Raw genomic sequence first — 115038 nt, forward strand, 5'->3', positions numbered from 1 at the left:
TGCTGTGAAACACCCCGAAGTAAATAGCTCGTCCGACTGGCATCTCCGTCATGAATCGCGCAGCTAGCAGGACCGCGCCAACGGCTTCGATCACAAGCGAGTAGATCATTACTTTTTTGATTAAAGGGATAATGCCTTCGAGCGTCGTTTGGTTCATGGCTTCCTGCAGAATAAGCCGCTCCCGGAAGGAAATGCGTCGTCTAAGTACAATCGCAATAAGTGTAGCCATAGTCGTAAAGCCAAGCCCGCCTACCTGAATCAATACCATGAGCGACACTTGCCCGAGCGTAGTGAAATCCATGCCCACATTAATGACGGACAAGCCGGTCACACACGCGGCTGAGGCGGCGATAAACATGGCGTCTAGAAAAGGGAGGGCTTCCCCGCTTGTGTTGGCGCTTGGCGTGGCCAAGATGACGGAACCTATCAAAATAATAACGATAAAGCCAATGGCGAGCGTTTGAGGGGGCGTTAAGCGAAATGCCCTCTTTTTATTCGAGTAATTCAGCATGTATTCATCTCCGAACAGGTGTAAGTATGTATAAAGATGAAATTAGCATACCCTGTATAGTTGGATGGATCAATATTGGTATCCAAAATTAAATTATGCTACGATAAGCACACGTTTACTAGGCAGGATAGGAGAAGGAATAGAGATGAATGAATCAGGTAATGTAAGAAGCAATATTCGAATCGGATCGACGGTAGATATCGTATTGAAAAAGGACCAACGGACCGGCGCGTTAACGCAGGGGGTTGTTCAACAAATATTGACCAATTCGCCTAACCATCCGCATGGCATCAAGGTTCGGCTGCAGGACGGCCAGGTGGGGCGCGTGAAACAGATCCACTCTAACGGGAGTTAGCAAGCATTGTCTGTTTGCTAAAGCTTGCAACTGCCAGTCGGGAAGGACTACACTAGTATAATCAGCTGTGAACGATGAAGGGAGGTGAACCTGTTGTTTGAATTAAACGATCTTATTCCGTATTTGTTCTCAATTAGCGTGTTGTGTTCGTTCGCTTATGTTTACTTCTCTTGGACGGCTAATTCGCCGATGCATTATTATGAGAGCGAGCCGTCGCTGTGGCTTGTAGAAGCCCCGTTGGTGGGTACTGTTCGTGAATGGGCGGATATCAGGCATGGGCTTGTCAGGAAAGTGAAGCGGAAGGAAGCGCCTGATGAAGATGCTTCAGATTGTAACTCCTCGGTAGCGGGACCATGTTCTACTAGACGAGGAGGGTTCAAATGGGAAATACGAAATCGGTCAGCAGCAGGTTCACGGCTTTACGCATCTATGGGTTTTTATTACTGATTGTCGCGTTAATGCTAGTAAGCGGTTGTAGTGCCAAAGGCACGATAGACAGCAGCACGCCTGGCACATTTAATCATTATATTGTCTATCCGTTCTCAGCGGTCATCCAGCATGTGGCTACATGGTTTGACGGCAGCTATGGGTTATCGATTATTGTAATCACACTGCTCGTTAGGCTTATCCTTATGCCATTGATGATCCGGCAGCAAACCGGTCAGCTGGCTATGAGAGCCAAGATGAAGACATTGACGCCAGAATTGAATGCGGTCAAAGAAAAGTACAAGTCGAAGAAAGATGCGGAATCTCAACGGAAGCTGCAGCAAGAGACGATGCAGCTTTACCAGCAGCACGGCGTTAATCCTCTCGCAATTGGATGTCTGCCTTTGCTTATTCAGCTGCCGATTCTGACGGGGTTGTATTACGCGATTCGCATGACTCCTGAGCTGAAAACCCATGCTTTCCTATGGTTTAAGCTAGGCTCTGCGGATCCGATCATGCCGTTTATTGCAGCGGGCGTGTACTTGATTCAATCGTTCGTTTCGCAACGATTATCGGGTTCGGATGCCAGCCAACAGAAGCAGATGGCCATGCTGATGTACTTATCGCCGATTATGATGGGGCTCTTTTCATTCACGGCGCCAGCAGCGCTGCCGTTGTATTGGGCGGTCGGAGGCGTGTTCATGATTGGACAATCGTGGCTGGCCTATAGGCTGTACCATAGACGCACGGGAAAGCTGACGGAACAGTCGGCTGCAAGTCCAATTAGCGCTGAATAAAAGGGAAGGGCGGATCGAGAGGTTCCGCCCTTTTCGCATCAGCAACGCAATAAATAAAGAAAGCCATTGAGTGAATGCACTCAATGGCTCTCTTAGTGATGCTATTAACGGCTGTAGAACTCGACGATTTGTTTTTCGTCGATGTCTTGGGACAGCTCAGCGCGCTCTGGCAGACGAAGGAATTTACCTTCGAGTGCAGCTTCGTTCAGGTCCAAGTAGTTTGGAACATGGCTGCGGCTTTCGCGAGCTTCTTTGATCGATTTCATGCTGCGGCTGCGCTCGCGCAGGCCGATAACGTCGCCAAGTGCAACCGTGTAGGAAGCGATGTCGACTTTTTTGCCGTTAACCGTTACGTGGCCATGGGATACGAGCTGACGTGCGCCTGCACGGGAGTTCGCGAAGCCAAGACGGTAAACGAGGTTGTCCAAACGGCTCTCAAGCAAGAACATGAAGTTTTCGCCGGAGATACCTTTTTGTTTCGATGCGCGATCGAACAGGTTGCGGAATTGCTTCTCGTTCAAGCCGTACATGTGGCGAAGCTTTTGTTTTTCTTGCAATTGAACGCCATAACCGCTAATTTTCTTGCGAAGGTTAGCGCCGTGTTGGCCTGGTGGGAATGGGCGTTTTGCAAGTTCTTTACCCGTACCGCTCAGGGAAATACCGAGACGACGGCTAAGTTTAAATTTAGGGCCTGTATAACGTGACATATGTGTGTAACTCCTTCTTCAAATGTAATTTTGAAAATGGGGTCGCTGTTTCGCCGGAAAATATCTGCTTATCCCAAAGCGCGATAAGTCCTGACAGACTAGTTCAGCCGCTGGCCTGTCAGCGATAAATTCCTAAGGGTGACACAAAAAGCCCCGCCCAACAATCATTAATAAATTTTATAGGAAAACGAACTGCATTGTCAAGTGGAAAGCCATATGGAGCACGGGGAACAACCTTAACAAAACATTTGATTCAAAAGTCCTATGCAACTAGTGCATAATTCATGAGAATACAGTATTATAGTATTACCTACTTTATATTATATTTATTGGTAGACTGCATGAAGGAAGACAGATGAATTCATTCATTTTCTGTTTTGACGGAAGGGCGGTGAGCTACCTGTGCGCCAACATATATTGAACGATGCTGAGACTTCTGCCGGCAGATCTGAACAAGCGTCGGATCTGTGGTATGAGAGTGAAGACATCAACGCCAATGACGTCCCTTATTTGATGTCGTTACTGAGAGAAAGCTTCAGCCAATGGCTTGCAGAGTCGAATGGCTTGCCTTTGATGAATAGCGTAGCGCTGAGCTTGTTCACGCCTGAGCTTGCAGTAGCGGATACTGCGGGAGCACTTGCACGCAACGTTCCTATGGACGAGGTTGCGTTGCAAGCCGCACAAGAGGCATTTGCTGCACAAGCGGCTTCGATTGTACACGGCTCGGGATGCGAGGCGGTTGCAATCCCGCTTATGCGCAGGAAAGATGAGCAGCAGCCGTTCGCGGTGCTTACAGCTGTTGCGCCGGAAGCGGATGACGTTCTAATCGCCCAATTACAAGCGGCGACGTATCATTTGCGAGGCTGTTTCTACAGGCGGTTCGAGCGCATGTTTATTGCAGACATCATCCAGCATCAAAGGATATCCGAACGAGATGCCCAGCATCGCGCTTCTTTGTTTGCTGCCGCAAAGCGGCTGTATGACGGTATCGATGTTGGATCAGTGCTGTCAGAAATGATGCAGAGCCTGGTCGCGCTATATCCTGATTCGCGCATTCGTCTTTATTTGTCTCAGGATCATATGAAAGGGGATGCAAGGGTGAAGCCCTTGCACTTTAATCATCCATCCGGCGATTTTGTAGCGAAGTCGTTTCTTGAGGCGAAGCCTTTCGTGCGCGGCAGAGAAGGCGGGTTAGTCGATTTGGCAGTGCCCATGTCGGGCAAACAAGCGGTTTATGGCGTGCTTCGATTGTTAATTAACGAGGACCTATGGGATGCGGCGGACTTGCCGGCGCTCGTTCTTCTGGCGGATACCGCCGGAAGTGCTTTCGAGAATGCGAAGCTCTATGAGCAATCTAATGTTCTTATCGGCGAGCTGCGGCTTATTAATGAGCTCACGAAGCTATTAAGCCAATCGCTCAAGCTCAAGGATATCTTCAACTATACGACAAGCGAATTGCTTCGGATTTATCAGGCGGATTGCTGCTGCTTGTTAAGCTATGATAAAACGTTAAACAAGTTTGTTGTGATGTCGAGCAACCTCCCATCCTTTGAGAATGAGCAGTTTTCCATCGAGTATGGATTTACGGGCGTGGTGTATCGCTCGCAGGAGCCCGTAATCATATCAGATTACTGGCAGTCTAATAACGTGTCCTCTCGGTGGATGGATGACTCAGGCTCTCGATCGCTGATTGCTGCGCCGATTTTGTCAGGCTCCGAGGTTGTTGGCGTCATTTTGGTCGGTCACCGCAGCCCAAACTACTTCTCTTATGAGAATTACAAGCTGCTGCAGGTGCTGTCGAGTCATATTGGGCTTGCGATGTCGAACGCTTCGCTGCATGCTGAAGTGCGGCGAATGGTCATTACTGACCATTTGACTGGCCTGAGCGCGCGCCATTACTTGAACGACCGGATTCAGCGCAAGCAACGGAAGGATCGCTGCGGCTCGCTCATTGTCGTGGATATCGATAAGTTCAAGAGCATCAACGATACGTATGGGCATCAAGTGGGCGACCAAATTTTGATGCAGGTATCCGAGACGATCAAAGCCTCGATCCGCGAGACGGACATCGCAGCGCGATGGGGCGGCGAAGAATTGGCCATTTATTTGCCAGAAATTCGCAGGGAGCAGGCGTATCGGATCGCGGAACGGATCCGGAAGAAAGTTGAGTTGGAAACGCATCCGTCTGTGACGGTATCCTGCGGGTTGTCAGAGTGGACATTTGAAGATGAGAAAGTAAGCGTTGAATCGCTCTTTTACCGTGCTGACATGGCGCTGTATCAAGCGAAAAACAGCGGGCGTAACCGCATATATATCGGATAGCTGCAAGGAAGGGACACTCGAGTAACACTCGCATAGTGTCCTTTTTTTGTGGTTACATTACCCTTGATAACAGCCATCTCGTACAGGGTGGAGGAGCAAGGATGACCAAAGGTCGATGGTGTAAGAGCTGGTTCATATCTTTTGTATGGTGCGCGGCGATTGGCGGGCTGACCGGCTGCGGCGATGTTTCAGGGACGATGGAACCGGAGAAGTTTTTTTCGCTTTCCGTTTCAGGTCTGGCAGGGAAAGATCAATATACATTCCAAGGCCAAAGCGGCGTGGTATTGCCCGCCGGCGTCCGCGTACATGCCTTACAGTACCGAGGGGAGATTTCGGCGCATTCGCGTATGAAGGTCCAATTGAGCGGCGATGGAGACGGGGCTGGAGGAAGCAAGGGAATCGGGCTGCTGTCCACGACGGACGAATGGCGGGCAATACCTCGGAAGGGTGCTGACCAATGGACGCAAGTACCCGACATGAAGGGATTGGGCGCTAAATCGATGACGGGCGCGCAGACAAGCGGAAAGCTTCATTCCTGGAGCGAGGAAAGCTGGGCAGGCATTAACCCTGTTGAACGGCTGGAGCGCATTAGAGATGCTGCTAAACGCGTTATGTACGATGAGTCGGATAACGATAGCGGATATCGCGTGGTACGCATCGTTCTCGACGGGGCAGCGGCGAAGAAGGACTGGAGCGATCGCATACAAGCGGAGTGGAGCAAGGTGAAGGGCGAGCAGCCCCTACTGGCGGCATCAAGCCACATGAAGAGCAGTACATGGCAAGCGGCGTATGCTGAGGCGGATAAACAACTGCAAGCGATGCTGCGATCGCTGACGGCAGAGACAACCATTATTTTAAAGGCTGATCGTCGTTCCATGCTGCCGCTTCACATTACAGAGCAATCCAAGCTACAGTTTATGTCGGAAGGACAGGCAAGAGAAGAATTTTATACGAATGAAGTCAACTTCGGTGATTACTGATTCATTGACTGTTCTATGTGCAACTGATGAGGTAACCATGCTACGATACACGAGAGCAATAAAGATGGTGAGCAAGGGGGCTCGAACGATGTACGATAGCAGGTTAAAGCAATTAGCGGAAAATTTGGTCCAATACTCGGTTGATGTGCAGCCTGGCGAAAATATTCTGATTGACTATACGGGCAGTGAGCGCGAGCTGGTGAAGCAGCTGGTTGAAGAAGTGGCCAAACGTGGAGGCCGCCCATTCGTAGAAACAAGTGATCGGGGCGTGCTGCGCGCCTTGCTTCGCAATGCATCCAAGGAGCAGCTGGAAATATGGGCGGAGCTTGATCTGGCGCGCATGAAACGCATGCAGGGCTATATTGCCGTCCGGTCCGGCGATAATGTGAATGAGCTGTCTGACGTGCCAAGCGATCACATGAAGTTGTACGAGTCGATCTATCGTCACCCGGTTCACTCCGAGCAGCGAGTCAAGAAGACTAGGTGGGTCGTGCTGCGATACCCGAATGCATCTATGGCTCAATTAGCCAATATGAGCAATGAAGCATTCGAGAATTTTTATTTCGATGTGTGCAATCTCGACTACAGCAAGATGGAGAAGGCGATGGAGCCCCTGCGCCAGTTGATGCTGAAGACGGATCGTGTTCGAATTGTAGCGCCTGGAACGGAGTTGACTTTCTCGATTAAAGGCATTGGGGCTGTTAATTGTTCGGGTCACCGCAACATTCCTGATGGGGAGGTGTACTCGGCGCCGGTCCGCGATTCGGTACAAGGAACGATTACCTACAATACGCCTTCGATCTATTCAGGCGTTACGTTCGAGCAAGTTTCATTTACTTTCGAAAATGGAAAAATCGTGCATGCGACAGCCAATGACACGAAGCGGCTGAACGAAATTTTGGATTCAGACGAGGGTGCCCGTTACATCGGGGAATTCAGCCTAGGGTTTAATCCCTATATTTTGCATCCGATGAAAGATATTTTGTTTGATGAGAAAATTGCAGGCAGCCTGCATTTCACTCCGGGTCAAGCTTATGAGCAGGCCGATAACGGCAATCGTTCTGCGGTCCATTGGGATCTTGTGCTGATTCAGCGACCTGACTATGGAGGCGGAGAAGTTTACTTCGACGATGTGTTGATTCGTAAAGATGGAATGTTCGTAATTGATGCGCTTACAGGATTAAATCCAGAAAATTTGAGATAACGGGATAGATTACATTTTTTCTCTTGAATGACGCTTCTTTTCACGGTATGATGAAGACGTTATTAAGGAAATGGTTACTATCTAGGGTGGAGGGATCTTCATGTCCAACAATGCAGCAATCGTAGAAATTTCCCAAACAGCTAGCCAATTTCGGTCCTCGATCGTTCTTCAAGCGGAAAACAAATATATTGACGTGAAAAGCATTCTTGGTTTGTTTACGACGTTGCTCGGCGGTCAATCGTATGAGTTGCACGTTCACGGTCCGGATGCTGAAGAGGCGAAAAAGGCAATGGCGAATGTATTTGCTAAACATAACTTGAACATTACGGTGATTAGCGAATAATGTTGTGGAAGAGAAAGCGCCCTTAATGGGCGCTTTGTTCTGTTTGCTCCTTGTACTTATTTGCATTTTCGTCTAATATAAAGAATATAGAAGACGGCGAAGAATGCGCACAGGGGGGAAAACGATGTCTTCACCGGATGTTATGGAGCATTTGCATCAGAAAGCATTCAATCTTCTCGAGGAAGATGCCAATAAAATCGAAAAGCTGATCGAAGTTCAGATGGAAAACTTGACGACGCGTCAATGCCCTCTTTATGAGGAAGTATTGGATACGCAGATGTATGGCTTCTCCCGTGAAGTTGATTTTGCGGTGAGAGCAGGACTGGTTGAAGAATCAGTTGGTCGGGACATCGTGAGCAAGCTGGAACGGAACTTAGCTAAGTTGTATGAAGCATTGAATAACAAGGAGTAGTCTCGCATGCGAGGCTGCTTTTTTTTATGCGATGCTGATCAGGAAGGATCATTCAATTAAAAAACAAGGCCAGGGAGTTTTCCTAGGCCTTGTTTTAATCTGTTCAAACGTTTGTACAAAAGAGAAATTAGGACCATTGCCCATGTTCTTCGAGCATAGTTACCGCTAATACAAACATCGCGTGCGACCAAGTCAGAGGCACAACCCATGCGGTTTCGCCAGTGTGCTGGTCAACCTGTTCAGGCAGGAGGCCTGTTTCCGTTTGATGGTCGATTGCCCATTGCAGAAGCTTTTTGGCCTCCTCATAACGACCGGTTTGAATCCGATAGTGCGCAAGCCATAGCGTTGTCAAGATCCAAGGGTTGCCGCCGATGTAATTGTCATCCTCATACCGCTTGATGCCGCCAACGTTAGGGCTGGTCAGGAGCTGCTCAATCGTGTCAGCTGTTCGCTGCATATAAGGATGATCAGCAGGCACTGCCGCGAATGGTACGGAGATGCCGAGCAAGCTAATGTCCACGATTGGATCATGCTCCACAACATGGCGAGTATACTGCTTGAGCCCGGCAGTCGTGTAAGCGCCTTTGCCGCTAGCGATAGCTTCCTCGTACTCCGATTGTGAAACGGTCAGCTTCAGGCCGCGATAGAAGCTGCCTTTGTCCTCGTTCCAGCATAGGTTCTCGATAGATGCCGCGATGCGGTCAGCCGCAGTTTGCCATGCATCTCGATTCGATTGCTCGCCAAGCAGTTCTGCAAAGGATGCCGCAGCTCTGAAAGCGCCGAACACGGCAGCAGCAGAATATGTATGCTCAGCCTCGCGTTCTTCCCACAGATCGTTGCTTGGCAGCGGGAGGCCTGTCTCTTCGTCCAAATACGAAAGCAAGAAGTCTGTGCCTTTCGATACAGCCGGCCATACGCGCTTCGCGAATGCCAGGTCCTGTTTCGTCTGATAATGCTGCCACATGCCCCAAATAATCGAAGCGCCTTCATCAATCTGCAATCCCCAGGATGGCGCAAGCGAGCCGTCGTGATAGTGGCGCTGCTGCCACGAGCCGTCAGGGTCTTGTGCGGTTAATGCCCAGTCGTAGAATCGATCGGATAGTCCATGCAAGCCTGCTTGGTCTAGCGCAGTCGTGATGAAGGCAGCGTCACGTCCCCAACAATAAGCATAGCCGCCGCAGCGGGAGAAGGTCTCGTCGAATTCAGGAGCAGCTACGATGCTTCCCGTCTGCTCGTCTGACATCAGCTTGAACATGAGGAGCGAACGCTCGTACAATTGCTTGACGCTTGGCAGATCGGTCGGGCAAGGCGCCGCCTCTGCAAGATATTGATGCCAATATTCCGTCGTCAGCTGAACCCATGCATCAGAAGGCTGCGATTTGGCTTCTTGCAGCGTTTTCCAAACAGCCGGACGATCACTGCCAACTGCAATGTATACCGGGATCGTAATCGATTGTCCAGGCTGAACGGCTTGGAAGCTCCACGCTAAAGCGCCATCTGGCTGCATGTCGATGACGTTGCCGTTTAGCTCACCTGTTTCAGCAGCTGACCATGCATGACCCGCCTGAAACTTTGTGCATACGTTTGCGCTAGAAAGCGCAAAAAAAGTGCCGCTGCGATAATGCAACAAAGCATCCTCGGCAGGCTCGAATAACGTCGTGTTATAAAGCTGGCTTTCCCGAATATGGAACGAAGAGTAAAGAAGCCATTCGAAGTCAACTGGCGCGTTTCCATTGTTCGTGAGAGTATGCTCCATGACGAGGAGGTCACGATTCGGTACGGCGAAATAACGGCTCGAAACGCGAACTGGAGTTTGCGTGCTCTGGGACTTGATTTGCAAAATATTCGTGCGTGCAACATAGTCAGCTTCGCTGGACCAGTCGTTATTCGCATCGTCCATCCACTCGGTGCGATCGTTGAAACGGATTCCAAAACGGACAGCATCAGCATGCTGAGGGAAATCGATATGCGGCCACCAAAGCCGATACAGCGTGCCCGACCGCCCAAAGGCGGCGAGCATGGATCCATTACCAACAATTGCGTCGATGAGATAAGGTTTATTAGCGTTCATTTTGTAATAGTCAGCCTCTCTTATTCGTAGTCATTAAAGAAGATTCGCGGATCATGAGACGGTGCGGAATAATGATTTGCTTCTGGTGAGCGGGTTCATCATTAACGGCGCGGACGAGTGTTTGCGCTGCAATATAACCGAGCTGATAAGTGCCGATATCGATGGAACTGATCGGAGGCGTGGCTAACTCTGACAGTGCGATGTTATTAAAGCTTACGAGGCTAATATCATCAGGAACCGAGTAGCCTAGCTCGTTTAATCCGCGTAAAACGCCAAATGCAACAACATCGTCGATGACAACAAGCGCAGTAGGGCGCTCGGGCAAGCTCATAATAAGAGACATTGCGCGATAGCCGCTTTCTTGCAAAAATTCGCCTTCTACGATCCAATCGGGACGGACAGGCAGACCTGCGGCCTCCAATGCGCTGCTGTAGCCGCTAAGACGATCGCCAGAGACAGTTAAGTTAATTGGACCGCTTACAAAACCAATCCGCTCATGACCTTGGCTAATTAAATGCTGCGTTGCATCAAATGCGGCTTGTTTATTGTCGTTATCGACGGATAAAGCATCTGGATAAGAATCGCTGCGTCCAATAAGCACAAAAGGAAACGCTTGCTGAACTAGAAAAGCAACAATTGGGTCATTTATGCGGGAGCTAATCAAGATGACACCGTCCACACGCCGTCCGCGCACAAGTCTCGATACCGTTTCGATTTCATCGTGTTCGCTCGTAGCAGTCGTCATGAGCATGTCATAGCCCGCTCGATTCGCCTGCGTCAAAATGCCGCGAAGCAGCTCTCCGAAGAAAAAGTTCTGGAATAGCTCTTCTGCCGGTCTTGGAAGCAGGATTGCGAGCGTGTTCGTCGTTTTGGAAACGAGGCTCTTCGCCATGACATTCGGATGATACCCAAGCTCATCCATTATTTTTTTTACTTTGCGTGAAGTATCCAAACTGATGCGCGGGTGGTTGGATACAACCCTCGACACGGTGGAAGGGGAAACGCCTGCAATTCTTGCAATATCTTTGATTGTGACCATAACGACAACAGCCTCTCTGTGCAATCGTTTGAAATGTTACTGCCCCTATGTTATAGCAAGTAGCGATTATTGTAAATAGACAGGCTATTTCTGTCCATTTTCCTAGAAAAAAATACAAAAAAAGTGCTGAAGTAGGAAGCGGAATCCTACATCAACACTTTTTGATGGTACAAAGGCGGAGGGAACTGCGTCTATCGTTGTGCCAGCACCGCAAACCCGAATGGCTCGAGCGAGATGCTGCAAGCATTTGTTCCTGCACCGGACATCGTCATGCCGCTGGATAATTGATCCGACCAGTGGAGTTGGCTGATGGAGGCGGGAGGCGCATAAGTTAAAGCTTGGTCTGATGCGTTAATAACGATCAGCAGCCGGTCATTGTCGTCAAAACGCTCATAGGCGAGTAAGTGGCTGCCATGCTGAGCGTTTACGAACTGCAAGCCAACTCCCCGAAGTGCTGCGTAGCGCGAGCGTAAGGACAGGGCGTTTTTGTAAAAGCTTAGCAGCGACTGGTTTTGCTTATAGGGGTCCCAAACCATGCATTGCCGGCATCCCGGATCGCCTTCGCCGTTCATGCCTACTTCATCTCCGTAATAAATGCAAGGCGTGCCAGGGTACGTAAGCTGGAACAACGCTGCCAATCGCATCCGCCGTTCCTCGTCGCCGCAAAGCGTCAGAAGGCGAGGCGTATCGTGGCTATCCAGCAGGTTGAAGGCTACCTCGGTAACCTGCTGCGGGTACTCCGCTAGCTGGCGTCCGATGGCATCGGCGAATTGCTTCGCATCCTTTTTGCCATAAGCGAAAAAGTCGAGCACGGCATTGGTGAAAGGATAGTTCATAACAGCATCGAACTGATCGCCCTGCAGCCACATGAGAGAATCATGCCAGATTTCGCCTAAAATATAAGCGTCAGGATTCGCACGTTTCACCGTTTGCCGGAACTCGCGCCAGAACGCATGATCGACCTCGTTGGCAACGTCGAGGCGCCAGCCATCAATGCCAATTTCCTCAATCCAATATTTGGCTACATCGAGCAAATATTGCTTCACTTCAGCATTCTCCGTGTTCAGCTTCGGCATCGTCGGAGCAAAGCTGAAGGTTTCATACGTTGGAATGCCGTCCTGTACGCCGATGGGCCATTCCCGAACATGGAACCAATCTGCATAACGAGAGCTTGCTCCATTGGCTAGCACGTCAACGAACGGTGGGAATGTGCGTCCGGCATGGTTAAATACCGCATCGAGCAGGACGCGAACGCCGCGAGCATGGCAATCGTCTACAAGCTGCTTGAGCAGCTCGTTCGTTCCGAAAGCAGGGTCGACCTGCATATAGTCAGTGGTATCATATTTGTGATTCGTGGGCGCAAGGAATACCGGCGTAAAGTAGATGGCATTGATGCCCAGGTCAGTGAGATGGTCCAAATGATCAATGACGCCTTGCAGGTCGCCGCCGAAGAAATTGGTAGGCGTAGGCTCTCCGCCCCATGCCTCGGTGCCTTCAGGGTTTAGAGAAGGGTCGCCATTGGCGAAGCGTTCCGGAAAAATTTGATAGAACACCGCGTCCTTTACCCAAGCAGGCGGCTGGAATAGGTCGATAGGGTTTAAATAGGGATAATCGAAGAAGGCCATCGGGTCTGCAGGCGCTTCGGTTTCGAAGGCATGCTCGGTCAAGTAAATGATCTCGCCGTCTGCTCCAGTAAGCTTGAAGGCATAGCGAAGACGTCGGAAAGGAGGCTTGACCGCTGCTTCCCAATAGTCGAAGAGGGCGTCGGAAGAGAGGATATGCATCGCTGCGGTTGCAGCCGTCTTGTCCCAATCATATTTATCGCCGTGGATCGCTTCCACAGACTGTACATCATCTCGTTTGGTGCGAATGCGGAGAAACACTGTATCTTGGTTGTATGCGAACGCCCAGTTTTGCTTAGGGCGGTGATAGATCGCTTCTTTTAGCATCGTGATTGTCTCCTCTACATGATGAAGGTGATGAGGCATATAAATATGTTTCCATGCCGGATAAAAATAAAAAAGGCACAACCTTGGAGTTCGCCATCTTGACGTCCGAGGTTGTACCTTCGTGATTTGCACAGGTAGCATTGCCTTTAAATTGTGTAGGTTAGGTGCTGGGCAACCGGTTTCTTAACTCATTATAGCGGATTGCGGCTAATCGCGCTAGCCTTTACACCAAATAGAACGCAAATCCGAGAATGACATAGAGCATAAGCAGCAGGACACCCTCATACCAGTTGGTAGCTCCGTCTTTGGAAATCGACTTGGCGATAAACACCGATACCCCGATCGCTGTCAATTCGATTGGCGAGAATACGATGTCCATCCAAGAGCCTTTATTAAACAGCGTACTAACCAAAATAAGCACAGGCGCGACGAATAATGCAATTTGCAAGCTGCTTCCGATCGCAATTTCGACGGCTGCGCCGATTTTATTTTTCATCGCCAGCATAATCGCAGCGCTATGCTCTGCCGCGTTACCGACGATCGCAATGACGAATGCCCCTACGAAGAGCTCAGACAGCCCAAATTTGTGCGTAAACGAGTCCAGCGTATGAACGAGCCATTCGCTCACGAAAGCGACCATAACGGTGGCTACAACGAGCATAAGCACGGAGACGCCTTTGGACCAAGCAGGCTCTTCGCCATGATCCGCTGACATTTCTTCATCCGCCAGCATATCCTTGTGCGTGATCATGGAGAAGACGAGCCAGAGCAGGTAACATACGATGAGAATGCATGCAACCGCGATGCTTAGCAATTTGTCCTGATCTAGCGAGAAATGTTCGATCTTCACGAACACAGCAGGCACAAACAGCGCGACAATCGCAAGCGTCATCAGCGTGCCATTATGGTCTGCTAACCTTGCATTAAAGCGCTGCTCCTTGTACTTCAATCCGCCAAGCAGGACGCTTAGGCCGAGCACGAGCAGCAGGTTGCCGATGATGGAGCCGGTAATGCTCGCCTTCACCATATCGAACAGCCCTTCTTTGACTAAGAAAATAGCAATGATTAACTCCGCGGCATTACCGAATGTCGCATTTAGAAATCCGCCGAGACGTTGGCCAGCATAGTGGGCGACGCTTTCGGTCGCTTTTCCAAGAAAGCCAGCGACGAACACGATGGCGATTGCTGAGATAACGAATTGCAGGGTCATATCCCAATGGCCAAAATGGCCGATCGCGCTCAGCGCAAACATAACAATCAAGCCTAGAAAAAACAGTTTCTGTCTCACAATTGGACACCTCGTTTTACAACATTGTGCGTTAGCTGATCAATACTATACTAAAAATTAGTTTTCATGTAAACTTTCCCATATTCGACGGCATTCGCGGCTTGCTTCACGGCGGTCGTTCTATTACAATAATAGCAAATGGTAAATGATGAGGAGTGAGCGACATGACTGAACAACTTCAAACCGGCCTTATTCGAATATCCGACGACGTCGTCGCTACGATCGCTGGATTGGCTGCGTTAGAGACGCCAGGAATTGCTGCAATGTCAGGCGGAATTTCTGAAGGGCTCGCAAAGCGTCTGAGCGGTAAAAACGTTCAAAAAGGCGTGTCGGTGGAGGTCGGCCAACTCGAGGCAGCTATAGATTTGCGCGTCATTGTCAAGTATGGCATTCCGATTCATGAGGTCAGCCGCCAACTGCAATTAAACGTACGCGAATCGGTCGAGAACATGACAGGCCTGCACGTCGTTGAAGTGAATATTAAGGTTGAAGGCGTGGCTTTCAAGGAAGAAGAAGTAGCAGACGTGGATTCCACCCGCGTGAAATAATTTCGATTCATGTTAAACGCCCCTCAACGGCCGTAAGGCTCGTTGAGGGGCGTTTATTTATCTCGCAGCAGGCTTAACAGCTCGATCACTGCGATAATACTCCCGAGATATGCTTAGCAGGACGCCCATACATAGCAGGACGACGATAATGGAGGACCCGCCATAGCTGATGAAAGGAAGCGTCACGCCCGTAATCGGGATGGCGCCTGTAACGCCGCCAATGTTAATGAATGCTTGGAAGCCGATAAGTCCGACGATTCCCGTACCTACGACCGTACCATACGTATCGGGGCAGCGGAGGGCGACGATCAGTCCGCGCCATAGGAAGAGCAGGAAGATGAGCAAGAATGCGACGCTTCCGATGAACCCAAACTCTTCGGCGATGATAGAAAAGATAAAGTCATTGTACGGAAACGGCAAGTAGTCCAGCTTCTGTACGCTTTGTCCGAAGCCCGCGCCTGTAAGTCCGCCGTGGCCGAGCGCGCCTAATGAGCGAACGAGATGAAAGCCGCTATCCTGCGCAGTGTCGAGCGGATGAAGGTAGGAAGTAAACCGGTTAATGCGATACAACGATTTGCTCGGATTAATAAGCGCCGAGAAGGACAGATATAGAACGAATCCGATAATCGCAACAAGTCCCGCCGAAGCGAGCTGCTTTAAATTCGCTCCCCCGCCAACCATCATGAACGCAGCGGTTGTTGCGATGATCACGCAGCCGCCGAGATCGGGCTGATTCATGATTAGGCCGCAAAACAATCCCAGGATAATAAAAACGGGCAGCAGCCCTCTTTTGAAATCGCGGAACGTTTCGCCCTTCTTGGCGATCAGTCGGCCCAAATACAATATAATGGCAAGCTTGGCGAACTCCGTCGGTTGAATGCCGAAGCTGCCGATATAGAGCCAGCTTCGAGCGCCATGCACTTCTGTTGCGATGTAGGGCACGATAGCTAACAATCCGAGCGACCCTACGATATACAGCATGCCGATCCCTTTCTGAAACGACAGATAGGGCATGTTCATACAGGCGAACATGCCAATCAAGCCGATTGAAGCAAACATGATCTGACGTTTCAAAAAGAATAAGGAATCGTAATGGTAGCGCGAGTCTGCTACCGCAATGCTGGAGCTGGAGCTGAAAACCATAACGAGACCGAAGCCGACGAGCAGAATAATGAGCACGAGCAGCAAAAAATCAGGTCGACCTTTCGATGTGGTTCCCGTTTTTGTCTTCATATCCTGATTCCTGCTAAGCGAGCAGTTTGCGCAATTGTTCGAGCCGTTGAGTAGCAATGCTCAAAATTTGTTGCGGCACTTGCGATTCATAATCGAGACCATGCGGGAATGTGCCGCGGCCGAGGTATACGGATTCGATGGACAGGATCGCGCTGGACGATTCCAGCTTGCCTTCGATCGCGCGTGTGTTAAACCGGACGAAGTATACTTCGTTATTTGATTTATCTTCCAGTTTAAGATCGTATGTAGCGCGGGTGTATTCCCACTGCCATCTAACGAATCCGAGCTTGTCCGCCGATTCGTCTAAGTGGCCCAAATCGCTCGTCATGCCGTTTAATCCCGTATTTTCGATAATCATTTGTTGTTGACCTCCTAATGTTCAAAAGAGAAATTGTTACTGTCACCCGTCAATTGGCGGATGATGGGGATTGTATTCTTTACCCATGATAGTATGTTTCCCCTTTGCGCGCAAGCCTTGCACGAAGTGGTCGGAAATCGTGGCTGGACTACCCTTGCATGGTCGTATTCTGGTACAATTGATTTCATATGTAAGTTTGAAGCGATAGGGAGGGGACACGGTATGTCGACACGATGGGATCCGTCAGAACAACTACAAACTGCATATGCGGATATGGTCGAGTGGCGCCGCTATTTGCACCGTCATCCCGAGCTTTCGTTCCGGGAGAAACAAACGTCGTCGTGGATTGGAGAGAAGCTGCGCTCGTTCGGATGCGACGTGCGAGAAGGCGTTGGCGGTTATGGCGTTGTCGCGGAATTGTCCGGCGAACAGGCTGGCCCATGCGTAGCACTGCGTGCCGATATCGACGCGCTTCCTATCCAGGATGCCAAATCATGCGATTATGCATCAACCGTACCAGGGGTCATGCATGCATGCGGCCATGATGCCCATACCGCCACAATGCTTGGGATCGTGCGTAGCTATGCGGTTAATCGCTCGCAATGGAAGGGCACTCGCCGATTCCTGTTTCAGCCGGCTGAAGAGCTTTGTCCAGGTGGCGCGCTGCCGATGATCAAGGACGGCGTATTAGATGGCGTAGACGCGATCTATGGCGTTCATTTGTGGACGCCGCTACCCTATGGGAAGGTAGCTTCCAGAGGCGGCCCTTTCATGGCGGCGCCGGATGAGTTTACGATTGAAGTGACAGGAAAAGGCGGGCACGGCGGACTGCCTCACCAGACGATAGATGCTGTAGTGGTAGGCGCGTCGCTCGTACAGGCTTTGCAAACGATCGTTAGCCGCAATGTGGATCCGACCGATCCGGCAGTGGTAACGGTGGGGGCATTTCAAGCGGGCTCTACAGGCAACGTCATTGCAGAACGTGCCGTTCTTCATGGCACCGTCCGAACGTTCCGGCACGAGGTGAGGGCTGGCATACGAACTCGTATGGAAACAATCGTTCAGCATATTGCAGCGATGTTCGGTGCCCAGATCTCGCTGGACTATCGTGAGGGCTATCCGGCAGTGGTGAACGATGCTGGAGAGGCGGAGCGATTCGACTCGGTTGCCAAGCATTTGTTTGGCGATGAAGCGGTGCAGCATTCCGGTTTGATTATGGCAGGCGAAGATTTCTCTTATTATTTGCAGCGGGTTCCGGGCTGTTTCATGTTCGTAGGAGCTGGCAACGAGGCATGCGGCGCTGTTTATCCGCATCATCACCCCCGCTTTGACATTGACGAACGCGCGATGTTACATGCCGCAAGGCTGTTGATTGGAGTAGCGGAGCATCGGGCTTCAGGAGCGATGCCATCGGATGAGTAATCGATTAGAGCGTCTTTTGTTCCGAATATTCGGGACGAAAGGCGCTTTTCTTTTTATCTAATGACGGATAATAATTCCACCTTTTTTTCAAACTAATAAAGTTAAAGTTCGAACAGATGCGGAGTGATGGAATTGCATACAGCTTCAGTAAATGCCTCTACGCCAAAGCCGCTCATCGTGCTTGCCGACTTGACTGTCCTGCTCGATGAGCGGATGCAGGAAAGCCAGGCAGCCAGAGAAGCGCTTAGCCGGTTTGCGGATCTTGAGAAAAGTCCGAGCTTTATTCATACCTATCGGATTTCGCCGTTATCGTTATGGAATGCAGCATCCTCTGGCATAGCCGCCAATGTTGTGCTGGACACGCTGGCTCGCTTTAACCGATACCATGTGCCAAAGGGAGTAGAGGATCGGATTCGGGAGTTAATGGAGCGGTTTGGACGTTTAAGGCTAGACCGTTGCGCGAACGACAAGCTTAGGCTGACCGGGGATGAAGCGCTGCTGGCGGCGATCCGACTAGAGCCCTCCATTCAGGCTTGTCTCGAATCTAATGGCAATCAATCGGGGCTAAGCGTTCGGGGTGATCGAAGAGGGGCAATCAAGCGAGAACTGACCCGTTTAGGCTATCCAGTCATCGATTGTGCCGGTTACCGCATGGGGGAATTGCTCGCTGTGACGCTTCGTTCAAAGACGAAAAATGGTTCGCCATTCGTTTTGCGGGACTATCAGCATGAAGCAGTTGAACGGTTTCATGAGGAGGGCACAGTGGCGGGCGGAAGCGGGGTCATGGTGCTGCCTTGCGGTGCCGGCAAGACGATCATTGGGATCGGTGCAGTTGCCCGCTTGCAGTGTGCCACGCTCATTGTGACATCAAGCTTAACCTCCGTTCAGCAGTGGAAGTCGGAATTGTTGGACAAGACGACGTTAGAGGAGGAGGCGATTGGCGAATATTCGTCTCAGTCCAAGCAAGTCCGCCCGATAACCATTGCTACGTATAACATGTTGGCAACTGGCGGCGGGGCAGAGGGGGAGTATCGTCATATGGCGTTATTTAACGAACGGGACTGGGGCTTGATTATTTATGATGAGGTTCATATGCTGCCTGCCCCTGTGTTCCGATTGACAGCGGAGCTTCAGGCGACACGCAGGCTAGGTCTGACTGCCACGCTAATTCGCGAGGATGGTCGAGAGACCGATGTGTTCTCCTTAATTGGCCCTAAGCGTTATGAGCTTCCTTGGAAAGAGCTTGAACGGCAAGGGCAGATCGCTGAGCTTCGCTGTGAAGAGGTTCGCGTGCCATTGCCAGACGGAGTAGCACATAGCTACTGGACAAGCGATGCGCGAACGAGGACTCGAATGGCGGCAGAAAATCCGAATAAAACAGCCGTTGTACGCCAGCTATTGGAGCGCCATAGAGACAAGCCTGCACTAGTCATTGGCGCTTATCTTAGCCAATTGAAACAAATTGCGGCATCGCTAGACGCGCCTTTGCTTACAGGCGAAATGGCGCATAACGAGCGGACGCATATTTATGAATCGTTCCGGAGAGGGGAGCATCCTGTGCTCGTCGTATCCAAGATTGCGAATTTCGCCGTTGATTTGCCGGATGCGGCAATTGCCGTACAAGTGTCTGGCACGTTCGGTTCTCGCCAAGAGGAAGCGCAGCGCATCGGCAGGCTGCTGCGTCCGAAGAAGGAGCACAACGAAGCCGTCTTCTATACGCTTGTTTCCGAAGGAACCAAAGAGGTTGACTACGCCATGAAGAGGCAGCAATTTATGACAGAGCAAGGCTATCGATACGGGATGAGTGCAGTTCAAATCGGCGAGGAGGGAAGAACATGATGCTTGCCTATTGGACAAGCCGCATGTCGATGGATGCTGTTGCACGTGTACAAACTGCATCTATATGGTCCAATGCTAAGTCAATCGAATGGCCAAGATCGGCGCTTGAGCCTGAAATTCTGAAAGAAGTTAAGCGGCGGCTGTCGGTTAACGCAAGTCGATTGCTGGGTTATTGGATTCGCGAGGCTGGTCCGCTGCCCATGCCTGAGGAGCGGATTTTGAATACGGGGGTTCGTGGAATCGGATTGGCAGGCGCTGAAGTGCGAGCCGCTCTTCATGAGCTGTGCGAATACGGCATTTTATTTGCTGTTCGCAAATCGTGGGGGGAACGGCTATTCTTCCTGCCGCGCGACAGCTACATGGCCTGGAGAAGAGCGCAAGGCTATGACGAGTCGTATTGGAAGGAAGCGCCATCGGCAGGCGGCAGCTTCGATGGGGCCGGGCGCCGGGTTTCTGAGCAGCTGCCGTTAGGCAGACGGCTGGTGCGGGCCTATGCTGCGCTCAAACGGACGGAATTGAAGCTGACAGCCAAAGGCTTATTTCCAAAGAAGACAATTGCTGATTCGCTGTCGGCACTTGGATGGGAACAGGCTGACGCTGCGGCGCTGTTCGATTTTGTAAAGCCCGTTCACCTTGAGCATTATCCCGCTCCATTCGCTGTTGTGCTGGACGTTGCGGCTAAGCTGGGATTGCTGAGACGGGCTCAAGCTACCGTCGGCTTTGCGTGGGACAACGTTCGGCTTGAGCAATGGCTCATGGGCAGTCCGTTGCTGCGCGAAGCGGAGCTGCTGCGGCTCATCACGATGCATTACAGCTGGGAAGGCGCAGAGATGATATCGTTTACGTCGGAGCTTCTGCTGTTAAAGCCAAGAGTCGAATATAGCGTCAATCAGCCTCTGACCAGCTGCCAGAACAGCTGGATGCAAGTGATGAGCAGATTCGGATGGGCAAATGCAGCTGCCCGTGAGGATGGATCTATGAGCTACTGCTGGCTGATTGATCCTTGGGAGCCTGAGAAAACGACGGATGAGGAAGCATATTCGTTGACGGAAGATATTCCCTTAATCGTGCTGCCGGATGGAGAGCTTATCGTTTCCCCGAGTGCAAGCTATGACTTAACCTGGACATTGGAGCAGGCAGCGCAATGGGTTCGTGACGATGCAGTTTCGATTTATCGGCTTACGAGCCAATCGGTAGCAGCGGCTGTGGAAGGCGGCATGGATCAGGAGAAGCTGCTGAACGCGCTGCGAGAGGCTTCCGGCGGCTTGCCCATTCCGGAGGAGTTGGAGCGTGCAGTCGGTCACTGGGCAGCGCAGGCCAATCGCACGATGCTTGAAGAGGTGCTGCTGCTCCGCTGCGATTCAGTCGAAATCGCCAATGCTGCATACGCTCATCCAGCAATTAAAGGCTTGCTTGCGGAAAGGATCGGAGAACGCAGCTTTATTGTCCGTCCTGCAGACGTACCGTCGCTTCGGCAGCAATTAGAGCGTGCTGGATGGCCGCTAGCGAAGAACAAACCGTCTGCAATTCCGGCATTGGAGCAGTCATCCAATGAAGGGCAGCTGGTCGAAGCAGGACCGTTCATCGTAGATGGGCATGCTCTTCAAATTTATGAACTCGAATCGCCAGAGCGCATTGTTGCAGATGCTGGCAACAGCAAAGACAATCAGGCCTATGCGCCAGCGCAATGGCCGGCTTCATGGACGGGGCAGCTGCGTGCGTATCATCATTCGACCAGGCGGCAAATCGTTGAGAGCGCTTTGGCGTGGGGAGCGCCAATCGAGATCAAGTCCGAGGGACGTCTTGTTGAACTGGTGCCGGAGCGATTAAGCGGTTTTGCAGATCGATGGGTGGTATCGGGTTTCTTGCGCGGCCAAACCGATGAAGTTGTAACGCCTGTAGACTTATCTCCCCATATGTGGGAAGAAATGAGGATTATTATCCCGTCTCCCTTCGTAGATAATAAGCGGGAATAACCACGCTCTATCGTTCCGTCCTCTGAAATGGTATAGTAAAGAAGAGCCAAATTAGATGAATTCCGAAGGAAGGTGTATGGATGCCAACGGTAGAACATCAGTCCGAGATTGAAATTAGCGCGTTTACGGATAGCGGCTATTTGGAATCAATCGATATGACTGCATTGTTGATGGAAGCTTATGATTTAGGAGATAGTATTAACCATTCGGCGGAAGTCGCCGATTATTTATATTGGAAAGCCGTAGTCGATCAAGATGCGGATGTGCAGGCTGTCGTAAAGCAATTCGCGAAGGCGAGAGAGCAATTCGCCGATTGTGAACGATTCGGAAGGTTTCATCCGGATTTTCATGCGGCTAAGGATCGGGTTGCAGCCGTGCAGGCACAGCTAGAATCGTTCGATTGTGTCCGTAAATTTAAAGCAGCGGAGCATGAGGTGGATACGATGCTTTATGAAGTGTCGCGCATCATCGCTGATGCTGTTTCAGAGTCCGTAAAGGTGCCGAGCAATGATCCTAACCCGAAAGGAAGTGGCTGTGGAAGCGGCGGCTCCTGCGGCTGCGGAAGCGGAGGCTGCGGATAGCGAACGGAAGAAAGCGGATTCGCCGCTGGAAACGAGGGGAGGGACGTTATGATTGCAGATCGTACGGGATATATCATTTGGGTATCCGATTTGAAAGCAGCAAGATCTCTGGACAAATATGGAACCGTTCACTACATGTCTAGAAAGATGCACTATGTCGTATTCTATGTGGATACGGACCGTGCGGAGGATACGGCTCGCAATGTGGCTCGATTGCCGTTTGTTAAGAAAATTGAGCGTTCCTACCGAAACGAGCTAAAAACGGAATATACGAAGAATGTACCGGATAAGTCGCGATTTTACAGTCTATAATGACTATGATAGGCATAAACCCGGATAGGATTAATCGTATATTTACGCGGCGTATTGTCCTGCCTATTCTTGTTGGTGTATAGAAAATTTTTTTGAATAAGGCTGGACAAGCGGTATGAGGCTCGTTATATTTCATATATTGGTAATACAATTTATAACAATATTGGCGACCGCTTAATTTACTGTTGAAATATCAGGCTGGAATGGTAGAATGGAAGCGTGCATAAAAATAGTAACAAAGGCCTGCTTCCCGGGGAGGGGTGAGTCGGGATGAGAGACAAAACGACCGAGAGATGGAGTACTTACGAACCGTTTCATGTAGAACTGGCGGATAAGAAGGTGGCGGATGTTGTCATCACGAATCATGCCAAAAGTCGGTGGGCGGATCGCGTAGAAAGCGAAAAGACCGGGTTTGCTGATATTGCCGAGTTTATGTGGCAGTGTTTGAAGCAAGGGCGTATCGCTTCGTACTATCGCAACGAACAGGATGTTTATTTAATCGATGACGATCTCGTTTTCGTTGCTGAGTTCGCCGAGCTTGAGAAGGAAAGGGATCTGATTGGGAATCCGCTTCACAAGATGATTGTGGTCACCTTCTTAGGTCGAATGTCAGAGACGATTGAGCTTCGCGACTTGAAGTCGTATTATTCATGGTTGCGTCATTCAAGGAGAATGACATTGATTAAGAACAGCAGAAAGCGTAAATAGCATACGATCGAATGGAGGGGCGCCGATAAGGCGCTTCTTTTTTGTAGCAAAATAACGGTATAATGGATGGCAGAGGCACATAACCGGAAGGCAGGAACAAACCATGGCGCTTAACTTTCATCAGCTTCATATTTTTTATTCCGTCGCAGAAAGAGGAAGCTTCTCAGCTGCCGCACAGGCCTTGCATATGACGCAGCCTGCGGTGACGATGCAGGTGCAGTCGCTGGAGGATTATTTCGGCACGAAGCTGCTGCAGCGCTCCACCAAGAAGATTGAGCTGACGGAAGCAGGGAGGGCACTGTTGCCCTATGCGCAGCGCAGTATGGAATTGATCCGAGAAACCGACGCAGCAATGGCTGCATTTACGAGCAAATTAAAAGGCCGGCTGCAGCTAGGCGCTAGTTTGACGATCGGCGAATATATTTTACCACGGCTGTTAGGCCCGTTCGGCAAGGAATACCCGCAAGTGTCAATCAGCATGAAGGTCATGAACACGGCTCAAATTATCGATGACATTACAAGCCATCAGCTTAATTTTGGATTGATCGAAGCGCCAGTCAACCATCCTGAAATGCTGATGGAGAAAGTGCTAAGCGATGAGCTGGTGCTGATTACGGCCAAAGATCATCCGCTCTCGAAGATGGATCATGTCACAATTTCGGATGCTGTGCAGTACCCATTCGTCCTCCGGGAGCAGGGCTCCGGGACTAGGCTTGTGATGGAAGAGCAGCTGAAAGCTAAGGAGATTGATCCTAACGCATTAGAAATTGTGATGGAGCTGGGCAGCACCGGGGCGATCAAATCCGCGGTGGAAGCAGGCGTTGGCATATCCATCGTCTCTGCGTCTTCTGTGAAGCATGAGGTGGCATTGGGGCTAATTCGTGTCATTCCGTTGTCGGATGTCCAATTCAAGCGGCATTTTTATGCGATTCAACTTAAGTCTGCCTTGCTTCCGATATCAGCTGTAACATTTTTGACTTTTTTAAGAGAGAGGGATCTTCAGCAATGGCTATAATGGGGAATGCGGATATGCATACGCATACGCTGGCTTCGGACGGGACGAACGCGCCCGCGGTCGTCGTTCGGTTGGCGAAGGAAGCAGGTCTAGCCGCAGTCGCGATAACGGATCATGATACGATAAGCGGCTGGGCAGAAGCAATGGCTGAGGGCGAGCGGATCGGGATTGAGGTCATTCCTGGGGTTGAGTTGAGCACAGTGATGAATGGCAGAGACATTCATATTCTAGGCTATTGGTGCAATTCAGATGACGAACAGTGGCAGGAGAGATTGCGATCTCAGCAAGGCTTTCGAGGCAAGCGCAATCTCATGATGATCGAAAGGCTTCAAGCGCTTGGCATTGATGTAACCATAGATGAAATTATTGCATTGGCGAGAAAGCATGGAAAGCAAGTGGAAGGCGCTGAGCAAATCGGACGCCCCCATTTGGCGGAAGTGCTTATCGCACGCGGCGTCGTCACTGATATCCGCGAAGCGTTCGATCGCTATTTGGGAGAGAGCGGGCTCGCCTATTGCAATCCGCCAAGGCTGCAACCTTTTGAAGCGATCGATTGGATCCGAGAAGCGGGCGGCGTCAGTGTCATTGCGCATCCGGGCTTATACGGCGATGATGAGCTGGTGGAGGCAATCGTTCGACACGGCGCACAAGGGATCGAAGCGTATCATTCCGATCATGATGCCGATCAGGAGCTGCGATATGAGGCGATGGCGCAACGGTACGGCTTACTCGTTACTGGCGGCTCCGATTTTCATGGCGAGAAGCAAGGCGTTGTTTTTCATGGGCCGATTGGACATCGTTCTGTCGGTATGCAGGTTGTAGATCGGCTGAAACAGTTAATAAGACGCGATAAATAACGGCATTTCCCTAGTAGTATAATGACAAGCTGTCGGCCCTTGGGGCGGGCAGCTTTTTTTTGTTATATGAACTTTTTTCGGATGCAATAGAAAATCATAGTTGACTTATAGGATTAATGTATAGATAATATGGAATGTCATTATCTAATAAATTCCTATTGGTTTACAAGGAATTAAAGTGTCGATACTCTTCCAAGAGCTTGACAGGCTGAGCATTTGATCGCTTGGAATATGAATTTTGAATATTAAAGGGGATTTGTCCAAAATGAGAAACCATTCGAAATTAATTCGCAGTTTAGTATCGATCTCGCTCATTGCGCTGTTCGTACTCCTGTCTGCTTGCAGCTCCAACAGCTCTAATGAAACTTCGACTACTAACCAACCAACTGACTCGACTCAAAAGAGCGGCGGCGGCAAAGAAATTCATATCGGTTATCAAAAATACGGTACGGTTAACATTCTTAAAGCAAAAGGCACGCTGGAAAAACGATTGGAATCCGATGGGTACAAGGTAACCTGGACCGAATTTCCGGGAGGGCCGCAGCTGCTGGAAGCGCTGAATGTCGGGAGCATTGATATTGGCCATACTGGCGAAGCGCCTCCGATTTTTGCGCAGGCAGCGGGCGCGCCTCTCGTTTATTTGGCCCATGAGCCAGTCAGTCCGGCAAGCGAGGGAATTATCGTTCCGAAGGATTCCCCTATTACTTCTATTGCAGATTTGAAAGGTAAAAAGATCGCGCTGAATAAAGGGTCCAACGTTCATTATTTGCTCGTTAAAGCGTTGGAAAAAGCGGGCGTCGACTATAAGGACATTACGACGGTCTTCTTGCCGCCAGGCGACGCGCGGGTTGCTTTCGAGAACGGCAACGTAGATGCTTGGGTCATTTGGGATCCGTTCCTCGCAGCCGCACAGACCGCAACGGGCGCTAAGCTGCTTACGGATGGGAAGGATTTGGTTTCCAATATCGAGTTTTATCTCGCTTCACGCAAGTTTGCTGAAGCCAATCAACCGATAATCGATATCTTTACCGAAGAGCTGAATAAAATCGACGAATGGTCGAAAGCGAATCAGAAGGAAGTGGCAGCGCTGCTGTCGCCGCAGCTTGGGATTGATATTTCTTCGCTCGAGCTGGCATCAGGGCGTCGAGATTATGGCTTGTCGCCGATTGACGATTCGATTATCGAGGCTCAGCAGCGAATCGCTGACACGTTCTATGAGCTGAAGCTCATTCCGAATGAAATTAGAGTGAAGGAAGCAACGCTGCAAAAATAATCGAACGAGAAGGAGAAGATTGCGATATGGAAGTCTTCTGGTTTATTCCAACACACGGCGATGGACGCTATTTGGGCTCTGCAGAAGGAGCGCGCGCCGTCGATGCTAAATATATGCAGCAGGTCGCGCAAGCGGCTGATCGGCTTGGCTACGAGGGCGTGCTGATCCCGACAGGCAGCTCGTGCGAGGATGCATGGGTGGTTGCGTCTTCCCTTATCCCGGTAACCGAACGGTTAAAATTTCTTGTCGCGATTCGTCCGGGCTTAATGTCGCCTACCTTATCCGCAAGAATGGCGGCAACATTCGATCGGGTGTCGAGTGGACGGCTTCTCGTCAATGTGGTAACGGGTGGAGATCCCGTTGAACTGGCGGGCGACGGCGTGTTCTTGAGTCATGATGAGCGCTATGATCTGACGTCTGAGTTTTTGGATATTTGGCGTCGAGAATTAGCGGGCGAGACGGTCGATTTCGAGGGCGCGCATTTGAAGGTTGAGGGAGGAAAGGTGCTCTATCCGCCGACGCAGCGTCCTTATCCTCCACTTTATTTCGGTGGTTCGTCGACTGCAGCGATTCAAGTGGCAGCGGATCATATCGATGTGTATCTGACATGGGGCGAGCCGCCGCATGAGGTAGCCAAGAAAATTGAGCAGGTTCGACATAAAGCCGCAGAACAGGGCAAAACAGTCCGCTTCGGCATTCGGTTGCATGCCATCGTAAGAGAAACGTCGGAGGAAGCTTGGCGCGAAGCCGATCGGCTCATCAGTAAGGTAGACGATGCGGCGATTGAGGCGGCGAGTAAGGTGTTCAGCCGTTACGATTCAGAAGGGCAGAAGCGGATGTCCCGCCTTCATGGCGGCGACCGCGGGCAGCTGGAAATCTACCCGAATCTGTGGGCTGGCGTCGGGCTTGTTCGCGGCGGTGCGGGTACGGCACTGGTAGGCAGTCCCGAACAGGTAGCGGCGCTCATGCAGCAATATGCGGATTTAGGCATCGATACGTTCATTTTATCGGGTTATCCTCATCTGGAAGAAGCGTACCGTTTCGCCGAATTGGTATTCCCACTGCTGCCTTTAAACCATATTCCGCAGGCGGAAGGCCCAACTTCGACAAGTCCGTTCGGCGAGTTAATTGCGAATTCGATCAAGCCGTCCGAGCGGGCGCCGGTCAGCTAAGGAGGGGATGAATGTGAAGAGTCCAGCAGCGATAAATAAGCGTAAAGCGTATCAAAATATAGGACTCGAGTGGCTCATTCCGGCCGTGGTCGTCGTGTTGTGGCAATGGTTCGTCAGTGCGGGCTTGATCTCACAGCGAATTTTGCCGACTCCGGTAGCTGTTGTCGAAGCGGGGATTAAGCTTGTGCGAAACGGCGATCTGTTCGTATACATTGGAGACAGCTCCCGGCGGGCGCTGCTCGGCTTCGTGATTGGCGGGGGCATCGGGTTCGCCTTGGCGATTATCAATGGCTTGCTGCCGCTTTTCGAGAAGCTTACCGATTCCAGTATCCAAATGATTCGGACGATCCCGCACTTATCCCTTATTCCGCTAATTATTGCGTGGTTCGGCATTGGCGAGCAGGGTAAAATTTTTCTCGTCGCGCTCGGCGTTGCTTTTCCGATCTACTTAAACACACTGCACGGCATACGTGCTGTCGACCCCGGTTTAATCGAGATGGGTCGCACCTATGGCTTGCGTGGATTTTCGCTGTTTCGCACGATTATTTTTCCCGGCGCGCTGCCGTCGATATTGGTAGGCTTGAGGTTTGCGCTTGGCATTATGTGGATTACGTTAATTGTCTCCGAAACGATCTCAGCTAATAGCGGAATCGGATATATGGCCATGAATGCGAGAGAATTTTTCCAAATGGATATCGTTGTCCTCAGCATCGTGATTTATGCCTTGCTCGGCAAGCTGTCGGATTGGATTGCTAAGGTGATGGAGAGGAGTTGGCTGCAATGGCACCCGCATTATCGCAAGGGAAAATAGGCGTACAGCTGGAGCTTCCCGCTAAGCTGCCTCAACGGAACGCTGCCACTGGAGGCATTCATATCGACATTCAGGAAGCGCAGGTCCAATTCGGCGAGCTTGAGGTGCTGCGGAATTTGAACCTATCGATTCCGGCTGGCCAATTCCTTGGCGTTGTGGGAAGAAGCGGCTGCGGCAAAAGCACGCTGCTTCGACTAATCGCAGGACTTGAAACAGCGGCTAAAGGAACGGTACGTTTCGATGGCGCTGCCACATCGGGCTTAAGGCCGGATGTACGGGTCATGTTCCAGGATGCAAGGCTGCTGCCGTGGAAAACGGTGCTCGACAACGTTCGGATTGGCGTGCCGGATGGCGATCGCGATAAAGCGAGGGAGGCGCTCGCGCTTGTCGGTCTCGCGGATCGCGAGAAGGAGTGGCCGAGCGTGCTGTCCGGCGGGCAGAAGCAGCGCGTTTCGCTCGCTCGCGCGCTAGCTGGTGACCCAAGCCTGCTGCTTTTTGACGAGCCGCTGGGCGCTTTGGACGCGCTAACCCGGATTGAAATGCAGCAGCTTATCGAGCGGCTGTGGCAGGAAAGGAAATTTACCGCCATTCTCGTGACGCATGATGTCGGCGAGGCGGTTGCGCTGACGGATCGCGTCGTGTTGGTGGAGAGCGGTACAATATCCCATGATCAATCGATTACATTGGCGCGGCCCCGGGAGAAGGACAGCAGCTTTGCCCATTACGAGAGCCTGATCTTGAATCGTGTGCTGGAAAGACGTCCGCCAGCGAACGAACGCGATGGTTTTTCGATTTGATTGCTGCATTAAAATGGCGGTACAAGGCTCGATTGTGAGCCCTGTACCGCCATTTGTTTGGTTTCATTTTCACAATTCAATGGAGCCGCCGCTTCGCTTGCAGCTATTTCACTACATGCGGGAGGCTGCGAATCCGCTGCTCATCCGGGGTGATGAAGATCGTCTTCTGCTTATCGTAAATAACGAATCCCGGTTTAGCGCCATTGGGTTTCCGGACATAACGGATGAGCGTCGTATCGACAGGCACCTGACTTGACTCACGCGCTTGGCTGTAATAAGCGGCAAGCATAGCGGCTTCCTGCAGCGTGGCTTCGCCGAAGCTTTCGCTTCGAATGACGACGTGCGAGCCGGGAATGTCTTTCGTATGCAGCCATGTATCCGAAGCAGCCGCCAGCTTGTTCGTTAAGTACTCGTTTTGCGTATTATTTTTGCCAACGTAGATCGGGAACCCTTCAGACGACGTATAGCACAGAAGCGAAGGCTTTAACGTTTTTTTCTTTTTTGTCCCCTTTTTGCTGCGATCGCGCAAATATTGCTGCTCCACAAGTTCGTCGCGAATTTCCTGCAAATCCTGCAGCGCTGCCGTATGGAGCTGCTGCAGCACCTGTTCGAGATAGGCGTTTTCATTCTCGGTCAACTTAATCTGTTCTTCGACGGTCTGCAGGCTGTTTTTCTGCTTATTATATTTGCGGAAATAACGCTGGGCGTTCTCTGAAGGCGTAAGCAGCGGATCTAGCTCGATTCTGATCGTTGGCTGCGTCTCCTCGTAGTAGTTGATGACCTCGATCGAACGATCGCCTTTGCCCGCCGCATGCATGTAGGTCGTAAGAAGCTCGCCAAGCACGCGATACTGATCTGCGCCTTTAGCATCCTCGACCGTCTCATGGAGCTTATCCAGCTTGGTTTTGTTTTTCGCGATTTCGTTTTGAACGAATTTCAGCAGGTCTGCAGCACGCTGTTTCACGGCGTCGCGTCCGGCTTTTTCTCCGTAGTAAGCTTCTAGGCATCGGCTGATCGAGTCAAACGATTGGCGCTCCCCATCGAAACGAGTTAGCGGCACGACGGAGAAATAGGATTTGCCCTGCTCGGTCGTTACGATTTCAGACGTATAGCCATGCGTACGAAGCGGCGCCATCATGCCGTCAAAGGCGCGCCATAGCGCATCGACCGTCGCTTCGCTATCGTCTGCATCGACCACGTTCAGGCCAGCACGGTGTACGATTTCGCCTGCGAGGAGCGGGCTCAGGCCGCTAAACGCTTGAACGAGTCGTTTGTCAGGCGAACTGGCGGACTCCGCTGCAAGATAAGCGGACGTGAACGCATCCTTGCTGTGCACCTCGATCGGATCTGCTTTGTGCTGCTCGGGCGGCGGCGTGTAAGGCGCGCCAGGCATGACGATGCGATAGCTGCTTAGCGCTGGCGTGACATGATGAATGCCGTCATGGATCGTCCCTGTCGCAGGGTCCTGCAAAATAATGTTGCTGTGGCGTCCCATCAGCTCCACGATAATGCGCTTATACGACAGGTCGCCAAGCTCATCGCGCTGGCGGACATCGATATGCAGGACGCGTTCGCGCCCGGGCTGACTTATGGCCTCGATGACGGCCCCTTCGCAATATTTGCGCATTAGCATGCAGAACATCGGCGCTTCCAACGGATTGACATATGTACCTTCTGTCCAATGCGCGCGAGGATAGGTCGGGTTAGCCGAGAGAAGGAGCTTGCCCGGGTTCGCGCCCCCGCGAATTTGCAGAACGAGATCATGAGGGTTTGGTTGATGAATTTTATGAATGCGGCCGCCTACACAAGACTGGAGCTCGTGCACGACGGCACGTATAACGATGCCATCCAATGCCATGGGATAAATCTCCTTTAGGTATGTCTTTAGAATCATGCTTCTCTATCATGCCATAGTCGAACGAAAAACTTAAGTCCGCAACTGGGATAATTTGCGGTTTGTCCGAATAGATTGGAGGCAGGAAGGCTGTCCGTCTGCGGCAAGACCCAGTCGGCGATCGGCTAAGTGGGAGGGAGAAAATTAGCATGGAGCAGAACAAATGGCATCAATTGAAGATGGAGTCGCTCACCCAGTCGCTAGGCTGCGATGTTGACCATGGACTGACCGAGTCAACCGCTGCGGAGCGTCTGCAGCAGTACGGGCTTAATGAGTTGTCGGAAGGAGCCCGCGTATCGCCACTACTGCTGTTTTTGAATCAATTCAAAGATTTTATGGTGCTGATTCTTATGGGGGCAACGCTCATATCCGGACTTCTGGGCGAATATTTGGATGCAGTTACGATCGTGGCGATTATCGTGCTAAACGCCGTGCTTGGTTTTGTTCAAGAATTTCGTGCGGAACGATCGCTTCGCGCGCTCAAGGCATTGTCCGCGCCTACTGCCAAAACGATTCGCGGCGGTCAATCCGTTACGGTTCCAGCTAATACGCTTGTGCCCGGCGATTTGATCCTGCTGGAAAGCGGAGACCGCGTGCCGGCAGATATTCGTTTCGTACAAGCGAACAGCTGCTATGCAGAGGAATCCGCGCTGACGGGAGAATCCGTCCCTGTCGGGAAACACGCTGATGTAATAGCTGAGGAGGATTTGCCGCTAGGCGACCAGCGCAATATCGGTTTTATGGGTACGATGCTGACGGGCGGAACGGGACGAGGCGTTGTCATTCGAACCGGAATGGAAACTGAAATGGGGCGGATCGCCAACCTCATTCAAAATACCGAGGAGATGGAAACCCCGCTTCAGCGGCGGTTGGAGCAGTTGGGCAAAATCCTGATAATCGTTGCGGTCGCTTTAACGGTGCTTGTCGTCGTAGCAGGCATCATGCACGGACAGCCGGCTTACGGCATGTTCCTTGCGGGCGTAAGCTTGGCCGTGGCGGCTATACCGGAAGGGCTCCCGGCTATCGTTACGATTGCGCTTGCGCTCGGCGTTCAGCGGATGATCAAACGGAAGGCGATCGTCCGAAAGCTCCCATCCGTCGAGACGCTAGGCTGCGCTTCGGTCATTTGCTCGGATAAGACAGGTACGTTGACGCAAAACAAAATGACGGTAAAACAAGTATGGTTCGGCGGACGTTCCATCGATATTACAGGCGAGGGCTATGAGCCGTCAGGCGAAGCGCTGGAGCAGGGCAAGCCCGTCGATCCGAAGCATGACCAGTCGCTTCGCCGGCTGCTGCAAATTGCTGCGCTTTGCAATAACGCGGAAATCGTACGCGCTGTCGATACGGAGGAAGGCAAACGGAAAAAAGGAACCGAGATGAAAGAGGAATGGGAGCTTAAAGGAGACCCGACGGAGGGCGCGCTTACGGTATTGGCGACCAAGCTTGGCTTGGCAGCTAAAACGCTTGAGCCTCTGTATAAACGGGTGGCAGAGTTCCCGTTCGATTCGGATCGGAAACGGATGTCGGTCGTCGTTGCCCATCAAGGCGGCAAGCTGTTATGCGCCAAAGGGGCGCCCGATGTGCTGCTCGAGCAGTGCGCTTATGTGCTTTGGGACGACAAGGTCGTGCCCTTCACGTCTACGCTCAAGCGCAAGGTGTCGGAGGCGGCAGAATCGATGGCATCCTCTGCGCTGCGCGTCCTCGGCTTTGCTTACCGGGATCTCCGGCCGCATGATCGCTGCACAACGTCAGCGGAGGCGGAGTCACAGCTGGTGTTCGCAGGCTTGTCGGGGATGATCGATCCGCCGCGCAAGGAGGCGAGAGATGCGATTGCAACCTGCCGCCGCGCTGGCATCAAGACCGTTATGATTACAGGCGATCATCAGCTTACGGCAGAAGCGATTGCGCATCAGCTCGGCATTATGCCGCGCGGCGGCATAGCGGTGAGCGGGCGCGAGCTCTCGAATATGGATGACGATCAGCTCGACCGGCTGTCGGACAACATCTATGTTTACGCACGCGTATCGCCAGAGCACAAGCTTCGGATCGTCAAGTCGCTGCAGCGCCAGGGGCATGTCGTTGCCATGACAGGCGACGGCGTGAACGACGCTCCTGCCATTAAGGCGGCAGATATCGGAATTGCGATGGGCATATCGGGTACGGATGTCTCGAAGGAAGCGTCCTCGCTTATTTTAAGTGACGACAACTTCTCGACGATTGTAGCGGCGATTGAAGAAGGCCGGAACATTTACGAAAACATCCGAAAATTCATCCGCTATCTGCTCGCATCGAATGTCGGCGAGATCCTGACGATGTTCCTCGCCATGATGGCGGGGCTGCCGCTGCCGCTCATCCCAATCCAGATTCTATGGGTCAATCTGGTGACCGATGGCTTGCCAGCGATGGCGCTTGGCGTCGATCAGGCGGAGAAGGATTTGATGAAGCAGAAGCCTCGTTCATCGACCGAAAGCATTTTTGCAAGGCGGCTGGGCTGGAAAATCATTAGCCGCGGCATCTTGATCGGCGTTTGTACGCTGGGCGCGTTCTGGCTGACGCTCGCCAAGGCGCCGAACGACCCGCAGCAGCTTGTGCTTGCACAGACCGTCGCATTCGCAACACTCGTGCTTGCGCAATTAATTCATGTGTTCGACTGCCGGAGCTCGCGCTCCATCTTCCATCGCAATATTTTGCAAAACAAATATTTGGTGCTGGCGGTTCTCTCGTCGCTTATCCTCATGCTGGGCGTGCTTTATCTGAAGCCGCTCCAGCCGGTGTTCAAGACGGTTCCGCTTGACCTGCGCGAATGGTGCCTGGTTTTCGTCGCAGCCGGCATTCCGACGTTCGTGATGGGGATCGGCAGCGTATTAAGCTCGAACCGCAAAAAAACGAATTCCAAATGGACGCCAACCAGCACTCGCCAAACCGCAAGATAAAGGGAAAGAAGCCTCCGGCCAGTATGCTAGCCATGCTGCTGGAGGCTTGCTTTTTGCTGATTTTATAAGCGATTAGTGCAAATGATCGTCCAATTAAGCAATGTTTTTTCGTTTCCTTATACGATATGCTATAGAACAATATAGCCATCTATTCGTTAAAGGAGAGTATTTGAAATGGAATTCACAAAAATGCATGGATTAGGAAATGATTTTATCGTGTTTGCCGGTCACCAACAGCTGCCGGAGAACGTATCGCAACTTGCGATTGATTTGTGTAACCGATTTTTCGGCATTGGCGCCGACGGTCTTGTATATATTCTTCCAAGCGAGAATGCTGATTTCAAAATGCGCATTATTAACTCCGACGGCTCGGAAGCAGAGCAATGCGGCAATGCCATTCGTTGCGTAGCTAAATATGTGTATGACAACGGCTTGACGACTAATACTGACATTACGATTGAGACGATTGGCGCAGGCGTGCAGCAAGTGCAGCTGAACGTGAAGGATGGCAAGGTTGCGACTGTGCGCGTCGATATGGGCGAGCCGATTTTGGAAGGTCTTAAAGTGCCGACAACGGTTGATGCTGACCGCGTGATTGCACATGCTATCGAAGTTGACGGGCGCGAGTTCTCGTTCACGGCTGTGTCGATGGGAAATCCGCATTGCGTTATTTATGTTGACGATGCTGCGAATTTTGATTTGTTGACTTGGGGACCTAAGCTGGAGACGCATCCGATGTTCCCTCGCAAAATCAATGTCGAGTTCGTTACCGTTAACTCGCGTTCGCACACGGATATGCGCGTATGGGAGCGCGGCGCAGGCCCAACGCTCGCTTGCGGCACAGGCGCATGCGCAACGGTCGTTTCCTCGGTGTTGAATGGCTTTACCGATCGGACAGCCACGGTATCGCTTAAAGGCGGCGATTTGCAGATTGAATGGAGCGAAGCGGACAACCACGTCTACATGACCGGTCCGGCTGCTGAAGCATTCCGCGGCACGTTCTAATCGGAATAACGGCTTAGGTGGGATGAAGAATGAAACAGGATTTGCGTGAAGCGCTCCAGCATCGGATTTTGACCGGAGACGGTGCAATGGGCACGTACCTGTATCAGATGGGATTCCCGGTTGGGGTTTCCTACGAGGAATTCAATGTGCTTCGTCCCGAGGTCATTGGCGGTGTGCACAGACGGTATTATGAAGCTGGCGCTAGGCTGATTGAAACCAATACCTTCTCTGCGAATGTCGAGAAGCTCTCCAAGTATGGGCTCGAGTCCGATGTCGAGCTCATTAACCGCGCTGGCGTACGCCTGGCTCGCGCATCCGTCGGCCATGATGCTTATGTTGTTGGGGCTGTTGGACCGATCCGGGCAGCCAGACGCAAGGGCGTGCGGACAGCTACGGTTCGAACGGCGTTGTCCCAGCAAATCGGTTTTCTGCTGGATGAAGGCGTCGACGGCATATTGCTGGAAACCTTTTTGGATATGGAAGAAATGCTGCTGGCGCTTCGTGCCGTTCGCCAATCCAGCAATGTTCCGGTCATCTGCCAGTTTGCCGTAGAAGACGGCGGCAGCACGCAGGACGGAGTCAGGCTCTTCGAGGCGTTCAGCCGTCTTCAGGGCGAAGGGGCCGATGTTGTCGGCTTTAATTGCCGAACGGGCCCGAACGGCATTATGCGTTCCATCGATGCGCTCGATGGCGCTAGCCAGCTTCCGTTCTCTGTGTTCCCGAATGCAGGCATTCCTGACTATGTGGACGGCCAGTACACCTATTCGGCCACGCCAGCATATTTCGCAGCGACTGCGCGTCGGTTCGCTGATCATGGAGCCCGAGTTATCGGAGGCTGCTGCGGCACGACGCCGGAGCATATCGCTGCCATCGCTGCTGCGCTGGACGGTTATGTCCCCGCTTTACAAGGCGCGACAGTCCTTGATAAACCGGCAGCTCCGCATGACAGCGGCCCGTCGGTATCGGTGAGTTCGGCGCCTGTGCCGCCAGCAGCTCCGCCGGAGGCAGAGGAGCCGTCCATCGTTGCGCTCGTTCGACAACGGCACACGGTTATCGTTGAGCTGGATCCGCCGCGCGATCTGGACATTACGAAATTTATGGAAGGCGCTGCCGCGCTTAAGGATGCTAAGGCAGATGCCCTGACGATGGCGGATAACTCCTTGGCTGTTACGCGCATGAGCAATATTGCGCTCGCTTCCCTTGTGAAGGAACGAGCGGGCATCCGTCCGCTTATTCACGTCGCTTGCCGTGACCGCAACTTGATCGGCACGCAATCGCATATGATGGGACTAGATGCGCTTGGCATCGATCACGTGCTCGCTGTGACGGGTGACCCGGCGCGTTTCGGCGATTTGCCCGGCTCCAGCTCGGTTTACGACTTGACCTCCTTCGAGATGATCAAGATGATTCGGCAATTGAACGAAGGCATGGCTTTCTCCGGAAAGCCGCTTAAGCAAAAAGCGAAATTCGTCATTGGCGCTGCGTTTAATCCTAACATAAAGCATCTGGACAAAGCGGTGCAGCGGCTCGAACGGAAAATTGCATCTGGCGCTGACTACATTATGACGCAGCCCGTGTACGATCCAGCGCTTATTGAACGGATCGCGGAAGCGACCGGGCATATCCAAGTGCCGATTTTCATCGGTGTCATGCCGCTGGCAAGCGGTCGCAATGCGGAATATTTGCACAATGAGGTGCCGGGTATTCAGCTGTCGGACGAGGTTCGGCAGCGAATGGCGGGGCTTGAAGGCGAAGCGGGTCGCGCGGAAGGCGTGCAAATCGCCACCGAGCTGATCGATGCGATCATGCCGCATTTTAACGGCATCTACTTGATGACGCCGTTCATGTTTTATGAGATGACCGTTCAGTTGACGGAGCATATTTGGCTGAAGTCGGGACGGTTCACGAATGAAAAAAGAGAATGATTTTGTACTTTAATGCGGCTGGTATCGGCGAAATTCGGCGATATCAGCCGAATTTGTGAAAAATCACTTGTTAGTCGCATGAAAATCCTTTAAAATGGATTAACAATGCATATGCCATGCTCTCTCGTCGGTTTTGAAGCGAAACAATGGTTGCCATCTGTTCGCGCTCAAGAGCTGCGAGCATTGGATGGAACGTTGCGCGGACGTATGAGTCCGGTTATTTTCGTTCATAATAGTGCGGGGGTTCTGCCATTCATTTCCGGCAGCTGGAGCTTATTTTGTTTCGAATTTATTGCAAGCCAATTATTATTCGCCAGTTGCATGTGGAGGACCGGAGGGGAGACCAGAGATGGCTATCAAACTTATTAATATCGGATTCGGCAACATCGTTTCCGCTAATCGAATCATCTCGATCGTCAGTCCGGAATCGGCACCGATCAAGAGAATTATTCAAGAAGCAAGAGACCGGCATATGCTGATCGACGCGACGTATGGCCGTCGGACGCGCGCCGTCATTATTACCGATAGTGACCATGTGATCTTGTCGGCGGTGCAGCCTGAGACGGTAGCGCATCGGTTATCCGCCAAAGATGACGATCATGACGAATAGTACGGGGAGCATTATGAGCAGAGGATTACTTATTGTATTGTCCGGCCCTTCTGGCGTAGGCAAAGGCACAGTTTGCGCAAACCTGCGGCATCGGATGCCGGAATTGATTTATTCGGTATCGGCTACGACTCGCCATCCGCGCCAAGGCGAGATTAACGGCATCAACTATTTCTTTAAATCGCGGGAACAGTTTCAAGATATGATCGCGAATGACGCGCTGTTGGAATGGGCCGAATATGTAGGCAACTATTACGGCACGCCGCGTGATTTTGTCGATCGAACTCTTGCTTCAGGCAAAGACATTATTCTCGAGATCGAGGTGCAGGGCGCACTGAAGGTGAAACAGAAGTTTCCCGAAGGCGTATTTATTTTCCTGATGCCGCCATCGCTTGAGGAACTGAGGCAGCGGATTACAGGTCGCGGAACTGAAAATGCAGATGTGATTGATCATCGGATGTCGGTTGCAGTCGAAGAAATGAACCTGCTTCGCCATTACGATTACGCCGTCGTTAACGACGAGATCGATGCTGCTTGCCACCGAATTCAAAGTATTATCACTGCTGAGCATTGCCAAGCAAAGCGAATCCTTGCTGACATGCCGCAATTGCCTGCAGCTTCAGAGAAAGCATAGACGGGGTGAATCGAATGTTGTATCCATCGATTGATGAAATGATTGAGAAAGTGGACAGCAAATATAAGCTCGTCGTGGCGGCTTCCCGCCGCGCGCGCATGCTTCGCGAAGGCTCTAAGCCTGAAATTCGCAATGCACGTTCGCACAAACAAGTCGGCGTTGCGCTTGAAGAGATTTACCATGACATGCTCATTGTTGAATCGGTAGAAGTGCCGCCATCCAGCAAAGGGAATCGATAATACGAGCCGGGAGTAGCGTGTCCGGCTGTCGGTACTGAAGCTCGCGACATTCGCTATATATCGGCCGCACAGAACGGCAAAAAGTGACAACCGGATTGCGGTTGTTATTTTTTTGTTTTCCGAAAGGGAGCGATGACCGAATGAAGGGGAAGACGATCATACTCGGTATTACCGGCGGAATTGCAGCCTATAAAGGAGCTGCCTTGTGCAGCAAGCTCGTACAAGCCGGATTTGATGTGCATGTCATCATGACCGAAGGCGCTTGTCAGTTTATAACGCCGCTTACGCTGCAGACGCTCTCGCGCAATCCTGTATATACAGATACGTTCGACGAGCGGGATCCGTCTGTCGTGTCCCATATTGACCTTGCTGATCGCGCGGATCTTGTGCTCGTAGCGCCAGCGACTGCGAATACGATTGCGAAGATGGCCAATGGCTTGGCAGATGATATGCTGAGTACCACGCTGCTGGCAGCGACCTGTCCGATTATCGTTGCGCCAGCTATGAACGTACATATGTATGACCATCCTGCTGTAATTCGCAACATTCAGCTGTTGGCTGAGCGGAGCGTTCGATTTATCGAGCCGGAGACGGGGCAATTAGCTTGCGGCTATGTTGCCAAAGGGCGATTAGCAGAGCCTGAGTCTATCGTTGCTTTCGTTAGCGATATGATGCGCGAAGGCGCCCATAAGCCATTGGCAGGCAAGAAGGTGCTCATTACGGCAGGCGGAACGATAGAACGACTAGATCCCGTCCGTTATTTGACGAATGATTCCTCAGGGAAAATGGGCTTCGCTCTGGCTGCGTCAGCCAGAGATTCAGGTGCAGAGGTTACGCTCGTAATGGGCAGGACGTCCGAGCTGCCGCCAGACGGCGTCGCTCTTGTCCGCGTGGAGTCCGCGCAAGAGATGCTTGAGGCTGTGTTGGAACGGTATGCACAAACGGATTTGGTCATTAAATCGGCTGCAGTTGCCGACTATCGCCCTGTTTTTCGTGCAGATAAGAAGATCAAGAAGTCTGGGGAACGGCTCGTGCTTGAATTGGAGAAGACAACGGACATCCTGCAGACGCTTGGCGAGCTTAAAACGAAGCAGTATTTGATCGGGTTCGCTGCGGAGACGGGCGATCTGGACCGCTATGCGATGGACAAGCTTCAGCGCAAGCATTGCGATCTTATCGTCGGCAATGATGTGAGCCAAGCGGGCGCGGGCTTTAACTCCGATACGAACATTATCCGCATTTATGATAAAGCTGGAATCGTGGAATCCTTGCCGCTCATGTCCAAGCTCGAAACGGCACGCCGAATTTTAGCTGTAGCAGCTGAGCGAATGGCCCATTTAGAGTCAGGGAAGGAAGTCCGATGATCGCTCGCGTCATCGTTGATGTGCCGAGTCGGCAAACCGACCGGCCGTTTGATTACGAGGTGCCGTTGGCGCTTGAAGGCTGGGTCGAGGCTGGCAGCCGAGTGGGGGTTCCCTTCGGCGGGCGCGTGCTTCAAGGGTTTGTTGTGGGCGTCATCCCATCGGAAGCATCGGAAGTTGACATGTCGAAGATCAAGCCGATCGCTGAATTGCTGGACCCGCTTCCTCCGCTGAGGCCTGATCTGATTGAGCTCGCAAGCTGGCTTAGCGTCAAATATTGCTGCACGATGATTGCAGCGCTGCAGGCGATGCTTCCGGCTGCGCTTAAGGGGAAGGCGGAGAGAACAGTCCGGTTAAGCGAGTCGTTCGAGGAGCAGGAGCCCGAAGCAGCTGCAGCGGTGCTGCTGCCAGATGGCCTGCGAGAGTGGCTGAGACGAAGCGGTCCCGTCAAGCTGGATACGCTTCGTGAACGATTCCCAGATGCAGGCGCTTATGTCAAGGCAGCGATTCGAATAGGATTGTTAGAGGAACAGGTAGCCATCCGGGATAAGGTGAGCATTCGCAAGGTGCAGACCGTCATTCCTCCCGTGGATCGGGAAGGAGCGGCGGAGGCGCTTGCGGCCTGGCCTGCGCGGGCGGGCAAGCAGCGAGATGTTCTCGCGTTTATGCTGGATGCGGAAGGCCCGGTTCCGCTGCAGAAGCTGCTTGCTGACACTGGCACGACAGGATCTACAGTGAAAGCGCTCGTGGACAAAGGCTGGCTAACGATGCGAGAGGTAGAAGCCTCGCGCGACCCTTACGCTGGGCGTACGTTTCAGCGAACCGAGCCGCTGCCGCTAACAGAGGGACAGCAGGAAGTGCTGAAGTGGATCGTTGCTTCCATCGATGCCCGTGAACCGAAGCCATATTTGCTGCACGGCGTAACGGGAAGCGGAAAAACAGAAGTCTATTTGCAGGCGATCCAGCGCTGCTTGGATCAAGGGCTGCAAGCCATCGTGCTTGTCCCGGAAATTTCGCTAACGCCGCAGATGGTGGAGCGATTCAAAGGTCGCTTCGGAGATGCTGTCGCTGTGCTGCACAGCCGTCTTTCGACGGGCGAACGTTATGATGAGTGGCGTAAAATTCGTGAGCGCCGCGCACAGGTCGCTGTCGGCGCTCGCTCCGCGATCTTTGCCCCGTTTGAATCCATCGGGCTGATGATTATCGATGAAGAGCACGAGTCCAGCTACAAGCAAGAGGAAAGCCCGAAATATCATGCCCGGGACGTGGCCATCATGCGGGCAAAGCAGCATGGGGCTACCGTCGTATTGGGCTCTGCTACGCCATCGCTGGAATCATTTGCTGCGGCTACAGCCGTACGCCCTTCAGGCAATAACGGAGCCGGGGGCGGCGCTCCGCTTCTGCTCGCTATGCCCGACCGTGTCGCAGGACGCCCTATGCCGCCGGTCACCGTCGTCGATATGCGCGAGGAGCTGCAAGGGGGCAATCGCTCCATGTTCAGTCGAACGTTATATGCAGGCCTTGCTGACCGACTTGAGCGCGGCGAGCAATCGGTGCTTTTGTTGAATCGCCGAGGGTATTCGACGTTTGTGATGTGCCGCTCCTGCGGCTACACAGCGGCGTGTCCGCATTGCGATATTTCGTTAACCTATCATCAAAAAACACGGGTGCTGCGCTGTCATTATTGCGGCCATTCCGAGAATGCCCCGTCCGCGTGTCCATCCTGCGAGAGCGAGCATATCCGTTTTTTTGGAACCGGAACGCAGAAGGTGGAGGAAGAACTGGCGAAGCTGTTCCCTGGTATACGCGTTATTCGAATGGATGTCGACACGACGACCGAGAAAGGCTCGCACGAAAAGCTGCTGAAGCAGTTCGGAGAACGAAAAGCCGATGTGCTGCTCGGAACGCAAATGGTCGCGAAAGGGCTTGATTTTCCTTATGTAACGCTTGTCGGCGTTGTTGCTGCCGATACTTCGCTGCATCTGCCGGATTTTCGATCGGCAGAGCGTACGTTCCAATTGCTTACGCAAGTGGCGGGGCGCGCGGGAAGGCATGAGCTTCCAGGCGAGGTTGTCGTCCAGTCGTATGCCCCGGAACATTACGCGATCCAAACGGCGCAGCATCATGATTATGATGCTTTCGTGCGGGAAGAGCTGGCGCATCGCCGGGCAATGGGGTATCCGCCCTATTGCCGGCTTATTCTGGTTACGATGTCCCATGAGCAGCTTCCATTGTTAACCGAGGTTGGCGACCGATTCGCCCAGCGACTGAGAGATGCGGCTTTGGCCGCTGGCGTATATGGACGCGTCGATGGCACAAGCGGGCCGAGGGCGCTAGATGTGCTTGGGCCGGTCGCATCGCCGATTGCTCGGATGAAAGATCGCTACCGTTTTCAATGTATGATAAAATATCGTGGAAACGTTGATGCTACAGCGTTGCTACGCGAAACGATCCGCCCGTTCATGGAAGGCTCGGAAGGCAGAGGCGTACAGTTCGGGATTGACGTTGACCCTCATATGATTTTATAAATCCATTGCTGAACACTGCCGCTTGATACGGCGAATTATCAATCATCCAAGAAAGAAGGAATCGAATATGTCCATTCGAATTATTGTGAAAGAGCCAGATCCCGTGCTTCGCGAAGTGGCGAAGGAAGTGACCAAGTTTACGCCTAATCTTCATAAGCTGCTGAATGACATGGCTGACACGATGTACGATGCGGAAGGCGTGGGCCTTGCTGCGCCGCAGATCGGCATTTCCAAACGTGTAATCGTCGTAGATATCGGGGAAGAAGAAAGCGGCCTGATCGAGGTTGTCAATCCCGTTATCGTGTTGAGCGAAGGCGAGCAGTTCGGCCCCGAAGGGTGCTTAAGCATTCCGAATTTGAACGGTGACGTTAGCCGTGCGGACCGCGTGAAGGTGGCTGGCCAGGATCGCAACGGCAATCCGATCGAGGTAGATGCATCGGGATTCCTCGCACGCGCGTTCCAGCATGAGATCGACCATTTGAACGGAATTCTTTTCACGGATTTGGCGGAAAATGTATATGACATTACGCAGCAGCAGTCTCGCCGTCGGAAGAGCGGGGAGTGAGCTAGGCATGAAAATCGTATTTATGGGGACCCCATCGTTTGCGGTCCCTTCCTTAGAACGCGTATTGGCCAGCGGCCATGAAGTCGTCGCTGTTATTACGCAGCCTGACCGGCCGAAGGGTCGGAAGCGCGAGCTGGCGCCGCCCCCTGTGAAAGAGGCAGCGCTGGCGCACGGAATTCCGGTCTACCAGCCGGAGAGGATGCGAAGCGAGGAAGCGATCGCGCTGGTCGCTTCGCTAGCGCCGGAACTCATTATAACGGCCGCTTATGGCCAAATTTTGCCGAAGGCGGTACTTGATGTACCGCCGCTCGGCTGTATTAACGTCCATGGCTCGCTCCTGCCGAAATATCGAGGCGGAGCGCCTATTCAGCGATCCATCATTAATGGGGAGTCCGTCACGGGCGTAACCATTATGTACATGGCCGAAGGGCTGGATACGGGAGACATGATCAGCCGCATAGAAGTGCCGATCGATGAGGCGGATACATCGGGCACGCTGTTCGAAAAGCTAAGCGCAGCGGGTGCTGACCTGCTCATGCAGACGCTTCCTTCCATCGAGGCGGGCACCGTGCAAGCCGTTCCGCAGCAGCATGAGGATGCGTCCTACGCCCCGAATCTGACGCGGGATGACGAACGTATAGATTGGACGCGTTCAGCGCGTCAGCTGTATGACCAAGTGCGCGGGCTGTCGCCTATGGCAGGAGCGTTCACGCAATGGAATGGCGAGCCGTTCAAAATTTGGCGATGCCAGCCCGTCGCAGCGAAGGGAAGCGGGGCGCCAGCTGCCGCGACTCCGGGGACGGTGCTGTCGGCGTCAGCCGAAGGAATTACGGTACAGACAGGAGAAGGCGCACTTCTTCTACTGGACATTCAGCCTTCGGGCAAACGGGCTATGCCTGCTTCGGACTGGTTGAAGGGCGCTAGGCTTGAGCCCGGAGCGCAATTCGGCGGAGGTTTGCAATGAGCGGGCCGACGGAGGGCAACAACGGGAGCGCGCTTCGCAATAAGGCGAAGCGGCAGGGTGAGCAGCCGCGGCAGCAGAACGCTAGCCCGGCTGGGACGAAGAAGCGAGCGGGGCATACGGCGCAATCGGCTGGCGCGAAAAAAGCCGGAGGCGCACAGTCTGCTGCCGCGCCTCGTGTTCAACGACCGGCTACCGCGCGCGAGGTTGCATTAGAGGCGCTTGTTAAGATCGAACGGGAGGAAGCGTTTAGCAACCTTGTCCTGAACAGTGCCTTGCAGCATGCGGAATTGTCCCGTGCCGACGCCGGGTTGGCTACGGAACTGGTGTATGGAACGCTCCAGCGCCGTCTATCGCTGGACCATGCGCTGTCGGCGCTTGCTGCCAAAGGGCTCGGAAAGCTTGAGCCTTGGGTGCTGCAGCTGCTGCGGTTAAGCGCGTATCAGCTCTTATTCCTGGATCGCATTCCCGCGCATGCGGCAGTAAACGAGGCGGTTGCGATCGCCAAGCGACGCGGCCATTCCGGCATCTCCGGCATGGTCAACGGCATGCTCCGCAATCTGCTGCGCCGCCGTGACGAGCTCGCGCCCGAGGCCGCAGCCGAATCGGCTGCGCGTCCGGCGCTTCGCATCGCGCTTCGCCACTCGTATCCCGAGTGGCTCGTCGCGCGGTGGATCGCCGCCTATGGCGAAGCGGCGGCGGAACAAATCTGTGCGGCGGGCAATGCGCCGCCGCATGCCAGCATTCGCGTCAATCGCTTGCGCGCGACGCGAGAGGAAGCGATCGCGATACTCGCCGAATCCGGCATCGAGGCAGCGAAGTCTGCCGTATCGCCTGCTGGCGTCGTCGCGCAGCGCGGCGGCAGCCTTGCCGATACGATTGGGTTTCGCGACGGCCGCTGGACGATCCAAGACGAGAGCTCAATGCTTGTTGCGCAAGCCGCAAGGCCTGCTGCCGGCATGACCGTACTGGATTGCTGCGCGGCGCCTGGCGGCAAGACGACCCATCTTGCAGAGCTGATGGGCAATGAGGGACGTGTCATCGCCAACGACGTGCACCCGCATAAGCAGGCGCTCATCGAGCAGCAAGCGGAGCGGCTTGGCCTTACGTGCGTGGAGGCGGTAACTGGCGATGCAGCGGAGCTCGGCGAGCGGTATTCCTCGGAGTCGTTCGACCTCGTGCTGCTCGATGCCCCGTGCTCGGGCTTAGGCGTTATTGCGCGCAAGCCGGAGATCAAGTGGACGAAGTCAGAAGGCGATATCCGAGAGATCGCTGCGATTCAGAAGAAGCTGATCAACGGCGTTGCGGGGCTTGTTAAGCCAGATGGAAGGCTTGTGTACAGTACCTGTACGATTGATCGCGACGAGAACGATCGTCAAATCAGCCAGTTCCTCAAGGACCACCCGGAATATACGCTCGATGCTGAATGGCCAGCCGAGCTGCTGGAATCTCTGCGGTCGGCTGGCGCGGTGCAAGGCGAGTTTACCGGGGCGCTGCAGCTGCTTCCGAACCATTTTGGCAGCGACGGCTTCTATATTGCTACGCTCCGCAAACGCACGGTATAGGCCGCTTGTAGTCTGGCATGGGCGTTTGTGGTAAAATAAGCGACAACGGATACGATGACTCGTGTCCGTATTATTTTAAGGTTTAGGTGTGATAAACAGATGGGCGAACAGATACAAGAACAGACGAAACCTTTCATTTATGACTATACGCTGGAAGAGCTTCAGGCATGGGTCAAAGACAACGGCGAACCGGCGTTTCGCGCTGGCCAATTGTTTGATTGGCTTTATGTGAAGCGGGTGCGCAGCTTTGACGAGATGTCGAACCTTCCGAAGGCTTTCCGGCAAAAGCTGGATGACCAATTCGCGTTCGTGACGCTTTCCGAAATTACGAAATTCGAATCGAAGGACGGCACGGTCAAGTTTTTATTCGGGCTGCATGACAACCATGCGATTGAAACGGTCGTTATGCGCCACAACTACGGCAACAGCATATGCGTAACGACGCAGGTCGGCTGTCGGGTTGGCTGTACGTTTTGCGCATCGACCCTTGGCGGGCTGAAACGCAATCTGACGGCTGGCGAGATCGTCGCGCAAGTCGTTTGGGCGCAGCAGCTGCTGGATGCGACGAATGAGCGCGTCTCAAGCATCGTGATTATGGGAACGGGTGAGCCTTTCGAAAATTATGAGCCGACGATGAATTTCCTTCGGATCATGATTCACGAAAAAGGGCTCAATATTGGCCAACGGCACATTACGGTGTCAACAAGCGGCATCGTGCCGAATATTTATAAATTTGCGGATGAGAATACGCAAATTAACTTGGCGATTTCGATTCACGCGCCGAACGATGCGCTGCGTTCGAAGCTGATGCCGGTTAACCGTCGATTCCCGTTCAATGACGTGATGGAGTCGCTTCGTTACTACATCGCGAAGACGGGACGCCGCATTACGTTCGAATATGCGCTGATCGGCGGCGTCAATGACCGTCCCGAGCATGCGGAGGAGCTCGCGCAGGTGCTGCAAGGCATGCTTTGCCACGTCAATCTCATTCCGGTTAACCACGTGCCGGAGCGGAATTACGTGCGTACGCCGCGCGACGACATTTTTGAATTCCAGCGTATTTTGGAGAAGCACAAAATCAATGCAACGATCCGCAGGGAGCAAGGCCATGATATAGCCGCAGCATGCGGTCAGCTGCGTGCGAAGCATATGGAATCCACGGCGAGGTGATCCGGATTTGAATACGGCTAACCGGACGGATATCGGACGCGTCCGACAGGAGAATGAGGACAGTCACTGGGTTGGGGAGCTGCAGGGAGGAATCGTTGCTGCAGTAGTTGCTGACGGCATGGGCGGACATCTCGCAGGCGAGGTGGCAAGCAAGCTGACCGTCGATGCGCTTAGCGCGTCGCTCGGCGCGGTTGCGCCCGGCATGTCTAACGAGGATTGTGAAGCGCTGCTGCGTTCGGCGATCAAGTCAGCCAACGAGATCGTATTTGATACAGCCTCGGGCAATGAACGCTACAGCAATATGGGAACAACGGTCGTCGTCGCAGTAATCGAGGGCGAACGGGCTGTTATTGGCCATGTCGGCGACAGTCGGATTTATCGATTGGATGCGGACGGACTCATTCAGCTTACAGACGATCATACGCTTGTGAACGAACTTCTGAAGTCAGGCCAGATTACGGCTGAAGAAGCAGCGCATCACCCCCGACGCAACGTAATCATGCGGGCTGTGGGCACCGATCCCGAGGTTGAGGCGGACGTTTCCATTACCAGCTTGTCGTCGTCAGATCTGTTAATGCTTTGCAGCGACGGGCTTACGGATATGGTTAGTCACGAGCAGATGCTCGCAACGCTGCAATCGGAGACGCTCGATCTTGATGGCAAGGCGGATCGTCTCATTCAACTGGCACTGCAAGCAGGCGGCGATGATAATATTACCGTCATTTTGCTGCAAGGAGCTGCCAGTAAGAATCGAGAGGGGTGACGAATTTGATCGGACATGAACTTGGAGGACGCTACGAAATTATTACCCGGATCGGCGGCGGCGGCATGGCGCTTGTTTATAAAGCGCATGACCTGCTGCTGAACCGGAAGGTTGCGGTCAAGGTGCTGCGCCAGCAATTCGTTCACGATGAGGAGTTTATTCGACGGTTCCGCCGGGAGGCGCAATCGGCGGCTTCTCTCTCTCATCCGAACGTAGTCAGCATTTACGATGTAGGCCAAGAGGATGAAGTGCACTACATCGTCATGGAATACGTCGAAGGCAGCAACTTGAACGAAATTATTCAAGAGCGCGCGCCGCTTCAGCCGGACGAAGCTATACATATCGCTGCACAGATTTGCGATGCGTTAGTGAATGCTCATCAGAACCAAATTATTCATCGCGATATTAAGCCGCATAATATTCTTATTGGCAACAACGGCAGGGTGAAAGTGACCGATTTCGGCATTGCGCGCGCTGTCACAGCTTCAACCATTACGCAAACCGGCTCCGTGGTAGGGTCTGTGCACTATTTCTCGCCGGAGCATGCCAAAGGGACAAGCACGGGCGAGAAGTCGGACCTGTATTCGCTCGGCATCGTGATGTATCAAATGTTAACGGGCAAGCTTCCTTTTCAGGGCGAAAGCCCGATCAGCGTAGCTTTAAAGCATTTGCAGGAATCGTTCGTCGAGCCTCGCGCGATTAACCCGCTTATTCCGCAGAGCGTTGAAAACGTCATTTTGCGGGCAATGCGCAAAAACCCGAACGAGCGTTATGCCTCAGCAAGCGCGATGCTGAAGGATTTGGAGACATCCCTTCAAGCGCAGCGGCTGCATGAGCCGAAGGCGACGTTCTTCAGCGAGTCGGATGACTTGGACGAGACGCGTGTCATGCCGGCTATACGGCCAGCAGCGGCGCCGGAGGCTCGCACGGCTGCCGAGGAGCGCCCTGCTTCTCGCGAGCGTGCGTCAGCTCAGCAGGCAGCTTCAAACACGCAGACGATTGAGTGGGAGGACGAGAAGCCTAAGCGCCCTAAGCCGTGGTGGAAACGCCCGATGCCGATGATCATTGTGACGCTGGTCGTCATAGCAGGCCTCTATTTCGCGGTCAAAGCCGTTTCGAACAGCTTGGACGTTCCGGAAGTCTCCGTTCCTTATGTGGTGAATATGGAGGAAGCAGAGGCAGTTCGCACGATTGAGGAAGCGGGCCTGCTGATCGAGCAGCCGATCGTTCGCGAATTCAGCGATAAGGTTGAGAATGGATTCGTCTATGAGCAATCGAAGGCCAATATGAAGGTGAAGAAGGGCGCTTCTATCCGGATATACGTGAGCAAGGGCGCAGAATTAGCGGGTATGGAGGATTACACAGGCAGGCAGCTAACGGCAGCTATGGAGGAGCTTGAGGCGCTGGGCGTAGCCAAGGCGCGCATAAGCAACGAACCGCAGTTTAGCGATGAGGATCCGGGCACGATTTTGTCGCAGACGCCTGCTTCTGGCGAGTCCTTTGATCCCAAAACCGTTACCATCCGATTCACGGTAAGCAAGGGGAAAGAGACGGTAGAGATGCCGGATCTGATCGGCAAGAAGGAAGCGGAAGCGAAAGTGCTGCTAAGCCAGCAAGGGCTGAAGCTGTCGGAGGATAATATCGTCCGTGAGCCAAGCTACGAGCCGGAAGGTACGGTGCTGGGGCAGTTTCCTTACGAGAAAGGCGAGCAAGTGGGCAAGGGCGCTGAGGTGTCGATCACGGTCAGCTCCGGCTTGCCGTCGGATGCGGTACAGCGGAAGCAGCCTATCGTCATATCGCCTGCTCAGGCGGGCCATTCGAGCGAAATCCGGATTGTCTATTCCGACGCGACCGGGGAAAACATCGAGTGGGGCAAACGGAAAATTAAAGATACGCAACGATTCTCGATCAATGTCATCGTAGCTCCGAATAAGGATGCAACGATCATGGTGTTCCGTGACGGACAGCTGGTTGATTCGTTCCCGGTAACGTATGATTCGGGTAACGAGCCATCGGAGCAAACGGTGCCTGGCAAGGAAGAGCCGCCGCCGGTCGTTGACCAGCCTACACAAGGCGAGGTTCAACCGACAGATCCGAAAACCACTGGAACTGATCCTAACACGAATACTGCTCCAGATACCGGAAGTGAGGACAATCAGCCAGATGCCCAACAATAATGAATTAAACGGTACGATCGTCAAAGCGCTGGCTGGTTTTTACTACGTTCAACCGGAAATCAGGCAAGAGCAACCGATTCAGTGCCGCGCACGTGGGATATTCAAGAAACGGGGCGAATCGCCGCTCGTCGGCGATCGCGTCGTCTACTCCCTTACGGATAATGGCGAAGGAACGGTTGAACAAATATTGCCTCGCTCGTCGGAGTTGATTCGCCCGCCAGTTGCTAACATTGAGCTCGCGGTGCTCGTCTTCTCGGTAACGGAGCCGGAGTTGAATTTCCAGTTGTTGGACAAGTTCCTCGTCCATATTGAGCATGCAGGATTGGACACGGTCATTTGCTTGAGCAAAAGCGATCTGGCATCTGCCGAAGGCAAGGAAGGCGAAAGCGCCCGCGAAGCGCTGCGCCGCGTTCGAGCGGTATATGAGCCGCTCGGTTACGAAGTCTTCGAGACAAGCTCTCGCCTGTCGGAAGGCTGTGATCCGCTTCAGCAGCGGCTGAATCATCGGCTGTCTGTCTTCGCGGGGCAATCAGGCGTCGGCAAATCGTCACTTCTCAATGCGCTCGTTCCGGGTCTTACGTTAGAAACCAATGCCATTAGCAATCGCCTCGGGCGCGGGAAGCATACGACGCGGCATGTTGAGCTAATTGAGACAGGGATTGGCGGCTTCGTTGCGGACACGCCTGGATTTAGCCAGCTGGACTTCGAGGAGCTTGGCATCGAAGATTTGAGCTACTGTTTCCGCGAAATGCGGGAGCTGTCTCCATCCTGCAAATTCCGCGGCTGCACGCATGATCATGAGCCTGGCTGCGCGGTGCTTGATGCGTTGGAGGCAGGAGAGGTTGACGCGGGACGCCACGCTCATTACTTGGCGTTCATGGAAGAAATGAAAGAGAAAAAACGGAGGTACTAACGCATGACCATTATTGCACCGTCGATTTTATCGGCTAATTTCTCGAAGCTAGGGGAGGATGTCCAATCGGCTGAGAAGGCCGGCGGAGATTGGATTCACATCGATGTCATGGACGGCCATTTCGTGCCAAACCTGACGTTCGGTCCGATCGTGGTAGAGTCGGTTCGCCCTTATACCAAGCTGCCCTTTGACGTTCATCTGATGATTGAGAAGCCGGAGCTGTACATCCCGGCCTTCGTCAAAGCGGGAGCAGATCGCATTACGGTGCACGCGGAGGCGTGCGTTCATTTGCATCGTGTCGTTCATCTGATCAAAGAGCATGGCTTGCCTGCAGGCGTGGCCATCAATCCAGGCACGCCGCTGTCGGCGGTTGAACCTGTGCTGGATGATCTTGATCTGGTTCTCATTATGACCGTTAATCCGGGCTTCGGGGGGCAGTCGTTTATTCCGCAGTCGGTCGGCAGAATTCGTCAGCTGCGCACGATGCTGCAGGAACGCGGCCTGGAGCACATGAACGTACAGGTAGACGGCGGCATGAATGCCGAGACGGCAAAGCTTGTGCGCGACGCTGGAGCGAATGTGCTTGTCGCTGGCAGCTATGTATATGGAGCGGCGGATCGTGCAGCTGCTGTAGCTTCGCTTCGTTAGATCGAATTTCATCCTTTAATCGTGAGCCGGCCTTATGGCTGGCTTTTCGTTTGAAGACAGGAGGCGCTTCGTGGAGAAGTTTGAAGATCTGGATCGCAAGCCGCGTACAGGGTTATTCGTTGCTTTCTTTAGTTGGCTTTGCGGTATTTGCTTAATGTTGTTCGCGACGGTGAATGGGCCGATTCGTTTCGTGTTTTCTTTGCTGGCGCTCGTTATCGTGATCCGCTCGTTCGGCAAGATCGACAAGGTGGCTCCGCGGGTGTGGTTTATTGTGCTCGCTATCGTCTGGTATTTGCTGCTCACGATCATTGTGACGATTGCGACCTACGATCCTCCCCCCGCAGCGAGTTAGGCTGGGCGCGCTGGAATAGGACGACTTGATTACGCATAGGATGGTTACATGAACGATGGTTCCGCGAAGATCCGAGGTTCTTGTAACCATTTGTGCGTTATGAAGGCGACGATCATCCGATGAGCGCGTTTGAGGAGGGATGGGGCATGAAATTTTACACGATCAAGCTGCCTAAATTTCTAGGCGGTTTCGTCAAGGCCATCTTGAATACGTTCCAAAAAAGCTGATGCGGCCGAGCTGACGATAGTTCGATCGTGGAAGCAAGCCTATACCGACTGTATTTTGCATATGCAGAGTACAGTCGTTTTATATGTATAGGCGAGCCATACAAAAAAGACCGTGTCATAAGACACGGTCTTCTGCTGGCTGCGACCGTAGGGTCGGGCCTATTATACGCGGGTTACTTTGCCGGATTTCAGCGCGCGGGCGCTAACCCATACGCGTTTCGGTTTGCCGTCGACGAGGATACGCACTTTTTGAACGTTAACGCCCCAAGAACGACGGTTCTTGTTGTTCGCGTGAGATACGTGGTTGCCTGTACCAGGCGCTTTGCCCGTAATTGCACATTTGCGAGACATGGATACACCTCCTTAATCGATGCGGAGCATCTGGCTTCGCAAGCATCCGCTCATTAGGCGGAGCGTAACAGCATGGAAAGCTTCCGCTGAAGTAGCTAGTCATACGTCTTCATGGTAACTCGGCTTCTCGTCACAAGAAGCGCATATAAACATACTTGAGTATCGTATCACAACTGCCTTTTCTTTGTCTAGTCCCAGCTCATTTTGAAAAGGGAGCTGGGAAGAAGAGATCGCAAATAGCTCCGTTTCAGCTTGTTTTGGGAAGAAAATCACTAGTAGGATGCAATTTGCGTCCACTATCTTCGTAATGCTATAGATAATTGTCGAAAAACATTGTAAAATGGCGATAATGTTACTCGAATCCACGGTATTCGGCTGACAGGAACGTCTGGGAGATGGCGCTCAAAGCATTGCCGCATAATCCCGTCACTTATGGATGCGTTTTCATAGTGACCTCACGAGGGCTAGCCCTGTTTGGCGCGCTTCTATAACGTCAAGGATTATAGTACAATGTTGAAAAGTCCACAATAGAGATACATACGGAAAAGGAGCGGATCTCCATGCCACTGCAGCTCAGCACCGAGCTCGGAAAAGTACTCATTACAGACGAATGCATAGCCGTCATCGCAGGCTCTGCGGCATTGGAATGCTACGGATTGGTCGGTATGGCGTCCCGCAAGCAGCTGAAGGATGGCATTGCAGAGCTGCTAGGCCGAGACAATCTGTCTCGCGGCGTGGAAGTGCGCCGAGACAACGATAGCCTCCACATAGACCTTCATATTATCGTAAGCTATGGAACCAAAATATCCGAAGTCGCGCATAACATTCAAACGAAAGTCCAATATGTGCTTAACGATGTAATTGGATTAGAGGTGGACCTCGTTAATATCTACGTCCAAGGCGTGCGGGTACTCAAGTAGTTAGGAAGGGGAATCTTTTTTGAGCAAACGCATGATTAACGGAACTGATTTTTCCCGCATGGCTGCTGCCGGTGCGGAGAGCCTACAGCGCAATGCGGAGTACGTAAACGCGTTGAATGTTTTCCCGGTGCCAGACGGCGATACGGGGACGAACATGAACCTGACGATGACGTCAGGCATGAAAGAGCTTCAGAGCAAGCCTTCGCCAAGCCTTGGCAAAGCAGCCGAGGCGCTCTCCAAAGGGCTGCTTATGGGCGCTCGGGGCAACTCTGGCGTTATTTTGTCGCAGCTGTTCCGCGGGTTTTCTAAATCGTTGGCAGCGTTGGACGAGGCAGGTCCGGTTCAATTGGCTGCAGCACTCCAAAATGGCGTCGATATGGCTTACAAGGCCGTCGTTAAGCCAGTGGAGGGAACGATTCTGACGGTTGCGCGCGAAGCGGCTAAGCATGCCGTCCAGATCGCTCGCCGGACCGCTACAGCGGACGAGCTTATGCGCGAAGTGCATGACAAGGCAAATGAGGCGCTTCAGCGTACGCCAGACCAGCTTCCTGTGTTGAAGCAGGTTGGCGTCGTTGACTCAGGCGGCCAAGGTCTCGTCTTTATATACGAAGGCTTCGCCAAAGTATTGTCGTCGGAAGCGCCAGCGGATGAGCCGATCATCACTGAAGCAGCATGGCCGGAGGATGTCGGCATGAGCGCCCAGCCAGCCGTTTTGGCAGCGCGTCCAGCTCCAACCTCAGCCCAGTCCAAGCTGGCAACCGGCGATATTGAATTCCTGTACGACATGGAATTTTTCATCGACCGCAAGCTGGCGGGCCGTACGGTGCCTGCGTTCGACGAGCGCCGATTCAAGGAAGCGCTCGCGAAGGACGGAGATTCGATTCTCGTTATCGAAAGCGATGATGTGATTAAGGTCCATGTCCACTCGCGCAAGCCTGGAGACGTGCTTAATCTTGCTCTCCCTTACGGAGAACTGATTGATATTCATATTCTGAATATGCGGGAGCAGCATCGCGACTTGCTTGAGGGCGAAGAGCATTCTGCCTCGCAAGCCCATCAGGCGGCAGAAGCAATGGCAGCTGCTGAGGTGCTGACAGGCGGCGTTGCGCCCCAGTCGGTTCCGCCCGATCACGTGCATGAGCTTGCGCCGTATGGCATCATCGCCGTAGCGATGGGCGAAGGCATCGCCGATATTTTGCTGGACAACAATGTCGATATTGTACTGTCGGGCGGACAAACGATGAACCCTAGCACCGAGGACTTCCTGAAAGCGATTGAAGTGCTGCCGGCTGAGCATATCTATTTGTTGCCGAACAACGGCAATATTATTTTGGCTGCGGAGCAAGCTGCCGAGCTCTCGGGTCGCAGCGTCAAAGTGATCCCGACCCGTACGGTGCCGCAAGGCCTTGCTGCTGCGCTGGCGTTTAAAGAAGAGGAATCGGTAGAGCGGAACGCCGATTGGATGAAGCGCGCTGCGGATTCTGTTCGCACCGGGCAAGTGACGCAAGCGGTTCGCGACACGAACATCGACGATGTGAGCATCCGCGAGGGCGATTATATCGGCATTCGCGAGAAAGCGATCGTTGTATCTACCGCTGACTTGCTGGAAACGTGCCGCACGCTGCTGGATCGTATGCTGGAAGACGGCGGCGATCTAATTACGGTGCTCACGGGCGAAGATGCGGACGAGAATGTAACGCAGGAGCTCGTTGCGTGGGCGACGGCTGCGCATGCCGATGTCGAGGTTGAAGTGCTTGCTGGCGGACAGCCGTTGTATCCGTATTTGTTTGCTATTGAATAACCGTGTAGGAAGGGGGAGGAGCGTATGCCTATGATTCGAATTGTCACAGACAGTACGGCCGATCTTCCGGCCGAAATAAGAGAGCAGCTGGGGATTGAGATGGTGCCGTTAGAGGTGCTCTTCGGCGAGGAGTCCTACTTGGATTCGGTGACGATTACGCCGGACGATTTTTATCAGAAGCTGGAGGCTTCGAGCAAGCCGCCGACCACATCGCAGCCAGCCTCTGTTACGTTCGCATCGACATATGAGCGTATTTTGGCCGAACAGCCTGACACTCAGATTTTGTCCATTCATTTGGCGGCTGCATTAAGCGGTACGTATCAATCGGCTGTGATCGGCTCTTCGATGGTAGAGGGAGAAGGGGCAGCCAACATTACCGTATTTGATTCCAAATCCGCGTCCAGCGGCTGCGGCATACTTGTGCTGAAAGCGGCGGAGATGGCACGAATCGGCTGTACGATGGACGAGATCGTGGAAGAGATTACGCGTATGCGCAAGGCGACGCACCTGTATTTCCTTGTCGATACGCTTGAATATTTGCAAAAGGGCGGCAGAATCGGGAAAGCATCGGCACTGATCGGATCCATCCTGAACATCAAGCCGATCCTGACGCTGGATGAAGACGGCGTCGTTACTTCGGTTGATAAAGTCCGCGGGCAGAAGAAAGCGATGAATCGGATCGTTGAGCTGTTTGGCAATGATTTCGGCACGCAGGAGCCTGTCGCCGTAACGGTTGCTTATGCGCAGCATACTGGCGTTGCGGATGAGCTATGCGCGCTGCTGAAGGCGACTTTTAACGTCGATCATATTACGTACTACGAGTTAGGGCCGGTCATCGGTACGCATGCCGGTCCAGGCACTGTAGGCCTTTTTATGCATAGGGTGTGAGTGACAATGAAGCTGGATCAAATACCGGTCCGGCAAGTGAAGGGCGTGAGCGCGCAGAAGGAAGGCGAGCTTCACGCCTTTGGCGTCCATACGGTTGCTGACTTGCTGGACTATTTTCCGTTTCGTTATGAGGATTATCGACTGCGGGATTTGACGGAAGTGAAGGACGGGGAGAAGGTGACCGTTCAGGGCCATATTCGGAGCTTGCCTGCGGTAGCGCGTTTTGGCCGGGGGAAAGCGCGGATGTCCTGCAAGGTGGAAATCGATCATTTCCTTGTAACGGCTGTTTGGTTTAATCGCGCGTTTCTGCAGGATCAGCTTGTGCTGGGCCGGGAAATAACGCTGACGGGCAAATGGGATGCTAATCGGCATCAGCTGACAGTATCGGAGTCAGAGTTTCCGGATCGAGGGAAGTCCCGCTCGGGCTCGCTCCAGCCTGTTTATTCGGTAGGCGGCAGCCTGACGCAGCCGTTTATGCGCAAGGCGATTGGTCAGGCGCTAATTCAATTCGGCGACCTCATCGAAGACAGCTTGCCGCCTCAGTTGATTAGTAAGCATCGGCTAATTCCCCGGCAAGAAGCGGTTATGCGGATCCATCATCCGGAAGGGGCGGCAGAGGGGCAGGGTGCGCGGCGAAGGCTCGTCTATGAGGAGCTGTTCTGGTTCCAGCTTAAGCTGCAAGCCTATCGCTCATTATTACGGACGCGTTCGGACGGGATGGCGTTTCCGATCGATAGCGCCGTTATTCGCGATTTTGCGGCTCGGCTGCCATTCGAGCTGACGGATTCCCAAAAAAAGGTCGTAAATGAAATTACGCAGGATATGCGCCAGAAGCATGGGATGAACCGGCTGCTGCAGGGGGATGTCGGCTCGGGCAAAACGGTCGTTGCCGCGATTGCGCTGTATGCCGCAGCGAAAGCGGGCCATCAAGGCGCATTGATGGTGCCGACGGAGATATTGGCCGAGCAGCATCTTCGGTCGCTTCAGCGATTGTTTGACGGCACCGGGGTCGAGGTCGGCCTGCTGACGGGCAGCGTCACGGCTCGCAAAAGGCGCGATATTCTTGCTGGCCTCCAGATGGGGATGATCGACATTGCAATCGGTACGCATGCCTTAATTCAGGACGATGTGATCTTCCGCTCGCTTGGTCTGGTGGTCACGGATGAGCAGCATCGCTTCGGGGTCAATCAGCGGAGCGTGCTGCGCCGGAAGGGGCTTAGCCCGGATGTGCTGACGATGACGGCAACGCCGATTCCGCGTACGCTTGCCATTACGGCATTTGGGGATATGGACGTATCGACGCTGCGCGAGCGGCCGAAGGGCCGCAAGCCAATCAAGACGCACTGGACGAAGCCTTCGGCGATGGATCGGGTGTTCGAGTTTATTCAACGCGAAGCCGATCAAGGCCGTCAGGCGTATGTGATCTGTCCGCTCATTGAGGAATCCGAAAAGCTGGATGTGCAGAATGCGATCGATATGCACGCCACGATCGCGATGTCGCTTCCAAAGCTGAAGGTCGGCTTGCTGCACGGCCGCATGACAACAGCGGAGAAGGATGAGGCGATGCGGGCGTTCGGGGCGAACGAGACGCAGGTGCTCGTCGCGACGACCGTCGTTGAAGTCGGCGTTGACGTGCCCAATGCGACGCTTATCGTCATCATTGACGCGGAACGGTTCGGTTTGTCGCAACTGCATCAGCTTCGCGGCAGGGTCGGGCGCGGCGAGCATCAGTCCCACTGCATACTCGTTGCTGATCCGAAGTCGGAGACCGGAAGAGAGCGAATGAAGGTCATGACCGAGACGGATGACGGCTTCGAGGTGGCGCGCAAGGATCTGGAGCTGCGGGGACCGGGCGACTTCTTCGGTACGAAGCAGAGCGGGGTGCCGGAATTTAAGCTTGCGGACATGGTTGCGGATTTCGAGACGCTGGAGGAAGCTAGAGAGGATGCGGCGGAGCTGACGAGCGAGCCTGATTTTTGGACCGCCTCCGCCTATGCCGATCTCCGCCAGCGGCTGCTCAAGGATCCGTTATTCCAAGGGGAGCAGATTGATTAAAAGAAGGTAACTTTCATGGGCACTCGGCATATGTATAAGCGATTGCCAGTCTCGGCGGGCGGACGCAGCACTGCCAGATGGAGGTGCCTTCGATGAGCTATCAAAAATACGGAATCCGGCCAGATCTTGTGGAGCGGGTAAAGTACAAAATGAAAAATCCGGTCGTCAAGGACCGGATGAAGCAGATGTTAAGCACGGTAACGAAGTATGATTTGCAGGATCGCATGAAAGTGCGCAAGCTGGTAAAGTCTGCAGCGGCAGCTTTATCAGAGAAGCTGACAGAGACGCAAGAGGAACAGATTATTGCATTCATCATCGGTCAAAAAATTGATCCAAACAATACGTTTCACTTGTTGAAGCTGTGGGCGACATTCCGGTAGTTGGCGGATTGGCCGAAGCAGCGGCTGCAAGCGACAAAGAAAGGCGGTCCCGCTGAAGGGGCTGCCTTTCTTTGTTGAAAAATTTAAGCTGGAAGCTCGATGGGGAACCAGATTTCAAATATCGATTTCTCGTCTGCACGATCCGTGTACCGCTCATCATACAGCTCGAACTCCGGACGGCTGCACGCGTAACGGTAGTTCGATGAAGGCAGCCAGGTGCCATGGAAATAGTCAAAAATCGAGTGGATCCCATCGATTGGGCCTTGATAGGTGACAACGGCATATTGTCCGCCAGGCATAGGCCTCGTTTCCAGATCTTCAGGCAGCTGGGCAAGAGCGGTTGAATTAACGGCAGCCATATAATCGAATGGGTCGCCTGGGCGAGCGTCGGGGGAGCTGAAGCAAATGCCATAACGGGCGATAGGCTTGTCCGACGGGCGAAGCAGCTCGGTTAGTCGAGGGGCGAAATCATCCCAAAGCTTGGCGATCGGGTTGATGGAAGCTTGCTCGTCGTTTCTAGGGGAAAACAAAATGATTCGGCCTGCTGCTACGAATGGGAACTGCGAGGAAATATGAGTGCTGACAATCATCGTGAAATTCACGCATCCTTTCGAAATGGGCAATGTAGAAAATTGCTGTTCTCGCTGACGACAGGATCATATGTTCGCAATTTGTATATCAAGGTAATTCGTTCCATATGGTGGAATTCCTGCTCTGCTGGCGAAAAATAATTTGGATTTAAGCAGAGCGCTAGAGGAATGGTGGGAGAGCGGCGAAGGCGGCTAACGCGCCGCCTCCAGCGGTTCGATCAGAGCAGGCGAGTCGTTGCGGACGCTGCCCACCGCCGGCGATACCGGATAGGCATCCATCAGCGAAGCGTCGAATGGCGCGAATAGCGGCTGGAGCCGCTGCGGATCGCGGATCGAACGATCGAGCCAAAGCTGCTCGTCCCTCGGATGAAGCAGCACGGGCATCCGATTATGAATCGGCGCCATCAGCTCGTTCGGGGAAGTCGTCAGTACGGTGCAGGTGCTGAGCTTGGAGCCGTCCGGCGAGATCCAGGTCTCATACAAGCCAGCCATTGCAAAAGGCTCGCCGTTTCGCAAGCGGATGCGCATGGGCTGCTTGGTGCCATCAGGCCGCACCTGCCATTCATAGAAGCTGTCAGCTGGAATGAGGCAGCGCTTGCGGCGGATCGCTTCACGGAACGCGGGCTTGTCAGGCGCGGTTTCGGCGCGGGCATTCAGCATTTTGGAGCCGATCTTCGGATCGTCGGCCCATGGCGGAACAAGTCCCCATTTGAGCTCGCCTAAACGGTTGGAAGTGCCGTCGTTCACGACAGCCATGACGAGCTGCGTCGGCGCAATATTATACCGCGGCTGGTGGTAAGGCACGGAGGTTTGCTCGATCATGAATCGGAGCATCATCTCCTCAAGCGAGATGGTAAGCGTGTAGCGACCGCACATCGGGCAGCCTCCTTCCTCTTTCGCATGCATTGTTTTTATGATTGTTTTTTATTATACATGCCGGAGGCTTGCTTCGCACGGTTTAGCGCGCGCGTCTGATGCGGATAATGAATAGCATATAAAGGATTGTGTGGGCGGAAGATTACGTCCAAGGAAAGGAGATGACTCGAATGCTGAATCGGCTGAGCCCAGCTGCGGCTGCTGCTTGGCGAGCGTGCGCCGCCGCAGGGGCCGGCGCGCTGCGCCTGCTGCGGCTCCCCGCTGAGGCCACCGCGTATGCGGCAGCTTACGCGGTGGGCAAATGGCACGCCATCGCGGCTTCGCATGCGATGGCTGCTGCCGCTTCGCCGCCGGTGCTTGACCCGGCGGCGACAGCGGCGCTGGCTGCGGCGTGGCGCAAGCTGGAGCGCACGCCGCCGCAGCAGCCTGGCCCGACCGGGAGCGCGGCGAATCAGCCGCTCCCGGCGGGCGCGTGGGACACCGAAGCGGCTGCATCGCCGCTCGGTGCCCCGCAGGCTGCCAAGCCCGGGGGAGAGGCACTCCCCGGGCTCGGCAGCGACAGCGCCGGCGTGGCCGGCGGGTGCTGGAGCGCCGCGGAGCAGGCGCTCATCGGGCGCATCCGCGAGGAGACCGCGTGGATGAATCGCAACAACGTGACGCGGACGGCCGCTTATTATGCCGTCTATGTGCGCCGGCCCGAGCTGCACTGGGCGCTGCTCGCGCATCTCGTGTCGCGCAACGGCGGATGGAACATGACGGATTTGCAAGCCGAATGGGTTCCGCGGCTGCTTGGAACGTCGAAGCGCGAGGATGTATTTGCGTTTCTTGAGCGGGCGAATTCGCTTATTTTTGGCGATGCGTATCCGCAGCTGCTGCTCTACGAGCACAGCATGAAGCACGGCCGTCCGTTGTTTCATTTGCTGCCGGCATTTGGCGTATCCCGCTTCATGGCGCCTGCATGGGAGCGGTTCTGGGCAAGCCGGGAAAGCGCGCTGCTGACGGTTGCGCTTATCGTGAACGAGCAGCACTTTATCGAGGACCGCGTCGTGCGCCATCCTCATTACCGCAAGCGAGTCATCGATACGCTGTTTTTCGGCATGCAGTCGTTCCTGCAGCTTAATGCCGTCGTCATCCCTTATAGCATTAGCAATGGTGATGGCGATAGCGGAGAAACGCCAAGCGACATGCGGCTCGCGGGGCTCATCATTGAGCGGTTCGCGAGCATACGCGAACGCATTGAGTTCGGCAAGCGGCTGTACGCTATCTTGTTTGGCGTACCGACGGTTCATGAGGGCGTACGGGCATTCGTGCGGGAGGTGCGGCATACCGGCTCGCGCGCGGATTTCGCGCCCCAGCTGTTCAGCCGAATCCGGCATGGGCTTCCGGAGCGGCCTTATAATGCCCGACTGCAAGGCGGCAAGCTGAAACCCGGAGCGGAGCGCCCCTATAGCCCGACGCTTGCGGCGGCGTGGCCGGAGCGGCCTGTTGCTCCGCCAGAGCCGGGGGATTGGTTCGTGCGAGCGGCGGATGTCTTGCTTTATTTTGAGCGGCTGCCGCTGCCGGGAACGTTCGAGCTGACGAATGAATACGGCTTTCTGCTCGACAAGCTGGAGCTTGCTGCGGAAGCCTCCCATCGCGTGGATGGGCCGGAAGGGTTGGACGCTGTATCCGCTATGCCCACATCAACGGCGGATTGACACCTCGCTGCAACAATGTTATAAAAGTATTTATACACAAGAAGCAACGAAGGGAATCAGTAGGATCTGTCACTTGGTGTTTCAGAGAGTCGGCGGTTGGTGCAAGCCGGTACACATGCAGATGCGAATTACGTCCTGGAGCGTTTTCGCCCGAACCCGCGCATTGGCGGAAGGGGAAGACGGCTGTCGACCGTTATCCGACATGAAGTGGAATATGCGAATGCGGCATGTTCAATTAGGGTGGTACCGCGATGACTCGTCCCTGTCTAATCGACAGAGGCGGGTCTTTTTTGATTTTATGCCCTTCCGCATTGCGTTTCGTATCCATTGCTTGCAACTTACCTACAAGGAGAGATGTTTTTATGACGCAGCCTACTGCTACGAACCAAACCTTCGACCTGTTGGAGGATCTGGAATACCGCGGCTTGGTTCACCAAGTGACGCATCGCGAAGGGCTTCATGAGAAGCTGCAAAAGGAGCCGATCACGTTGTACTGCGGCTTCGACCCGACGGCGGACAGCCTGCATATCGGCAGCCTGCTCCCGATTTTATGCTTGATGCGTTTCCAAAAAGCCGGCCATAATCCGATCGCTCTCGTTGGCGGCGGCACGGGCTTGATCGGCGATCCGAGCGGACGTACGTCGGAGCGCTCGCTTAACACGGACGAAACCGTTGCGAGCTGGACGGCGAGCCTGCAGCGCCAGCTGTCGCGCTTCCTCGATTTCGATACGCAGGCTAACCCGGCGAAGCTCGTCAGCAACTACGACTGGCTGGCATCGATGAACATTATTTCGTTCCTGCGCGATGTGGGCAAGTACTTCACTGTCAACTACATGCTGGCCAAAGATTCCGTAGACTCGCGCTTGGCGAACGGGATTTCGTTTACGGAGTTCAGCTACATGATCATGCAAGCTTACGATTTCAGCGTGCTGCGCGAGCAGCATGACTGTGCGCTGCAAATCGGCGGCAGCGACCAATGGGGCAACATCACGGCGGGTCTTGACCTGATCGGCAAATTGGGCGGCGGCGAATCGTTCGGCCTGACCATGCCGCTCGTGACCAAGAGCGACGGCAAGAAATTCGGCAAATCCGAATCTGGCGCGATTTGGCTGGACTCCAGCAAAACATCGGTGTACACGTTCTACCAGTTCTGGATCAACACCGACGATAGCGATGTAATCAAGTTCCTGAAATACTTCACGTTCTTAAGCCGCGAGCGCATCGCGGAGCTGGAAGCCGAGCTTCAAGCGCATCCAGAGAAGCGTGCGGCACAGCGTGAGCTGGCGCGCGAAGTAACGCGGCTCGTGCATGGCGCGGACGCGCTGGCTAGCGCAGAGAAAATTACGGAGGCGCTCTTCTCCGGCGACGTGACGCAATTGAATGAGGCGGAGCTCGTCGAAGCGCTGGAAGGCATGCCGACCGTTGTACTGGCTGACGAAGAGATCGCGCTGATGGATCTGCTGATTGCAGCGAAAGCAGCGCCGTCCAAGCGTCAAGCGCGCCAAGACATCGAGAGCGGCGCGGTATACATCAATGGCGAGCGGAACACAGCCGTCGATGCCGTTCTGACGAAGGAGCAGCGCCTGCACAATCAATACCTCGTGCTGCGCCGCGGCAAAAAGAACTACTACCTCGTGCGCTTTGAATAAAACTGCATAACGAGACAGGACAATGGAGCGGTTGCTCACGTTGAACCTAATGGAAGGCTGCGCAGGCATTTCGAACTGCGTAGCCTTTTCTGCGTTTCCGATAGCTGTAAAGAGCGGCATCAGCATTCGCAGTTCTGATGTATTTCACCTTGCTCCGCAGCGCACACGCAATCGCTTGACACACGTAACTTTTCAGCGCGCGTCCTACCTCTCCTCCAGGCTTCATTGCACCTTATACAACGAGAATGGTCCATAGCATCTCATTGAGTGTTTGTCATTGCATTTTGCGCAATGAGGTAGGGCCGAGAAGTATGTTATTAGCCTGGGGCAACGACAAGGCGGCTTTCTCGTTGCAGAGAATGCAATGGGAGCTGCCAAGCCGTCTGCGTGAGCTCGTGTCGTTGTACAAAATACAATGGGGTGGCTGCCTGCTCAAGCCGGATTTACGCGACATACACGACATATGCAACACGCTGCATACTCAATCCATTGAATGGAATGATAGAATAATAGCGTCGCTGTCTAGATTCCCTACACTCTTTTATGTGGCGCGAATTCCAGTATCCGTACGGTCAATGCGTGTTGGGAAGGCATCATTGCATTTCGAACAATTCAAACAATTGTAGTAAACCCTGAACTTCAAAGAGGCATGATTTATTATCGTCAGGTCTCCAAAAAAGAGACGGAATATTATTATGAACCACAACCAGTTACCCTTCCCGTAACGAAGCCAAAGGATCAAGAAGTAGCCCAAAAAGCATCAGCTCCTGATTTTAAGGGCTCCATTAAACTAGGAGTAATCATTGTGGGTGCAGGAATTATTATATATGAAGGTTTTAAATGGTCGGCAGCGGTAATATTGGCACCGGAAACTGGTGGTGCATCGTTGCTGGGTGCTGCCTCAAGCATCAATTTAAATATTGAACTTGAGGCAGTATCCTATTTCATTTTCTAAAGGTGGTATGCAGTGATGAGAAAACTTATTTACGATAAGGCCATGCATTTCAGTGTACTGACTTATGAGAAATTGGCGGGTAAAGGGGAACTCCTAATTTCAATCATCAATGAGCTGTTAGACACCTTCGTTAAACCGCATAATATTGAATTAAAGATCGATATTCAGAAATATGACTTGCGATATACGAAAATGAAGTTGAATGACAAGAACCTGAAAAAGGTGTATTCCTTATTGGAAAAAGGAGAAGTTTTATCGTTAATCATGAATGATAACCCTAACGGTTCAATGCCGTTTTATCCCGAGGATGATGACGATGATAGGGCCTTCGAAGTTATTCCACGTATCGTTCTAGGGGTTAATTGTTATGATGCTGAGCCTGTTCCTGTAGGAAAGTATAATGAAATAACATTGTCATTAAGTGAAAAATTGTTTGAAGGAACGATTCCGATAGAGATCCAAGAGCAAATGATTGCTGCATTTAAAAGCATTATTAAAAAGACTAATGGCGTTACAGGTTCAATTTCATATGATACAAGAGTAGCTGCCCCGAAAGGTGCTACATACTTTGAAGGGTTTCATAATATCCTTCCGTTCCAAAATCCCAGCTTCAATGACCATATTCGTGGATATTTCTGGGCCAATTGGCTGTCTGCTTCACATATTGAACGATTAGGCGGGATTGAGGGCGTGTCTAGCCATTCGCCATGTTATAAGATTGAGATCATGGAGGTTAATGGACAGCAAGGAGCATATCTCCAGCTTACTCCTGACATTAATGCATATGACGATGAGAAGCTATCCGCCCTTCGCACTTATCTACTTCCACTGCTCTTCTTTGGCGATCCGCAGTCACCGAAGAACAATACTTACAAGCCTGGAGAAGTTCATCGGTTAGTGGAGCGATAGCAGTATATGGTTCCGAGTCCGACAGCAGCGGTGGGAACGGGAGAATAAAGTTATGAGTTGGAGCTGCTATCTAATTAGAGAGTAAATAAAAATGAACTGTAACCCGTAAGATGGACACTTTTAAAAAAGTGACCTCTTACGGGTTTTTGTGTGGGATTTAGGATCGAATTACTTGGTCAGAGCACACCTAAAGAATGCCTCTATCGCTGGAGGGAGACTTAGCAGAAGAGAAACTGAAACAAGCGGAAGCTCGAATTAAGCTCCTCGAAGCGGAGAATGGAGCTGCGTCTACGTCAATAAGTACATAACCCATTACAATTCTGAACGTTACCAATGGACATTAAGAAAGATGACTCCTGATGAATTCAGAAGCCATCTCCTAGCTGCTTAAGACTAATCGTTTTTCAAAACTGTCCATAAATGAGGTTACAGTTCGCACTGTGCCGCCATTTTTTATTTCATCAGAATGAAGTTAAACTGGAATGAACCCTGCCAAGCCCCAACCCATATACTGCATCAGTAACATTAGTGCGTATGCAAGTACTGCGCATACTGCAGGGGCCGTTCATAAACGGCTATTTGGTTGCGAATGCCATCATACAAATCTTTTTGCGGCTTGCCGTTCAGTTCAATGATCCACAGATGATCTTCGTTATCCAAAGCGAGATCAACGCTAAATTCGCCTAGATGGTAGGCTTTGTTCTCATCCATGATTTCTGCGGACCTGAGACTAATGTTATAGACGGATTGCATGACAGCATGAACCCGATCGGGCGGATACAGTTGATGGAGTACTTCCTCTGTCAAACAAACGTTTTCGCAGATGCTGGTATTATAGCTCCCTTTGTGCGCTACCCGGCTAATGACATTCGTTACGGACCATAGCCCTTTATCGTTTTTTTGCACAAGCGCTCTGATATCGAAAATGTTATTTTTTACTTGTCGGATAGGGACCCCTCTCTGAATGATATAGGGCGTGGAGCCGACTAGTTCTTGCATGCGCTCCTCGAGCTGTTTGGTGTCTCTTACAATGATTGTAGGTGCGAAATAGTGGAGGCTAATTTGGATTTCTTCAGCGCTCTTCTTCTCCACACGATAGACGCCCTGCCCTTTGTTTCCGCAGGAAGGCTTTAAGTACAGGACTTCATGCGTTTCTAGCAAATGGACGGCAGTCTCGGTGCTAAAGGGAACCGTGTCCGGTAAATATTCAGCGAGCCATCTGCTTAAATTCGTATAAATCTCGTGCTTATCGAATTGATTAATATGATTAAAGCATTTATCCTTACCGATTACTGCACCCAGCCGGCCGATTAACTCTTGATTGGTTTCGTAACAACGGTTGTAAACCACTTTGGGGAACGGAAACTTGCTTAGGACCCATTTTCCGTGTGAACGATGAAGTCCGATGATGCTTTTGTTTTTCCACATGATGGAGCTAGGCGTGAAGCAGAACAATTTTAAGTTGGTCTTGTTAAATCGTAGATATTGCTTGAGTACATTCTTTCTTTGGATACGGTTCGAAACTAGAATGCCGACAAAACCGTGATCTTTGTTCATTGCTTGCCTCCATTTATCTTATAAAGAGAGTCATAGTAGTAGGGTATGTCACTGGAAATAGAAATGCATGGTCAACCATACAAGCATTAGGAATTTATTTTTTACATAGTTACTGCACAAGATGCAGAACGGCGGAATAAGATTAGGCGGGGATGAATATTACTCTGGCACAGGGTAACTTACCCAATGGCGATCATGAAGCTCTTAACTTTATAAAGAGGAGTGTCACAACTCAATGGGTAGAATACCAGGTCCTCCGGGACCTCCGGGACCGCAAGGTCCACAAGGCCCACAAGGCCCCCAAGGTCCACAAGGGTTGCAAGGTCTGCAAGGTCCACAAGGACCGCAAGGCCCACAGGGTCCACAAGGCCCACAAGGACCGCAAGGGCCTGCTGGCGGCATCTCCAGCTTTGCATTTCTTTGCAGCACAGAAGAACAGAACGTAGCTCAAGCTCCCGTCCCAGGCGGGCTTGGGGAAGCTGTAACCTTTAACGATTCCCTCATCAATGGAACTGCAATTACGTTTGCTCCGCCGTCGACTATTTTGATCAATGAGACCGGCATATACAACATCAGCTGGGAAGTGTTCCCTACTCCCGGGAATAGCGCGTTCGGATTGTTTTTCGACCCGGCTGGAGTAACTTCAGCTTCATTAGTTCCTTGCAGCAACTACGGCTCAAGCGCAGGAAATAATCCTTACCAAGGGCAAGTCGTGACGCAATTAACGGCAGGCGGCATTTTGACCTTGCACCGTATCGATAACATGGGCAATTTAGTATTGCAGAACGCTATCGGCGGAGGAACTCCTACGGTTAGCGCATCTATTGTTATCGAAAAATTAGCTTGATCATAGAGAAGCTGATCTAACGGAAAACTGAATCCGCTAAGAAAAAGGCCCATTCCATGGGTCTTTTTCCTGTTATTAAGGGTAGTGCGCGACTTACCCAGGCTCATCCCAGTAATTGGCGTGGAATAAGAACGCGTGTTCTGTATATAATAAGAACATATGTTTGTGTAGGAGGCTGTTAGTGATGGCAATGAGAAGAAGGCCGCATCCGAAACGCACAGCTGGCATCACTAGCAAAGATTCGGTCAAGGGGACGCGTCGTCCGGTGAGTGCGATTGCCGGCTGCTAAACCGAAACGGACCGTTATGCTCGCCGATTGCCAGTCGTTCTATGCGAGCGTAGAGAAGGCGCAGAATCCGGAGTATACCGGGAAGCCGGTCGTAGTAGCGGGCGATCCCGAGCGGCGATCCGGCATCGTGCTGGCGGCTTGTCCGCTGGCCAAAGCCAAGGGGGTGACGACAGCCCAGCGGCTCGGCGAGGCGATTGCCCAATGTCCCGACGTGGTGATCGTGCGTCCGCGAATGGCGGAGTATATTCGAGTTTCGCTGCAAATTTCGGACATTTATCGCTCGTATACCGATCTGGTGGAGCCGTACAGCATCGACGAGCAGTTTCTGGACGTGACAGGCACGCTGCATTTGCACGGCGGCAGCCCGGAGGAGATGGCGCAGAGCATGCAGCGGCAGGTGCTGGCGGAGACGGGCATCTACTGCCGAATCGGTATTGCAGAGAATAAGATTTTGGCGAAAACAGCCTGTGACAACTATGCCAAAAAAAATGAATCAGGCCTATATGTGCTGCACAAAAATGGCTTGGAGAACACGTTGTGGACGCTGCCGATCCATAAGCTGTTCATGTCCGGCAACCGGATGACACATCATTTTCAGTCGATGGGAATCGAGACGATCGGCCAGCTCGCTAAGACGCCGCTGGATCGGCTGAAGGGAATGATGCGCCGGAAATTCGGCAAAAACTCGGATATTAACGCGGAATTATATTGGCGCATTGCGAACGGGGAGGATGACAGCCCGGTCACGCCCCAGACGCATGAAGCGCCGCCGCAGTCAATCGGCCATCAGATGACGCTGCCTCGGGATTACGGCAGCCTGGAGGAAATCAAGGTGGTGCTGCTGGAGCTGACGGAGCTGGTCTGCCAGCGCTGCCGCGGCAAAGGGTTTATGGGCCAGGTCGTTGCGGTGGGCTGCCAAGGCGCGGATTTTGACCGTCCTACCGGATTTTTCCGCCAGCAGAAGATGATGGATCCTACGAATGTGACGAATCAGGTATACCGGGCGGCCGTCCAACTGCTTGAACGGCATTGGGACGGCCAGCCCGTTCGCAAGGTAGGCGTTACGCTGGCGCAATTCCAGGATAGCGGGCAGTATCAGCTCGCCATGTTTGACGACCGCGAGCGTGCGATGGCGCTGGAACGGGCGACGGATGCGTTAAAGGAGAAATACGGAGATTCGATCATTATGCGCGCGGTTTCGGTAACCGCTGCAGGCCAAGCGCGGGATCGCTCCGGCAAAATCGGAGGTCACTACAAATGAGCAAAAAACTTCAAGGAAACGGCCTATGGGAATCGAGCCGGATGATGCTGCCCGAGCATAAGCTCGAACTGATTAATAGCGCAAAAACCGCGGGGGTCAGGCTGCCGATCGAGCTTGACGAGCACGAATGGGAACGGATTGCGCGCGCGATGTCGGAGTCGCTCCAGCTGCGCAAGCCTATCGCGCTAAGGATGTATCATGCCTACGAGGAGTCCAAGGTCATTGGCATGATCGACCGGATTGACAGCTTCCGCGGACGCTTTATGGTGGATGGGGAGTGGTTTGATATTCGGCAAATTGAAGGCGTCGAGCGAGATGGAGAGGATTGGGAATAGGTGCTTTGATGAAACAGAGCCCTGTATGTATCATACAGGGCTCTGCGCTTATTTTATTGCATCGATCTGAAGCCCGAGTTAAAGCCGTTATTGATGCCGGCGTTCGCATTATAATCGTTAAAGTGCTGTGGAGTGAAGCCCGTATGCAGCGGGGCGTTTTGATAATTTTGCGGAATGGATGCGTTGAATTGACCTTGCGCCAATTGTTCGACCTGTCTGCATAGATTGGCTGCTTGCTGCAATTGCTGAATTGCGGTTTGATGGCCCTGAAGAGCCGTTTGGATGATTTGCGAAGCTTGCTGCTCCCGCTGAGCCAATTCCTGAAGTCGTTGAACATTTTGCTGCTCTTGCTGGAGCAGCCTTTGATAGTTTTGGCTTGCTTGCTGCGTTTGATTCACCAGCTGCTGAATGATCTGTTCGCATTGCTGCAGCGATTGGCTGAGTTGATTGTTGGTTTGCATGTTAAATTCCTCCTTTTTTAAGTACCGGGTTATGATTGCAATCGCTCAGCTTTTTTATGCATGCCAGCAAAACATTTGGCTGCCAGAATAATTTTATTGGCGTAAGCCCACCTTAATGTGCGGACCAAGTCGAATGTGAACTCAGGAGGCTTACAGCGCTAATGGAGAATAAGAAGAAACGGGACTTGGCGGCTATCGCTTCCATTCCATTAATGATGACGCTGGCAAACTCCATGCTCATACCGGTACTTCCAGCGATACAGAAAGTGCTTGGGATCAATTCGTTCAAAACAAGCCTTATCATTACTTCATATGCTGTAATCGCCATTTTTTTTATTCCAGTAGCGGGCTACTTATCGGACTTATGGGGAAGAAAAAAAGTCATCCTTCCCGGCTTAATCATCGTCGCTGCAGCAGGCGCACTGTCCGGCTGGGCGTCGATTGCGATGGAAAAACCGTATACGATGATTATGATCGGCCGATTATTTCAGGGACTAGGCGCCTCGGCTTGCTTTCCGGTGGTCTTGCCGCTTGTGGGTGACTTGTTCAAGAGCGAGGATGACGTAAGCACGGGGCTTGGCATCGTGGAAACGGCCAATACGTTCGGCAAGGTGCTCAGTCCGATTCTTGGATCGGCTCTGGCGATGTGGGCGTGGTATATTCCATTTTGGTCGATTCCCGTCTTCAGCTTGATATCGATCATTCTGATTTCGATTTGGGTAAAGGTCCCTCCGGATAAAAACCAGAAGCCGATATCATTCGGCGAATTTATGCGGTCAATTAAAGATTTATTTCGTATGCAAGGAAAGTGGCTATGGGGCGTGTTTTCTTCTGGAGGATTGAATATGTTTGTGATGTTCGCCTCTTTATTTTACCTGTCAGAAATGCTGGAGGACCGCCATATTGACGGAATTGCCAAAGGCGGGCTCGTAGCCATTCCGTTGGCCGCTTTATGTGCGACATCATTTGGCATAGGGAAGTGGATCGGACAGAATCGTGCGCTAATGAAATGGATTAGCGTGATCGGCTTCTTGATCGCGACGGCATGCATGGCATACCTCGCTTTAACGGGGAAGAAGTCAACGGCTTCGCTCCTCGTCTTCTTATTCATAGGGTTCGCAGGCTTAGGGGCAGTTCTTCCCAGTCTGGATGCGCTCATTACGGAAGGAATAAAAAAGGAACAAAGAGGGACCGTAACGTCCTTCTATAGCAGCATTCGCTTTATCGGCGTAGCGATGGGTCCTCCGCTGGCTGCGTTAATAAACAAATTTTCCGCATTGTTTTGGCTGTTGTCGATATCGTGCTTAGCCGCATCGCTTGTCGTCCTCTGGTCAATTAAGCCGAAGCGGGCGGCATAGCGACGTATAAACCGCTTAGACCCTGCATACTTTCCGAAGAGAAGCATTCATCTCAAGGAGGGACCGCAGTGGCTCAATCCGCGCTTTATGAGCATCGCTTTTGGCTGCAGATACTAGGGGATCACGCTCGATTTATTTTTAATACGCTCTCGCCGATCGAAACAAAGGATGTCCAGCTTGCCGGGGCTTTTATGCAAGCATTTGACCGTCTGCTTGAGCAAGCTCGCCAAGCGAAGTCAGAAGCGGATTCCGGTCCGCTCAGCAAACAGGCGTATGATCAAACAATTGCCTTCCGGTCGTTTAAGCTCGATTTGCTTCGAAGAGCTGTGCTTGGAAAAGTCGTCATAGGCTTAACGCCTACCTTTCTCAATCATATGGTGAATGAGCTAGAAGAATATTTGCGTATTTTGACCGATTTAATCGCAGGAAAACCCGTACCGACATTTGATGCTCTGCACCATGATTTTCTATGGCTGCCCGATGCGGCAGGCCACGCGGCAGCGATAGCGAGTGATCTGGATAGTGTCGAGAAGCGTTTGATTGAGACAAGCGAGCGGTTCGAGAAGCATTTTGAACACCTCTATCTGAAGGCCATTGAAATGGCTGGTTATATGCGAACCAATCTCAAGGATTTTCCTGCATTTCGAAGGCTGCATAAGGAAGTTGACATGGAGATGAAGCTATTCGTCGGGTTGTTGCACGAGCTGGAGGAAATGGAGTTAACTGCGGAAGTGTTGGATAGAATTCATCCCCTCATGCCGGATCATATGATGCGGGAGGAGTGTTATTATTTGACAAAGCTAGCCCAACTCGGTTTGGTTTCGAATCCGAACTGCCAAGCGGATAAACCGAGAATCCAATCCTAAAGCTAGCAGGCTGACGTTTGATAGCCTAACCTATCGGCCAATGAAAATCGGTTCTCCGCATCTGGAGAAGCGGTTTTTTTGTTTTTTGGCGAGTACACGAACAAAAGACGGCCACTTGCGCTGGCCGCCTTTTCACCATTTACGTGTATGTTTTTAACGGCTTCTTGGCAGGCCCTTCCATAACTTCGCCGGTGTAAGAGAAGCGTGAGCCATGACAAGGACAATCCCATGTCCGATCGCCGTTATTCCATTCAACCTCGCAGCCCATATGGGTGCAAGTCGTGTCTACAAGATGAAGGGTGCCGTCTGGCTCCCGGTACGCGCCTGCCCGTTTACCGTCGACCTGCACGACGGATCCTTCGCCGCATTCGACTTCATCGGGATGGCGGCGTACCCATTCCAGCTTGCCTTCTAATAGATGCAAGGCGACGTTGGCATTTTGCGTAATGAAGGTTTTGACCGAAGGATCTGCGTAAAATCGAGATGGCGTAAAGAGCTCTTCGTAGCGATTTTCGTTGCCCATGATCAGATCCTTTAATAGCAACGCAGCAGCCGTGCCGGTTGTCATTCCCCATTTGCGATAGCCGGTAGCGACGAATGCATGGGGCTCATCCTTGGAAGCGCGTCCGATGTATGGGATTTTATCAAGTGTCGTAAGGTCTTGAGCCGACCAGCGGTAGGCAATCTCACAATCCCGGCCGAACGTTTCGCGAGCGAATTGCTCCAGCGCCTCATAATGCTTAATGGTACATATGCCTTGTCCGGTCTTATGCCGTTCTCCCCCGACCACGAGGATGGATTCCCCGTTGTAGGTGACGTTTCGAATCGAGCGAGGAGGATCATCTGCGCTTAGATACATGCCGCCGGGATATTCGTTTTTCAGGCGCAAGCCCAGTGCGTAGGAACGTTCGGCATACATGCGCGCAAAATAAAAGCCGCGAACGCCATAGAAGGGAAAATGCGTGCAGGATACGACATCGTCGCAAGCAATCGTATAGCCAGTGCTTGTATTCACGATGGACAGCGGGGAGCCGTGCTCCACGCTCAACGCGGTTGTTTGTTCATAGACAAGCCCGCCTTTATCGATGAATCTTTGAAGCAGGTGCTTTAAATACGCAACGGGATGGAATCTTGCCTGATTCGTCATGACGACGGCGGCCCTGCTATTGATTCGGAATGGAAGGCGATCCTCGCGACGGCCAGGTATGCCGAGGCGTTCGTACGCGGCCCACTCCTTGTCAATCTTGGCTGCATTCGCGTCTGAGGTTGTATACACATAAGCATCCTCTTCTGCGAAATCGCATGGGATGCGATGCTCCGCCACCTGGTTTCGGATAAAAGCGAGCGCCTCTGCATTGGCATCAAAATAAAGCTTAGCCATCTCATCGCCGGCATGATGGCATAGCTCATCATAAATCAGATCATGCTGGGCCGTTATTTTGGCTGTGGTATGGCCAGTCGTGCCCTTCAATAGCCGATCGGCTTCTACGAGCGCGACCTTCTTTCCTTCTTCCACCAAAAGCAGGGCAAGCGTGATTCCCGTAATGCCCCCGCCTACGACGGCGACGTCTACGGTGGTATCTTCGGCAATGGAAGAGAATGCCGTTTGTTCAGTCGATGCAAGCCAATAAGACTGAGGGGTTTCGGGAAGCTGGGAATGCTGGGTTGAATCCATTAGGCATCATACTCCTTCTGTCGGTGACTATTTACGTTATTGTGCCAACCTTCCCATTTATTTATAACGTACATAATTACCGCCCCTTTCACCCAAAATAAGAATTAGCTGGAAATCCATCCGGTGAGGAGGGAAGCGCATGTTTGGAAAACGGAGTAAGGATGACGGGAACACACCATTAAAGAGCAGAAAGCAGATTCATTCCAAGACGCCGCTCGCCGCGAATATGGCGGCTAACCTCCAGACGCTTAGCGAGAAGCTTGGCGGCAGCAGCGATTTCGTTATTCGGCAGCTCCGCTGCGACGCGATGCCAGGCGTAGAGATGGCGGTTGCCTATATCAAAGGAATTGTGGAAGAAGAAACGATTCACGACAACGTCGTGAATCCGGTCATGAGCTGGTCGGCTCCGCTCGGGAAGGGCAGCTGGACGGAGACGCTGCGCCAGCGGATCGTGACGACAGGATATACGAAGCCGGTAAGTTTGGTGGAGGATGCGCTAAATAAGCTGTTGGACGGCGAATGCCTGATTTTCACCAACGGGCTGCGCGAGGCGGTAGCTGCCGATACGAGCGGCGGGGAACAGCGGTCGGTGGCCGAGCCGAATACGCAAACGGTCATTCGCGGACCGCAATACAGCTTTACGGAGAATATATCGACGAATGTCGGACTATTGCGGCGCATCATTCGCTCGCCTGATTTTCGGATCCGCACCTATACGGTCGGTCGGAAGACGAGGACGCGAGTTGAGCTGTTATATGTGCACAATATCGCCAATCCCAAAGTCGTAGAGGAAATCGACAAGCGAATTCGGGATATCGATATTGATGGCATACTGGAAAGCAATTATATCGAGGAGTTTATTTCGGACCAGACGTTCACGCCGTTTCCTACGATGATGAACACGGAAAGGCCGGATACGGCAGCAGCAGCGATGCTAGACGGGCAGCTTATCATCTTGGTAGACGGCACGCCGTTTGTGCTGGTCGGCCCGGCCACTTTTTTTCATTTTTTTCGCTCGGCGGAGGACAATTACCAGCGATTCGATATTTCAACGTTTCTGCGGCTGCTTCGGTATTGCGCGTTTCTTGTGTCCGTTATTCTGCCGTCGCTCTTTATTGCCATTACGACCTTCCATCAGGAAATGCTGCCGACGACGCTGCTCATTAGCTTGGCCGCTCAGCGAGAGGGCATTCCGTTTCCAGCGCTTGTGGAAGCTTTGCTGATGGAGCTGACGTTCGAGACGCTGCGGGAAGCGGGCGTTCGCATGCCGCGGGCGATCGGCCCAGCGATTTCGATCGTTGGAGCGCTCGTCCTCGGCCAATCGGCGGTGCAGGCGGGGGTGGTGTCGCCAGCAATGGTCATTGTCGTGTCGTTTACGGCCATCTCGAATTTCGTGACGCCCCAGATCAGCATGGCTACCGCCTCGCGGCTTATCCGGTTCACTCTCATGCTGCTTGCAGGCTTTCTAGGTATTTTCGGGATTATGGCCGGCCTTCTGTTTCTTGTCATCCATATGACGGGGCTGCGTTCATTCGGCGTGCCTTATATGTCGCCATACGCGCCAGTAACGAAGGAAACGTGGCTGGACATGATCGTGCGGATGCCTTGGTGGGCGAGGGTTTACCGTCTCGTCGCAATCAGTTCCGTGAATCCGCATCGGCAGAGAGGCGGCAGGCCGCGCCATCAAAAATAACGCCAGCACGAGAGGAAGGAGAGACCGCGATGCGTTGGGAATGGAGCCGTAGAGCCGGCGTGCTGCTGCTCGCTATGCTGTGCTTCGCTGCAGCCGGCTGCGGCAATCGAACCGAGCTGAACGATATTAGTATCGTCTCGGCATCTGGCGTTGACTGGAAGGATGGCAAATGGGTCGTTTCGTACCAGCTTGTGCTTCCGCAAGCGATCGCAAGCCATGGTTCAGGGGCGACGACGGGCTCATCGCCGGTCAACGTGTTTTCAACGTCAGGCGATAGCATACGCGGCGCGGTGAGCAAATCGAGCTTCGAGATGTCGCGGCGGCTTTATTTTTCGCAAAATCAAATCGTTGTCATTAGCGAGCAGGCGGCGAAGCATGGCTTAACCAGCTTATTCGACGTTTATTTGCGCAATCTCGATTCTCGGGAAACGGTCAGCGTCTTTCTGACGAAGCGGAGCGCTCGCGAGGTGCTGGAGCATCTCATCCCGTTGGAGGAAATTCCGGGAGCAGCGATTGAACGCATGATCAACAATGAAGAAAAGAATGGATCGACGCTGCCGCATATGTCTGTTTATAATGTGCTGCTTGAGCTGCTCGGACCGACGAAAGTGGCAGGCATTCCAAGCTTGCAAATCGCCGGAGAAGATCCGTTGGATTCGCTTGACAAGACAAAAAAAACGTATTCAAGCTCCAAAATTAAATTGGCGCAGCTTGGCGTATTGCATGAAGACAAGCTGGTCGGCTGGTTAAATCATGAGCAAAGCTACGGCGCCATGTGGATACGAGATCAGATTCGCAAAAGCACCGTCTGGTTTCCTTGCGATAAGGAAAAGCCGAATGAAATTGCTGTGCTTGGCATCAATATGACGAACACAAAAATAAAGGCACAGAAGGACGGGGACAGCTGGAAGCTGAAGGTGCACGTCAAAGCGAGAGGTACGCTGATGGAATACCCATGCCAGGCGGACTTAAGCAAGCCGGAGAGTATTTCGGCATTGGAAAAGCAGGCGGAACAAAAAATCGCGATGATTGTGAAGGACGGCTTTACGGCTACGCAGGGCATGAAGGCGGATATGCTGGGGTTCGGCAATGCCGTTCGGCTGAAGTACCCGAAGCAGTGGGCTAAAATAGCAAAAGACTGGAACGAAGATGTTTTCCCCAATACAACCGTGGAACCGAATGTCGATGTCGTGATCGAACGGACGGGCATGAGCACGGATTCATTCAGTAAGCTGCAGCATAAAAGCTAGCACGTAAAAGGAAGAGAGGGGGCTGCAAATGTCGAAAATCGGGACGTACTCGTTGTTCGTCATGATTATGATGTTCCATATCGGCAGTACCCCCCTGTTCCTGCTGGGGAGTAAAGCGAAGCAGGACTCCTGGCTTGCGGTATTATTGGGAGCGCTCATTGGCTTGGTGATGATGGCGGCCTTGCTCATGCTGCATCGGAAGCAGCCGGATGCCGGGCTGGTCGGACTGCTGCGGCTGACGGTAGGATCGTGGGGAACGGGGCTGATCGGGATGCTGTACGTCATTTATTTTGCTTATCAATCGATGCGGAACGTGCGCGACTTTGGCGAGCTTACATCGTTATCGCTGCTGCAGAACCGACCGCAATGGTTGATCATGGGCATAATCGTCGTGATTGCCTGGTACACGGTGCTGCAAGGGAATGAATCGTTTTTTCGGACGAGCCAGCTGCTGTTTATCGCCACGATGTCCAGCTATTTGCTGTTAGCGGCGCTAATCGTCATGAAGGGGATGCCGAAATTGCAGCACGTAAGGCCGATCATGGAGATGGGATTCAAGCCGATTTTTCATGCGGCTGTTCCTGACATCGTGTCGTTTCCGTTTACGCAGGGCGTCCTGCTTCTCGTTTTCTGGAAAGAAGCGGCGGACCGCAGCGCAGTAAGCCGAGCGACGTATGGCGGTTACATCGCAGGCGCTTTGTTTATCGTTCTGATGAATTTCCTGGTTGTGTCCGTTCTTGGGCCGCTTGCCCCAATCCCGTCGCTGCCGTTTCTGGAGATGGTTCAGCTGGTCCAAATCGCCAACTTCCTGGAGCGCCTTGATATAATCGTTACGCTATTATTGTTTATAGGCTTGTATATCAAGCTGACGGCGTTCTATCTGGGAGCGACGCTAGTGCTTCGAGAGCTTGTGAACGTCCGCTATTGGCGGCTATCGGCGCTCGTTGGCGCAGCAATCTATGCTGCTGCGTTTTTGGAGCGAAACAATACGACGCATCTATGGATCGGGCTTGGCATCAGCCTGAAAGTGAGCCTGATCATGCAGGTAGGCATCCCGCTGCTGCTTTTGCTGCTGGCGCTCATTCGATTGGGCGGCGCCAAACATCAACCTGCCACAGCCGTGGCTTCCGAAGAGCAGGGGGGCTAGGATGGAGCGAATCGGATCAAATCAGCTGTTTGTAGGCGTTATTATGTTCATCCTTGGAAGCGCTCCGTTGTTCGAGCTTGGGATCAAGGCAGAGCAGAATGCATGGATCGCTATGTTTGTAGGGGCAATGGCCGGGCTTGCGCTGGCGGGTATGTATTTGTTTTTGCATCAACGTGCGCCGGATGCGGGGTTTACAGAGCTGTATCGCCTGCATTTTGGCCTGTGGCTGGGCAGCGGCATTGCGTTTATTCATGGCCTGGAGCAAGCCTATGAAGCGATGCGGCTCGTACGCGACTATGGCGAATTGACGGCTTTGACGCTTCTGGAGAACACGCCGATATGGCTGACTAATTTGATTGTCTGTTTGCTGGCGGGATATACAGTGGCCAAAGGCGTCGAGGTGCTGTTTCGCGTAATCGAGCTCCTGTTTCCAATCGCATTCGTCAGCTACTGCGCGCTCGCGGTCATGCTGTACATCAACAAGCTGCCTGACTGGCATCGGTTGTTCCCGCTTGTGAACTTCTCGACGATTGTGAAGGCGGCTATTCCGGACATTATGGTGTTCCCGTACGGGCAGATCATCTCGTTTCTTGCCATTTGGCATTGTGTCAAAGAAAAACATAAAGTGACCAAAACCTCGATTTTGGCCTATTTGTCGGTGACGCTTATGCTGGTATATGGCAACCTGATGATTATGGAGGTGCTCGGTCCCCGGCTGTCCGCAGCCTCGGCTATCCCCTTGCTGGAAGTCGTGCAGCTCATTCGGATGGGGGGCTTTCTCGAGCGGCTGGATATCGTGGCGACGCTGCTATTGTTCTTGGGACTCTATGTCAAGCTATCGATTCTATTCCTGGCAGCCGTGCTGCTGCTTCAGCCGATATTGCACTGCAATCGCGCTGTGTGCGCAATTATCGTAGGCACTCTTATGTTTGTTGCATCGTTCTGGGAGCGAAATCAGACGGTGCATACGGCGATCGGGCTTCATTTTACGCTGCGAATGGTGTTGATCTTCCAGTTGGTGATTCCGATCATCATGCTCGTCATCGGGGTGCGCCGCAAGGCCAAACAAAAGCTGGCAAAGAAGCAGAAGCCCAGCAGCGAACCAATCTATTAATAAAATAAGCAAATCTACCATGTAAGTTGTCCAATCGGACCAGCTGCGGTCGCCATATTCTATTGTATCTTGAATCACAGGAGGTGAATCGCAATGGGTACTTTCTTGGATATGAGAAGTTCCATGAACGCGAATGCATCTGGCTCGATCGGCGTCAGCTTGACGACAACTCCACAATTGTTTGGCATCATTGGCTTGCAAACGAGAAACGTCGCTAATCCGATTGTTACGCTGGCTGGTACGATCGGTATCAGCGGCGGCGCACTTGGCAACACATTCACGGTTGAAATCGTTCGTGGAGTAACAGGCGGCGCAACGATTTACACGGCAGAAATGGCTATCGCTTTGAACGTATTGAACGGCAACGCGCTCTACAGCTTCAACGCACAAGACCTCAACGCTCCAGCAGCAGAAGAAACAGTTTACACGGCATTTATTTCCGGCGGCCCGCTCGCTGTCCTCACAGGCGCGCGCAACGGTCCTGAAACGTTCTACGGCACAGCTTCCTCCACAGTTTAATCATTCGCAGCACACAAAACATGTGCCCCGCAAGGGGCGCATGTTTTTTTTTGTTGGATTGTTACCTAAGTGTCCAAACCGAACAGGGGCCGCGCGCATACGATAGACACAACCTATGTCGCGTAAGGAGGGCTCCTGTGATTACGATTAGCCTATGCATGATTGTCAAGAACGAGGAAGAGGTGCTGGCGAGGTGCCTTGACTCGGTGGCAGATCTTGTAGATGAAATCAATATCATCGATACGGGCTCGACGGACGGAACGAAAGAGATTGCGGCGCGATACACCGACCGTATCTTTGACTTTGAATGGATCGACGACTTTGCGGCAGCGCGCAACTATTCATTCGCCCAAGCGACGTGCTCGCACATTATGTGGCTGGATGCAGATGACATTGTGTTCGAGAAGGATCGCGAACTGCTCAAAGCGCTCAAGGAGGAGATGCCCGCAGATATCGATTCCATCATCATGTCGTACCATCTGGCCTTCGATCAGGAGGGCAATGCGGCGGCAGGCGCAAGGCGGAATCGGATCGTCAGGCGGGAGAAGGGCTATCGCTGGCATAACCCGATTCATGAATATCTGGAGGTGCTGGAAGGCCAGATCTACGTATCGGAAGCGGCGATTTCCCACAAGCGAATGGGTGATCATTCGGCAAGGAACATGGCGATCTTTGAAAAAAAGCTGCTGAATAACGCGGAAAGGCTGGAAGGGCGGAACCTGTTCTATTATGCCAATGAGCTTGTCGATCAAGGCATGCATGCGGAAGCAGCCGACCATTATGAGCGGTTCGTACGGCAGCCGGGCGATGCGCAGGCTGACCTGATGCTTGCGTATAGCAAGCTGGCGGAAAGCTATCATCATTTGGGACGAATGGATGAGAAGCTGCGATCGCTGCTGCTCGGGCTGCAGTTTGACAAGCCGCGCGCGGATTTCTGCTGCTCGATTGGCTACTGTTTCGAGGAGAGGCAGCAGTATGAAGCGGCGATCTATTGGTATGAGACGGCGCTTACGCTGCCCAAGCCGGCTTTTCATATGGGATTGTTGAATCTCGTTTGCTGGACGTGGATGCCGCATGTGCAGCTATGCATTTGCTATGCCAAATTGGGCGGGCTGGAGAAGGCATATGAGCACAATGAGAAGGCGCTGGCTTATTTGCCTAACGACACCAACTTATTGGATAACAAGCGCAAGCTGGAGCAAGCGCTCGGGTTGGACGCTGTGCCGGAGGTTGTCCAGCAACCCGCCGACAAGGAAGATCCGATATGCTGACGAGCATCATTCTGGTTACGTATAACAAGCTGGATTACACGAAGCAGTGCATCGACAGCATCCGCCAACGGACCGATGAGGGTCGATACGAGCTGATCGTCGTCGATAACGGCTCAATGGACGGCACGCAGGAATGGCTCGCTGCACAGCCGGATATTCGATTAATCGCCAATTCGGACAATGCGGGATTCCCCCGCGCGTGCAATCAAGGGTTGGCCGCTGCCGCTGGCGATCTGCTTATGCTGCTTAACAACGACACGGTCGTAACCCCTTCGTGGCTGGAAGGGCTGACAACCGCGCTATTAAGCGCGACGGATATCGGCGCGGTCGGCCCGGTTACGAACGCGGCTTCGTATTTAACGAGCATTCCGGTGCCTTATGCGACGATGGATGAGATGGAGGCGTTCGCCGAGGCGCATAATCGCCCGGATCCTGCGAAGTGGGAAGAGCGGGTGAAGCTGATCGGCTATTGCCTCCTAATGAAACGGGAAGCGTACGAGCAAGTGGGTGAGCTTGATGAGCAGTTCGGCATCGGCAATTTCGAGGATGACGATTTCTGCCTGCGGATGCGACTGGCGGGCTATAAGCTGCTGCTGTGCCGGGATACGTTTATTCATCATTACGGCAGCGTCTCCTTCAGCGCGGATCGGACGCTGTTCCAGCAGGTGCTGTCGGAGAACACCGAGTTGTTTAAGCGCAAATGGGGATTTGATCCAGCAATCGCGACGACGATTCGGGTTGACCTGCTGGACGTCGTGAAGGATCAGACGGCGGACGGCGAGCGACTGCGCGTTCTGGAGGTTGGCTGCGGCTGCGGCGGGACTTTGCTGGCGCTGAAATACCGTTGCCCAAGCGCAGTGTTATTCGGCGCCGAGCGAAACGAGCAGGCTAGAGGCATTGCGGAAGCGGTCGGCGTTACGATGTTCAGCTCCGGCCGCCCGGATGACTGGCAGCTAATAGAGGACGGGACGCTGGACGTCATTCTCATAGGAGAAGCCCATGCGTATACGGCGGTGCCGACACAGCTTACGCGCATGATTCGCAAGCTGCGGCCGGGCGGCTGGCTCGTGGCTGGATTTATGAACGCGAAGTTTTATCGGTATGCGAATCGGCTTGCGGACGGGGAGACGCTGGACGATAAACCGTGGCTCACGAGCGAGAAAGCGGGAGCGATGCTTGCAGCGGCAGGCGTATCCGAGCTTCGGATTACGCATGCCGTGGAGCCGGAGCACGATCGGGACGATGCGGGGCTGGAGCGAGCGGTAGAGCGCGCTGGCGCGGGAGCTGACCAGCTTGTGCTGAAAGCGGCCTATTTCCTTCTTCACGGGCACCGTATGGCGGCCCCTGCGCTAACTGCTAAGCCAAGCGTTGGCAGAGGAGGCAGCGGAAGCAGGAGCAGAGGAGACCGAGTCGCTAGCAATCGGCAGCCGGAGCAGAAGCAGGAGCAGGAGCCGGAGGTGCGGGAGCAATTGCCAGCGGCATTGGCGGGTGAAGCAGCGGATGACCGGGCGCAGCCTGCGGTATTGAAGGAACAGAACGACGTCGCTTTCACCGGCGAGCGGCTTGTTGTGAATTCGGATGTCAAATCGCAGTTCCGCGATGTGTACGATGAGCATATGGTGCGGTATGAGGCTGCTGCGGAATATGTGCATGGACTGCATGTGCTTGATGCGGCATGCGGAGCGGGATACGGCACCCGAATGCTGCATGATGCGGGAGCGGCTTCGGTCACCGGCGTCGATATCGACCCGGAGTCGGTCGAGCTTGCGCAGCGTGACTATGGGCATCCGGGCATGCTGTTCATGCAAGGGGATGTGCTGTGCCTGCCGTTCGCGAGCGAAACGTTTGATGCGGTCGTTTCCTTCGAGACGATCGAGCATGTCGCGTCAGGAGCGGCTTGGATTCGCGAAGCGGCCCGCGTGCTGAAGCCGGGAGGGCTGTTTATCGTTTCGACGCCCAACCGCGCGGTGACGAATGCCTCGAACTATTTTGAAGAGCAGCCGTTTAATCCGCATCATCGGTTCGAGTACCGAACGAGCGAATTGATCGGAGATTTGCTGCCTATGTTCACGTTGGAGGAGCTGTACGGCCAGAACTGGATTGACGATTCGCAATTCGCCGCTATGCGCTGGCTGCGGCAAACGAACGGCATGGCGCTGGAGCGGGAAGAGCGGCTGCGAATTGAGCAGACGGGCAGCGAGCTGCTGCCATTCCATGCGTTTCGGAGCGGTGAACCGATGTATGTCGTCGCGGTATGCAGGAAACGGATCGGAGGCGTTGACGGATGAAGGTCGTTATTTTGGCCGGAGGGTTAGGTACACGCATAAGCGAGGAATCGCATCTGAGGCCAAAGCCGATGATCGAGATCGGCGGACGCCCGATCCTGTGGCATATTATGAAAATTTATGCGCATCACGGCTTTAATGACTTCATCGTCTGCCTCGGGTACAAAGGGTACGTGGTCAAAGAGTATTTTGACCATTATCTGCTGCATGAATCCGATGTCACCTATGATTTTCGCAACAGCGAGCGTTCGGTGAAAAAAATTCACCGCCATCAAGCGGAGCCGTGGCGCGTCACGTTGGTGGATACGGGCATGGATACGATGACCGGCGGGCGGCTGAAGCGCATTGCGCCTTATTTGGAAGACGAGACCTTCATGCTGACCTATGGCGATGGGTTGACGGATCTCAATTTGCAGCAATTGCTCCATTACCACCGCGCGCATGGAAAGCTGGCGACGGTCACTGCGGTCCAGCCAGTCGGACGGTTCGGAACGCTCATTATGAATGAGGACCAGTCAGTCGCGACGTTCGCGGAGAAGCCGCGCGGGGATGGGCACTGGGTAAGCGGCGGATTTTTCGTGCTGGAGCCCGACATGCTCGCGCATATTGACGGCGACGACACGATGCTGGAGCGAGAACCGCTGGAGCGGTTGGCGGACGCAGGCGAGCTGAAAGCTTATCGGCATACGGGCTTCTGGCAATCGATGGATACGATGCGGGATAAAGCGCTTCTGGAGGAGCGTTGGCGAACGGGCGGAGCGCCTTGGAAAATCTGGAACCGGGACTCGATCTGACGGTGGCGGGCAGCTGATTGCATGGGGAAGCGGGATACAGGATGATGCAGGATACGATGGATGAGCAGGGAGGACGGCAGGGTGAGCGGCGGTCATCGGTTTTGGCAAGGAAAACGCGTGTTGATTACAGGGCATTCTGGCTTCAAGGGGACATGGTTGGTGTTGTGGCTGCGCAGGCTCGGAGCTGAGGTGATCGGATACAGCAATGATTTGCCGTCTGCGCCGTCGATGTATCGACTGTGCGGCTTGGAGCATGACACGGCTTGGGTGCGCGGCGACATCAGGGACGAAGGAAAACTGCTGCAAACGGTATTGGCAGCTAAGCCGGAGATCGTCTTTCATCTGGCTGCGCAGCCGCTTGTCAGACGTTCGTATGCGGAGCCGATCGAGACGATTGCCGTCAATGTCGTAGGCACTGCGAACGTGCTAAATGCGATACGTTCCGCGCCCTCCGTACGCTCGGTCATTATTGCGACCTCAGACAAATGTTATGCCAATACGAAGCAGGAGCAAGCGCACGGCCATGTGCTGAAGGAAACCGACCGATTAGGCGGCCGGGACCCCTATTCGGCGAGCAAAGCAAGCGCGGAGCTCATCGTTGACGCGTATCGTCATTCCTATTTTCAAGCTAGGCAAGCAGGAAGCGGGCAAAGGGCGCTAGCGGTTGCGACAGTCCGCGCCGGCAATGTCATTGGCGGAGGGGACTTCGCGATCGATCGCATCGTTCCCGATTGCGTTCGCGCTGCACAGCATGGCTGGGCTCCCCTGCTCCGCAATCCCGATGCGGTCCGCCCGTGGCAGCATGTGCTTGAGCCGCTTTCGGGCTATATGATGCTGGCGGAGAGGCTGTTTGATGCAGCAGGAGCAGGGGACGATACGCTGGCGGAAGCCTGGAATTTCGGCCCTGAGGCAGGGCAAGAGATGACGGTAGGCGAGCTTGCGCATCGGATAAGCGGCTGGGTGGGAGCGTCCGGGCCTATCGTTTCGAGCGATTCGGAAGGTCCGTATGAGGCAGCGATGCTGCGCATCGATAGCAGCAAAGCGCATTCGCGGCTAGGCTGGCAGCCGGTGTGGAGCACGCAGGAGGCGGTTGAGAAAACCGGGGAATGGTATCAGCAGTGGCGGAAGGGCGCTTCCATGCGAGCGGTGACGGATCGCCAAATTCAAGCGTATGAGCAGGCCCTGGCAGCCCGGCAGCCGGTTCAGGAGGTGGATGCAACGGATGAGCAAGGAGCGTGAGGCTGGAGACGGGCCGCATCGTGACGCTAAGCGGGATGAAATGCAGCAAGGGGGAGCGGCGCGATGCCGCGTTTGCGGCGGCGGGCCGCTTCACCGATGGGTTCATCTGCCTGACATGCCGCTGACAGAGGAGCTGCATCCGCCCGCGCATGCCGGAAAGCCATTTCTCGCCGATATTGACGTGTACGTTTGCGAGGCATGCGGCGTATCGCAAACGGTCGGCATGCGGGACTTGTCTCCCTATTACATCGACTACGGGTATACCGTTGGCCAATCGGCGTTCGCATCGCTGTTTATGGAGCGGCTGGCGGTGGCGGTGCGTGACCGTTATGGCTTGAAGCCCGGGTTTTCCGTCGTTGAGATCGGGTCGGGCGACGGCGTCCAGCTCAAAAGCTTTGAACGGGCCGGGGCTCGCGTGTACGGGGTGGAGCCGTCGGCGTCGCTATGCCAAGCAAGCAGGGCGCGAGGCATTCCGGTGATGGAGGCGTTGTTCGAGCCGGCAACGGCAGCGCTCTTGCCTGAGGCTTTCCGCAGTGCGGATGTGCTGCTTCTGACCTACACGTTCGATCATTTGCCCGATCCGTCGGGCATGCTTGAGGCGGCGCGCCAGACGCTGCATCCCGGCCGAGGCTTGCTCGTGCTGGAGGTGCATGATCTGGATCAAATCGTGGAGCGCCGCGAATATTGCTTGTTTGAGCACGAGCATTACACCTATTGGACGAAGGAAACGCTCAAGGGCGCTTTGGGGCGATGCGGATTTCGCATGCTGACCTCAGAGCTGCTGCCTGCGTCGCAGCGTCGCGGAAATTCGCTGCTCATCGTCGCTGCGCCAATGGACGCTGCCCATGTTCCGGATGGGAGAGCGGAGGCGGATCGAATCGGGACAACGATCGATTATAGCGGCTTTCAGACGGAGCTCGACAGCGGAATTGCGGCGCTGGATGCATTCGTTGCTGCGGAATCCGCTGCTGGGCGCAAGGTAGCGGGCTATGGAGGAGGAGGTCGCGGCGTTATGACGCTGGCTGCTATGTCGACCGCCGGGCAGATCGCATATGTATGCGACGCCAATAAAGCGCTGCACGGAAGACTAGCGCCCAAATCGCAGGTCCCCGTCGTCGACATTGCGCGACTAGCCGAACAGCCGGTCGACACGTTGATCGTTTTCAGCTACGGCTACATGGCGGAAATTCAAGAGGCTGTGAGGAAGCAGCCGAATGCGCCGCAGCGGATCGTCTCGATGCTTGAGCTATTGAAATGAGGAGACGCGCCATGGAAGAGGAACAGATGCATAACGCAAGCGCGTCGCCTGCCGCAGTCGTGACCGGCGCTGCTGGATTCATCGGCGCGGCGGTATGCCGCCAGCTCCTCGAGAGAGGCTGGCATGTTTATGCCGTCATTCGCCCCGGCTCAGCTGCAAGCCGATTGCCGCAGCATGAACGGCTGCGCCTGGTGGAAGGCGATTTGATGGAGGTTTCGGAATGGGCGTGCCGGCTGGAAGAGGCGGCTGCGGAAGGGGCGGCGTTTGCGGCATGGCTGCATTTGGGGTGGGCTGGTGTCGCGGGCGAGGCCCGCAATGATGCGGCGCAGCATCATAATGTCGCGGCGGCGGTTGAAACGGTGCGGCTAGCCGGCAAGCTTGGCTGCGCGAATTGGATCGGGGCGGGGTCGCAAGCCGAGTATGGGCGGCTTGCGGGGCGAGCCGACGAGACGGCAGACGAAGCGCCGACGACGGCTTATGGGCGAGCAAAGCTTGCCGCAGGCAGGCAAGCTTTGGCGGAAGCGTCCAGCTTAGGCATGAGCGGAAGCTGGGTTCGCGTCTTTAGCGTTTACGGGCCGGAGGATGGCGTCGGATGGCTCATTCCCGGCCTTGTCCGGCAGTTGATGGCAGGCGCGAGTCCGGCGCTAACGGCAGGCGAACAGCGGTGGGATTATTTGTACGTAGAGGATGCGGCTGCGGCGTTCGTTGCGCTGGCGGAACGCGGCGTATCGGAGGGGGCGGCAGCATCAGCACTAGCGGAAATGCCGGAAATTCAGCGATGGCAGGCATCCGGCAGCGATAGCGGCAACGGCATGGTTGCTGGCGTTGGCGGAGTCTACAATTTGGGCTCTGGCGCGAGCCGCCCGATCCGCGACATTGCAGCGCTCGTGCGGCAGGCGGTGGCATGCCGATTGCCGCGCGCAATTGCAGGCGGGAGGCTGGAGCCGCCGCCGCTGCGGCTCGGCGCTGTACCCTACCGCGAAGACCAAGTGATGCTGCTGGAAGCGGACATTGGGAAGCTGACCGGCGCGACGGGCTGGAAGCCGGCTGTAACGCTAGAGGACGGGATCGAGCGGACGGTTGCGGCATATGTAGCGCGAATCGAGCAAGAACGCAGACTAACGGTGAAACGAACGATTGTGACGATGGCTTATCGCTCCCAATCGTCGCATGTTGGCGCGGCCTTGTCGGTGGCGGATATCCTGCTTGCGCTTTATTTTCACGTGCTTCGCGTTGACGCTGCCCGGCCGGATGATCCGCGTCGCGATAAGCTGGTTTTCTCCAAAGCGCATGCCTCGACTGCTCTATACGCCGCATTAGCTGAACGCGGGTTTTTCTCGCGCCAAGTGTTGGAAGGATACGCGATAGACGGCGGGCGGTTGCCTGGCCATCTCGATCGCAAGTCAGTGCCGGGCATTGATGCTTCGGCTGGCTCGCTCGGACACGGCTTATCGATAGGAGCAGGCTTTGCATTGGCGGATCGCTTGGCGGGCCGCGACAGCCGGACGTTCGTCGTGCTTGGAGATGGCGAGTGCAACGAAGGGGCGATCTGGGAAGCGGCGCTTGTCGCCTCCTCGCAGCAGCTGCGCGGATTGCGCGTTATTGTCGATTGCAACGGCTGGCAGGGTTTCGGCCGCACGGATGAGCTGTCGCCGCTTGCTGCGCTGAGCGACAAGTGGCGCGCGTTCGGCTGGGAGGTCGTCGAGACGGATGGCCATGACCTAACAAAGCTGACAGCGGCGCTTGATGCACCAAGCTTAAGCGGCAAGCCCGCGGCAGTGCTGGCGCGGACGGTCAAAGGCTTCGGCGTCGATTTTATGGCGGATACGCTGGAGTGGCATTACAAGTCGCCAAGCAAGGCGCAATGGGAAGCGGCGCTGCTGCAGCTGGGCGGCAAGGGGGAAGCCGAATGAGAAACGCATTCGTTCGTGAGCTGCTGCAGCGGGCGGAGACGGACCCGCGCATCGTCGTGATTACGCCGGATCTCGGCTTTTCCGTATGGGAGCCGTTCCGTGACCGTTTCCCAGATCGGCTGCTTAATGCGGGCATTGCGGAGCAAAACGCCGTCGGCATGGCGGCGGGATTGGCGTTATCCGGTCATGTTGCATACGTATACAGCATCATACCATTCGTAACGATGCGAGCCTACGAGCAAGTTCGCATCGATGCGGCTTATATGAATGCGCCTGTGCGCTTGATCGGAGTCGGCGCAGGCTTCGCCTACGGCGGCCAAGGGCCGACGCATCATGGGCTGGAGGATGTCTCGCTTATGCGCTCGCTGCCCAACATGACGGTATGCTGTCCTGGCGATGATATCGAGGCGCGGGAGCTGACGCAAGCGAGCTTCGAGCATCCGGGTCCTATGTATATTCGACTTGGCAAATCAGGCGAGCCGCGCGTGCACGACGCTGCAACGCGGCTTGCGCTAGGCGAGGCGATTGAGCTCATTTCCGGCGCCCAAGCGGTTGTGTTCGCATCGGGCACGGCGCTCGCCCGTGCGAAGGATTGGGTGCTCCGCCTGCGTGAGGAAGCGAGGCCGATCGAGGCGGCGCTGGTCAGCGTCCCGACGGTGAAGCCGTTTCCTGAGGATGTGGTGCTGCGCTATGCGAAGCGAGGGATGCCAATCATCACCGTTGAGGAGCACAGCGTGATCGGCGGCTTAGGGAGCGCAGCGGCGGAGGTGCTGGCCGAAAGCGGCGCTGCCGCCGTGTTGAGGCGGTTCGGCCTGCCGGACGCTTTTTGCCGGGAAGTCGGCAGCCATTCGTATTTGCTCGAGCGATCGGGCTTTCATTATGATCGGTTTCACCAAATGATGAGGGGAGTGTGCGACGGGCTATGACGGATTCTTATAAACCGATGGGGATGATCAGCAAGCATCATCGGCCCTCGGACTTTGAAGCATATCGGCTGACGGAGGAGACGTTCGAGCAATCGCAGCTGTCGGTGTTCAACAAGCTGGAGGCATTTCCGCGTTTCGCAACGAAACGGAGTTTGGCAAAATTTTTGTGCCGCTACGAAATATTCAAGCATGTGCTGAACACGACCGGCAACATCGTTGAATGCGGCGTATTTAACGGCGGCGGCTTGTTCACATGGGCGCAGCTGTCGAACATTTATGAGCCTTCCAACCATACGCGCAAGATCATCGGTTTCGATACCTTTGCGGGCTTTCCCTCTGTGGCTGAGGAGGATCGAGAGCCCGACGACGAGTTTAAAGCAGGCGATCTGAAGGGCGAGACGCTGGAGCAATTGGAGCTGTCGGTTGAGAAATATAACGCGGAGCGCTATTTGTCGCATATCCCGAATGTAGAGCTTGTACAGGGCGATTTTATGGCAACGAGCGAAGCTTATATGGAACGGAACAAGCATATGCTGATTGCGCTGCTGTACTTGGACTTCGACCTGTATGAGCCGACGAAGAAGGCGCTGGAAGTGTTCCTTCCCCGCATGGGCAAAGGCTCCATCATTTGCTTCGACGAGCTGAACTGCGCTTCTTTCCCTGGCGAGACTTCGGCGCTGCTCGAAATGCTGCCGATCCGCGACACGGCGATTCGGCGATTCCCGACGGATCCGTGGGTATCCTATGTCATTTTGTAACAAAGCGGGGCATGTGTGATGAGCGGCTCCCATGATGCTGGGCATAGTTCGCAGAATGAGCAGCTTAGTGAGGGAACTGACAAATCTGTTGAAATAGACGCAGGAGTGGAGCCGGAAGCAAGTGCGTCTACTGATGTTGCCGCACATGTAGTTGAGACAGCGGAAACAGTAGAGGCAGCCGACACGGCTGACACCACCGACGCTGCAACTGATTCACATGGCTTCTACCATCTGGGGCAAAACACGGTCATTGAAGCGGGCTCCCAAATGCACGGGATGCCGGAAATGTCGATCGGCAGCGGCGTGTTCATGCGTACGGGCGCGTGGTTCAACATTTGTACCGAGGTGACGGGTGAGCGCCCGAAAATTATCGTGGGAGACGGCTGCCAATTTAACGTTGGCGTCTCGGTATCCGCGGCAAATCGGATCGTGCTCGAACGTTTTTCGATCTATGGCCATCATTCGTATATAACCGATACGCAGCATGAATACCGCCAAATTGGCATTCCGATCATTATGCAAGGCATTACGCGCGTGGACGATGAGACGATCATCGGCGAAGGAACCTGGGTAGGCGCTAACTGCATTATAGGAGGCGGCATCCGAATTGGCAGAGGGTCCGTCATCGGTGCGAACAGCGTCGTAACTCGCAGCCTGCCGGATTATTGCGTAGCCGTCGGCTCGCCGGCGCGAATCGTCAAGATGTTCGATACGGAAGCTGCCGATTGGATTTCGGCACGCACGCCCGAAGAGATCGAGGCGGTCATGCGGCGGAGGCGCGAGCGACCGGTATTGTCGATCTGTATTCCGACCTACAATCGGGCGTCGGATTTGCTGCGCTGCCTGCACTCGATCGTCATGCAAACAGGCGACTGCACGCTCATTGAAATCGTCGTGTCTGACAACGCTTCGCCGGATGGCACGCAGCAGGTGCTCGAGACGTTCGCTGCCCAGCACTCAAACTGCAATCTGCGTTACTGGCGCAATGAAGAGAACATCGGCGCGGAGCGCAACATCGTGAAGCTGCTGGACGAGGCGCGAGGCGACTACATGCTGCTGCATGGCGACGACGATTTTTTCCACGATATGACGATCATGCCGCTCCTTCATTTGATTAACACGAATCGGAGCAGCTCGGTCATATTCATTGACGTGCTGAACGATAACGCTCAGGTAGAAAGCGGCGAAGGCTTGGATGCGTTCATTGCGAGAGCTTCGATCAACTCGGGCTTCCTGTCCTCCGTTATCCTTGAGCGTGCCATTTATGAGCAAATGGAGGATAAGTCAGCGTTCATCGGGACGGGATTCAATCATATTTATTTGCAGCTGGAGGCGATTCGGCGCAAACCGGGCTTTACGGCGATTAATAAATCGATGTTCGCCTATGCGGGCAACGACCCGGCGGGCTATAATTTCGGCGAGTACTTTATAGCGGGTTATTTGCGCATTCTTCGCCATTTTGAGCAGCGCGGATTATCTGCTGAAGCGTTGAAGCATGAGAAGGGCAACATGCTGGCGTCCACCATACTGCCATGGTACAAACGGATCGTGGAGCAGGGATTGGGGACGGACCTTACGGGATTTGAGGACATTTATACGGCGCATTATAAGGATGAACCGTATTACGAGGCGGTATTGGCGTGGATTCGTGACGTCAAACGACCGGAGCAGGCAGAATAAATCGGATAAGTGCTTAAAAAACGAACGTTACAACAAATTTCGACAAAAATCGTATAGTTTTTCTAGCTCTCCTTTGTTATAATGAAGGGCAGCGAACAATCGAATAGGCCTGGGGAGCTGGACATTTGGCCGGCTGAGAGGAGACGCCTCACGTCTCGACCCAATAACCTGATCTGGATAATGCCAGCGTAGGAATCGGCAATGGAGCGATGATGGAAGCTGTCCGCGAGGGCCGGCGGAAACTTGTCGCGACACGAAATCTGCATGACGACGGCGTCTTCCTCACAGGAAGGCGTCTTTTTTGATGCCGTGGGGACGGAAGCTTACCAGAGTAGGTTATGGCATTCGCAATACGAGAGATAAGAGGAGTGGCGCAAGGATGAGTATGGTGAACAGCAAGCGGAGAAGAACATGGGGACTGGCAATGATCGCACTGCTAATTGTGCTCGCGGCATGCGGCAAAGCGGATAAAACGGAGCCGTCGACGGAGCCGGCTGCGGCGGACAAGCCATTGACGAAAGTAAAGGTTGTGCTTGACTGGACGCCAAACACGAACCATACAGGACTGTATGTCGCGCGTGACCAAGGCTTTTTCAAGGCGCAAGGGCTGGACGTGACGATCGTGCAGCCGGGCGAAGCGGGCGCAGATGCGATGGTCGCTTCGGGTGAAGCGGAATTCGGCGTCAGCTACCAAGAAGGGGTCACGCTGGCTCGCACGCAAGGCGTGCCGCTCGTATCGATTGCTGCGGTCATTCAGCATAATACGTCCGGCTTTGCATCGCCGGTGGCGAAGAACATTAAGACGCCGAAAGATTTTGAAGGAAAAACCTATGGCGGCTGGGGCTCTCCTGTGGAGGAGGAAGTGATCGGGTCGCTTATGCAGGAAGACAAGGCGGATGTGTCCAAGGTGAAAATCGTTAGCACGGGCGATGTTGACTTCTTCACGTCAGTGAAACGCGACATCGACTTTGCATGGATCTACTATGCTTGGACAGGCGTTGAAGCCGAGCTGCGAGGCGAGAAGCTGAACATGATGTATTTGACCGATTATTCGGACAAGCTGGACTACTATACGCCGGTGCTCGCAACGAGCGAGAAAATGATTGCGGACAAGCCGGATATCGTCAAGGCGTTCGTAGCTGGCGCGGCAGCAGGCTATCAATTTGCAATCGATAAGCCGGAAGCGGCTGCGGACATTCTCATTAAGGCGGAGCCGGATTTGAATGCGGAGCTGGTGAAAGCGAGCCAGAAGTGGCTGAGCCCGAAATATACGGATGATGCGCCGCGTTGGGGCGAGCAGAAACAAGCCGTTTGGGAAAACTATGCGAACTGGATGTATGACCACAAGCTGATGGAGAAGAAGCTGGAAGCAGATAAGGCATTCACGAACGATTTCCTGCCGCTGCCTTAAATTATAGCAAACGAAGGAGAGAGACAGATGGCTAACGCACTTGTAAGCATTCAAATTTTACCGACAACGCCAGGCGGGGAGAGCGTTATTCCTTACGTCGACCGCGCGATTGACATTATCAAAGCAGCAGGCGTGCCGTATCGGGTTGCGCCGCTGGAGACGACGATGGAAGGCGATCTCGCCCAGCTGTTAGCGGTCGTGCAGCAAATGAGCGAAGAGATGGCGGAGCTGGGCTGCCCTTCGGTCATCTCGCAGGTGAAAATTTATTATAATCCGGGCAGCGGCGCTTCGATGGGCCGGCTATTGGAGAAGTATCCAGATGGCCAGTAATTGGCGCAAAATCGTTCCGCCCGCAATTGTATTGGCGCTTATCGTTATCGTATGGCAGCTCGTTGTGGATGGAGGGGCAGTCGAGCGTTGGGAGCTGCCGTCCCCGACGGACATCGTGCATGAGGCGGCAAGCATCGCGCCTCGGCTGCTTGACCATACGAGCGCGACGCTGCAGCTGGCGCTAATCGGATTTATGATAGGAGCAGCGGCTGGCATTGTGCTGGCCGCTTTCCTGCATTTAATCCCGGGCGCGCGAGAAGCGATATCGCCGCTGCTCATTTTATCCCAGAATATCCCGATAATCGTGCTCGCGCCGCTGCTTGTGCTCTGGTTTGGCTTCGGGCTGACGCCCAAAATTGTGCTCGTTACGCTCGTGTGCTTTTTCCCCGTTGCGGTAAGCATGCTGACCGGACTGCGGGAGAGAGATGCGAGGCTCGCGGAATATCTTCGTATGCTGGGAGCAGGAAGGTGGAGACTGTTCGCATCGCTAGAGCTGCCGTATTCGATTCCTTATGTGTTCAGCGGGCTGAAGATCGCTGCAACCTACAGCATGACCTCGGCGGTCGTAGCCGAATGGGTCGGGGCGGATCGCGGCCTGGGTTATTTCATGCAGCTGTCGCGCAAAGGCTTCATGGCGCCGCGCGTGTTCGCGGCGGTCATTATTATTGTGGCGATTAGCCTGGCGCTGTATAGCGTTATCGTGCTAATTGAACGGCTGATGATCCGTTGGCGGCCGAAGAAGGAGGAACGCGCATGAGTCCGAAGGAAACGGGAACGCTTGACCGAATTGCAATAAATCCGGCTCCTGATCAATCGGCGTCTTCGGCTAGCGGCCAATCGTCAACGGTCCTTCGTCTGGCGCATGTGCAGAAGATATACGGGAGCCGCAATCGAGCCAAAACGGTCATCGGCGACGTCTCGTTGACCGTTCGAGAAGGCGAGTTTGTCTCAGTCATCGGACCTTCAGGGAGCGGAAAATCGACGTTGTTCAGGCTCATCGGCGGGCTGGAGAAGCCAACGTCGGGAACGATTGAGCTGGAAGGACAAGAGGCAGGAGACGGGAAACGCGGGCGTATTGCGTATATGCCGCAGCAGGCGTCATTGCTGCCATGGAAAACCGTTGAAGCGAACATCGAGCTGGCGCTGACGATTGCGGGCGTTGACCGAAACGAGGCGCGGTCGCTCGTGCAGCAGTGGCTGCCACGCGTAGGCTTGGCCGACTATGCCAAAGCATATCCCCATGTGCTGTCGGGCGGCATGCAGCAGCGTGTCTCGTTCCTCCGCGCATTGTTGTCGCCGCAGCGGCTGATGTGCCTGGACGAGCCGTTCGGCTCGCTGGATGCGCTGACACGGATTCAAATGCAGCAATGGCTGTTATCGTTATGGGAAGCCTCTCGCCGCTCCGTCTTGTTTGTCACGCATAGCATTGAGGAGGCCGTCTTCCTGTCGGATCGCATCATTGTACTGTCAGTATCGCCTTCTGTCGTGCTTCGGGAGTTTGAAGTGCCATTCCCGCGCCCGCGTGAGGCGTCGCTTCGCAATACCGCGGCATTCAATGAGCTGGAGAGCGAGATTTACGCTTTGCTGGACAATGGCATGAGCTGAACAGCCGCTAGGGAGGCGCAAGGTATGAAGATGAATCAACAGGCAAAACCGAACTGGAGCTGGATGGATGCCCATATTCATTGGGACCGTTATGAGGACGAGCAGCGCGAGCGGATGGCAGCTGAAGCTCGGGAAGCGGGCTGCGAAGGGCTGGTAGCCGTATCCATGCATTTGGCATCCAGCCAAGCGAATCATGCGTTTGCGCTCCGTGCTCCCGAGTTTGTTATTCCTGCGTATGGGTTCCATCCGGAGCAGCCAGCGCCGAGCGACGACGAGCTTATGCAGCTGATCGCTTGGATTCGGGAACGGCACCAAGCGGGAGAACGATTTGCAATTGGGGAGGTCGGTCTTCCGTATTATACGCGAACCGAGCGCGAGGCGGCCGGACATGCATTCGATGAAACGCCTTATCTGCAAATGCTGGAGCAGTTCGCTGCACTAGCGGCAGAGCTTGACCGTACCCTCGTGCTGCATGCCGTTTATGAGGACGCGGCCAAAGCCTGTGAGCTTCTAGACAAGCATCAGGTGCGCCGCGCTCATTTTCATTGGTTCAAAGGAGACGCGGAGACGATCGATCGGATGATCCGGACGGGGCGCTATATTTCGATTACGCCCGATGTGCTTTATGAAGAGGAGATCCGCGAGCTTGTTCGCGTTTATCCGCTTGAGCTGATGATGGCGGAGACGGATGGCCCATGGCCGTTCGAAGGGCCGTTTCAAGGGATGGCGACGGCGCCAGTGATGGTAGCGGATGTCGTGCGGGAGATCGCTTTGCTCAAGGGAGTGCCAGTGGCAGAGGCTGCGTCGGTATTGCTTCGTAATACAAGAGAGCTATATACACGGCGTTAAATGGATAACGAGTTATGCCACAGAAGCTGATGGTCATGCGAATTCGCACTGGCATCGGCTTTTTTGTTTTTGGGTTGAGGGAAATCGTGTCATTTATTGCAAGGTTATGGATTGAAGTGGCAATAATAAACGAAACAGAGGAGGGGGAAATGGCATGCAGGCAAAACCGCATGTTCGCATCCGAGAAAAATGGCTGCCATTTGGCATTGCCTTGCTCTTCTTAATCGGATTCGGCGGCATCGCGAGCAAAGTTCGAGAAGAAGGGGCATGGATTCAATCCTTCGATGAGCGGGTGATGACGTTTGCGCGAAAGCTGGAAACCCCGCTGCTGTCAACGATCATGAAAGGGATCACGCATCTGGGCGACAGCTGGCCTGTCGTCGGCATTGGGATCGTTGCGTTAATTGTGTTGGCATTGCTGCGGTACCGGATCGAGCTGCTGTTTTTTATCGTCGTCAACGGCGGGTCCGCGTGGTTGAATACCATCCTCAAGCAGCTATTCCAACGGACGAGGCCAATGGCGGGGAGGCTAGTCGAAGCTGTCGGGTACAGCTTTCCTAGCGGGCACTCGATGGCCGCATTTACGCTGTATGGCGTGTTGGCCTATTTGTTATGGAAGCATATGACGCTCAGAGGCTCACGTGCGATATTGGCGGGAGCAGGAACCTTGCTCGTGCTGCTGATCGGGTTCAGCCGTATTTATGTAGGCGTCCATTACCCGAGCGACGTGGCTGGAGCGTATATGGCAAGCGGCGCATGGCTATGTGTCGCAATCGGGTTGTTCCGACTGCGACAAGCACGAGTAGGACGCTGAAGCTAAGCTGCGGCGCTAAGTAAACTAGTAGACGAATTTGCGCTGCGCCCAGTAGCTTAGAACGAACAGCACGCCCTCTGTTAGCAGCTTGGCTGGCAGCAAAGCAATCGATAATCGGTCGTGAAGCGTATACAGCAGACCATAATTAAGCGCTAGAATGAGAAGCACCAGCGAAAAATAGCGGGGCAGCGAGCGCTGCACCTTCGATTCGGAACCTGAAGCGAACACGAATTTGCGATTCATCGAATAATTGATAATCGAGCTGCTTACCCGGGCCGCGACGACTGACAGCAGCAGGCTCGAAGTGAGCACATGCACGAGAAATAAAAGCAGGTAATCCACTAACGCAGCGAACAGCGATGAGCAGCTGAATTTCACGATCGGCATATAGACGCTCATTGAATCGGCAATCGGCCGAAAATGAGACGATTTGTTATCGTCGAGATAAACCGTGTCAATCGGCACTTCGAGCAAATGGTACCCTTCGGATTGCGCGTCCAGCAGCATGTTCATCTCGTACTCGAATCGATCGCCAGGCACGCGGCATAGCCACTCCAGCATTTCAGGCGAATAGCCGCGCAATCCCGTCTGCGTGTCATGCAGCGATGTGCCAGTTGTGAAGCCATATACCATGCGCGTAGCGGTATTGCCGAATCGGCTGCGCAGCGGCACTTTGCCGGTGAAGCGTCTGCTGCCTAATACGATCTGGCAAGGATGCGCCTCGACGGCTTTTGCGATCCGCATAATATCGTCGGGGAGATGCTGGCCATCGCTGTCCGCACAGATGATCGAGTCGTGCTGGCCGTGCTCCAGCATGTATTGAAAACCGGTTTTCAGCGCGCGGCCTTTCCCGAGATTGATGGCGTGGGTCAACACTTTGCAGCCGTATCGGGCCGTTTGTTCAAAAATGTCGTGATACCGCTCCCCGCTGCCGTCATCCACGACGATGATATCGTGGTTGCCTGTCGCCTTTAGCTGAAGGATCAGCTCCAGCAGCCGGTTATCAGGCTCATAGGATGGAATAAGTACAGTCATCGTTGGTCGCCTCCTGACGGGTTAAGCCCCCACATAAATAATGTCGCTCACGCCTCGTTCATTGCCTCTGCCTTGGGGGTTGTTCACAACCTTTCCCATAAAGTACATCGTGGAAGAGCCGCCGCCGTCCAAGTTGTACGCATCCGTACAGCCAAGCTCCTTGAACAGTTGTGCAAACTCGGACAACGTCATGCCCCGGCTCTCCGAGCTGCGGCCATCGACGACGACGAGCACATAATGGTTAGGGCTAATCATGCCAATGCCCGTTCGCGGGTTCGCCCCCTGGATGGAGTGGTTGCCGAAGTTCGTATCGATCTCGACATGGCTAAAATCGCTCGGCACGGCGCCGTCCTTCAATAGAATCGGGCCGAAGGAAAACGTATTCGTTACGTCCTTCGCAACCAGCTCTGAGGAAGAGAGCTGCGTTTCGTCATAGGAAAGCATCGTGCCGTCCTTGAATAGAGCTAGCCCATCCCGAGCAGGCTCGTCCCGAAATACCGTGCCGTTGCGAATAACGACGCCGTCGCTGCGGAAGCCGTAATAGTCGCCATTAATGGCGAGTACGGCATTGTTGTTGCTTGCGATCGTCGATGTATTTTCGGTAATGTTGCGGCCGAACGCATTTTTGGCTAATGCAGATTGCAAGGTTGCGCCGTTGCGCAGCGTCACGTCAGCCACGTAATAGGTGATTTGATCCTCGCCCGAGCCCTTAACGACTTGATCAACATGGATCGAAGCATTGTCGCTCTCGTAATTCGAATCGTCGTATTTCGCATTGACGGCGGTTGCCGTTGTCCCCTGTGAAGCGGAGGTAGGCGCGCTCAATCGCACCTCCACATGCTCAATAAGATAGCGGTCGGCGAGCTTATACAGCACAGAGCCAATGATGAGGACGGCTGTCAGCGTGACGCCCAGCCAAATTTTCTTTTTACGGGTAAGCTTCTTCAATCTCATGACCTCGCTTCAACGTTCGTTGTGATGAAGCTATTGTGGCATCAGTGTCTGAATTGGGCTTGAAGCTGGGCTGAACGCGGGCTGAAAGATTTGGGGAGGGGAGTTGGCGTGCTGGGAAGGACAGGGCAGAGCAGAGGAAACTAAATGGATTTGTGACTCGTTGAGGGAAGAAAGCTGGAAAGGGGGGTTGAGATGAGGAAAGCAATATATTTTTTAGTTACTCTAATTGTGGTGTCTATTATTGCTTTGGTTCTGATAGTAGGTGGTGAAGAGGAAGGCATTGGCATCACGATCCATAATCATCTTGATCATAGCTTAACGAACCTGAAGGTTGAATATCCGCAGGGTTCAATCACTGCTGAAGTAGCTGGAGGCGCGAAAGTGAAGCTGCAAGTATATCCCAAATATTTCGGGGAGGGCGCTGTTACTCTTCAATATGATGCACAAGGCGTGAAGCAACAGGAAACCATATTTGGGTATATGGAGGACGGATTCAGTGGGGAAGCAGAGATTACGATTAAATCGGTCAAACCAAATGGACAATTAGAGATGCTCGTGCAAGCTGACTAGCCTAACGGACCGTGGAGCCGCTATTGGGCGGCAAAACAGAAGTTTGTTGCTGATATTGCATAGGAAAGGGGCAGAATGCGGGGAATAGAATCACTGGAGTCCGTTTGCATTTCAGTCTTTAACGGCGAGCCCATCGACGAGCCTGTTTATCAGCACGGATGGAGTCATATTTTATTAATTTGTCCATATACATGTTATTGTAAGACATCACACAAATGGAAGGAATGAAATTATTTGTCAAGTAAAATCCTTATTTCTAGCGTTACTTCTTCACCAACCCCCCAAGCGGGTCAGTCAAGCCGTTCCAGCGGGAACTTCTCAACGGATACGCTTCCGCCCAACACAATCAATTTTCAGTGGGAAATATCGTCTTTTGGAAGTGATGACCCGAATACGATTAGTTTCACTGTAGCGCAAGATGTAAGCGGCGGCAGCGATCCAACTATTTTTACTAACGTAGTAAACGGTAAGTATACAGATGTTTACGCAAACAGATCTCTTTACATTGCAAAGCCAAATGGCGCAACAGCGAACTTTGTAGTAAGCGTGTACGCGATCACAAGGTAAGAGTACGTAATAAAGCAGCACATAAACAACAACGATCCCCGCTTAGCCACAATGGCCAGGCGGGGATCGTTGTTGTATTAAGAAAACCCCTGTTCAATTGGGGGAAGAGTGATTCCTTATACTCTGAGGCTCGTGGCTACGGCTGTTTCATTCTAGCTTTTCTCTTCAGTTTTGATGTCGAACCACAGCGGATCGTCGCAATCTTCTTCGCCGTTGTAGTTAATCAAAATCTCGTCGCCAGCTTTGATATCGGTGTACGCATAAAAATCTACGGTGAGGTTCTCGAAATTTAACTGGTAAGTAGCGTTCGGCGTGTACGAATGGTTGAGCAGGCTGCCATAGCCGAGCAGAATGGCCGTATGATTAGCGCCATACTGGAACACATAGTCAGCTAATATGGTTTTCTCTACATGCTCATGTTCTTCATTCTCATAAGGAATGACTGGCGCTACATGAAATAATGTATCTTTGGCAATATCGCAGGTTGCAAAAACGCCGCGGTTCAATTCTTCTCCATCGTTCAATTTCGATGTCTTTACTTCAATCATGGTCGTCTCCTATGCCTTGTGGCTTCTATAGAATATCTCCATGTATTATCTATGAATGATGAGCGGTTTGTCAAAAAAACTAGTCATCCCGCTGTCCGCGAAGCGGGCTTGTTTGATCGACATGGCAAAGTGGTGCAGCCATAACTTGCATCGTTCGTTCACAAAAGCCCCGCTAGTGGTTGCTGGCGCGGCTTCTCTTGTTATTTAATCTGTTCCAGTGCTTTATTCATTTGTTGTTCATTTGATTTCACGGAATCGCTATTTACCGCATCTTCACCGCGATAAGTGTATTTGGTGTTCTGGTAGAAATCTAATGCAAATTTATCAATGGGCAACTGTTCAGAATCTTCGTAATGCTTTTCAATGACTACGGACTTGAATATATTGGTGAGCATGTACTGGTCATTTTTAATATCTTTGAGATATCTTTTATTTTTATGTTCACTCAGTACATAAGTCTCGAATTCTTGTAATTCAGTCTCGGAAACAGTCTTCGCATATTTCCTGGCCACACCTTCAATCCTGTCTGCCTTTTCAGTTTCAGTTAGATCTGTTGAACCGCTGACTTCATTGATTTGTGCAGCCCAATCCACTTTGCTTTCAGAGGCAGTGGTGTTCGATTCGGCAGATTGTTTATTCGTTTCTTTCAAAGTAGCAGTGGAAGGATTCGACTCAACGGTACATCCTGTAAGGATAGTACCTAACATTAGATAGATGAGTAATGCTTTTTTCATATTAATTCCTCTTTCTCCTTATAGTAGCATCCGACTCTATTTTGCATTGTATAATGGAAAAGATAAAAGTGGAATCAGAAAATGCGAAAAACCCGTCAGCTCGTGGAGTAACGGGTTCCGTTTTCGGGTGCAAAGGTCTGTGGGATGGTAAAAGTTATCTCTATGCGAATTTTAATGCGAGATACGCTCAAATACACCTTGACCATTCGAAGGGCATTCTATAACTTTTGTTTAGCTATATCGTAATAGGGGGAAAGAACGGCCTACTCTTGCACAGCGATTGGGAATCGCAGATAAACAATTTTGAATTAAAGATATTCTATAATACTATGTAACGAAACAAAAAGAGAGCATCACATACTGTTGGACTCTCTTGGTTGTGTTCTCTCTGTGCCGTTTTGAAGTTGATGTAAAAAATAAATGGGGTGGGCAAAATGAATAATGATAGAAACTGGACAGTTTTATTTATTGGTGGAGCATCGGGAATAGGTAAATCAAGCATTGCTTATGAGATTGCTCGATTTTATGGGGTGAATGTCTTGGAAGTAGATGATGTTCACCTATCCGTAAAAACAGTTACAACAAAGGAGCAATTCCCTGCAATTCATTATTGGGATTCTGATATAGATGGGAAATACGTTGGGGTTGACGGCACGTTAAACTGGCTAATTGATGTCAGCAAAGAAATGATTCCAGTATTAAAAGAGCTTGTAAACAGGCATATTGAAGATAAATTGCCTATCATTATTGAAGGCGATTTTATCTACCCCGAATTTACATTATCTTTCGATAACCCGCAGGTGAAATCAATATTTGTACATGAAGCAGATAAAAATCAAATCGTGCAGAATTATTTAGCAAGAGAAGGTGGCGAATTACAACATGGTAGGGCTGAAGTAAGTATTGCGTATGGAAATTGGATAGCAGACACCTGTAAGAGGAATGGAATGGAATTGATTGAAGCAAGACCTTGGAATGCTGCTTTAAGCAGAGTCATAAAGTGCTTGTTGTGATACGGACAAAAGGATAAACTGATTAACAATGAACATTAAAACCCATTGTCATTAAAACCTTTTGCACCTCAAAAAGGAACCCGTTACCGTGGAGGTGACGGGGCTTTTTCAGTTGCTTAATTTAAATACAAGATACTGATTCAGAGAGACACCTTCTAAATCAGCTTTTACTGCGAGCTGTTGGTGAAGCGATTTGGGCAATGGAAGTAGGATTTTCCCATTGTACCCTTCATTCGGTTCAGGAATCGGATTAGCGTGATCTAGCTTTACTGCAATCCATCCCGCAAGCGCTTCTTTTAACCCATCTAAATAATGCCTGGATTGTGTCGCCGGTTGATTGACATCCATCTAATTCAGCATATGTTCCATAATAATAGTGCCCGCTTTCATCCGATATTTCTTTGATAACAAGGTTATAGGGTAATTCAAAATCGACTGGACCTTTTTCCTTCTTGTGAAATCAACACGCTAATCATTAAAATGTTAATAACTGAATAGAAAAAAATCGAGCGCCCCTTTCGGGACGCTCTTTCATGGGAGAGGAGAAACCGGACGAAGAGCTTATGGGGAAACGTAAGTCTTCTCCGCGGTTGTCTACGGCATCTCTCGACGCCGATAATATTATGATTGCCAACATTGGCTTGGATATACACGCTTTACCAAAAATAATTTCTTAACATGTTCGCAGAATGAGGTGCCGCTAATGCGAGGATTAATTCTTTTACTGGTGTTTAACGGAGTAGGGTTGCTGCTTCACGAGGGGGCAGGTGTGCCGCTCCCTTCCAACGTGCTCGGGATGCTGCTTCTGCTGGCAGCCCTGCTCACGAAACTTGTCAAGCTGGAGTGGGTGGAAGAAACGGCATCGTTTTTCACGAAACATATGATGCTGTTTTTTGCGCCGCTGATCGCGGGGGTGACGGTGTTCGCTCATCAGCTGCAGGAGGCGTGGCTATCGGTTGCGCTCAGTGTCGTGCTAGGCACGATGGCTACAATGCTGGTTACAGCCGTTGTCGTTCGATTGCTTTCGCCGCAGGCCGGGGCGGTTGAGCACGATAAGTCGGCACGCTCCGCGCGAGGAAAGGAGGTGCGCGATGAACACGGACTTTCTCAATAATCCCGTATTTGGCGTGTCGTTAACGATAGGGCTCTATGGCTGTGCGATCTGGCTCAAAGGAAAAAGAAGCTGGGCGCACCCGCTGCTCGTTACTTCAATCGCTCTGATCGGCATCCTGCTGCTGTTCCGGATTCCGTATGACAGCTATAACCAAGGCGGAACGGTCATTACCTTTTTCCTCGGACCTGCGACCGTTGCGCTAGCCGTGCCTTTATACAAACAGATGCTTCGGTTCCGCAAGCAGCTGATTCCTGTTGCGATCGGGACGCTCGTTGGCAGCGTAGGTGGACTAATTCTTAACGGATTGATCTTCATGTGGACGGGGGCCTCGCATACGTTGCTGCTGACGGCGCTGCCCAAATCGGCCACCTCACCGGTTGCCATCGAGGTTGCGCGCATGATCGGAGGAAAGCCGGAGCTTGCCGCTGTGCTGACGGTTTTGACCGGATTGTTTGGCAGCGTAGCAGGCCCGTGGGTGCTGCGCGTGTGCGGCTTCCGGCAGGATGCCGCGATCGGGGCAGGGGTTGGCACCGCATCGCATGGGATCGGCACGGCGCGCTTGCTGGCCGATTCGGAGCAGCAGGGCGGCATAAGCGGCTTCGCGATGGCGCTGACGGCAATTGTGACGGCAATGCTTGCGCTTCCGCTGTCGTGGCTGTTTTGAGTCCAATCCGGTCCTAATCGGTTTACAAAATGCGCTCCCCAAACAGCGAGGCGATCAGCTCGACAGCGAGTCTGGCGGTTCGATAGCCGTTGTCCAGCAGCGGATTCACCTCGACGATATCGGCAGACGTAATGATCGAGGCCTCGGCGAGCATCTCCATGGCGAGATGAACCTCGCGATATTGGAAACCGCCTCGTACTCTCGTTCCGGTGCCGGGGGCTTCGCCGGGATCTACGGAGTCGATATCGAAGCTAAGGTGGACGCCGTCCGTGCCATCGGATACGATACGGATCGCCTTTTCCATCACGTTCGCCATCCCGTATCGATCAATATCGTGCATGGTGAAGCAAGTGATGCCAAGCGCGCGGATCAGTTCCCGTTCACCGGGATCAAGCTGGCGAGCGCCGACGAGCACGACCCGGTCTGGCTCGACTTTAGGCTGCTGGCCGCTGACGGCAACGAATCGGCTGTCCCCGTGCCCGAGGCAGCAGGCGAGCGACATGCCGTGAATGTTGCCTGATGGCGTCGTATCGGGCGTATTCAAATCGCCATGCGCATCGATCCACAGGACGCCAAGCCGTTGACGCCCTTGAGCAGCCCCTGCAATCGACCCGATGGCAATGCTGTGGTCGCCGCCGAGCACAAGCGGGAACTGACCGGCAGCGACGGCTTGCGCTGTCTTATGGGCGAGCGCTTCAACGGTCGATAACGTTTTTCCCCAGTGGCGCATATTGGATGAACTGCGAATGTCGGCGAGCACATCCGGCAAGTAGCGGGAGGATTCGATTGTGCAGGAAAAGCCCAGCTGTTGGAGCTTGCGTTCGAGTCCGGATAAAATGATGGCTTGCGGGCCTTCAGCGGCGCCGCGGCGGCTAGCGCCCCAATCAAAGGGCACCGGGATAACGGTAATGGGCCGCTTGGGCTGAGCGGTGCGGTTCAACGACACGGCGAGCACCTCCGGTCAGTAGATAGTCGCATTCATTATGCCAATGCACGAGCCAGCTTTAGTTGCGTTTAAGCAGACTGCGAACGATGAAGCCGACATTCGCCGGACGCTCGGCTAACCGCCTGACAAAATAGGGGTACCACATCGTGCCGTAAGGCACATAGCTTCTGACGGTGTAGCCTTGCTCCGCAAGCGATAGCTGAAGCGGCGTTCGGATGCCATAAAGCATCTGGAACTCGAATGCCGATCGCGGAATGCCGCGCCGCCGCACATACGTTTTGACCCAGTCGATAATCGTCTCGTCATGCGTAGCAATTGCTGTATAGACCCCGCTGTCCAGCCTAGCGCGAATAAGCCTTTTCAAATTAGCGTCTACATCGCTCCGCTCTGGAAAAGCGATCCGGGCAGGCTCCTTGTAGGCCCCCTTCACGAGCCGAACATTAATGCGAGCAGATGACAAGGCGCGAAGATCATGCTCGCTGCGGCGCAAGTAGGCTTGAATGACCGGTCCGACATTGGTCAGCCCTTCGGCATGCAGCCTTTTAACCATGGCAAGCGTTCGATCGGTATAAGGGCTGTCTTCCATATCGAGACGGACGAACATGCTGCAGCCTGCTGCTGCATCGACAATTGAACGAATGCGAAGGTATGCCCGTTCGCCGTTCAAGGCCAAGCCCATCTGGGTTGGCTTAAGCGAGACATTCCCCTTAACGCCGCGCTCTTTTATGTCATGAATGAGGGCAAGATACTCCGTCTGATACCCATCCGCCTCCGCTTCCGTGCGAACCCCTTCTCCTAGATGGTCCATCGTAACGCAGAGCTTTTGTTCGTTTAATTCAATCGCCCTCGTTAACGCTTCCTCCCGCGTCTGTCCAGCAACGAATCGCGAAGCGCCGAGCTTCATGCCGTATTTGCGTGATAAGGCAGCCGCTGCGCGGTTGCCAGCCAGTCCGAGGATGATGGAACGGAACACTCGAATGCCGATTTCCACTCCCGCACGCTCCTCTCTTCCTGCCTGTTCGCTGCTTTACTGGAATTGTAAGCAAGCTGTCATGTTTTAAATGCCGTTTGCTTATATATAGACAGGAACAAGTGCCGTCATACCAAGGGGACGGGCGGCAACTCGCGAATAGGGGGCGGCATTCGATGATGGGGCCATTTAGCAACGAGCCGATGACGGATTTTAGCGCTGCGGACAACCGTCGTGCGCTGGAAGAAGCGCTAGCGAATATTAAACGGCAATATGGGAATGCTTACCCGCTGTTGATCGGAGGGCGCGCGATAGCGTCGGAGTCGATGAAGCCGTCCGTGAATCCCGCTCAGCACGGCGAAACGGTTGGACTCGTCGCGCAAGCGGATCGAAAGCGCGCCGTTGAAGCGATTGATACGGCTGCGGCAGCATTCGAGCGATGGAAGCGCGTCTTGCCTTCTGCGCGCGCTCGAACGTTATATAAGGCAGCAGCGCTGCTGCGGCAGCGCAAACATGAATTTTCCGCATGGCTTGTTGCAGAAGCCGGGAAAACATGGGCGGAGGCGGACGCGGACACGGCGGAAGCGATCGATTTTCTTGATTATTACGGGCGGGAGGCTGAACGTCTCTGCGTGCCGCAGCCGCTTGTCCGAATCGCAGGCGAAGATAATGAATGGACCTACGTGCCGCTCGGCGTTGGCGTCATTATTCCGCCGTGGAATTTTCCGCTAGCCATTATGGCTGGCATGACAGCTGCGGCTGTCGTTGCTGGCAACACGGCCGTGCTCAAGCCAGCTTCCGCGACACCGGTCGTAGCGGCCCAGTTTGTTCGACTGCTGCATGATGCCGGCCTGCCGGAGGATGTCGTGCAATTCGTGCCGGGATCGGGTGGAGAAATCGGCGATACGCTCATCGATCATCCGCTTACGCGGTTTGTCAGCTTCACAGGGTCGATGGAGGTCGGACTGCGGATCGTCGAGCGTGCAGCGCGGTTGCAGCCGGGGCAGCGCTGGATCAAACGGGTTATTGCCGAGCTTGGCGGCAAAGATGCAATCGTCGTCGATCGCGATGCGGATCTGGTTGCTGCATCGCAAGGGATCGTGCAGTCGGCGTTCGGCTATGCCGGGCAAAAATGCTCAGCCTGCTCGCGAGCGATCATTCATGCTGACGTGTACGAGGAAGTGACGGAGCGGGTAGCTGCGCTCACTCGCCGGCTCATGATCGGCAATCCTGCGCAATATGGGACTGACGTCGGCCCAGTCATCGACAGGGCTGCTTACAATAAGATCAGGCAGTATATTGCGGCAGGAAAACGAGAGGGAAGACTGCTCGTCGGAGGCGGAATGGACGACAGCGCAGGGTATTTCGTAGAACCGACCATCATTGCAGACGTCGAAAGCCATGCATCAGTGGCGCAGGACGAAATATTCGGGCCGGTGCTCGCGTGTATCCAGGCAGACGACTTCGGCCATGCGTTAACGATTGCTAACGACACGCCTTATGGCTTGACTGGCGCGGTATATTCCAACAGGCGCGAACGGCTGGAGCTTGCGCGCGATATGTTTCATGTCGGCAATTTATATTTCAACCGGAAGTGCACGGGGGCGCTTGTAGGCGTTCATCCGTTCGGCGGCTTCAATTTGTCGGGCACGGACTCCAAGGCAGGCGGGCCGGATTATTTGCTCCAGTTTATGCAGGGGAAGGTTGTCTCGGAAAAAATGTAGCAATTCCACAACGCCAATCGCCGATCAGCAGCTATGCGGATCGGCTTTTTGACATAGGGACTGATGCTTTATAAGTAACGGAAAAGTGTGGTACGATACGGAAAGCGGCAAGCATTGCCATCGCGTTACAAACGCCGTGCATGCATGCCAATCTTAGCTAAGCCTTAAGGAGGCAACGTAAAGTGAGAGTCATTGCCGGATCGGCCAAAGGGCGACCGCTCAAAGCGGTGCCCGGCATGAACACGCGGCCGACGACCGACAAGGTGAAGGAAGCGATTTTCAGCATGATCGGACCTTATTTTGATGGAGGTCTAGCGCTCGATTTATTCGCGGGAACTGGCGGGCTCGGAATTGAGGCGTTGAGCCGCGGTATCGATAAGGCGATCTTCGTGGACCGGGAGAAGATTAGCGTAGACATCGTTCGTCAGAACGTTGGAGCGGCAGGCGTTGCGAGCCAAGCGGAGATTTATCGCAACGATGCGGAGCGTGCGGTGAAAGCGCTGGCGAAGCGCTCGCAGCCGTTTCGGCTCGTGTTTTTGGATCCGCCATATCGCATGACGAACATGGATGAACTGCTGAGCGAGATGGCTGGCCATGGTTTGCTGGAGGCGGGGGCGATGGTCGTCGTCGAGCATGATGCATCGCATCGTTACCCCGAGCGATTCGGCGGGTTTGAGCAGAGGAAATATGCCAAATATGGCGAAACGGCTGTAACCATCTATGATTACGAGCCGGAAGAGAGAATTAACGACAGCGAAGGTGGAGGAACACAAGATGGTCAATCATGAAGGCGTTAATAATCGAATCGCGGTATATCCCGGCAGCTTTGATCCTGTGACGCTCGGGCACCTTGACATCATTCAGCGGGCAGCTAAGCAGTATGACACGCTTATCGTAGCCGTCTTGAACAATACGAGCAAAAACCCGATGTTCACGATAGAAGAGCGGAAGAAGCTGCTGGAAGAAGTGACGCGCGATATACCGAATGTCAAAATCGACAGCTTCCGCGACTTGCTCGTCCGCTTTATGAAGTCGCGCCAAGCAGGAACGATTGTACGCGGTATTCGCTCGGTATCCGATTTTGAGTATGAGCTGCAAATGGCTTCTACCAATCACTTGCTGGATGACGAGATTGAGACGATCTTCATGATGACCAATCCGAAGTTTTCCTATTTGAGCTCTAGCATCGTCAAGGAAATTGCGCGGTTCAATGGAGATGTCTCCGAGCTTGTTCCGCCAGTCGTGCGCGACCGTTTGGCAGCAAAGGGCAATGCATAATCGAGTTGCATTGCCATCCGTGTTAGCCTATCGCCGAATGAGCGAATAACGGCGCATCGTTAGCGAAAGCAGGGCGCCGAAGGCTAGCAAGAGCAAGAATCCTGCCAAGGATAGCGGTACATAATGCCAGAGTGACGGGAGGTCAGCTAGTCGGACCGCCCCGTTTGTTGTCGTTCCAGCCATAGTAGGGATGGCGCCGTAATCGGTTGCTGTCGCCAGCATCGACTGAACGGGGCGCTGAAGAAGCAGCCCAAAAACGCCGGCACAGCATGCATGAAGCAGCCGGGCGCCGATGAATGGCCACAATTTGAGGTCCGTTCCAGCGATAGCTGCTCCGACTTGGATGATTGACCCGAGGCCGCTCCATGCTAATGCGGCTGCGACGGCTGCGACAGTCCATGCCGCATTGGCATCAGGAGCTGGCCATATTGCGGCAGCATAAGCGCCGATATGGCTCTCCATAAAGGCTGGCAGCAGCCAGTCGGGGAACGGGAGATGGGCGGTGACCAACTGCCACAGCGGCGTAAGGAGCCGCACGAGAACAGCGCTAAGGATGACGATCCCGCCTATGGCCATGAGCTTGTTTACTGCGGATAGAGTCGCATCTCCTAACGCTTTGCCGAAGGAGCGTCCGTCTAAAGCGCGTGCTTCGCGCATGGCAGCTGCTGCATGAGCAAGCCATCCAGCGCGGCTTTGCTGCGGCTTCGAATTTGATTCGAAATTGTTATTCGCATATTGGCTAGAGCAATCATCATCATCAGAGGAAGAGCGCAATGCGGACAAAATCGCACCGGCGACGGACAGAAAAGGCAGGCTTGCCCATACAGCAATTGCTACGGCAATGCCGAGCGCAGGCTGCTTCAGAAATCCGGCCCCGACGACGATTAGCATCAATAAGGGATTAGGCATATGGGCCACGGCAAGCAGCCACTGGCCTTCTTGCTTGGTCACGATGCCTTTGCGCCTCAGCGCAGCTGCAGCATCTGAACCAGCGGCGTAGCCGCCGGACCAGCCTGCTGCGATGGCAATAGCCGCCGAGCCTGGGAGACGGAACAACAGCCGCATAAGCGGCTCCAATAAGCTGCCAAGCAAGGCTGTAACGCCGAAAATAGCCATCATTTCAGCAAGTACGAGAAACGGCATGATGCCGGGGAAGATGATCGTCCACCATAACGTTAGCCCTTGCAGCGAGGCTTGGAACGTCGCGTCCGGCTGACGAACGACAGCAACGACAAGCAGCAGAGAGACGATGGCGAGAAGGATTGTACGCGTCATTGACGAAGCCCCTTTCTAACGAATCGCCCGCAGGGACGGGCAGTCGTTACATTGTACGCTTGGGGCAATAGCGATAGACCTTGAACTGTTCTGCTTGCTTTATAGCATAGCAAAAAGCCTCGACCCGCTTCGGCTAACGCGGTCAAGGCTTGGAATGGTTCGAGCCGGTCTAGAATCCGACGCGGAGCGGCGTCTCATAATAATCGCGAAGCAGGTCGCGAGGCGCGGCTTGCGGATTGCGGCCAAGCGCGTATACGGACGTTGCGCGAATGTCGAGCGCAAGGAATGATGCGGCCTTCGGCGCACGCGCAGCGCTGTTAATAACGGGCCACTGGGCAGCATGGCGCATTCGCTTCAGCAGCGTTTGCCCTGTCGGAGTAAAGCCTAGCACACGGATATAGCCGGGTCCCTTAGCGAGGCTTGCTGGCGATAATTCAGCTTTCGAATGGCCGAGCAATAAGGCCAGCATCGCGCGCTGGAGCTTCGTTCGCGTATACCGCTTAGTCTTTAAAGCTGCTAGCAGCGATTCAAAGCACAAATCAGGCAGCTGAGGCAGCAGGTTGAGCAGCCGATGCTCCAAGCCTTCCGTCATTTCATGCATGCAGCCAAGCTCGTCCGCCGATTTTGTAACGATCGCGTGCAGCAGCGTCGTTTCAAAATCTCGCCAGTCTACAGCTTTTCGTCCGTGCTCTCGTTCTCTCTTCATCAGGCGAAGCGTGGAAGAAGGCATGTACGGCTTGGCTGCATCGAGATTGTCGGATTCGAGCAGCATTTTGCGAATGGCAGTCGCGCTTGCTATGGCTTCATCCGATGGGGTCTGATCATTGTAGCCGGATTTTTCTCTTGTAATCGTGTAGGGCTCTATTGCGCTGTTTAATCGCTCAAGCGCAAGCGAATAATGAAGCCCAAGCGCATTGTTAGGCTGTGCAATCGCTAAGGAAGCTTCGCCCAGTTCCGCGAGATAAGCGCTTAAAGCATGCTCATAAGCAGCGGGGTAAGGCAGTCCTTCCGCTAAGTGTGCACTCAAATTATCGCGAAACGCTTGCGGCTCCTCCCGCAGCGCGCGCGCTGCGGCGCGGAACGGCGCGATGTCGCCCGATTCGCTGCCAAAGCATAGCGCGTCGACGACGCTTGTCGCATCAAGCGTTGCCACTGCGCCTCGCGCGAACCATTCTGCCGATTGGGTTGAATAGGCGACGGGCAGCTCGAGCACGAGGTCGCAGCCGCCGTGGAGCGCCATCTCGGCGCGTGTCCATTTATCCAGCAAAGCGGGCTCTCCCCGCTGGAGAAAATGACCGCTCATGACGGCGACGACAGCGTCGGCGCCCGTTATTTTGCGCGATTGCTGCACATGATATAGATGTCCATTATGAAAAGGATTGTATTCCACGACGATTCCGACCGTGCGCATGGCGATCCTCCAATACTCGCAATCTCATTTCAACCATCATATCATGTGCTGAAAAAGTTGACAAAACCATCATGCGGTCGATATAATAATCTTTGTTTGTTTGGGGTGATCTCATGCAGTTTCGTATTCAAGAAGCATTGACCAAAGGAACGCTCGCTCCGATCCGCGAAACGTTGGATCTCAGCAACCTGCTGAAAGGCCGTAAAGACGTGCTGTCAGCAGAGCCTGTACAAGTGGAGCTGAACGTATCCGCTGAGGAAGGCATTATCCATGTCGACGGTCGTTTAGAATCTGGACTTGAGATGGCTTGCTCCCGTTGTTTGAACGCGGCTGCGGTTAAGGTGGACGTGCCATTTCATGAACAATTCAAGCAAGTTACAGTCTTATCGCCAGATGATGAAGAATCTGATGAGGATATCATCGAAGTCGTTGGCGACACGATAGACTTGAAGCCGTACGTCGAAGATTTGTGGCTTCTCGAGCTGCCATTTGTGCCGATGTGTACAAGTGACTGCAAGGGACTTTGTTCCGAATGCGGACAAAACTTGAATGAACGAGAATGCGGCTGCAGCCGGGGGAAGGTTGATCCTCGTCTAGCTGCACTTAAAGATTTGTTCATTGACGACAACAAGTAACGTGCCACATTAGATGGCCGGTAATTCTGTGAAGGAGGTGGGAAACATGGCAGTACCACAACGTAGAACTTCCAAAACGCGCCGCGACAAACGTCGTACGCATTTCAAACTGGCGGTGCCAGGTATGGTTAAATGCGAGCAATGCGGAGAGTTGAAACTTGCTCACCACGTATGCAAAGTGTGCGGATACTACAAAACGAAAGAGATTATCTCGCAATAAGGCCGGTTTCCCGCTCATAGTACTTCATCTCGCGATGAAGTGCTATTTTTTTCAGTGGAACCTGCGCGTTGCACCTCGCTGCAGCGATCGAAATGACGGCGCGTGCGAAGGCCGACGGTCATGTTATGACCGAGTCGGCGTTGCTTCGCGGCGTCATTTTTTATATACTAGTTTAGTACCAGGTTATAATAGCAGCTCATACAATTGATATAGAAATTATAAAGTAAAGGTGGTGCCGGCCATCGAACGATTGCCGAAACGTCAGCGGCACCAGCAATTGTCGAAGCTCATCGAAGAAAATCCGTTTATGACGGACAGAGAGCTGACTCGGCTGTTGAAGGTTAGCATCCAGACTATCCGGCTCGATCGGCTGGAGCTTGGAATCCCGGAGCTCCGGGAGAGGCTGAAGCTTATGGCTGAACGGTCTTACGATTCGGTTCGGTCACTGCCGCTGCATGAAGTCATTGGTGATATCGTCGATCTGCAGCTCGATAAGAGCGGCATTTCAATGTTTGAAATTGCACATGAGCATGTTTTTTCTAGAACGGGTATCGCCAGGGGACATCATGTTTTCGCGCAAGCGAATTCATTGGCTGTGGCAGTTATCGATGATGAAATCGCGCTGACCGCGACTGCGGACATTCGATTTATCCGATCCGTGAAGCTTGGAGAGAAGTGTATCGCCAAGGCATATGTTCGTTCGATTTCGGGCGAGAAGAGCAAGGCGAAGGTAGAAGTGTTCACTTACGTAGGGGAAGAGATGGTGTTCCAAGGCAATTTCGTCATCTATCGATCTGCGGGGGATTACGTCAGCGAGGGAGGAATTGAACGTGCGGATCGCTATTGACGCAATGGGCGGCGACCATGCTCCGAATCTTATCGTAAAAGGTGCATTAGATGCAGCAGCGCAGTGGCCTGATATTCAGCTGATCCTTGTTGGGGACTCGGCTGCCATTGAACCGCTGATTCAAGGGAATTTGCCTTCAAACGTGAAGATCGAGCATGCGGAGGAAATTATCGGCCCGGATGAAGAACCGGTGAAGGCTGTGCGGCGCAAAAAGCGCTCTTCCATGGTCGTTGCTGGTCAGCTTGTTAGAGAAGGCCAAGCGGATGCGATGATCTCTGCGGGCAATACCGGCGCGCTTATGACGACGGGCTTGCTCGTTGTGGGACGAATGGAAGGGATCGAGAGGCCGGCGCTTGCGCAGTTGATTCCAACGAAAAACGGCGTTAATGTGATGGCGCTTGATCTTGGCGCGAATATGGATGCGAAGCCTGAGCAGCTGGTTCAATATGCGCAGCTGGGAAGTATCTACAGGAGCAAGGTGGACGGCTTAAGCAATCCTCGTGTCGGACTGCTTAATGTAGGTACGGAGGAACGCAAGGGCAATGAACTGACGAAAGCGGCTTATGATCTGCTTGAAGCTTCGTCGTTGAATTTTATAGGCAACGTGGAATCGCGCGATGTACTGGATCATAATTGCGACGTGCTGGTTTGCGACGGATTTGCGGGCAATATTATGCTTAAAGCGATTGAAGGCACAGCGAGCTCCATTATGAAGACGCTCAAAGAAGCGTTTAATCGTTCCTTGTTAACGAAATTGGCAGGAGCGATTATGATTTCGGGCCTGCGAAGCTTTAGAAAAACGATGGATTACAAGGAGCACGGCGGAGCATTGCTTCTGGGCGTAAACGGGGTGGTCGTGAAGGGCCATGGCTCCTCCGATGCAGTAGCGATCAGAAATGCGATTCGCCAGACGCGGAATGCATTAATAAGCAATGTCACGACAAGCATGGCGAACGAAATTAGCAGGAAGTGAGTGAAGCTTTAGTGGTAACGCAATCGGTCGGTATTATTGGTACAGGCAAATATGTGCCGGAGCGCGTGTTGACGAACGCTGAGCTGGAGCAGATGGTAGAAACGAATGACGAGTGGATCGTAACGCGTACGGGCATTCGAGAACGCCGGATGGCAGCACCGGAACAGGCAACATCTGATCTTGCGCTTCTCGCTTCGCAAGAGGCGATTCGTGCGGCAGGGCTTACAGCGGAAGATATCGATCTTATCGTTGTGGCTACGATTACGCCGGACATGTTTTTCCCTTCCACTGCATGCTTGCTGCAGGACAAGCTGGGCGCATCGAAGGCAGCGGCTTTTGATTTGTCGGCAGCGTGCTCCGGATTTATTTATGGGCTTGCAACAGCTTCCAGCATGATCGCAACCGGCATGTATAAGCATGCGCTTGTCGTCGGTGCAGAATGCTTGTCGCGCATTACGGATTATACGGATCGCAATACGTGCATCCTGTTCGGCGATGGCGCAGGCGCAGTTGTGCTCGGGCAAGTGGCTGAGGGCCGCGGCTTTAAGTCGTTTGAGCTTGGCGCAGACGGCAGCGGTGGCGAGTTGCTTAAAGTTTGCGGAGGCGGTTCCCGCATGCCATCGTCGTCCGAAACGATAGAAGGCAAGCATCATTATATCCAGATGGCAGGCAACGATGTATTCAAGTTTGCTGTTCGCATCATGGGTGGAGCCGCTGAGGACGCGCTGCGCAAAGCGGGAATGGAAAAGAGTGACATCGATCTGCTCATCCCTCATCAGGCGAATATCCGCATCATTAATTCTGCGATGAACAGGCTGGAAATGCCGGAAGATAAGTGTATGATTAATCTTGATAAATATGGTAACATGTCCGCGGCGTCCATCCCGGTTGCGTTGGCGGAAGCGGCCGAACAAGGGCGCATGGCTGAAGGCGATACGATTGTGCTCGTCGGCTTTGGCGGCGGTTTGACATGGGGCGCAACCGTATTGAATTGGTAAAAAGGTCCCGCAGGGACTAGTTGCTTCAATAACGAAACCATTGAAGCAGCGAAAACAAGGAGGCCGAAGTCAATGACGAAAACAGCATTTGTATTCCCAGGCCAAGGCGCGCAAGCGGTCGGCATGGGGCACGATGCTTTTCAAACGTTTGAGGAATCGCGCAAAATCTTCGAACAAGCGGACGAGGCGCTCGGCTTTTCGCTGAGCGAC

The 115038-nt window shown here is 53.4% G+C and carries 110 protein-coding genes, 1 riboswitch and 1 other annotated feature (2 of these 112 only partly in view); of the genes, 86 read left to right on the forward strand and 24 right to left on the reverse strand.

Features of this window, described 5'->3' with window-relative positions:
- Positions 1–511 carry the 5' portion of a TrkH family potassium uptake protein gene (locus PAECUDRAFT_RS02115; protein WP_006036443.1) on the reverse strand. Its footprint begins 851 nt before the window's first position, so 511 of the gene's 1362 nt are visible here — the first part of the coding sequence; it begins with the start codon at positions 509–511; its stop codon lies off the left edge, out of view.
- A gap of 145 nt (positions 512–656) precedes the next feature.
- Here PAECUDRAFT_RS02115 and PAECUDRAFT_RS02120 point away from each other — a divergent pair, with 145 nt between their 5' ends.
- Together PAECUDRAFT_RS02120 and yidC are read left to right on the forward strand one after the other, a co-directional pair.
- Complete coding sequence (locus PAECUDRAFT_RS02120; RefSeq protein ID WP_006036444.1) at positions 657–866, forward strand: YwbE family protein; 210 nt, start codon at positions 657–659, stop codon at positions 864–866.
- A 380-nt stretch (positions 867–1246) separates the two neighbouring features.
- A complete protein-coding gene (gene yidC, locus PAECUDRAFT_RS02125; RefSeq protein ID WP_006036445.1) occupies positions 1247–2089 on the forward strand; it encodes a membrane protein insertase YidC in 843 nt (280 codons plus the stop codon).
- Between the two features lie 104 nt (positions 2090–2193).
- Here the strand turns inward: yidC and rpsD are convergent, their stop codons facing one another.
- Entirely contained in the window at positions 2194–2796 is a 603-nt protein-coding gene (gene rpsD, locus PAECUDRAFT_RS02130) for a 30S ribosomal protein S4 (protein WP_006036446.1), read from the reverse strand.
- Between the two features lie 402 nt (positions 2797–3198).
- Here rpsD and PAECUDRAFT_RS02135 point away from each other — a divergent pair, with 402 nt between their 5' ends.
- The 5 genes from PAECUDRAFT_RS02135 to PAECUDRAFT_RS02155 all read left to right on the forward strand — a co-directional run bounded on the left by PAECUDRAFT_RS02135 (position 3199) and on the right by PAECUDRAFT_RS02155 (position 8057).
- Positions 3199–5118 (forward strand): sensor domain-containing diguanylate cyclase, encoded by a 1920-nt coding sequence (locus PAECUDRAFT_RS02135; RefSeq protein ID WP_006036447.1) that lies wholly within the window; start codon positions 3199–3201, stop codon positions 5116–5118.
- A 101-nt stretch (positions 5119–5219) separates the two neighbouring features.
- Positions 5220–6098 (forward strand): hypothetical protein, encoded by an 879-nt coding sequence (locus PAECUDRAFT_RS02140; protein ID WP_006036448.1) that lies wholly within the window; start codon positions 5220–5222, stop codon positions 6096–6098.
- An 88-nt stretch (positions 6099–6186) separates the two neighbouring features.
- Complete coding sequence (locus PAECUDRAFT_RS02145) at positions 6187–7302, forward strand: aminopeptidase (protein ID WP_006036449.1); 1116 nt, start codon at positions 6187–6189, stop codon at positions 7300–7302.
- 100 nt (positions 7303–7402) lie between these two features.
- Entirely contained in the window at positions 7403–7645 is a 243-nt protein-coding gene (locus PAECUDRAFT_RS02150) for an HPr family phosphocarrier protein (RefSeq protein WP_006036450.1), read from the forward strand.
- 124 nt (positions 7646–7769) lie between these two features.
- On the forward strand, positions 7770–8057 hold the full coding sequence (locus PAECUDRAFT_RS02155) for a YlaN family protein (RefSeq protein WP_006036451.1): 288 nt from the start codon (positions 7770–7772) through the stop codon (positions 8055–8057).
- Positions 8058–8184: 127 nt separating this feature from the next.
- Here PAECUDRAFT_RS02155 and PAECUDRAFT_RS02160 read toward each other — a convergent pair whose 3' ends face one another.
- From PAECUDRAFT_RS02160 to cax, 4 genes are all read right to left on the reverse strand, one after another.
- The gene (locus PAECUDRAFT_RS02160; RefSeq protein WP_006036452.1) at positions 8185–10128 is read right to left on the reverse strand and encodes a glycoside hydrolase family 15 protein; all 1944 of its coding nucleotides are present in this window, start codon (positions 10126–10128) and stop codon (positions 8185–8187) included.
- 10 nt (positions 10129–10138) lie between these two features.
- A complete protein-coding gene (locus PAECUDRAFT_RS02165; RefSeq protein ID WP_006036453.1) occupies positions 10139–11167 on the reverse strand; it encodes a LacI family DNA-binding transcriptional regulator in 1029 nt (342 codons plus the stop codon).
- A gap of 191 nt (positions 11168–11358) precedes the next feature.
- Positions 11359–13116, reverse strand: a complete 1758-nt coding sequence (locus tag PAECUDRAFT_RS02170; protein WP_006036454.1) for a glycoside hydrolase family 13 protein — start codon at positions 13114–13116, stop codon at positions 11359–11361.
- A 223-nt stretch (positions 13117–13339) separates the two neighbouring features.
- Positions 13340–14404, reverse strand: a complete 1065-nt coding sequence (gene cax, locus PAECUDRAFT_RS02175; RefSeq protein ID WP_006036455.1) for a calcium/proton exchanger — start codon at positions 14402–14404, stop codon at positions 13340–13342.
- A gap of 164 nt (positions 14405–14568) precedes the next feature.
- Here cax and PAECUDRAFT_RS02180 point away from each other — a divergent pair, with 164 nt between their 5' ends.
- Positions 14569–14952: an Asp23/Gls24 family envelope stress response protein gene (locus PAECUDRAFT_RS02180; protein WP_006036456.1), complete on the forward strand. Its 384-nt coding sequence runs from the start codon at positions 14569–14571 to the stop codon at positions 14950–14952.
- A 57-nt stretch (positions 14953–15009) separates the two neighbouring features.
- Here PAECUDRAFT_RS02180 and ftsW read toward each other — a convergent pair whose 3' ends face one another.
- Both ftsW and PAECUDRAFT_RS02190 read right to left on the reverse strand, forming a co-directional pair.
- Positions 15010–16185 carry a putative lipid II flippase FtsW gene (ftsW, locus tag PAECUDRAFT_RS02185; protein WP_006036457.1) on the reverse strand — a complete coding sequence of 392 codons (1176 nt, stop codon included), beginning with the start codon at positions 16183–16185 and terminating at the stop codon, positions 15010–15012.
- Positions 16186–16198: 13 nt separating this feature from the next.
- Positions 16199–16543 (reverse strand): YugN family protein, encoded by a 345-nt coding sequence (locus PAECUDRAFT_RS02190; RefSeq protein ID WP_006036458.1) that lies wholly within the window; start codon positions 16541–16543, stop codon positions 16199–16201.
- Positions 16544–16765: 222 nt separating this feature from the next.
- Here PAECUDRAFT_RS02190 and PAECUDRAFT_RS02195 point away from each other — a divergent pair, with 222 nt between their 5' ends.
- The 12 genes from PAECUDRAFT_RS02195 to PAECUDRAFT_RS02250 all read left to right on the forward strand — a co-directional run bounded on the left by PAECUDRAFT_RS02195 (position 16766) and on the right by PAECUDRAFT_RS02250 (position 29306).
- Positions 16766–17965, forward strand: coding sequence for a M20 metallopeptidase family protein (locus tag PAECUDRAFT_RS02195; protein ID WP_006036459.1), 1200 nt, complete (start codon positions 16766–16768; stop codon positions 17963–17965).
- Positions 17966–18091: 126 nt separating this feature from the next.
- Entirely contained in the window at positions 18092–19804 is a 1713-nt protein-coding gene (locus PAECUDRAFT_RS02200; protein ID WP_050794248.1) for a DNA repair helicase XPB, read from the forward strand.
- Complete coding sequence (locus PAECUDRAFT_RS02205) at positions 19801–21780, forward strand: helicase-associated domain-containing protein (RefSeq protein WP_040710981.1); 1980 nt, start codon at positions 19801–19803, stop codon at positions 21778–21780. The genes PAECUDRAFT_RS02200 and PAECUDRAFT_RS02205 overlap by 4 nt, the downstream gene beginning before the upstream one ends.
- 80 nt (positions 21781–21860) lie before the next feature.
- Entirely contained in the window at positions 21861–22361 is a 501-nt protein-coding gene (locus PAECUDRAFT_RS02210) for a YlbF family regulator (RefSeq protein ID WP_006036462.1), read from the forward strand.
- A 48-nt stretch (positions 22362–22409) separates the two neighbouring features.
- Positions 22410–22673 carry a YlbG family protein gene (locus PAECUDRAFT_RS02215; RefSeq protein WP_006036463.1) on the forward strand — a complete coding sequence of 88 codons (264 nt, stop codon included), beginning with the start codon at positions 22410–22412 and terminating at the stop codon, positions 22671–22673.
- Positions 22674–22943: 270 nt separating this feature from the next.
- A complete protein-coding gene (locus tag PAECUDRAFT_RS02220; protein ID WP_006036464.1) occupies positions 22944–23381 on the forward strand; it encodes a hypothetical protein in 438 nt (145 codons plus the stop codon).
- A gap of 103 nt (positions 23382–23484) precedes the next feature.
- Positions 23485–24396 (forward strand): selenium metabolism-associated LysR family transcriptional regulator, encoded by a 912-nt coding sequence (locus PAECUDRAFT_RS02225; RefSeq protein ID WP_006036465.1) that lies wholly within the window; start codon positions 23485–23487, stop codon positions 24394–24396.
- Positions 24387–25253: a PHP domain-containing protein gene (locus PAECUDRAFT_RS02230; RefSeq protein ID WP_006036466.1), complete on the forward strand. Its 867-nt coding sequence runs from the start codon at positions 24387–24389 to the stop codon at positions 25251–25253. The genes PAECUDRAFT_RS02225 and PAECUDRAFT_RS02230 overlap by 10 nt, the downstream gene beginning before the upstream one ends.
- Before the next feature lie 265 nt (positions 25254–25518).
- Positions 25519–26526, forward strand: coding sequence for a sulfonate ABC transporter substrate-binding protein (locus PAECUDRAFT_RS02235; protein WP_006036467.1), 1008 nt, complete (start codon positions 25519–25521; stop codon positions 26524–26526).
- A 26-nt stretch (positions 26527–26552) separates the two neighbouring features.
- A complete protein-coding gene (ssuD, locus tag PAECUDRAFT_RS02240; protein ID WP_006036468.1) occupies positions 26553–27698 on the forward strand; it encodes an FMNH2-dependent alkanesulfonate monooxygenase in 1146 nt (381 codons plus the stop codon).
- A 7-nt stretch (positions 27699–27705) separates the two neighbouring features.
- Positions 27706–28509 (forward strand): ABC transporter permease subunit, encoded by an 804-nt coding sequence (locus PAECUDRAFT_RS02245; RefSeq protein WP_040710986.1) that lies wholly within the window; start codon positions 27706–27708, stop codon positions 28507–28509.
- Entirely contained in the window at positions 28479–29306 is an 828-nt protein-coding gene (locus PAECUDRAFT_RS02250; protein ID WP_006036470.1) for an ATP-binding cassette domain-containing protein, read from the forward strand. The genes PAECUDRAFT_RS02245 and PAECUDRAFT_RS02250 overlap by 31 nt, the downstream gene beginning before the upstream one ends.
- A 103-nt stretch (positions 29307–29409) precedes the next feature.
- Here the strand turns inward: PAECUDRAFT_RS02250 and PAECUDRAFT_RS02255 are convergent, their stop codons facing one another.
- Positions 29410–31164: an Rqc2 family fibronectin-binding protein gene (locus PAECUDRAFT_RS02255; RefSeq protein WP_006036471.1), complete on the reverse strand. Its 1755-nt coding sequence runs from the start codon at positions 31162–31164 to the stop codon at positions 29410–29412.
- A 185-nt stretch (positions 31165–31349) separates the two neighbouring features.
- Here PAECUDRAFT_RS02255 and PAECUDRAFT_RS02260 point away from each other — a divergent pair, with 185 nt between their 5' ends.
- The 18 genes from PAECUDRAFT_RS02260 (at position 31350) to spoVM (ending at position 51776) form a co-directional block, all read left to right on the forward strand.
- Entirely contained in the window at positions 31350–34136 is a 2787-nt protein-coding gene (locus tag PAECUDRAFT_RS02260; RefSeq protein ID WP_006036472.1) for a calcium-translocating P-type ATPase, SERCA-type, read from the forward strand.
- 174 nt (positions 34137–34310) lie between these two features.
- Positions 34311–35141 carry a diaminopimelate epimerase gene (gene dapF, locus PAECUDRAFT_RS02265; protein ID WP_006036473.1) on the forward strand — a complete coding sequence of 277 codons (831 nt, stop codon included), beginning with the start codon at positions 34311–34313 and terminating at the stop codon, positions 35139–35141.
- Between the two features lie 29 nt (positions 35142–35170).
- Positions 35171–37066 carry a bifunctional homocysteine S-methyltransferase/methylenetetrahydrofolate reductase gene (locus tag PAECUDRAFT_RS02270; protein WP_006036474.1) on the forward strand — a complete coding sequence of 632 codons (1896 nt, stop codon included), beginning with the start codon at positions 35171–35173 and terminating at the stop codon, positions 37064–37066.
- 349 nt (positions 37067–37415) lie between these two features.
- Positions 37416–37676 carry an extracellular matrix/biofilm regulator RemA gene (remA, locus tag PAECUDRAFT_RS02275; protein ID WP_006036475.1) on the forward strand — a complete coding sequence of 87 codons (261 nt, stop codon included), beginning with the start codon at positions 37416–37418 and terminating at the stop codon, positions 37674–37676.
- Positions 37677–37689: 13 nt separating this feature from the next.
- Positions 37690–38307, forward strand: coding sequence for a guanylate kinase (gmk, locus tag PAECUDRAFT_RS02280; RefSeq protein ID WP_040711339.1), 618 nt, complete (start codon positions 37690–37692; stop codon positions 38305–38307).
- A gap of 14 nt (positions 38308–38321) precedes the next feature.
- Positions 38322–38546: a DNA-directed RNA polymerase subunit omega gene (rpoZ, locus tag PAECUDRAFT_RS02285; protein ID WP_006036477.1), complete on the forward strand. Its 225-nt coding sequence runs from the start codon at positions 38322–38324 to the stop codon at positions 38544–38546.
- Between the two features lie 140 nt (positions 38547–38686).
- The gene (coaBC, locus tag PAECUDRAFT_RS02290) at positions 38687–39910 is read left to right on the forward strand and encodes a bifunctional phosphopantothenoylcysteine decarboxylase/phosphopantothenate--cysteine ligase CoaBC (protein WP_006036478.1); all 1224 of its coding nucleotides are present in this window, start codon (positions 38687–38689) and stop codon (positions 39908–39910) included.
- On the forward strand, positions 39907–42435 hold the full coding sequence (gene priA / locus PAECUDRAFT_RS02295; RefSeq protein ID WP_006036479.1) for a primosomal protein N': 2529 nt from the start codon (positions 39907–39909) through the stop codon (positions 42433–42435). Before coaBC ends, priA begins: the two co-directional genes overlap by 4 nt.
- Before the next feature lie 67 nt (positions 42436–42502).
- Positions 42503–43000 (forward strand): peptide deformylase, encoded by a 498-nt coding sequence (gene def, locus PAECUDRAFT_RS02300; protein ID WP_006036480.1) that lies wholly within the window; start codon positions 42503–42505, stop codon positions 42998–43000.
- A 7-nt stretch (positions 43001–43007) separates the two neighbouring features.
- A complete protein-coding gene (gene fmt / locus PAECUDRAFT_RS02305) occupies positions 43008–43964 on the forward strand; it encodes a methionyl-tRNA formyltransferase (RefSeq protein ID WP_006036481.1) in 957 nt (318 codons plus the stop codon).
- A complete protein-coding gene (gene rsmB, locus PAECUDRAFT_RS02310; protein ID WP_006036482.1) occupies positions 43961–45526 on the forward strand; it encodes a 16S rRNA (cytosine(967)-C(5))-methyltransferase RsmB in 1566 nt (521 codons plus the stop codon). Before fmt ends, rsmB begins: the two co-directional genes overlap by 4 nt.
- 99 nt (positions 45527–45625) lie before the next feature.
- Complete coding sequence (gene rlmN / locus PAECUDRAFT_RS02315; RefSeq protein WP_006036483.1) at positions 45626–46696, forward strand: 23S rRNA (adenine(2503)-C(2))-methyltransferase RlmN; 1071 nt, start codon at positions 45626–45628, stop codon at positions 46694–46696.
- A 7-nt stretch (positions 46697–46703) separates the two neighbouring features.
- A complete protein-coding gene (locus tag PAECUDRAFT_RS02320) occupies positions 46704–47459 on the forward strand; it encodes a Stp1/IreP family PP2C-type Ser/Thr phosphatase (protein ID WP_006036484.1) in 756 nt (251 codons plus the stop codon).
- Positions 47456–49636 carry a Stk1 family PASTA domain-containing Ser/Thr kinase gene (gene pknB, locus PAECUDRAFT_RS02325; RefSeq protein ID WP_407636287.1) on the forward strand — a complete coding sequence of 727 codons (2181 nt, stop codon included), beginning with the start codon at positions 47456–47458 and terminating at the stop codon, positions 49634–49636. The genes PAECUDRAFT_RS02320 and pknB overlap by 4 nt, the downstream gene beginning before the upstream one ends.
- Positions 49623–50549, forward strand: a complete 927-nt coding sequence (gene rsgA / locus PAECUDRAFT_RS02330; protein WP_006036486.1) for a ribosome small subunit-dependent GTPase A — start codon at positions 49623–49625, stop codon at positions 50547–50549. The genes pknB and rsgA overlap by 14 nt, the downstream gene beginning before the upstream one ends.
- A gap of 3 nt (positions 50550–50552) precedes the next feature.
- Entirely contained in the window at positions 50553–51197 is a 645-nt protein-coding gene (gene rpe / locus PAECUDRAFT_RS02335; RefSeq protein ID WP_006036487.1) for a ribulose-phosphate 3-epimerase, read from the forward strand.
- A gap of 70 nt (positions 51198–51267) precedes the next feature.
- On the forward strand, positions 51268–51549 hold the full coding sequence (locus PAECUDRAFT_RS02340) for a hypothetical protein (RefSeq protein ID WP_006036488.1): 282 nt from the start codon (positions 51268–51270) through the stop codon (positions 51547–51549).
- 146 nt (positions 51550–51695) lie between these two features.
- Complete coding sequence (gene spoVM, locus PAECUDRAFT_RS02345) at positions 51696–51776, forward strand: stage V sporulation protein SpoVM (protein WP_040711006.1); 81 nt, start codon at positions 51696–51698, stop codon at positions 51774–51776.
- A gap of 162 nt (positions 51777–51938) precedes the next feature.
- On the opposite strand, the gene rpmB is transcribed toward spoVM, so the two are convergent.
- Positions 51939–52127, reverse strand: coding sequence for a 50S ribosomal protein L28 (gene rpmB, locus PAECUDRAFT_RS02350; RefSeq protein ID WP_006036489.1), 189 nt, complete (start codon positions 52125–52127; stop codon positions 51939–51941).
- Positions 52128–52687: 560 nt separating this feature from the next.
- Here rpmB and PAECUDRAFT_RS02355 point away from each other — a divergent pair.
- The 5 genes from PAECUDRAFT_RS02355 (at position 52688) to PAECUDRAFT_RS02375 (ending at position 58171) form a co-directional block, all read left to right on the forward strand.
- Positions 52688–53047 (forward strand): Asp23/Gls24 family envelope stress response protein, encoded by a 360-nt coding sequence (locus PAECUDRAFT_RS02355; protein ID WP_006036490.1) that lies wholly within the window; start codon positions 52688–52690, stop codon positions 53045–53047.
- A 31-nt stretch (positions 53048–53078) separates the two neighbouring features.
- Positions 53079–54848, forward strand: a complete 1770-nt coding sequence (locus PAECUDRAFT_RS02360; protein WP_006036491.1) for a DAK2 domain-containing protein — start codon at positions 53079–53081, stop codon at positions 54846–54848.
- A gap of 24 nt (positions 54849–54872) precedes the next feature.
- The gene (locus PAECUDRAFT_RS02365) at positions 54873–55736 is read left to right on the forward strand and encodes a DegV family protein (RefSeq protein WP_006036492.1); all 864 of its coding nucleotides are present in this window, start codon (positions 54873–54875) and stop codon (positions 55734–55736) included.
- A gap of 6 nt (positions 55737–55742) precedes the next feature.
- Positions 55743–57791 (forward strand): ATP-dependent DNA helicase RecG, encoded by a 2049-nt coding sequence (gene recG, locus PAECUDRAFT_RS02370; protein WP_006036493.1) that lies wholly within the window; start codon positions 55743–55745, stop codon positions 57789–57791.
- A 92-nt stretch (positions 57792–57883) separates the two neighbouring features.
- Positions 57884–58171, forward strand: coding sequence for a stage VI sporulation protein F (locus PAECUDRAFT_RS02375; protein ID WP_006036494.1), 288 nt, complete (start codon positions 57884–57886; stop codon positions 58169–58171).
- An 83-nt stretch (positions 58172–58254) separates the two neighbouring features.
- On the opposite strand, the gene PAECUDRAFT_RS02380 is transcribed toward PAECUDRAFT_RS02375, so the two are convergent.
- Both PAECUDRAFT_RS02380 and PAECUDRAFT_RS02385 read right to left on the reverse strand, forming a co-directional pair.
- Positions 58255–58761 (reverse strand): GyrI-like domain-containing protein, encoded by a 507-nt coding sequence (locus PAECUDRAFT_RS02380; protein WP_006036495.1) that lies wholly within the window; start codon positions 58759–58761, stop codon positions 58255–58257.
- A gap of 192 nt (positions 58762–58953) precedes the next feature.
- Positions 58954–59637 carry an SOS response-associated peptidase gene (locus PAECUDRAFT_RS02385; protein WP_006036496.1) on the reverse strand — a complete coding sequence of 228 codons (684 nt, stop codon included), beginning with the start codon at positions 59635–59637 and terminating at the stop codon, positions 58954–58956.
- A 170-nt stretch (positions 59638–59807) separates the two neighbouring features.
- Between PAECUDRAFT_RS02385 and PAECUDRAFT_RS02390 the strand changes: the two genes are divergently transcribed.
- The 5 genes from PAECUDRAFT_RS02390 (at position 59808) to PAECUDRAFT_RS25595 (ending at position 65238) form a co-directional block, all read left to right on the forward strand.
- Positions 59808–61334, forward strand: coding sequence for a DUF2515 domain-containing protein (locus tag PAECUDRAFT_RS02390; RefSeq protein ID WP_006036497.1), 1527 nt, complete (start codon positions 59808–59810; stop codon positions 61332–61334).
- A 37-nt stretch (positions 61335–61371) separates the two neighbouring features.
- Positions 61372–61601: a binding site (T-box leader), on the forward strand.
- 95 nt (positions 61602–61696) lie between these two features.
- The gene (tyrS, locus tag PAECUDRAFT_RS02395; RefSeq protein ID WP_006036498.1) at positions 61697–62983 is read left to right on the forward strand and encodes a tyrosine--tRNA ligase; all 1287 of its coding nucleotides are present in this window, start codon (positions 61697–61699) and stop codon (positions 62981–62983) included.
- A 649-nt stretch (positions 62984–63632) separates the two neighbouring features.
- The gene (locus PAECUDRAFT_RS02405; RefSeq protein WP_040711023.1) at positions 63633–63938 is read left to right on the forward strand and encodes a hypothetical protein; all 306 of its coding nucleotides are present in this window, start codon (positions 63633–63635) and stop codon (positions 63936–63938) included.
- A gap of 15 nt (positions 63939–63953) precedes the next feature.
- Positions 63954–64847 (forward strand): hypothetical protein, encoded by an 894-nt coding sequence (locus PAECUDRAFT_RS02410; RefSeq protein ID WP_006036500.1) that lies wholly within the window; start codon positions 63954–63956, stop codon positions 64845–64847.
- 304 nt (positions 64848–65151) lie between these two features.
- The gene (locus PAECUDRAFT_RS25595; protein ID WP_233516714.1) at positions 65152–65238 is read left to right on the forward strand and encodes an IS3 family transposase; all 87 of its coding nucleotides are present in this window, start codon (positions 65152–65154) and stop codon (positions 65236–65238) included.
- Between the two features lie 134 nt (positions 65239–65372).
- On the opposite strand, the gene PAECUDRAFT_RS02415 is transcribed toward PAECUDRAFT_RS25595, so the two are convergent.
- Positions 65373–66404, reverse strand: a complete 1032-nt coding sequence (locus PAECUDRAFT_RS02415; protein ID WP_006036501.1) for a YheC/YheD family endospore coat-associated protein — start codon at positions 66402–66404, stop codon at positions 65373–65375.
- Between the two features lie 235 nt (positions 66405–66639).
- On the opposite strand from PAECUDRAFT_RS02415, the gene PAECUDRAFT_RS02420 reads away from it, so the two are divergent.
- The 3 genes from PAECUDRAFT_RS02420 to PAECUDRAFT_RS02430 all read left to right on the forward strand — a co-directional run bounded on the left by PAECUDRAFT_RS02420 (position 66640) and on the right by PAECUDRAFT_RS02430 (position 69136).
- Positions 66640–67251, forward strand: coding sequence for a hypothetical protein (locus PAECUDRAFT_RS02420; protein ID WP_006036502.1), 612 nt, complete (start codon positions 66640–66642; stop codon positions 67249–67251).
- A 305-nt stretch (positions 67252–67556) separates the two neighbouring features.
- Positions 67557–68801 (forward strand): DNA polymerase IV, encoded by a 1245-nt coding sequence (locus PAECUDRAFT_RS02425; protein ID WP_006036504.1) that lies wholly within the window; start codon positions 67557–67559, stop codon positions 68799–68801.
- Entirely contained in the window at positions 68798–69136 is a 339-nt protein-coding gene (locus tag PAECUDRAFT_RS02430; protein ID WP_006036505.1) for a YolD-like family protein, read from the forward strand. Before PAECUDRAFT_RS02425 ends, PAECUDRAFT_RS02430 begins: the two co-directional genes overlap by 4 nt.
- A gap of 53 nt (positions 69137–69189) precedes the next feature.
- Here the strand turns inward: PAECUDRAFT_RS02430 and PAECUDRAFT_RS02435 are convergent, their stop codons facing one another.
- Positions 69190–69597 (reverse strand): hypothetical protein, encoded by a 408-nt coding sequence (locus PAECUDRAFT_RS02435; RefSeq protein WP_006036506.1) that lies wholly within the window; start codon positions 69595–69597, stop codon positions 69190–69192.
- 161 nt (positions 69598–69758) lie between these two features.
- On the opposite strand from PAECUDRAFT_RS02435, the gene PAECUDRAFT_RS02440 reads away from it, so the two are divergent.
- Both PAECUDRAFT_RS02440 and PAECUDRAFT_RS02445 read left to right on the forward strand, forming a co-directional pair.
- Complete coding sequence (locus PAECUDRAFT_RS02440) at positions 69759–70955, forward strand: MFS transporter (protein ID WP_006036507.1); 1197 nt, start codon at positions 69759–69761, stop codon at positions 70953–70955.
- A gap of 68 nt (positions 70956–71023) precedes the next feature.
- Positions 71024–71821, forward strand: coding sequence for a DUF2935 domain-containing protein (locus tag PAECUDRAFT_RS02445; RefSeq protein ID WP_006036508.1), 798 nt, complete (start codon positions 71024–71026; stop codon positions 71819–71821).
- 139 nt (positions 71822–71960) lie between these two features.
- Here the strand turns inward: PAECUDRAFT_RS02445 and PAECUDRAFT_RS02450 are convergent, their stop codons facing one another.
- Positions 71961–73496 carry an FAD-dependent oxidoreductase gene (locus tag PAECUDRAFT_RS02450; RefSeq protein WP_006036509.1) on the reverse strand — a complete coding sequence of 512 codons (1536 nt, stop codon included), beginning with the start codon at positions 73494–73496 and terminating at the stop codon, positions 71961–71963.
- 139 nt (positions 73497–73635) lie between these two features.
- Here PAECUDRAFT_RS02450 and PAECUDRAFT_RS02455 point away from each other — a divergent pair, with 139 nt between their 5' ends.
- The 20 genes from PAECUDRAFT_RS02455 to PAECUDRAFT_RS02555 all read left to right on the forward strand — a co-directional run bounded on the left by PAECUDRAFT_RS02455 (position 73636) and on the right by PAECUDRAFT_RS02555 (position 96352).
- Positions 73636–75189 (forward strand): spore germination protein, encoded by a 1554-nt coding sequence (locus tag PAECUDRAFT_RS02455; protein WP_006036510.1) that lies wholly within the window; start codon positions 73636–73638, stop codon positions 75187–75189.
- Positions 75190–75218: 29 nt separating this feature from the next.
- Positions 75219–76439, forward strand: coding sequence for a Ger(x)C family spore germination protein (locus PAECUDRAFT_RS02460; protein ID WP_006036511.1), 1221 nt, complete (start codon positions 75219–75221; stop codon positions 76437–76439).
- Positions 76440–76467: 28 nt separating this feature from the next.
- On the forward strand, positions 76468–77586 hold the full coding sequence (locus tag PAECUDRAFT_RS02465; RefSeq protein WP_006036512.1) for a GerAB/ArcD/ProY family transporter: 1119 nt from the start codon (positions 76468–76470) through the stop codon (positions 77584–77586).
- 1 nt (position 77587) lies between these two features.
- The gene (locus PAECUDRAFT_RS02470; protein WP_006036513.1) at positions 77588–78700 is read left to right on the forward strand and encodes a GerAB/ArcD/ProY family transporter; all 1113 of its coding nucleotides are present in this window, start codon (positions 77588–77590) and stop codon (positions 78698–78700) included.
- A gap of 93 nt (positions 78701–78793) precedes the next feature.
- The gene (locus PAECUDRAFT_RS02475) at positions 78794–79219 is read left to right on the forward strand and encodes a hypothetical protein (protein ID WP_006036514.1); all 426 of its coding nucleotides are present in this window, start codon (positions 78794–78796) and stop codon (positions 79217–79219) included.
- Positions 79220–79356: 137 nt separating this feature from the next.
- Positions 79357–80490, forward strand: a complete 1134-nt coding sequence (locus tag PAECUDRAFT_RS02480; RefSeq protein ID WP_006036515.1) for a glycosyltransferase family 2 protein — start codon at positions 79357–79359, stop codon at positions 80488–80490.
- Positions 80484–82778, forward strand: a complete 2295-nt coding sequence (locus PAECUDRAFT_RS24400; protein ID WP_006036516.1) for a methyltransferase domain-containing protein — start codon at positions 80484–80486, stop codon at positions 82776–82778. The genes PAECUDRAFT_RS02480 and PAECUDRAFT_RS24400 overlap by 7 nt, the downstream gene beginning before the upstream one ends.
- Positions 82775–83569, forward strand: a complete 795-nt coding sequence (gene rfbF / locus PAECUDRAFT_RS02490; RefSeq protein ID WP_006036517.1) for a glucose-1-phosphate cytidylyltransferase — start codon at positions 82775–82777, stop codon at positions 83567–83569. Before PAECUDRAFT_RS24400 ends, rfbF begins: the two co-directional genes overlap by 4 nt.
- Before the next feature lie 81 nt (positions 83570–83650).
- Positions 83651–84808: a CDP-glucose 4,6-dehydratase gene (gene rfbG, locus PAECUDRAFT_RS02495; protein WP_199558707.1), complete on the forward strand. Its 1158-nt coding sequence runs from the start codon at positions 83651–83653 to the stop codon at positions 84806–84808.
- The gene (locus PAECUDRAFT_RS02500; RefSeq protein ID WP_006036519.1) at positions 84792–86066 is read left to right on the forward strand and encodes a class I SAM-dependent methyltransferase; all 1275 of its coding nucleotides are present in this window, start codon (positions 84792–84794) and stop codon (positions 86064–86066) included. Before rfbG ends, PAECUDRAFT_RS02500 begins: the two co-directional genes overlap by 17 nt.
- Before the next feature lie 11 nt (positions 86067–86077).
- Entirely contained in the window at positions 86078–87979 is a 1902-nt protein-coding gene (locus PAECUDRAFT_RS26245) for an NAD-dependent epimerase/dehydratase family protein (protein WP_006036520.1), read from the forward strand.
- Complete coding sequence (locus PAECUDRAFT_RS02510) at positions 87976–88905, forward strand: transketolase family protein (protein WP_006036521.1); 930 nt, start codon at positions 87976–87978, stop codon at positions 88903–88905. Before PAECUDRAFT_RS26245 ends, PAECUDRAFT_RS02510 begins: the two co-directional genes overlap by 4 nt.
- Positions 88902–89663: a TylF/MycF/NovP-related O-methyltransferase gene (locus PAECUDRAFT_RS02515; RefSeq protein WP_006036522.1), complete on the forward strand. Its 762-nt coding sequence runs from the start codon at positions 88902–88904 to the stop codon at positions 89661–89663. Before PAECUDRAFT_RS02510 ends, PAECUDRAFT_RS02515 begins: the two co-directional genes overlap by 4 nt.
- 18 nt (positions 89664–89681) lie before the next feature.
- Entirely contained in the window at positions 89682–91343 is a 1662-nt protein-coding gene (locus PAECUDRAFT_RS02520; RefSeq protein WP_006036523.1) for a glycosyltransferase, read from the forward strand.
- Between the two features lie 102 nt (positions 91344–91445).
- Positions 91446–91555, forward strand: a riboswitch (TPP riboswitch).
- 167 nt (positions 91556–91722) lie between these two features.
- Entirely contained in the window at positions 91723–92754 is a 1032-nt protein-coding gene (locus PAECUDRAFT_RS02530; protein WP_006036524.1) for an ABC transporter substrate-binding protein, read from the forward strand.
- 27 nt (positions 92755–92781) lie between these two features.
- Positions 92782–93084, forward strand: coding sequence for a thiamine-binding protein (locus PAECUDRAFT_RS02535; RefSeq protein ID WP_006036525.1), 303 nt, complete (start codon positions 92782–92784; stop codon positions 93082–93084).
- A complete protein-coding gene (locus tag PAECUDRAFT_RS02540) occupies positions 93074–93841 on the forward strand; it encodes an ABC transporter permease (protein WP_006036526.1) in 768 nt (255 codons plus the stop codon). Before PAECUDRAFT_RS02535 ends, PAECUDRAFT_RS02540 begins: the two co-directional genes overlap by 11 nt.
- Entirely contained in the window at positions 93838–94689 is an 852-nt protein-coding gene (locus PAECUDRAFT_RS02545) for an ABC transporter ATP-binding protein (protein ID WP_006036527.1), read from the forward strand. Before PAECUDRAFT_RS02540 ends, PAECUDRAFT_RS02545 begins: the two co-directional genes overlap by 4 nt.
- A 24-nt stretch (positions 94690–94713) precedes the next feature.
- Positions 94714–95538 carry a TatD family hydrolase gene (locus PAECUDRAFT_RS02550; RefSeq protein WP_006036528.1) on the forward strand — a complete coding sequence of 275 codons (825 nt, stop codon included), beginning with the start codon at positions 94714–94716 and terminating at the stop codon, positions 95536–95538.
- A 154-nt stretch (positions 95539–95692) separates the two neighbouring features.
- Positions 95693–96352, forward strand: a complete 660-nt coding sequence (locus PAECUDRAFT_RS02555; protein WP_006036529.1) for a phosphatase PAP2 family protein — start codon at positions 95693–95695, stop codon at positions 96350–96352.
- Positions 96353–96376: 24 nt separating this feature from the next.
- On the opposite strand, the gene PAECUDRAFT_RS02560 is transcribed toward PAECUDRAFT_RS02555, so the two are convergent.
- Positions 96377–97387 carry a bifunctional glycosyltransferase family 2/GtrA family protein gene (locus tag PAECUDRAFT_RS02560; protein WP_006036530.1) on the reverse strand — a complete coding sequence of 337 codons (1011 nt, stop codon included), beginning with the start codon at positions 97385–97387 and terminating at the stop codon, positions 96377–96379.
- Positions 97388–97408: 21 nt separating this feature from the next.
- Positions 97409–98335 (reverse strand): phosphodiester glycosidase family protein, encoded by a 927-nt coding sequence (locus PAECUDRAFT_RS02565; protein ID WP_006036531.1) that lies wholly within the window; start codon positions 98333–98335, stop codon positions 97409–97411.
- Between the two features lie 198 nt (positions 98336–98533).
- Here PAECUDRAFT_RS02565 and PAECUDRAFT_RS02570 point away from each other — a divergent pair, with 198 nt between their 5' ends.
- Positions 98534–98911 carry a hypothetical protein gene (locus tag PAECUDRAFT_RS02570; RefSeq protein ID WP_006036532.1) on the forward strand — a complete coding sequence of 126 codons (378 nt, stop codon included), beginning with the start codon at positions 98534–98536 and terminating at the stop codon, positions 98909–98911.
- A gap of 719 nt (positions 98912–99630) precedes the next feature.
- On the opposite strand, the gene PAECUDRAFT_RS02575 is transcribed toward PAECUDRAFT_RS02570, so the two are convergent.
- Both PAECUDRAFT_RS02575 and PAECUDRAFT_RS02580 read right to left on the reverse strand, forming a co-directional pair.
- Entirely contained in the window at positions 99631–100026 is a 396-nt protein-coding gene (locus PAECUDRAFT_RS02575) for an SET domain-containing protein (RefSeq protein ID WP_006036533.1), read from the reverse strand.
- Positions 100027–100226: 200 nt separating this feature from the next.
- A complete protein-coding gene (locus PAECUDRAFT_RS02580) occupies positions 100227–100760 on the reverse strand; it encodes a hypothetical protein (RefSeq protein WP_006036534.1) in 534 nt (177 codons plus the stop codon).
- Between the two features lie 434 nt (positions 100761–101194).
- Here PAECUDRAFT_RS02580 and PAECUDRAFT_RS02585 point away from each other — a divergent pair, with 434 nt between their 5' ends.
- A complete protein-coding gene (locus PAECUDRAFT_RS02585; RefSeq protein WP_006036535.1) occupies positions 101195–101773 on the forward strand; it encodes a hypothetical protein in 579 nt (192 codons plus the stop codon).
- A gap of 108 nt (positions 101774–101881) precedes the next feature.
- Here the strand turns inward: PAECUDRAFT_RS02585 and PAECUDRAFT_RS25150 are convergent, their stop codons facing one another.
- Positions 101882–102121, reverse strand: a complete 240-nt coding sequence (locus tag PAECUDRAFT_RS25150) for a toxin-antitoxin system HicB family antitoxin (protein ID WP_233516709.1) — start codon at positions 102119–102121, stop codon at positions 101882–101884.
- Positions 102122–102476: 355 nt separating this feature from the next.
- Here PAECUDRAFT_RS25150 and PAECUDRAFT_RS02590 point away from each other — a divergent pair, with 355 nt between their 5' ends.
- Entirely contained in the window at positions 102477–102887 is a 411-nt protein-coding gene (locus PAECUDRAFT_RS02590) for a CidA/LrgA family protein (protein ID WP_006036536.1), read from the forward strand.
- Positions 102865–103551 (forward strand): LrgB family protein, encoded by a 687-nt coding sequence (locus PAECUDRAFT_RS02595; protein ID WP_006036537.1) that lies wholly within the window; start codon positions 102865–102867, stop codon positions 103549–103551. The genes PAECUDRAFT_RS02590 and PAECUDRAFT_RS02595 overlap by 23 nt, the downstream gene beginning before the upstream one ends.
- Before the next feature lie 22 nt (positions 103552–103573).
- On the opposite strand, the gene rocF is transcribed toward PAECUDRAFT_RS02595, so the two are convergent.
- Together rocF and PAECUDRAFT_RS02605 are read right to left on the reverse strand one after the other, a co-directional pair.
- Positions 103574–104497 (reverse strand): arginase, encoded by a 924-nt coding sequence (gene rocF, locus PAECUDRAFT_RS02600; RefSeq protein WP_006036538.1) that lies wholly within the window; start codon positions 104495–104497, stop codon positions 103574–103576.
- Positions 104498–104555: 58 nt separating this feature from the next.
- Positions 104556–105488, reverse strand: a complete 933-nt coding sequence (locus tag PAECUDRAFT_RS02605; RefSeq protein WP_006036539.1) for a proline dehydrogenase family protein — start codon at positions 105486–105488, stop codon at positions 104556–104558.
- A gap of 155 nt (positions 105489–105643) precedes the next feature.
- Between PAECUDRAFT_RS02605 and pruA the strand changes: the two genes are divergently transcribed.
- From pruA to coaD, 3 genes are all read left to right on the forward strand, one after another.
- Positions 105644–107191 (forward strand): L-glutamate gamma-semialdehyde dehydrogenase, encoded by a 1548-nt coding sequence (pruA, locus tag PAECUDRAFT_RS02610; protein WP_006036540.1) that lies wholly within the window; start codon positions 105644–105646, stop codon positions 107189–107191.
- Positions 107192–107373: 182 nt separating this feature from the next.
- Positions 107374–107979 carry a 16S rRNA (guanine(966)-N(2))-methyltransferase RsmD gene (rsmD, locus tag PAECUDRAFT_RS02615; RefSeq protein WP_006036541.1) on the forward strand — a complete coding sequence of 202 codons (606 nt, stop codon included), beginning with the start codon at positions 107374–107376 and terminating at the stop codon, positions 107977–107979.
- Positions 107966–108469: a pantetheine-phosphate adenylyltransferase gene (coaD, locus tag PAECUDRAFT_RS02620; protein ID WP_006036542.1), complete on the forward strand. Its 504-nt coding sequence runs from the start codon at positions 107966–107968 to the stop codon at positions 108467–108469. Before rsmD ends, coaD begins: the two co-directional genes overlap by 14 nt.
- Positions 108470–108496: 27 nt before the next feature.
- Here coaD and PAECUDRAFT_RS02625 read toward each other — a convergent pair whose 3' ends face one another.
- Together PAECUDRAFT_RS02625 and PAECUDRAFT_RS02630 are read right to left on the reverse strand one after the other, a co-directional pair.
- Entirely contained in the window at positions 108497–109744 is a 1248-nt protein-coding gene (locus PAECUDRAFT_RS02625; protein ID WP_006036543.1) for a nucleoside recognition domain-containing protein, read from the reverse strand.
- Between the two features lie 169 nt (positions 109745–109913).
- Entirely contained in the window at positions 109914–111155 is a 1242-nt protein-coding gene (locus tag PAECUDRAFT_RS02630) for a nucleotidyltransferase (protein WP_006036544.1), read from the reverse strand.
- A gap of 113 nt (positions 111156–111268) precedes the next feature.
- On the opposite strand from PAECUDRAFT_RS02630, the gene PAECUDRAFT_RS02635 reads away from it, so the two are divergent.
- The 6 genes from PAECUDRAFT_RS02635 to fabD all read left to right on the forward strand — a co-directional run.
- Positions 111269–111790: a YceD family protein gene (locus tag PAECUDRAFT_RS02635; RefSeq protein WP_006036545.1), complete on the forward strand. Its 522-nt coding sequence runs from the start codon at positions 111269–111271 to the stop codon at positions 111788–111790.
- Positions 111791–111836: 46 nt separating this feature from the next.
- A complete protein-coding gene (gene rpmF, locus PAECUDRAFT_RS02640; protein WP_006036546.1) occupies positions 111837–112010 on the forward strand; it encodes a 50S ribosomal protein L32 in 174 nt (57 codons plus the stop codon).
- Between the two features lie 250 nt (positions 112011–112260).
- Positions 112261–112857 carry a transcription factor FapR gene (gene fapR / locus PAECUDRAFT_RS02645; protein WP_050794262.1) on the forward strand — a complete coding sequence of 199 codons (597 nt, stop codon included), beginning with the start codon at positions 112261–112263 and terminating at the stop codon, positions 112855–112857.
- Entirely contained in the window at positions 112841–113830 is a 990-nt protein-coding gene (gene plsX, locus PAECUDRAFT_RS02650) for a phosphate acyltransferase PlsX (RefSeq protein ID WP_006036548.1), read from the forward strand. The genes fapR and plsX overlap by 17 nt, the downstream gene beginning before the upstream one ends.
- Positions 113831–113841: 11 nt before the next feature.
- Positions 113842–114828, forward strand: coding sequence for a beta-ketoacyl-ACP synthase III (locus tag PAECUDRAFT_RS02655; RefSeq protein WP_006036549.1), 987 nt, complete (start codon positions 113842–113844; stop codon positions 114826–114828).
- 72 nt (positions 114829–114900) lie between these two features.
- Positions 114901–115038: the start of an ACP S-malonyltransferase gene (fabD, locus tag PAECUDRAFT_RS02660; protein ID WP_006036550.1), read on the forward strand. The gene runs 798 nt beyond the window's last position; the window shows 138 of its 936 coding nt (coding positions 1–138); it begins with the start codon at positions 114901–114903; its stop codon lies beyond the right edge, outside the window.

This window comes from Paenibacillus curdlanolyticus YK9, assembly GCF_000179615.1.
In the GTDB taxonomy this organism is placed as follows: domain Bacteria; phylum Bacillota; class Bacilli; order Paenibacillales; family Paenibacillaceae; genus Paenibacillus_T; species Paenibacillus_T curdlanolyticus.

Bases quoted from the DNA above. Each gene is read 5' to 3' on its own strand.
- PAECUDRAFT_RS02120 (WP_006036444.1), top strand. From the start codon at position 657: ATGAATGAATCAGGTAATGTAAGAAGCAATATTCGAATCGGATCGACG.
- yidC (WP_006036445.1), top strand. From the start codon at position 1,247: ATGGGAAATACGAAATCGGTCAGCAGCAGGTTCACGGCTTTACGCATC.
- rpsD (WP_006036446.1), bottom strand. From the start codon at position 2,796: ATGTCACGTTATACAGGCCCTAAATTTAAACTTAGCCGTCGTCTCGGT.
- PAECUDRAFT_RS02140 (WP_006036448.1), top strand. From the start codon at position 5,220: ATGACCAAAGGTCGATGGTGTAAGAGCTGGTTCATATCTTTTGTATGG.
- PAECUDRAFT_RS02145 (WP_006036449.1), top strand. From the start codon at position 6,187: ATGTACGATAGCAGGTTAAAGCAATTAGCGGAAAATTTGGTCCAATAC.
- PAECUDRAFT_RS02150 (WP_006036450.1), top strand. From the start codon at position 7,403: ATGTCCAACAATGCAGCAATCGTAGAAATTTCCCAAACAGCTAGCCAA.
- PAECUDRAFT_RS02155 (WP_006036451.1), top strand. From the start codon at position 7,770: ATGTCTTCACCGGATGTTATGGAGCATTTGCATCAGAAAGCATTCAAT.
- PAECUDRAFT_RS02160 (WP_006036452.1), bottom strand. From the start codon at position 10,128: ATGAACGCTAATAAACCTTATCTCATCGACGCAATTGTTGGTAATGGA.
- PAECUDRAFT_RS02165 (WP_006036453.1), bottom strand. From the start codon at position 11,167: ATGGTCACAATCAAAGATATTGCAAGAATTGCAGGCGTTTCCCCTTCC.
- PAECUDRAFT_RS02170 (WP_006036454.1), bottom strand. From the start codon at position 13,116: ATGCTAAAAGAAGCGATCTATCACCGCCCTAAGCAAAACTGGGCGTTC.
- PAECUDRAFT_RS02180 (WP_006036456.1), top strand. From the start codon at position 14,569: ATGACTGAACAACTTCAAACCGGCCTTATTCGAATATCCGACGACGTC.
- ftsW (WP_006036457.1), bottom strand. From the start codon at position 16,185: ATGAAGACAAAAACGGGAACCACATCGAAAGGTCGACCTGATTTTTTG.
- PAECUDRAFT_RS02190 (WP_006036458.1), bottom strand. From the start codon at position 16,543: ATGATTATCGAAAATACGGGATTAAACGGCATGACGAGCGATTTGGGC.
- PAECUDRAFT_RS02195 (WP_006036459.1), top strand. From the start codon at position 16,766: ATGTCGACACGATGGGATCCGTCAGAACAACTACAAACTGCATATGCG.
- PAECUDRAFT_RS02200 (WP_050794248.1), top strand. From the start codon at position 18,092: ATGGAATTGCATACAGCTTCAGTAAATGCCTCTACGCCAAAGCCGCTC.
- PAECUDRAFT_RS02205 (WP_040710981.1), top strand. From the start codon at position 19,801: ATGATGCTTGCCTATTGGACAAGCCGCATGTCGATGGATGCTGTTGCA.
- PAECUDRAFT_RS02210 (WP_006036462.1), top strand. From the start codon at position 21,861: ATGCCAACGGTAGAACATCAGTCCGAGATTGAAATTAGCGCGTTTACG.
- PAECUDRAFT_RS02215 (WP_006036463.1), top strand. From the start codon at position 22,410: ATGATTGCAGATCGTACGGGATATATCATTTGGGTATCCGATTTGAAA.
- PAECUDRAFT_RS02220 (WP_006036464.1), top strand. From the start codon at position 22,944: ATGAGAGACAAAACGACCGAGAGATGGAGTACTTACGAACCGTTTCAT.
- PAECUDRAFT_RS02225 (WP_006036465.1), top strand. From the start codon at position 23,485: ATGGCGCTTAACTTTCATCAGCTTCATATTTTTTATTCCGTCGCAGAA.
- PAECUDRAFT_RS02230 (WP_006036466.1), top strand. From the start codon at position 24,387: ATGGCTATAATGGGGAATGCGGATATGCATACGCATACGCTGGCTTCG.
- PAECUDRAFT_RS02235 (WP_006036467.1), top strand. From the start codon at position 25,519: ATGAGAAACCATTCGAAATTAATTCGCAGTTTAGTATCGATCTCGCTC.
- ssuD (WP_006036468.1), top strand. From the start codon at position 26,553: ATGGAAGTCTTCTGGTTTATTCCAACACACGGCGATGGACGCTATTTG.
- PAECUDRAFT_RS02245 (WP_040710986.1), top strand. From the start codon at position 27,706: ATGAATGTGAAGAGTCCAGCAGCGATAAATAAGCGTAAAGCGTATCAA.
- PAECUDRAFT_RS02250 (WP_006036470.1), top strand. From the start codon at position 28,479: ATGGCACCCGCATTATCGCAAGGGAAAATAGGCGTACAGCTGGAGCTT.
- PAECUDRAFT_RS02255 (WP_006036471.1), bottom strand. From the start codon at position 31,164: ATGGCATTGGATGGCATCGTTATACGTGCCGTCGTGCACGAGCTCCAG.
- PAECUDRAFT_RS02260 (WP_006036472.1), top strand. From the start codon at position 31,350: ATGGAGCAGAACAAATGGCATCAATTGAAGATGGAGTCGCTCACCCAG.
- dapF (WP_006036473.1), top strand. From the start codon at position 34,311: ATGGAATTCACAAAAATGCATGGATTAGGAAATGATTTTATCGTGTTT.
- PAECUDRAFT_RS02270 (WP_006036474.1), top strand. From the start codon at position 35,171: ATGAAACAGGATTTGCGTGAAGCGCTCCAGCATCGGATTTTGACCGGA.
- remA (WP_006036475.1), top strand. From the start codon at position 37,416: ATGGCTATCAAACTTATTAATATCGGATTCGGCAACATCGTTTCCGCT.
- gmk (WP_040711339.1), top strand. From the start codon at position 37,690: ATGAGCAGAGGATTACTTATTGTATTGTCCGGCCCTTCTGGCGTAGGC.
- rpoZ (WP_006036477.1), top strand. From the start codon at position 38,322: ATGTTGTATCCATCGATTGATGAAATGATTGAGAAAGTGGACAGCAAA.
- coaBC (WP_006036478.1), top strand. From the start codon at position 38,687: ATGAAGGGGAAGACGATCATACTCGGTATTACCGGCGGAATTGCAGCC.
- priA (WP_006036479.1), top strand. From the start codon at position 39,907: ATGATCGCTCGCGTCATCGTTGATGTGCCGAGTCGGCAAACCGACCGG.
- def (WP_006036480.1), top strand. From the start codon at position 42,503: ATGTCCATTCGAATTATTGTGAAAGAGCCAGATCCCGTGCTTCGCGAA.
- fmt (WP_006036481.1), top strand. From the start codon at position 43,008: ATGAAAATCGTATTTATGGGGACCCCATCGTTTGCGGTCCCTTCCTTA.
- rsmB (WP_006036482.1), top strand. From the start codon at position 43,961: ATGAGCGGGCCGACGGAGGGCAACAACGGGAGCGCGCTTCGCAATAAG.
- rlmN (WP_006036483.1), top strand. From the start codon at position 45,626: ATGGGCGAACAGATACAAGAACAGACGAAACCTTTCATTTATGACTAT.
- rsgA (WP_006036486.1), top strand. From the start codon at position 49,623: ATGCCCAACAATAATGAATTAAACGGTACGATCGTCAAAGCGCTGGCT.
- rpe (WP_006036487.1), top strand. From the start codon at position 50,553: ATGACCATTATTGCACCGTCGATTTTATCGGCTAATTTCTCGAAGCTA.
- spoVM (WP_040711006.1), top strand. From the start codon at position 51,696: ATGAAATTTTACACGATCAAGCTGCCTAAATTTCTAGGCGGTTTCGTC.
- rpmB (WP_006036489.1), bottom strand. From the start codon at position 52,127: ATGTCTCGCAAATGTGCAATTACGGGCAAAGCGCCTGGTACAGGCAAC.
- PAECUDRAFT_RS02355 (WP_006036490.1), top strand. From the start codon at position 52,688: ATGCCACTGCAGCTCAGCACCGAGCTCGGAAAAGTACTCATTACAGAC.
- PAECUDRAFT_RS02360 (WP_006036491.1), top strand. From the start codon at position 53,079: ATGATTAACGGAACTGATTTTTCCCGCATGGCTGCTGCCGGTGCGGAG.
- PAECUDRAFT_RS02365 (WP_006036492.1), top strand. From the start codon at position 54,873: ATGCCTATGATTCGAATTGTCACAGACAGTACGGCCGATCTTCCGGCC.
- recG (WP_006036493.1), top strand. From the start codon at position 55,743: ATGAAGCTGGATCAAATACCGGTCCGGCAAGTGAAGGGCGTGAGCGCG.
- PAECUDRAFT_RS02375 (WP_006036494.1), top strand. From the start codon at position 57,884: ATGAGCTATCAAAAATACGGAATCCGGCCAGATCTTGTGGAGCGGGTA.
- PAECUDRAFT_RS02380 (WP_006036495.1), bottom strand. From the start codon at position 58,761: ATGATTGTCAGCACTCATATTTCCTCGCAGTTCCCATTCGTAGCAGCA.
- PAECUDRAFT_RS02385 (WP_006036496.1), bottom strand. From the start codon at position 59,637: ATGTGCGGTCGCTACACGCTTACCATCTCGCTTGAGGAGATGATGCTC.
- PAECUDRAFT_RS02390 (WP_006036497.1), top strand. From the start codon at position 59,808: ATGCTGAATCGGCTGAGCCCAGCTGCGGCTGCTGCTTGGCGAGCGTGC.
- tyrS (WP_006036498.1), top strand. From the start codon at position 61,697: ATGACGCAGCCTACTGCTACGAACCAAACCTTCGACCTGTTGGAGGAT.
- PAECUDRAFT_RS02405 (WP_040711023.1), top strand. From the start codon at position 63,633: ATGATTTATTATCGTCAGGTCTCCAAAAAAGAGACGGAATATTATTAT.
- PAECUDRAFT_RS02410 (WP_006036500.1), top strand. From the start codon at position 63,954: ATGAGAAAACTTATTTACGATAAGGCCATGCATTTCAGTGTACTGACT.
- PAECUDRAFT_RS02415 (WP_006036501.1), bottom strand. From the start codon at position 66,404: ATGAACAAAGATCACGGTTTTGTCGGCATTCTAGTTTCGAACCGTATC.
- PAECUDRAFT_RS02420 (WP_006036502.1), top strand. From the start codon at position 66,640: ATGGGTAGAATACCAGGTCCTCCGGGACCTCCGGGACCGCAAGGTCCA.
- PAECUDRAFT_RS02425 (WP_006036504.1), top strand. From the start codon at position 67,557: ATGCTCGCCGATTGCCAGTCGTTCTATGCGAGCGTAGAGAAGGCGCAG.
- PAECUDRAFT_RS02430 (WP_006036505.1), top strand. From the start codon at position 68,798: ATGAGCAAAAAACTTCAAGGAAACGGCCTATGGGAATCGAGCCGGATG.
- PAECUDRAFT_RS02435 (WP_006036506.1), bottom strand. From the start codon at position 69,597: ATGCAAACCAACAATCAACTCAGCCAATCGCTGCAGCAATGCGAACAG.
- PAECUDRAFT_RS02440 (WP_006036507.1), top strand. From the start codon at position 69,759: ATGGAGAATAAGAAGAAACGGGACTTGGCGGCTATCGCTTCCATTCCA.
- PAECUDRAFT_RS02450 (WP_006036509.1), bottom strand. From the start codon at position 73,496: ATGGATTCAACCCAGCATTCCCAGCTTCCCGAAACCCCTCAGTCTTAT.
- PAECUDRAFT_RS02455 (WP_006036510.1), top strand. From the start codon at position 73,636: ATGTTTGGAAAACGGAGTAAGGATGACGGGAACACACCATTAAAGAGC.
- PAECUDRAFT_RS02460 (WP_006036511.1), top strand. From the start codon at position 75,219: ATGCGTTGGGAATGGAGCCGTAGAGCCGGCGTGCTGCTGCTCGCTATG.
- PAECUDRAFT_RS02465 (WP_006036512.1), top strand. From the start codon at position 76,468: ATGTCGAAAATCGGGACGTACTCGTTGTTCGTCATGATTATGATGTTC.
- PAECUDRAFT_RS02470 (WP_006036513.1), top strand. From the start codon at position 77,588: ATGGAGCGAATCGGATCAAATCAGCTGTTTGTAGGCGTTATTATGTTC.
- PAECUDRAFT_RS02475 (WP_006036514.1), top strand. From the start codon at position 78,794: ATGGGTACTTTCTTGGATATGAGAAGTTCCATGAACGCGAATGCATCT.
- PAECUDRAFT_RS24400 (WP_006036516.1), top strand. From the start codon at position 80,484: ATGCTGACGAGCATCATTCTGGTTACGTATAACAAGCTGGATTACACG.
- rfbF (WP_006036517.1), top strand. From the start codon at position 82,775: ATGAAGGTCGTTATTTTGGCCGGAGGGTTAGGTACACGCATAAGCGAG.
- PAECUDRAFT_RS02500 (WP_006036519.1), top strand. From the start codon at position 84,792: ATGAGCAAGGAGCGTGAGGCTGGAGACGGGCCGCATCGTGACGCTAAG.
- PAECUDRAFT_RS26245 (WP_006036520.1), top strand. From the start codon at position 86,078: ATGGAAGAGGAACAGATGCATAACGCAAGCGCGTCGCCTGCCGCAGTC.
- PAECUDRAFT_RS02510 (WP_006036521.1), top strand. From the start codon at position 87,976: ATGAGAAACGCATTCGTTCGTGAGCTGCTGCAGCGGGCGGAGACGGAC.
- PAECUDRAFT_RS02515 (WP_006036522.1), top strand. From the start codon at position 88,902: ATGACGGATTCTTATAAACCGATGGGGATGATCAGCAAGCATCATCGG.
- PAECUDRAFT_RS02520 (WP_006036523.1), top strand. From the start codon at position 89,682: ATGAGCGGCTCCCATGATGCTGGGCATAGTTCGCAGAATGAGCAGCTT.
- PAECUDRAFT_RS02530 (WP_006036524.1), top strand. From the start codon at position 91,723: ATGAGTATGGTGAACAGCAAGCGGAGAAGAACATGGGGACTGGCAATG.
- PAECUDRAFT_RS02535 (WP_006036525.1), top strand. From the start codon at position 92,782: ATGGCTAACGCACTTGTAAGCATTCAAATTTTACCGACAACGCCAGGC.
- PAECUDRAFT_RS02540 (WP_006036526.1), top strand. From the start codon at position 93,074: ATGGCCAGTAATTGGCGCAAAATCGTTCCGCCCGCAATTGTATTGGCG.
- PAECUDRAFT_RS02545 (WP_006036527.1), top strand. From the start codon at position 93,838: ATGAGTCCGAAGGAAACGGGAACGCTTGACCGAATTGCAATAAATCCG.
- PAECUDRAFT_RS02550 (WP_006036528.1), top strand. From the start codon at position 94,714: ATGAAGATGAATCAACAGGCAAAACCGAACTGGAGCTGGATGGATGCC.
- PAECUDRAFT_RS02555 (WP_006036529.1), top strand. From the start codon at position 95,693: ATGCAGGCAAAACCGCATGTTCGCATCCGAGAAAAATGGCTGCCATTT.
- PAECUDRAFT_RS02560 (WP_006036530.1), bottom strand. From the start codon at position 97,387: ATGACTGTACTTATTCCATCCTATGAGCCTGATAACCGGCTGCTGGAG.
- PAECUDRAFT_RS02570 (WP_006036532.1), top strand. From the start codon at position 98,534: ATGAGGAAAGCAATATATTTTTTAGTTACTCTAATTGTGGTGTCTATT.
- PAECUDRAFT_RS02575 (WP_006036533.1), bottom strand. From the start codon at position 100,026: ATGATTGAAGTAAAGACATCGAAATTGAACGATGGAGAAGAATTGAAC.
- PAECUDRAFT_RS02580 (WP_006036534.1), bottom strand. From the start codon at position 100,760: ATGAAAAAAGCATTACTCATCTATCTAATGTTAGGTACTATCCTTACA.
- PAECUDRAFT_RS02585 (WP_006036535.1), top strand. From the start codon at position 101,195: ATGAATAATGATAGAAACTGGACAGTTTTATTTATTGGTGGAGCATCG.
- PAECUDRAFT_RS25150 (WP_233516709.1), bottom strand. From the start codon at position 102,121: ATGGATGTCAATCAACCGGCGACACAATCCAGGCATTATTTAGATGGG.
- PAECUDRAFT_RS02590 (WP_006036536.1), top strand. From the start codon at position 102,477: ATGCGAGGATTAATTCTTTTACTGGTGTTTAACGGAGTAGGGTTGCTG.
- PAECUDRAFT_RS02595 (WP_006036537.1), top strand. From the start codon at position 102,865: ATGAACACGGACTTTCTCAATAATCCCGTATTTGGCGTGTCGTTAACG.
- pruA (WP_006036540.1), top strand. From the start codon at position 105,644: ATGATGGGGCCATTTAGCAACGAGCCGATGACGGATTTTAGCGCTGCG.
- coaD (WP_006036542.1), top strand. From the start codon at position 107,966: ATGGTCAATCATGAAGGCGTTAATAATCGAATCGCGGTATATCCCGGC.
- PAECUDRAFT_RS02625 (WP_006036543.1), bottom strand. From the start codon at position 109,744: ATGACGCGTACAATCCTTCTCGCCATCGTCTCTCTGCTGCTTGTCGTT.
- PAECUDRAFT_RS02630 (WP_006036544.1), bottom strand. From the start codon at position 111,155: ATGCGCACGGTCGGAATCGTCGTGGAATACAATCCTTTTCATAATGGA.
- PAECUDRAFT_RS02635 (WP_006036545.1), top strand. From the start codon at position 111,269: ATGCAGTTTCGTATTCAAGAAGCATTGACCAAAGGAACGCTCGCTCCG.
- rpmF (WP_006036546.1), top strand. From the start codon at position 111,837: ATGGCAGTACCACAACGTAGAACTTCCAAAACGCGCCGCGACAAACGT.